A 115,343-nucleotide genomic window follows, 5' to 3' on the forward strand; every position below is an offset into this window, starting at 1 on the left:
TCGGCTAACTTCATTCTACTAGAAAAGGACTTCCTTTTTTCGTGTTCGCTCGTTTACACAAAATATTTTACGCTCTCAATTTGCGTGTAGGTTTTTTGCTAAGAAAATAATTAATAAAAAATAGTATCATTTTGCAAATTCCTATTCTACAAATTTGAAACATGGAAAGCCCTTACATAGTTGCGGCGGTTGTATTATAGTAACGGTATTCACTAGTGATGAGCAAATACATTTTGCAATTTGAAACAAAGAGGCGGGAGGTGAATCATCATCGTTCTGGATCAGCGCCGGACGGCGATCTTAAATTATGTGCTGCAGGCGGACACGGTTGTGGAAGTGGACCGGTTAACGAAGCAGTTCGGCATCTCACAGCGCACCATCTATTACGACCTTCAGCAGATTGACGACTGGCTCGAGGAAAATAAGCTGACGCGCACCCAGCGAATCTACGGCAGGGGCATCTACCTGGACCCGGAGACGAAGCGAAAGCTGCAGGATGTTACCCACATCGACAATGACTGGGATTACCGGTTTGACCAGTGGGAGCGCATCTACCTGATTGTGCTGCATCTCCTGGTGGCAAGAGCAAACGTACGGACGAACACACTGCTCGACTGGTTTAGCTTGAGCCGCAGAGTCGCTGGAGCCTAAATACATACCAACCTCAAATAGCAACCCGCTCTTAATTAGAGTGTAGGGTTGCTATTTTTTTGTTTTAGTGACTATGGCCAGGAGATAGTTCCGGCTTTGCCGTTTTTTAGAACCATCCTTGCCATCAAATAGATCCACGTCTGCCATGACTAGATCCATATTGCTTCGACGAAGATAAGAAAAGGAAACAGGCAGCAAAAATTTATGCCTGTTTCCTTTTTATGTCTCGATTATATTGCATCAAGCGATGCAACAATGAAGAGAATCTTTTTTTCTTTATTGTTGGGCAATCCCATGTCTTTCCCGCATGGACTGCTCGCCATCAAGGAGAATGGAATAAGAGTCATGGACAATGCGGTCTAAAATCGCATCGGCCAGCGTCCCTTCTCCGATTTTTTCATGCCATCCCCGAGGATCAAATTGAGAACAAAAAATGGTGGAACTGTTTTGATGTCTTGATTCGACGATTTCTAATAGATCCCTGGCTTCGCTGTCTTTCAGCGATGTCAGCAGCCACTCATCCAGGATCAGAAGATCCTGCTTGGTATACTTTTTCATCACCTTGCGGTATGTGCCCTCTCCCCGGGCAATCGCTAATTCATCCAACAGGTCCGGCAGCCTCGTATACTGCACATGGTAAAATTGTTGGCAGGCAGCAATGCCAAAGGCGCATCCCAGGTACGTTTTCCCGTTTCCGGAGGCGCCTTTCAAAATAATATTATGTTTTTCTTCGATATATCGCCCCGTCGCTAAGCGAAGAATCTGCGCTTTATCCAGTTGACGGTCCGGATGGTACTCGATATTTTCGATGGAAGCCTGGGTGTCACGAAATCCAGCATTTTTCATCAATCGGTCCAGCTTATTATTTTGTCGGCGTGTCCATTCCATATCCACTAGCAGGGCGAATCGGTCTTCGAAAGAAAGATCCTGGTAGGAGGGGTGTCGTAACTGGTCCATATAGGTTTCAGCCATGGCGGTCATGCGCATGTCATTGAGTTTGGAAAGGGTGCTTTCGTTGGTCATTTGGTTTTCCTCCCGTAATATTCCGGCCCGCGTGTAAAACCGTAAGGATTCGTCGTTGGTGATTGGGATTCATTTTCTTTGGACATGGCCAGAGGCTGTTTATCGGATCCCGTTTTGAGGACGGTTTGAACACTTTTCAGGGTGGGGCGCGGCGTATACGTTAAAACGCGTTGACACGCATGTTCCACCCGTTCGACCGAGTAGGTGTCCGCCAGTTTGATCAATCCCAGGCACGCCCGCAGGGCCTGCTTTTCCACTTGATAGGAAGAAAGTATACGCTGTACGGTCGTGAAACTGTTTGGCCCCGCTTCGTTTCCCCATTTCAATACGTAATCCGCATCGAACGTCATGTATTTTTTGTGGTCCGCGGGCATATGATCCATGATGGTGATCACTTGGCCCGTCGGGCCTGTCCGTTTCTTGTGAGAAGCAATACGGAAATGGTGATAAAACACTTCTACGATGGTCGATGTTACCCGCACATCGACTTGGTGCTTGACGTAATCATAAGGTACCGAGTAGTACATTTCTTCAATGAAGATATGATAATCGTATTGCACGGTAGCTTTTTTCCAAGTGGCTAATTCGTATTTAGTCGTTGGGAGGGGCCGAAGAGCGAATTGTTCTTCTTCCCGAAAGGCCGTCTCCATGCTTCCTTTCTTTTTTTGAAAGGGTCTGGCATTAAAAGCCGTGCGTTTTTCCTGAATAGCCTCATTGAGCTCCGCCAGGGAAAAGAACGTCTGGTTTCGCAACGAAGCGATAATCCAAGTGGAAATATGTCCCACGGTGCTCTCGGCGCTCGCTTTATCTTTGGGATGCCGAACACGTGCCGGGACCACTGTGGTTTGATAATGTTCCGCCATTTCCTGATAACTCGCATGAATCACGGGCTCGTATCGGGAGGCTTTCGTTACCCCCGTTTTTAGATTATCGGGCACGATGATGCGGGGAGTACCGCCAAAAAACGTAAACGCTCGCATATGAGCCGCGATCCAATCGGAAGCATCCATCGATAAGCAACCTTCTACATACGCGTACTGAGAGCATGGCAGGGCGGCGACAAAAATATACACAGGCATTTCCTCTCCCGTTAGGTGATCGTTCAACGTCATTGTCTGGCCCACCCAGTCGACTTCCAGTATCTCTCCGGGTTTGCGCTTAATGCGCATCGTCGCTTTGGTTTTACGTGCATACGCATGATAGAACCGGCAAAACTGCCGGTAACTATATGGGATTTCATTTTGGGACCGGCAGGTCAGGCAGTATTCATCCCACAACAGAGCAAGGTTGACCCCAGGCTTTGCCAGTTCCTGATGAATCGCTTCGCAGTCGGGCCTTTTTCGAAAATCCGACGAAGCATGTTTTTCTGGAAACAATAGTTCCTGCAGGTCATGGTCCGTCCACGTAGCTTCCAAAGGCCATGACAAGTTCTTCGCCTGCGCCCGTTTCAAGACTTCCCTGATCGTGTTTCTCGATGTTGAACAACTGGATGCGATCCCCCGTTGGCTGACTTCCTGGGCATGAAGTCGAAGTATTTCTCGATACTTAACCATAAAAAACCTCCTATATCAAACGAATGAGCACCGTAGGTGCCTCTTCATTATATAGAAGGTGGGTCTCTCCGTGTCCAAAGCGGATCTAAAACTTGTCTCAGGCGGATCTAAAAGATGACAAAGGTGGAACTAGTTCATGGCTGTAGTCATTTAGTAACCTATTATATATTTACTGCTTTTCTTCAATTAGTATATTAAGTATTAACTGAGATACTTTAATTTACGCCTCCTCGGCCAGCCGTTGAAATTCAGCCGCAAAGCGGGTAACTTCCTCATAATCACCGGTTTTGGCCGGTCCGGTAATTGACCCGCCGGCGCCAATCATGATGGCCCCGGCCTGCAGCCATTCCTGCACGTTATCCAGGTCCACACCGCCGGTTGGCATCAGCTGCAGGTGCGGCAGCGGTCCGCGAAGCGTTTTGATAAAGGAAGGGTCGTACATCTCCCCGGGGAACAGCTTGACCACCTGGGCGCCGTAGGCGAGTGCTTCGGTCGCTTCCCGGACGGTCATGATACCCGGAAGATACGGCACCGCATAGCGGTTGCAGAGCTTCGCAACATCTTTATCGAAGGACGGGCTCACAATAAAGGATGCGCCCCGGATAATCGCCAGCCGGGCCGTTTCGCTGTCGAGCACGGTACCGGCCCCGATAACGGCATCCGGATACTTTTGCACCAGCGTGCGCAGCACCTCGTCGGCATCCGGCACGGTAAAAGTGACTTCGAGTGTTTTAGAGCCGCCTTTCACGCAGGCATCTGCCGTCTTTACAGCCTGATCCGGGCTGTCGCCCCGGATCACTACCGCCACTTTGTTTACCATCATTTGATTCAGAATATGAAATACTCTCATCACGCATCTCCTTTAATATTATTAGTAGTACCAATGTTTTCGCTGTAATTCCTGCCATCCGTAGAAGGCAACTTTTTCAGCAGTAATAAAATAATACGTAAATACAGAACCCCTTTGCAAGTTTATCTGCGAAACAATTCTTTTCACGAAACTATTGAAAGCATTTGGTCTTAAGCTTTATGAAGAAAAAAGCTAAGATTATTATTAACAACCAACTGAAATGTCGCGACGAAAGGAAGGTTGTCTTATGGCGTTGGATCAAAGGAGTTTGGAAATTTTAAGCAATTTGCTGGAAACGGAGGAGCCATTATCCGTTTCTTACCTGGCAGGGACTTTTCAGGTTTCGGAACGAAGCATTTATCTGGACCTGGATAAAATCAGTCACTGGATGAAGGAAAACCATTTTTCTGGCCTGGGCCATCAAAGATCCAGGGGATACTTTATCGAGCCGTTCATGAAAAGGGCTATTGCAGAGAGCGGGATACTGTATCAGCAGGAATACATTTATTCACGCGAGGAAAGAAAATCGGTTATTTACCTTATTTTAATCAGCAGCATAAAGGATAAATGGATGGTAGCTGATTTTCAGGAGCTGTTCCATGTGAGCCGCAACACGGTTTTAGATGATGTCCGTCTGCTTCGGGAAGAGCTGAAAGCGTGGTCGTTGTCGATATCCTTTGATTTGACGGAGGGCTATCGCATCAAAGGCTTGGAAAAGGATAAACGCCGTAAGATCAGTCATTTGCTGCATTATCATTTTACAGAGGAAGGACGTTTTTCCTTTTCATTCTTCTCCAGGCTCGGGGAATCGATGAATTTTTTGCAATATTCTGCTGTAAAGCATATTGAAACAGTTATTCATCAGATTGAAGAGGCTGCAGGGATAGAATACACCGATGACATTATTGAACAGCTGAGTGTACGTTTTGCTTTCTTCCTTCGTCGTTCTAAGCATGGAAAGCATATACAGCTTGACCCGGCCGAACGGGAAGTTATTGTGAATACGCATCTCTACGAAATATCAAAACAGCATTTATGGGCGCTTCCGTTACCAGAAGAAACATCGGCACAGGAAGAGATCATCTACTTTACTGCCCATCTTCTGGGTGCACGCACGAATCGTATTTCTGAATCGATGTGGGGAGAGCTTGGAAGGTCAGAGCTGTTGGCAGCGATTTATTCTTTCATTCGAGAATTCGAAAAATTCGCACTTGTGGAAATCGAAGACAAAAGAGGCCTGGCCAACAATCTTTCAATTCACCTGCAGCCGGCCATCTTCCGGATGCGCTACGGCATACAGATGAAGGATAAAGCCCTGGAAAAAGTAAGAGAAAACTTAAATGATGTATATATTTTAACGAAACAATCCAAGCACGTTTTAGAAACATTCCTGGGACAGGTGATACCGGACGAGGAGACAGCTTACCTGGCTATGCATTTTGGAAGCTGGCTGCAGCAGGAAGGTCTGGCGCCGGTGAAAAAATGGAAAATGCTGATTGTCTGCCACAGCGGCATCGGCACTTCTAGGCTGCTGGAGAGTCAGCTGCGTGACCTGCTTTCGGATATCGAAATTATAGATACGGTATCATTGCGGCAGTACCATGACATGGATATCAGCGACGTTGACTACATTGTCTCTACAATATCGATCCCGGAGCGGGAAATTCCGGTCATTCATGTACCGATAGTTTTTAGCGAAAGGGATAAAGAAATATTGCTCAACCAGATTAACGGACGCTGGAAGCAGAAAAGCTTCAGCCGGGAGCAGCAGATGAAGCAGCTGATGAAAATCATTGGCAGGTATGCAAAGATTCAGGATGCTAAAGGCCTGACAGGTGAATTACAGGGATGGATGCAGCCCGAATTAGTGAGGGTGGCAAATACAAACAAGCAGATTTCTTCATTAGAACATGTTTTGCCGGCGGGCCATATACGTATGCTTCCTTCAGTAGGTTCATGGCAGGAGGCTGTCGAAGAAGCGTCCGCTCCGCTTTTAGAAAATAATATTATCAGCAGAGAGTATGTCACGGCCATGCGTCAGAATTTACTGGAGCAGGGGCCCTATGTAGTAATCGCGCCCGAAATTGCCATGCCGCATGCAAGTTCAGATGCAGGTGTCCATCAGCTGGGCTTTAGCCTCTTATTGCTTGAAAATCCGGTAGACATGATTGGCAAATCAGTAAAACTTCTTATTGTGGTAGCTTCTCCGGATGACCATAGCCATTTAAGAGCACTGGCAGAGCTGAATCAATTACTCTATGATGCCGGGAAACGCGAAGCGTTACTCCATGTCAGGGACCAGGAATCTTTAGTCAGTATAATTCATCCTGTAGAGCAGGACTCAGCCTCTTCCATATATTAATAAATTAGGTGATAGAATGAAATTTTTACCAGAAGAAATGATAAATGTACAGCATCCTGTGTCTTCACCAGAAGAGGCCATTAGGGCAGCTGGGGATTTGTTGGAAAAGGAAAAAACAATAAGTTCTTCATATAAGCAGGCAATGGTGGAGGCCTATATTTCCCAGGGGGCGTACTTTGTATTGGCGCCTGGCGTTGCTGTCCCTCATGCAAGGCCGCAGGACGGGGCTTTAGAGTCCGCTATCTCCTTTGTACAGCTGGAAGAGCCTGTTGTATTTGGTCATTCGACAAATGATCCTGTCACATTGATATTTGGGCTAAGTGCAGCATCGAATGATGAGCATCTTCATATTTTGCAGAAATTAACGATGCTTTTAAACGACCCATCAACGATAGAACAGATGAAGGAAGCCCGGAACGTACAGGATATTACAAAAATTATTCAAAGGAGCGGGATGAAGAAATGAAAATTTTAACTGTATGTGGTTTAGGACAAGGTACAAGCCTGATTTTGAAAATGAATGTTGAAACCGCCCTGGAACAGAAAAATATTGATGCTGATGTAGAGCATATGGATGTATCGTCTGCATCCGGCGTACAGGCAGATTATATTATTACCAACCAGGAATTAGCCCCCAACTTAGAAGGACATAAAGCAAAGCTGATAATTGTGCAGAACTATTTTGATCCTAAAGAGATCAGCCAGGCAATTGATGAGCAGATGGAAGTTTAATTTAGAGTGAACGCATAGGGGGATTAAGCATGGAATTTGTGTTTTGGTTAGCAGACAATTTCTTTGGTACGCCAGCTATACTTATTGGGTTAATTGTATTAATCGGATTGCTTCTGCAAAAAAAGAGAGCCAATCAGGTTATCACTGGGACGTTCAAAGCGATCATCGGCTTTCTGATCATCACAGCCGGTGCGGGTATAATTACAGGCTCACTCGAAGTATTCGAGCCGTTATGGGCAGAAGTGTTTGGTTTAGATTACGCTTCCATCTCCAACTACATGGGGCAGGAAACGTTTAATGCAGAGTTTGGCAGCGTAGTTACACTTTCGATGACGTTCGGCTTTTTGATCAACGTATTGCTCGCACGATTTACACCGTTAAAATATATTTATTTAACCGGACATATGATGTTTTGGACCTCGACGATATTTGCCGGAATCATTGTTCATGCATCTGGCGGAAATGCGAATATGCTCGGCATGGTGGCATTTTTATCTATCGTTCTTGGGATTTATTGGACAGTGCAGCCGGCTATTGTTCAGCCTTTCATGAGAAAGATTATGGGTAATAATGAAGTAGCTCTTGGGCATACAAGCGCTTCTGTGGGGCTATTATCTGCCCTTGCTGGAAAGCTGGTCGGTAAGAATTCACAAAATACGGAAGACGTTAAATTGCCGAAAGGGCTTGAGTTTTTAAGGGATTCCAACGTTATTACAGCGCTTACCATGGCCCTTCTGTTTGTATCTGGTGCTATTATCATTACTCTCCGGAACAGCCCGGGTTCGGAAGAACTGGAGGCGATGGCTGGAAGTCAGAGCTTTATCGTTTACGCCCTTATTCAGTCATTTACGTTCGCAGCCGGTATTGCTGTCGTTCTGACGGGGGTCAGAATGTTTATCGGGGAAATCGTACCCGCGTTCCGTGGTATAGCGACCAAAATCGTACCTGGAGCAAAGCCGGCCCTGGACAACCCGATTGTCTTTCCTTCCGCACCGAACGCAGTGATCGTAGGATTTATTGGAGCCTTTTTGGGAGCCCTCGTCTGGTTGGCGGTTCTCGGTAACACCGTGAGTTATATATTTGTTCCAACAATGATCGTTTTATTTTTCCACGGCGCGACAGCAGGGGTATTTGGCAACATTACCGGAGGCATCAGAGGAGCATTTATGGGCGGACTTATAACGGCTACTGTTGTGGCCTGGGGCCAGTTCGTTATGGTGCGTATGCTGCTGCCGACTACCGTTCCGGATACAGCAATGTGGGCTGCAGATTCTGATATGTTCATCCTTGGACCGATCGTGTACTGGCTTGCTCATTTATTCTTTGGATAATAATGCTGGTATAGTCTACTAAACAGGAAGGTGAAAGAATAATGCCGTTCGTTCGAACGCTTCACGGAGATATATCTCCAGAGGAAATGAAAATTACTTATGCACATGAGCATATTGTCTGCCGGCCGCCCTATTGGGTGGAGAAAAAGGAATCAGATTTGCTGTTGGATGATAAAGAAAAATCACTGTTGGATGTACAGGATTTCGTAGACCTTGGCGGCAAAACCATTGTTGATGCCACCGCTGTGGATTATGGCAGAGACGTTGCGGCTGTCGCAGACATTGCTGAACGTCTTTCCATGCACATTATAGGCACCGCCGGGTTTAATAAAAGCTTTCTATGGGATGCGGCTATTCCCGGCCATCTTCAGAAGAAGCTGGGCGAATTTAGAAGCTACGGTGATTGGATCGAGCATACCTCTATCCAGGGGCTCACAAACCATGTAATAGCAGAGGTGGAACAGGGGCTGGAAGACACCAGCCACCGGGCAGGGCAGGTGAAATTCGGTACCGGCTACAACCGTATTACGCCGCTGGAGGAGAAAACGATCCGTGCAGTAGCGCGGGCTCATCATGAAACGGGGGCGCCTGTACATTCCCATACTGAAGTAGGCACGATGGCTTTAGAGCAAATTGAGCTGCTGAAAAAAGAAGACGTTCCTCTGGACAGAGTGAGCTTTGGCCATATGGATCGGAACCCTGATCCTTATTACCACGAGCAGGTAGCGAAGACAGGCGCTTTCCTGAGCTTTGATGGCATTGGGAAAATCAAATATGCGCCAGAGAGCACGAGGCTGCATTGTATTTTTAAGCTAGTGGAAAAAGGATATGCTTCTCAAATTCTGATTAGCGGGGATACAGCGAGGAAGTCCTATTACAGACACTACGATTACGGCCCGGGCCTGGCCTATATTTTAGAAAGCTGGGTGCCTCGTTTTATCGATGAGGCAGACCAGCTCGGTCTGGATGGCGAAAATTTAATTCATCAGTTTTTCGTCGAAAATCCAGCCAAGTGCATGACTTTTCACCGGTAATTAGGAGGAAACCAACTATGGAAATTGCATTTGCACGGTCTACAGAAATAAAAGAAAAGATTGAAGAACGCCCGGCAGCTGTATTACCGGTAGGGGCAGTAGAAGCCCACGGGGCCCATCTGCCGCTTGGCACAGATAATATATTGGCAGAACGGCTGACCAAACGGCTCGCTGAGGAAACACAAAGCTTTCAGCTGCCACTTTTACCGTACGGTCAGGTGTGGAGCCTGAAGCAGTTCCCCGGATCCATTAGCATCACAAACGATGTGCTGATAAATACGATTGTTTCGATTGGTGAAAGTCTTTACCAGCAAGGGTTCTGTATTTTTGCCATCGTAAACGGGCACCTGGGAAATCAGACAGCTTTAAAAGAAGCGGCGAGAGTGTTATATGACCGTTTTCCGGATCTTCGGGTTTTTTACTTCTTTTATCCAGGACTTAATCAGAAGCGAAAGGAAGTAGAAGAATCGGCGGTGCATCACTCTTATTTTCACGCCTGTGAAATTGAAACATCCATGATGCGGTACGTGGCGCCTGAGTACGTTGATATGAGCCGGGCCATCGACGATCCTCCCCAAATTCCGATCGAAGCAGATTTTACACCGACCCCCTGGGAGGTATTCACCGAAACGGCAGTTCTGGGTGAAGCGACAAAAGCAACGGCTGAAAAAGGAGAAATCATTATTGAACACGCTTTGCAGCAAATGAAATTGATGATGGACCGTGCCTATGAGGAATGCAGGAAAATAGGAAGGGAGAAAAAAAATGATTGAAACGTATTTTAATCGCATCCATCAACAGCTCGAGCAGGTACAAAAGTCGCAAACCGAGCCGATGACTCAGGCAGCTGCCCATATGGCTAAATCACTCCAGCAAGGGGGGATTATTCAATTATTTGGGTGCGGACACTCCCATTTACTGACGCTCGATGTGTATTACCGTGCAGGAGGAATGGTGCCTGTTCAGCCTATCCTCCATGAGCCATTAATGCTTCATGAAGGTGCTCTGCGTTCCTCCGAACTGGAAAGAAAAAATCACTATGCAGAAACGTTTATGAAAGAACAAACGATCAAACCGGAAGATACAGTGATTGTCATTTCTACTTCTGGAAGAAATCCTGTGCCAGTAGACGTTGCTTTGGAAGCAAAAAAAGCTGAAGCCACAGTAGTCGTAATTACATCAATCGCCTATTCAAGCAGTCAGCCATCCCGGCATGAACAGGGATATAGGCTGGCTGATGTGGCTGATGTTGTAATCGACAACGCCGCTCCCCCGGGAGACGCTCTGCTGGAACTGGAGGAGGTGGAGGTGCCGTTTGGTCCCAGCTCCACTGCGGTAGGAGCTACTATTCTCCAAGCTGTGATGGCTCAGACGGTCCAGGAGCTTACCAGCTTAGGCATTGATCCACCTGTATTTCTTAGTGGGAATATTGACGGTGCAGATGAGCGAAACAAACGGTTGATTGAATCCTATAAGGATCGTATAAAATTATAAGCTCGTATGAAAAACAAGGTTTTTATACGGGAGCCCTGATGCGAAACAGCATCAGGGCTTTTCAATGCCTGAATTTAATTAAACCGTGATACAAAATTTGTTAGCAAAAATTTTAAATTTTTGCTAACATTTACTTTTAAGGGAATCATAAAATAAAAATTAATAAAATGATGAACGGAGCTAGCAAAAATGTATATATCCAAATTAATCATAGAAAATTTCAGAACATTCAATAAAAAAACAGAAATAGAATTTCATGAAGGTACGAATGTAATAATTGGTCAAAATAACTCGGGAAAAACTAGCGTTATTAAAGCTTTGCAAATCTTATTCGATACCAACAAGAGTAATAAAATGACTATTGACGATTTTAATAGAAATATTAATATCGAAGACTTTAAAGAGATTCCTCCAAAAATAACAATTTCAGCTGAATTAAAAGAATCTGACAATGAAGAAGAATTTTCAGAAGAGCTGGCTACTATTTCTACATGGCTTACTAAATTAGAAAAACCATATAAAGCTCAGATTACTTATGAATTTTTTCTGCCTGAAAAAGAACTAGAATCGTATAAACAAGGTATTAAAAATTTAAATACTGATGAATATGATAAATTTTGGGAGCAACTTCAAAACAACTATTTGAAAAAATATGTTCAAAAAACATACGTGGGAGATTCTAAAAATAAGAACCAAGTTGATTCAGAAAGTATTAACAAATTTGATTTTCAATTCTTGACTGCTATAAGAGATGTTGAACGAGATTTGTTTACTGGAAAAAACGCATTATTAAAAGAAGTGATAGATTTCTTTATGGATTATGATATAAAAGCAGATCAAAGTTTAAGTAAAGAAGAACAAATTAATTTAATCTCGAAGAAAAAAAATCATTTTTCTCAAGAAGCTCAAAAACTTATTGAGTCTTTACAGGAAAGAATGCAGGTTGGAAAAGAACATATGCTCAAGTATGCAGAGGATACAGGAGCCAGCTTTGGTGGAGCAAAACCTTCGTTTGACGGAAAAATGTTAGATACAGAATTATATTCTACGTTAAAACTGGTCGTAGAAAATGAAACAGGGGTCAAATTACCAGCGATACATAACGGTCTTGGGTACAACAATTTGATATACATATCTTTATTATTAGCGAAAATGCAAAAAGATTCTTCGGGGGATTATTTAGGTTCAAATGCAAAAGTCTATTCTATTTTAGCTATTGAAGAACCAGAAGCTCATTTACATCCAAATATGCAAAAAAAATTCTTGAAATTTTTACAAGGCAACCAGAATTCTAACGTTAAACAAATTTTTGTTACTTCACACTCCCCGAATATTACTTCGGCTGTTGAATTAGATGATTTAATTGTTTTACAAAAAATTGATGGGAATATCCAAGCAGCTTATCCTGGAAAAGTATTCAATGAAGAATGTGAAGAAGATATAAAATCTAAAAATTTTATTAAGCGATTTATTGACGTAACTAGGGCCGATATTTTTTTCGCGCAGAACCTTATACTAGTAGAAGGGCTAGCCGAACAGCTGGTAATACCAGCATTCTCAGAAAAAATGAATGTTGACTTAGAAGGAAGCCACACTTCAATTATCAATATTGGAGGTAGGTATTTTGATCATTTTTTAAAATTATTTGATGAGGTTAAAAGTTCTTACGCTATTAACAAAAAAGTTGCGTGTATAACTGATACTGACCCAGTTCGCAAAGCCAAAACAAAGTATTCAAGGTGGAAAAGGTGTTCGCCACTATTTCTCGATATTGAACCGGAAAAGTATGAGTACAAAAAATGTTCAAATAATTTACTATTTGGTAAAAAAAGATTTAAAGAAGAGAAAATTAAGATATTCAATCAAGAAATCGGAGAAAGTTCGACTTTTGAGTACGATTTAGTTTTGCATAATGTAAATTCAGAAAGTTTACTAGTAGAATCTCTATCTAATAAAAATGAAATCAAAGCACTAATGGAAGCTTATGATGAAAATGTCACTTTTGAAGAAATGGTAAATCTAATCGAAAATAAAGAAATTAAACAAGAGATAGAAAAAATTAAAAATGGATCGAAGGAAGAAAATATATTTATAGAAGATGATAAATTAAAAAGAAATTTAATTGCGGATAGATATTTGAGTTCTATTAGTAAGGGAGAAGCTGCGCAAGAAATAACTTACGTGATATCTTCTGAGAGAATAGAGAAGCAAGATATAGTTATACCAAAATATATTGAAGAGGCGATCGAATGGATTTATCAATAGCCATTAAATTGAAAGACAGTGATAGTTATGTACAAATAGATAATCATAGCAAGCTATATGCAGGTCCTGGGGCCGGAAAAACAAGATTTGTTGTTAACCATACTAATAGAATATTAAATAACTCTAAAAGGCTAACTAATATAAAAAAAATTGCTTGTATCACCTATACAAACATCGGAGTGGAATCTATTAGAAGCCGCTTGAAGCAATCGGAGAATAATGTAGAAGTAAGTACTATTCATAGTTTTCTTTATAAGTACGTGGTGAAGCCATATATCCATTTCCTAAAAGAAGATCATTTTCCAAGCGAAAAGCTTGATGGACATGACGATATTTATTTAACACATGGTATGCTTGAAGATTTCCTGAAAAGTTCTCAACAGCTTCATCTTCGTCAAAACAAAAAAGATTTGGCAAATTCGTTAAACAAGCTTATTTGGAAATTCAATAATGGAGAATTGGAACTTGGTTACAACAAAGCATACCAAGGCAAGGTTGGCTCTACATATCATATAAGAAAAGATTCGTATTATTTATACAAGAAAATTTGCTGGGAAAAAGGCTTAATGGGACATGAAGATGTTCTGTATTTTGCCTATCGCTTATTATATGAAAATGAAGGGGTTCGAAGAATCATAAGAGCTAAATTTCCATATATTATTTTAGATGAATTTCAAGATACTAGTCCTTTGCAGGCTGAAATAGTAAAGATTTTAAGCGAAAAGGAAACTATTTTTACAATAGTGGGGGATCCTTGCCAGGCGATTTTTTCCTTTCAAGGTACAGATGAAAATCTTTTTAGTAAATTTACTTTAAACAATATGCATGTATATTATTTAAATATTAACCGAAGAAGTACTGAAGAAATAATAAATGTATTAAATCATGTGAGAAAACCAAGTGAACTTTATCAAGAAAACCCTGAAAAATTCACTGGGGAAAAACCCACACTTTTAATAGGCGAACAGTCTAAAGCGCATCAAATTGTTAAAAATCAAGTAGATGAGAATAACGTCTTTATTTTAACTTATAGAAACGATGAAAAAGATATTATTGAATACGGCTTTGAACTATCTGACGATAAGGAATTTGATTTGAAGTATGATGATGGCAATAGAGGATGGATGATATATTTTATTATATCTGCAATAGAGTTTGCTAAAAAATCTGAATTTACAGAAGCAATTAAAATGATGAATAAAGCGTACAAAAACAAAAACCAACTGACTGAGAAAGAAATTTTAGTTAACTTAAAACGATTTTTAAATAACTATGACGCCTACTATAATGAAAGCCTTAAAGACTTCTATAATAATTTTATTTTCGATCATTATGGAATAAAGCAGCGGATAACAAGCGGAAAAATCAAAGATAAATATGAAGAGGTTCTTTTTAAAGAAGTAGCCGCAAAAGTTAATGTTACTAATCACGCAAGTAATTATAAAACTATTCATGGTTCAAAAGGAGATGAATTCGATAATGTTTTTTTAACTATCCCAAGCAAATCGGCTAGTAACAATTTGGATTTTTTATTAAGTCCTGACATGAAAAAAGAAGAACATAGGGTGTACTATGTAGCGTTAAGTCGTGCTATTAAAAAACTATATATTCATGTAGAAGACCTTAATGAAAAATTGGTACCAAAGATAGAAAAGATAGGGATAAAAATTGAAAGAATATGATTTATTCTAATAACTATATCTATTGGGGGAGTTATATGAATAGATATTTTAAATTATTAGCTATACGTGAAAAAATAGAATAAATTATTTAAACACGTGATACAAGCTAAGATAACCAACCCATAGTAATATTTTTCAAATGCTATTGTGCCACAGCATATACACAAGATTATAATAACAATAGCCGATGGGGCGCCTATAGGCTTTAATAGTATAGCTTTAGCAGCATAAACCAATATTAGGCTTATGCTGCTTTTTTTAATGATCATATACAGGTTAATTTATTCCACTTTTATACACGCATCTAAAGCCTTGTAAATATTACAGCCGCTTGCTAGTTTATTTACGACCGCTTACGAATCATCGGCACCCATTTCATGTGCGTCCCGATCCGCCATACCCACTCCAGCGGGCCGTAGTAAAAGTATTTCAGCCACAGCGGGCTGGCGAGCAGCTGGGTCACAAACACGAGCAGGCCGATGAACAGTGCGAACACGTAGCCCGGCGGATCCCAAATCCCCATGCCGTTAAAAAACGTCCGTCCGCTCTCGCGGAACAGGCTTACGAAAATGACCGACTGCAGCAGGTAATGGGTAAAGGTCAATTTCCCGACGGCGGTAAACGGGGTGAGAAAGAGGCTGATGCTTTTGCGGCTCGTGCCAGCCAAAAGCAGGCCGAGGCCCAGCCCTAAGCTCACCAAAAATGCGTACACATCGTCGAGATGAGCGACCAGCGGGCTGGCGGCTCCAGTATACAGAGCGGCTTTTCCAAGAAGTCCGACAAGGAGAAAGAGGACGGCGAGCCGCCATTTACGGGCGCGATCGTCCAGGGCTCTTGAAAAGATGCCGCTGCGATAGGCGTACATCCCAAAAAAGAAATAGCCAAAGTGATCGATCATCGTCGACCATTCAATCAGCAGGTATTCCACGCCGGTCGGATAGTTTTGATTCGGCGGCAGGGCATCCTTCATCCACCGCTCCGGATTCATCTGGAAAGAGGTATAGCCATCCAGCAGGTCGATCCCAGTGGAATAGCCGAGCCAGAACAAAAACGCCAGTCCGAGAAGCCAATTGGCTGGAAGCCGGAGACACGTAAGCAGCACGAGTCCTGCGGAAGCGTACATAAGTAAAATATCGCCCGCCCATACAAAGAAGCCGTGAAGACCCCCGACGAAAAACAGGATCACAAGCCGCCGGATGAGGGTCGGATAGGGATTTGTACCCTTTGTATGCAGCCGGCTGTAAATCAGCACGAGGCTGATGCCAAACATCATCGCAAACAGCGGCCGGGCGCTGTCCTCGAATACGATGGCGACGGCCGTATGAATAGCGGTGCCCAGCCAGGTAGGATTGGCCGGGTTCACCAATGCGAGGCCGAAGATATTCACGATAAAAATCGCAAACAAGGCGAAGCCGCGTATTTGATCAAGTATGTCGATGCGCGGGCCCTGAGCGCCGCCCTGGGGAATTGCCATACGAAAACCTACTTTCTGCAAAGGGAACTTGTTCTGGGGTGTTGATCTAAGATGGGGCAAAGAACCCTCATAGAGGATATACGAAACTCAGGCAGAAAATAAAGGGCCGGAAGTCGGGCAGGCTTTATTCACTCCAGGCGGCCTTGGGTATCTCATCCGCAGAACCGGGCCCTTTGCTTAACCGAAAAGGCTGTTTTTCTCCTTCACGTTAATGGCTGCTTCTCCGTTTGGAATCTCGCATTGGAGCAGCACGGATTTAGGCGCCTGCTTTTCTTCGATGCTGTCCACCGCGCAGGCTGTCCAGACTGCCTTGGATTTCGAGAGCTCCAAAAGGGCATAGCCGTGCGAGGTGCTGTCAAATAGCTCAATCCAGGGATTTTCAATTTTGATGGCATTCTGCAGCTCTTTAAACAAAAACTCTGTGGGAATGATGCGTTCACTTAACGCGTCCGGCAGAAAGGTGCGAAAGATTTCGAGCGTCGCGTTTTGAGGCAGGGGGCTCGTGTGATCGAACAGGTTATTCAGGTTTTTCTGCACCATTTCATTCAGATTGCTCGACGTCACAGACCCCACCATCAGCTCCACTCCGTATTTATGACCATCCCGGCTGTAATCCTCCTGCAGGTAAGAGGCTTCAAAGGAATGAAAATCGCCCGTTAACGCAAGGAAATTCTGAACGCCTTCATTGATGACTGTCTGGGCGATGGTCTGCCGTTCGTGTGCAAACCCGTCCCAGGCATCAAGATTAATGTACCTGCCCAAAAATTTCAGCTGGGTGATTTGCACCTGGTTGGCCCAAATGTTCCATAAGCTGCTGGAATTTTTCAATTCACCGAGAAACCAATCCTTCTGATCCCTGCCGAGCATGGATCGGTCGGGGCTGTGGATGTTTTCGCAGCCATCGGTGAAATAACGCTCCAGCTCCTGTTCGCCGCAGGGATGAGCATCCCGGTAGGCACGCTCGTCTGTAATGTACAGCGTGGCAAGGTCGCCAATAGTCATCGACCGATACAGCTTCAGGGCATTACTGGATGACGATGGGGAAGGGACATACACTCTCGAAGGCATGTATTCCAGCCAGGCGCTGTTTGCCGAATGGCGCCGCTCGGGATTGGGCTCCAGGCTGTCATCCGGAGCGACCGCCGGGGCGTAGGTATCATTGGCAAATTCATGATCGTCCCAGGTGGCCACCATGGCATGGTTTTCGTGCAGCTTTTGCAGATCGGGGTCTGTGCGGTACACACTGTACAGATGGCGGTAATCCTCCAGGGTAAAGGCTTTGTCTTCACCGCTTGGAAGGGTAATCTGTCTTGCTTCCATGCCGGTTTGGTACGAAGCGTCCCCGGCGGCTTCATACACGTAATCTCCGAGATGCAAAAAGAAATCCAGCTGCTCGTCCGCCAGGTGGGAGAGTGCATTGAAATAGCCGCTCGTGTAATCCTGGCAGGACACGTAGCCGATGGTGGCGGTGGAGCAATTACTGCCTTCCGGCGGAAGCGTTCGGCATCTGCCGGCTCTGCTCACCAGACCGCTCCTTGTGATGAAACGGTAATAGTAAGTTTCATTAGGGTGCAGCAGTCCATCCAGGTCAATGCGGACCACGTTGTCATGGTCCTTCCATAGCGGGCAAAAACCGCTCAATTCCACGAAAGAAAAATCCGGATGGGTGCTCACCTGAAACATAACAGTCTGTGGCTGGTTTTCTCCAACGATTTCGGTATCAGAGGCACCCGCCTCTAACGAAGGATCCACTCTGGTCCAAAGCATCATTCCTGACGACGTGGGGTCGCCGGAAGCGACCGATTGGGGAAATCCTTTTCCCGCCGGCTGAGTCGCAGAATACGCTTCGGTATCCATATCGGTTGAACCATCCACCAGCTTAAAGGCTGAGCCGGTAAGAAAGCACTCAGGGAACGGAGTCCTGTTTTCATCGCCCATGGCTGAATCATTAAAATACACTATCGTGCCTCCTTGATTGTTTCGTTTCTGTTGGCGGTTTTGGATTGATGAAAAATTGCCTTTCTTTTTATCATTAACAGAAATCAGTGTGGTAAAACCTGAAGGGCGGTGAAATCAGGCATAAATGAAAGAGCCGGAAGCCCGGCAAGCCTTATTTACTCTGAAGCACTGCTCTGCCAGTCTGCTTCCCGCCTCTGGTCTCGGGCCCCGGACAGCTCCCCGGTCTCCTGGTCCAGGGCTAACGCCTGAATCGACCCAAAGTAGAGCGGCGTCGGCTGTTCACTTATATCCTCGTACCCAATCGCAAGCAGCTCCTCGCGCTGCTGCGCTTCAGGCATTTCTTCCATCACCAGCTCGTCACCATCCAGATGAAAGCGCGGGGCTTCGACCGCTTCCTCGAGACTGGCATCATTTACCGTCCAGTCGGAAATCACCTGCGCGAGCATAATCGGGATCCGTTCGCCGCCCGGGCTGCCGATGCCAAGCACCGGTCCGTCGTCATTGGCCACAAGCATCGGAGACGACCAGGTTACCGAGCGCCGTCCCGGCTCCGGTTCATTGACGCTGCCTTCGCCAATATCAAACCGATCCATCTGGTTATTCAAAAAGTAACCATCGGCATATTCCCCGGATCCCCAGAAATTGGTGAGCGTATTGGTCATCGATACAAAGGTTCCGTCCTCGTCAACGACCGTAATGTGGGTCGTGTTGGGGTCTCCCGTGTAGGAGGAGGCTTCCTCCTCGGAGATCAGGCTGTCCTCGGGTATTTCCGCAGCCAGCTCCGCGTTACGTTCCGGATCCGTCAGTTCATCAACCGGCACATCGACAAAATTCGGATCGCCGTAGTCCGTTTCAATAAACTGGGAGGCGAGTCTCCAGGACATGGCGGTATCGTGGATAAAGTCCGTGCTGTCCCGTCCTGCTTCCATGCTGTCACGCTCCTCCAGCATCTGCAGCATCTGAATAACGCTGATGCCGGGGAGCGGCGGTGCAGCACCGATAATGTCGTACCCTGCATAGGTTCCAACGGATGGATCGTTCTGGCTGATCTCAAAGGCTTCAAGCGAAGCGGTGTCTATGCCTTCGATTTGAGACGCGAGCGACTGCCCGGCCTCTCCTTCATACAAAGTATCGCTTCCGTTGTCACGGATGTCGCGCAGGGTGTCGGCGAGCTCGTCCTGTTCCACGGTAGAGCCCGCTTCGAGTGGCTCACCGTCGGGGTAGAAGTGGCTGAGCTCACTGACAGGCAGCCTGCTTTCTCCCGATTCGAGCTGATCTGCAAACAGCCCGGAGACCTCCGAGCTGTCGGCGAGCGTCACGGCAGGATCAAGCAGCTCCTCCCACTCCGCCGTACCATGGTCGGCGTGGAATTTATTCATTCCGGCGGTGAAACCGGGCACGCCGATGTCAGAGGAGGGGATGCCGCCCTCGGGCACGACTTCGCGGTAATCGTATGCCTGCGGGGCTTCTCCCTGCTCCTGAATCAACACGGAACCTCCTCCGCCAATCCCGGAAGCAAATGGCTCGACCACTGAGACCGCATAGGCGGCTGCGACAGCCGCATCGGCCGCGTTTCCTCCGTTATCGAGCACCTCCATGCCGGCTTCGACCGCATCCGGATGGCCGGCGCTCACCCCGTACTCGGTGATGGGCTCATTGGACGGCCCGGATTCTTCTTCCGCTGCTTCCTCGTTTTCATTAGTCTCGGTTTCCTCTTCCGGGGGCGCGCTTTCATCTTCGCTCTCTTCCTCTGACGAGCATCCGCTGATCACTATTACGGAAAGAACGGCTGCGGCGGGGGCGAAGCGGCGGACGTGATCGAACGAGGGGGAGGGGGCTTTTTTCCGGACTGGTATCACCTTTCTGTTAGCCATGCATCATTCTCCTTTCCCGGTTCTTACTTGCTACTGCTTTGGTTCGGCAACCTCCTGCCATGCAGGAACGAAATAAGTAAAAATAAACCTTGAGTCTGGACAGTGACTGTCGATGCTTACAAGGAGTGAAAGGGAGCAGGGGAACTGGCGGGAGACGGAAATGAAATATGTATATAGCCAGCCGAGGGTTAAAAAATAGTCCTCCCCCTATAATAACATGCTTATTCCCCGAAAGTGCCTGCATCAAAAGCTTGGGAATCCAGTTTAATGAAGCCTCACGGCATAACAATATTAGCGTTGGTTTAAGAAAAGTGGAAAGATTATTAATTAATGCTGTGATAAGATTCAGGAAAGTTTAAAAAGCATTGTAGAGTTTTGAATAAAAAATGAAGACCATTATTATATTAAGAATAAAGGGAGAGAATGAGATGCTGACAGAAAAATTTCATGTCGCCGTGCCTACCGCTTTTCATGAAGATGAATCCTTAAATGTTCAAGGCACAATAAACCACATAAAAGACTTGCATGAACAAGGAGTGAAATCTGTTCTCGTCTCGGGGACTACTGGAGAGCAGCATAGTTTGAGCCTCCAGGAAAAATTTGAACTGGTCCATGCTTTAGCGCTGGAAGAAGAACTGATTAGAACTATGGAGATTATCTTCGGTGTGGCTTCGATCAGACAAAAAGAAGCAGAAATGCTGGCGGAAAAGATCAGTCATACAGAGTTATCAGGCATTATGCTTGGGTATCCGCCTTATGTTGTACCAACCCAGGAAGAAGCACTCATTTACACAAAAAGAATCGTCCATCTGAGTAATAAACCTGCGATCCTATATAATAACCCAAATAGAACGGGATTTGATTTATCAGAAAATAGTATTATTCAATTAAGTGAGATTGATGTGATAGTTGGTATAAAGGAAGCCGGAAATAAAGAAAAAGTCGGGCGGTTAAAAAAAGATATAAACCGAAAAGATTTTTACTTTTATGCAGGAGGAGAAGTGGATTTAGAAAACAAATTAATATTGGGATACGACCGTCTTTCTTCCATTGCCGGGAATGTCAACCCCGGAGAAATTAAGCGATGGTTCGAAAAAATGCTTATAAAACAAACAGTAAGTAAACAAGAAAAGGAGACAATAGAAAAAATCATGAACCAGGTTTATCAGGGCCATGCCGTAGTGAACCTGAAGAAGATCATAAACGACAAGGGAACTCCTGTGGGCATTTGTAGAAGTCCAATTGGAAATGTCTAAGCAAGAACAAAAGATGGGCATAAAATATAAGAGCATACATGCATTAAAGGGCATGCATTATTTATGAAAAAATTGAAGCTAGACGCTGAACCGCCTTTCGTATGTGATCATCCTCTAAGTTAGCGAATCCGATAATGATTTTTTTCTGCTTATTGAGAAGCAGTTCATCTCCCGAAAGGATAAAACGACGAAGCGTATATAATTCTATCTTATTTTCTTTTGCCCGCTCTTCGATCTCTTGATAGGAGAGGCTGGTCTCAATGTCCATAAGAAAATGAAGGCCGGCTGGTACATCATAAATAGCGATTCTTCCGTTAAATGTGTGCTGCAGCTCGCGAACGAGGAGTGCCCGCTTTGTTTTATAATAAGTATTCATCCGCTTGACATGTCTCCCGTATTCACCTTCATCGATGAAATACTTTAAAGTCCACAGATTGAGGCCCGAAGGCCCGTCGATCCAATCGCTGTACGCTTGGCGGTAATCCTTCAGTAATTCCGGGGGGAGCACCATATAACTGATTCGCAGGCTTGGCAGCAGAGTTTTGGAAAATGTGCCAGTATAAACGACCTGGCGGTTCCGGTCCAGACTCTGAAGGGAAGGAATGTGGTCTGTCCCGTATTTGAATTCACTATCATAATCATCTTCTACAATGTAACGGCCCGAGGAGGCGGCTGCCCAGTTTAATAGTTCGATTCTTCGATTAATAGGCATAATCGTTCCGGTGGGGAATTGGTGGGAAGGCGTTACAAAAGCCCACTGGGCGCCGCTTTTTTGAAGGCCGCGAATGGAAAGACCGTATTCATCAACGTTTACAGGATATACTGGGAACCCCATGTTATTTAACAAATGATAAAAACGCTGATAGCCGGGGTTTTCTACCGCTATAGGCTTATCTGCTGATTGCAGAGACATAAGCTTGTGAATCAGCGACTGCGTGCCAGAGCCAATAATGATTTGCTCCGGGCGGCAGCGCACCCCACGTGTCAGAGCGATCAGAGTGGCAATTGATTCACGAACTTCATACGGGCCTTGGAAGTCGGGGAGTAGCGAGAGCTGCGGCCGGTGATCTTCCACGACTTTTTGCTGGTATTTTCTCCATTTCTTGAACGGAAAATGGTTCGCGTCTGTTGTGATGTGCGAAAAAGTAATTTCCGGTGTGAAGCTTTCCTGATTATTTTTTTCTTTAAGCTCTTCCGGGAATGGATCCGTTTCTTCTCCTTTTTTGATATAACGCCCGATATCCTCTACGATATATCCCTTTCGTTCTACGCTGTATATGTAACCTTCCGCTAACAACTGTTCGTAGGCATGTGCCACCGAATTTACGCTTACTTCCAGATCCTGCGCGAGCTTTCGTTTAGAAGGCAATTTTTCGTGCTTCGAAAGCGTATCTTCAAGAATAAGGTGTTTAAGACGTGTGTAAATTTGTTTGTAGACGGCAGAATAACCGCTCCCTTTATTGATTTGAAAAAACAAATACAACTCCTCCTGAAATTTATCTGGTCCCATACTTTTTTAAAAACTGGTTCTTTTAATTGTATCAGAAAATTATCATAATTATCTATAAATTCGAAGGAGGATATTTAAATGAGTGAGAAAGCAATCCCAAAAGAAGATTTGCAGAAAAAAAGAAAAAAATACATACCTAAAGGAATCGGAAATGGAAATACCAATATAGCTGACTATGCAAAAGGGGCGGAACTCGTAGATAATGAAGGCCGGAAATGGATTGATTTTGCTGGAGCTATCGGGACATTAAATGTCGGTCACAGTCATCCTAAGGTGACAGAAGCTATTAAAAATCAGGTTGATCGTTATATACACCCGGGATTTAATGTCATTATGTATGACAGTTACATTAACCTGGCGGAAAAATTATGTAAGATAACGCCTGGTTCTTTCGATAAAATGGCAATGCTTTTTAACTCTGGAGCAGAAGCTGTGGAGAACGCGGTGAAGGTAGCAAGGAAATATACAAAGCGTCAAGCTGTCGTTTCCTTCGAACGCGGCTTCCATGGACGGACGAATTTGACTATGGGGATGACAAGCAAGGTGAGGCCGTATAAATTTAACTTTGGCCCATTTACTCCGGAAGTGTACCAGGCCCCTATGCCGTACATGTCGAATAAACCGGCACAAATGACAGAGGAGGAGTACATCGATTTCAGCATTACTCGGTTCAAAGAATTTTTCGTCACTACGATCGATCCGGAAATGGTGGCATGTATCATTATGGAACCAGTACAGGGCGAAGGCGGATTTTTGATTCCCCCAAAACGCTTTGTCTCAGAAGTGCGTCAATTCTGTAATGCTCATGGGATTGTCTTCATTGCTGATGAAATTCAAACCGGTTTCTGTCGGACAGGAAAACTTTTTGCAAGCGAACATTTCGATATTGAACCAGACGTCATGACCTTGTCGAAATCTTTAGCAGCAGGACTTCCTCTTAGTGCGGTGGTAGGGAAAGCCGAAATTATGGATGTTTCGTCTCCGGGAGAGCTTGGAGGCACGTTTGCAGGCAATCCAGTTGCATGTGAAGCAGCCCTGGCAGTAATTGATATTTTGGAAGAAGAAAACCTGAATGAAAAAGCTGAATATATCGGGGCCGTGCTGGAGGATAAATTAAAAGATCTAAAAGCTCGTCACAGCTTCCTTGGAGATATCCGCCGGCTTGGAGCAATGGTAGCTGTAGAAATTGTTGATGCAGAGAACCAACCAGATAAAGCAAGGACAGGGGCCATCACCTCCTACGCAAATAACAATGGATTGCTGCTGCTTTCTGCAGGTATAAAAGGAAATGTGGTCCGTTTTCTCACCCCGCTTGTTATTACAGATGAAGAATTGAAGGAAGGCCTGGCCATTCTCGAGCAGGCGTTTGAGGCAGCGGCAGAATAATCCAGAAGGGGAGGATAACACATGAAAGAGACGATTAAAGTGAAAAATCCGGCTACTGGAGAAGTGGTGGAGGAAATCGCTGTGACCCCAGAGACTGACGTAGAAAAAATACTCAGTCAGGGAAACGAAGCGTTTAAAACCTGGGCGGGAGTGAATGCCCATGAACGTGCTGCTCTATTAAAAGAGTGGGCCGAAAAGGTGAAAAACGAGACGGAAAACCTGGCGGAAGTAATGACGCTCGAAAGCGGCAAACCGTTAAAAGAATCACTCGGGGAGGTGGCTTACGCGGTAAGCTATATCGAGTGGTATGCAGAGGAAGCAAAGCGGGTGTACGGACGCATTGTTCCTTCTCATACAGAAAAGAAAAGGCTTGTGGTAACAAAAGAACCTATCGGTCTTGTAGCAGCGATCACTCCGTGGAATTTTCCGGCGGCAATGATGACCAGAAAAGCTGCCCCGGCTCTTGCAGCAGGCTGCACATTTGTAGTGAAGCCGTCTGAAGAAACGCCGCTTACTACAATTAGGCTCGTGGAGCTCGCGCATAAAGCGGGAATTCCAAAAGAAGCAGTGCAATACGTGAACGGCTACGGTGAAGACATTGGCCCCGTTTTCACCAGCAGCGGACTCGTCCGCAAAATCACTTTTACGGGTTCGACGCCAGTAGGTAAGAGCTTGATGAAAGATAGTGCTGACACTATGAAACATATTTCCATGGAGCTCGGCGGTCATGCCCCGCTAATCGTGGCAGAAGATGCCGACATTGAATTCGCTGTAGAACAAACCCTTGCGTCAAAGTTCCGGAACGCTGGACAAACGTGTATCTGCGCGAACCGAGTGCTCGTTCATAAAAAGGTGGCTGTTGAATTTTCTGAACAGCTGGTCTCGCGGGTTAAACAATTGAAGGTGGGGAATGGGCTTGATAAAACTGTAGACATCGGCCCTGTCATCAACATGGACGGGTATACGAAAATCCACAATCAGATTGAAGATGCGTTAAGGAAAGGCGCCCGCCTGCTTTGCGGTCATCAATATGACAAAAGCGATGAAAAAGGTTATTATTTTGTACAACCAACCGTCCTCGATCACGTAGAAGAAAAAATGAATATTATGCAGGAAGAAACGTTCGGTCCGGTTATTCCAATTACCACCTTCCGCGAGAACGCAGAAGCAGTGGAAATGGCTAACAACACCCCGTTCGGTTTAGCCGCTTACTTTTTCACCAATGATTATCGTACCGGTATCTATTTTCAGGAACAACTGAAGTTTGGCATACTCGGATGGAACGATGGAGCGCCGTCCGCTGCTCACGTGCCGTTCGGCGGAATGAAAGAGAGCGGGATGGGACGCGAAGGCGGGCTAGAGGGTATAGAGCCTTACGTGGAAACGAAATACATGTCTATTGGAGGCATTCAATAGATATGGAAATCCTTTACAAAGAGGTGGAACAATGAATGTTGAAGTTTTAATATTATTTATAAACGCCACACTGGTAACTGTTGTTTCTTCGATTGTGGTAATCGCTATTTTAAAAAAGCAATATCTTCCTGTCATCAAGGAAATGGAGAAGAAAGAAGAAGCAGAAAAAAGTAATGATTCTGAAAAGAAAGAAAATAATAACAAATATTAGCAGGGGGATTACATATGGCGGTAACTATATTTGCAGTCGTTTTATTACTTTATGTGGTCGTTGGGGCCATCGTTTCCCGTTTTGTCAAAAACAGTGATGATTTTTATACGATGGGAGGAAGGGGATCAACGATATTAATTGTCGGTACTCTGGCCGCTACATATCTGAGTGCTGCGACCCTGCTGGGTATTGCCGGGCAATCTTATGCAGAAGGGCCCCTGGTTATCGCAGCACTCGGTTCCTTTGGTGCCTGGATCGGCACCTTGCTTGCTGTCGTCTATGTGGGAAGAAGAATGAAAGCTTTAAAGTGCAAGACGATGCCGGACTTTTTTGATAAACGCTTCAACAATAAATGGGTTAGTGTTATTGCTATTATTATTATGATTGTGGGGCTCATTGGGTACGGCGTGATTCAATTCATTGGAGCAGGACTGGTGCTCAGTGAGGTTACCGGGATCAACTTTCAGCTGCTTATCGTACTTTTTACAGTAGCATTAATTGCGTTCACTGCCTTCGGTGGAATGTACGGAGTGGTAGTAACTGATACGCTTATGTTTTTCACGATGCTCGCCATCTCTGTCATCATTGCTCCGTTAATTATCGGCCAGGCCGGATTTGAGCAAATGAAAGGCCTGTCGGAAACCTTGCCGAACTACTGGACGATCGGTGGTACAGAGGAACGGTCTATCGGATGGTCGATTTCCCAGTTCCTTGTCTGGATCTTGTTCTTCACGTGCATGCCAGCACTGGTGTCCCGGGTATTTCCGGCTAAAAACGATTTTGTTATTTTGAAAGCTGCCATTATCGGCGTATTTTTTGCTCCTTTCATGCAGCTGACAGTCTTTATCGCTGCAGGCGGTATGCAAGTGCTTGAGCCAAATATTACACCTACTGATAACGCGATGATCGTCGGGTTTATGGAGTTCACTCCGCCAGCCATTGCTGGTATAGGGCTTGCAGCACTTATGGCTTCTATCATGTCTACGGCTTCTACGCTGTTTGTGCTGGTAGGTTTTGCTTTATCCAGAGACCTATATGAAAGACTCTTCGAGAAAAAAGTTAATGAAAAGCAGAGTCTTAACGCGGCGAGAATTGGCCAGCTTATTGTAGCAGTAGTCATTTGTGCTATCGCTATTTCCCGGCCTTCAGCAATTTATTGGATTTCTATCTATGCTGGTTCCATTTTCGCTGTAGGTTGGCTGCCAACTATAGTAGCTTCCTTCGAATGGAAGAAAATGAACAGTAAGGCTGCATCTATCAGCATGGTGTCAGGAACCGCCTCATTTATAGTATTCGGAGAACTCATAAGAAGTGGCGTAATGACCTTGCCTACCGGCATAGATGAACTGATGCTAGCACTTGTAGTCTCGGTTGTTTCACTTGTTGTTACAGCTCTGTTAACGAAACCGAATACGCATGAATTGAATTATTATACGGAAATGAAAAATACAAGCATGGCCAAGCAAACAATCCAGGAGCTGTTGGCACAGCCAGGTGGGCTTCAAAAAATAAAAAAACAGTATAAACAGGTGATTCAAATTTCAGTCCTGTTTACTGTGATATCTATTGTCGTGTGGGGATATTTCTTCATTAAACTTGGTCTGTAGAATCTAAGAGGTGATATAGGAGATGGAGACGCTGAATAAAATTAATGAAGCAAGATTGTTTCGAATGCTGGCCAAAAGTTCAGAAACGGGAGCGATACCCGGACAAGGACTGCGAAGATTAGCTCTTTCTGCTGAAGATAAAGAGATGAGAAATATATTCAAAGCTTGGTGTGAAGAAGCCGGTCTCATGGTAAAAGTTGATGACTTTGGAAATATGTACGGACGACGGGAGGGAAAGAAAAATCTCCCGCCAGTGGTCCTTGGCTCTCACCTGGATTCTCAGCCGGAGGGAGGACGATTTGATGGCGTGCTTGGAGTTCTGCTCGCCTTGGAAGTAATCCATTCGCTAAATGATAATGAGGTAGACACAGAGAGACCAATCGAAATAGTCAATTTTACTAACGAAGAAGGAGCAAGATTTGAACCTCCCATGCTTGGGTCCGGTGGAATAGCAGGTGTGTTTGATGAGGATTATGTTCACAGCCGGCAAGATCATGACGGCTTCAGCTTTTTGGATGAACTAAAGAAGATCGGCTATCACGGGACAAAGGAGAACAGGATAAAGGAATTTTACTCTTTTGTAGAACTTCATATTGAACAGGGACCGATTCTTGAAGATGAAAACAAACAGATTGGGATCGTAGAAGGTGTACAGGGAATTAGTTGGCTGGAAGTGGCTCTTTCCGGAGAAGCGGATCACGCAGGACCCACGCCAATGCATTTACGAAAAGATGCGTTAATGGCCGCTGCCGAAATTATGACCCAGTTGGAGTCGAAAGCCATTCAAGCAGGGGTAACAGTTACTGTGGGGAAAATTTCTGTCTCCCCGGACACGGTCAATTGTATTCCGGGTAAAGCTGTTTTCACAATTGACCTCCGGAGTGCTGACGATCAAAAGCGAAGCGAAGCAGTAAAGGAAGCAAAAAGCTGTATCCGTGAAGTTTGCCAAAAAAGAGGTGTGAAAGTAGACATAGAGGAACTGTGGGACACGGGCAAAGCTGATTTTGATAAACACATTACCAACATCATTGAAAAAAACGCAGAAAATCTCCATTATTCTTCAAAAAGACTGCTGAGTGGCGCCGGTCATGATGCCAAATATGTAAACAATCTCGGGCCGACAGCTATGATCTTTCTTCCGAGTGTTAATGGCAAGAGCCACGTGCCCTCGGAATTGACAGAGGATGATGATATTGTAAAGGGCGCCAATGTGTTATATCAAATGGCCCTTGAATTAGCCAATGAGTAGCGGGGGGAAGAATAAATGAGTATTAATAGAGAACTGATCGAAGAGAAACTAGAAGAATTATGGGACGAAGAAAAACTATTTTTGCAGACTATTGGAAGCTTCCCTAGCACATTGGGAAATGAAAAAGAAGTACAGGCCTTCATCTATAATTATTTGCAGGATATGGGTCTTGAAACAGAAGCAGTGAAAGTCGAGCCAGAGCGGCTGAGAAAATATGAAAACTTTGGCGAGCCCGAATGGTCATACGAAAACAGGCCAGTAGTCGCGGGAGTATGGAAAAGTCCAGGGCCGAAAAAAGGAAAAAGTCTGATACTGCAAAGCCATTTGGATGTGGTTAGTGCCGGGCCGGAAGACCAGTGGGGCAATGACCCTTATTCTCCTGTTACAAAAGGAAATAGTATGTATGGCAGAGGCTTACTTGATATGAAAGGCGGCTTTGCAGCGATCGTATTTGCGGTTAAAGCCCTGCGTAAGGCAGGAGTGGAGCTTGGAGCAGATCTGCAGATTCATAGCGTCATCGAAGAGGAATGTACTGGGAACGGAGCGCTCGCATTATTGGATAGAGGCTATACGGCAGACGGGGCCTTGATACCCGAACCTACCCATTTGCGGCTTATTAATTCCCAACTGGGTGTCTTGTGGCTGCGAGTAACAGTAAAAGGCGCCGGAGCTCACGTAGAGCGTGCAGAAAGTGCGCAAAATGCGATTATGAAGGCTTCCAGGCTCATGGAGTCACTTATGGAATATCGCGAGCACATTAATAGTCGTCCTAAGCACCCAGACTTTGAAAAGCACCCTCACCCGCTTAACGTAAATGTTGGTGCAGTCAAGGGTGGAGATTGGGCTTCCAGCGTACCAACGGAATGCACGTTTGAAGCGAGATTAGGATTTTATCCAGGTACTGCGCCGGAAACGGTACAAAAAGAGGTGGAGCAGTGGCTGTTAGAGGCAGCCAATGAAGATGAATGGCTAAAAACAACACCTCCGGAAATTACGTTTTTCGGTTTTGCTGCTCCAGGCTATTCTATTTCAAAAGACGAAGAGATTATGCAGGAAATGGCTGCTTCACATGCTTCTGTTACTAACGAAAAAGTAGAGCATCTTCCTTTTACGGCTACGACGGATTTGCGGGCATTTGGGGAGTTTAATATTCCCGCTACTTGCTACGGACCGGTTGGTGGCGATATGCACGCCCCAAATGAATACATTGATCTTGCGAGTTTAAAGACCGTGACACACACGATAGCTGATTTCATCACTAGATGGTGTGAAGAAAATAAGTAGGTACGAAATGCTTACTGTTTTCCAACCTGAAAATAGGACAGAATAAAAAACAGAAGCCCCGGCATAAATGTAATATGCTCAGGGGCTTCTGTTTTTTATAGTATAGTAGGGTTACAATCGATTGTTTTTGCATATACTTTAAAAACGATAAATTTTACCGTCATCCGGCACCCAAAGGTTTGCCGAGATGCCTTTTTCTTCAGCGAATGTCTTTAATTCTTCCTTTGATAATGTCCAGTGGTTCACCGCTTCCATGTGCACGGCGATAATCTTCGCGTCGGGGGCGGCCTGCTGCAATTTGTACACGTCCTCCTTGCCCATGACGAGCGAACCGCCCTCGGCGAACTGGTTGTCGCCCGCATTGACCACAATGATATCCGGCTGCTGAAGGTTTACCGCCTCCTGGACGCCCTCGTACCAGACGGTGTCACCGGCTACATACAGCGTCTGCTCCGATTCGTGGCTGAACACAACGCCGCAAACCGGTCCGGTCATTTCAAGGATGTCGCCGCGGCCATGCTCGCCCTTCGTTTTGCTTAAGCTGATCCCTTCGAAGACGGTGTCTTCATGCAGCACCTAGACGTTCTGAAAGCCCTCGTTCCGGATAGTCTCCGCCTCGTCGGCATTCTGGGTAAACAAAGGAAGATCCTTGGCCAAAGCTTCTTTTGCGGCCTCGTCCCAATGGTCCTGGTGGGTGTGCGTGACGATCACCGCATCAATGCCTGCGGTAATTTCCTCCAGTGCAACCGGCAGCCCGGCGACGGGGTTGTTCTGGTCGCCGTCCGGTGCGTGGGGAGCCGGGTTCGGCAGCGGTGGGTAGGCGCCTTTTTCCCCTAAATACGGATCGATCAAAAACTTTTTGCCGGCGTATTCGACAATGAGCGTAGCGTTTCGGATCTGATGGATGTTCATCTGACAAAACTCCCTTTACGTGAAAAATTTAATCGCGTCCTGTTTATTGTAACCGAAACCCGCCTGGGAAACACATACCACGATGTTTCGAATACCACTGTCTGGGAATGGGAATTACGTCAATGAATAGTTAATAGTTATGGGAAAACGAAACAGCAGGCTGCCCGCCGGGTAGTATAGGAGGAATAAAGATGAAGATTTTGATAACAGGAGCGACAGACGGCATAGGCATGGAAACGGCGAGGATGCTGACAAAAGAGGGCCATGAGGTGCTGCTGCACGGACGCAGCGAAGAAAAGCTTGCGGATGTGGCCAAAGAAACGGGAAACGAAAACGCCGAGCAGTATGTGGCGGATTTGTCCGATCTGGCGAACGTGAGAAGCTTCGCCCGGGCGGTCAGGGAGAAGCACAGTCACCTGGACGTGCTCATCAATAACGCGGGCGTATATACGGCCCCGGGAGAGAAGACCGAAGACGGGCTCGACATCCGGTTTGCGGTGAATACGGTGGCGCCGTATATTTTAACGAATGAGCTGCTTCCGCTGATGGATGACTCGGGACGCGTAGTGAACCTGTCCTCCGCGGCGCAGAAGCCGGTGGATGCGAAGGCGCTTGCGGGTAACGCGGACCTGCAGGACGGAGAGGCGTATGCGCAAAGCAAGCTCGCGCTCACGATGTGGACGGTGGAGCTGGCAAATAGTGTCGATCCGGTTATCGTGGCTGTGAATCCGGGGTCCCTGCTCGGAAGTAAAATGGTAAAGACCGCGTTCGGCGTCGAAGGCAGCGATATTACCATCGGGGCGAATATTCTGTATCAGGCGGCTCTGTCGGATACATTTGCCGACGCGTCCGGGAAGTATTTTGACAACGACAGCGGCGATTTCGGCGACCCGCATCCGGACGCCATGGACCGGGACAAGCGTGCTGAGCTTATCAAACAGATAGAAGGCATTATCGGAAACTAAAGCCATAACAGTATTGATATAGAAAAAAGCTGAGCCTCTGCCGGACATTACTGGCAGAGGCTCAGCCTTCGTATAAAGAATTTTTTATGACTGTTCGTTGTATTGACGCCGTAAGGCCTGCAGTTCAGCTTTAAGCTCCTCGACGACAGAGGCATAGAGAGGGTTGTCGTATTCGTTTTTCATCTCCTTAGGATCCCGTTCGAGGTCAAAAAGCTCCCATTCAGGCTCCATCGGCTTGTTGACGGCCCCAATCACATCAAGCGGTTCGCCGTAATAGTAAATCAGCTTGTACCGTCCGGTTCGTACGCCGTAATGGGCGGCCACGTTATGAATCGTCAGGTGCTCCCAGTACCGGTAATAAAACGAGCTCCGCCAGCTGTCCGGCGTGCGGCCTTCAGCGACCGGACGGAAGCTTTCCCCCTGCATCGGAGTACGCGGCTGGACGCCGGCATAGTCAAGCAGGGTGGGGGCAAAGTCATTGTTGATAATGATGCTGCTGGAGGTGCTCCGGGCGGGGATGCTTTTTGGATAGCGCATCAAGAATGGCATCTGCAGCGACTCTTCGTACATAAAGCGTTTATCGTACCAGCCGTGCTCGCCGAGAAAAAACCCCTGATCCGAGGTATAAATGACAATAGTGTTCTCTGCCAGTTGCTCCTCATCCAGATAGCGCAGCAGGCGGCCAATGTTTTCATCAATGGACAGTACGCAGCGCAGATAATCCTTTATGTAGCGCTGGTATTTCCATTCCTTTACCTCCTGGTGCGTCAAGCCTTCAGGAGGCGTGCCCTTCACATCCTCCTCCGTTAAATCCTCTATCCGCATTTCCGCGATGCGCGCGGCTGTTGCCCGGTTTTCGTACGTATCGTTAAAGGTGGTGGGCAGCTGAAACTCCATATCGTTAAATGCGTCTTTATGCTTTTCCGCTGGCAGCCACGGCCGGTGCGGGGCTTTATGGTTTACCATCAGCATGAACGGTTCGTCGGTCCGGCGTGCCTGCATCCAGTCGAGCGCGTAATCGGTAACCACGTCCGTGGAATAGCCGGGCACCTGCTTTTGGCCGCCGGCTTCAATCATCGTGGGATTGTAATATTCCCCCTGGTCGTTAAAAATGCTCCAGTAGTCAAAGCCGGCCGGATGATGAGCCTCCCCGTGGCCGAGATGCCATTTACCCACCAGGCCGGTTTGATAGCCATTTTCCTGAAGCAGCCCTGGAAAAGTCTGCTGGGTGTTGTCAAAATGCTCGGACAGGCCGCGCACCCCGTTTTCGTGGCTGTACTGGCCGGTAAGAATCGTCGCGCGGCTCGGGGCACAGAGCGAGTTGGTACAGTAGACATTATCCATGCGAATGCCTTCGTCGGCAAGACGGTCAATGTGCGGGGTATGGATGAGCTGGTCATTGTAGGCGCTGATGGACTGGGCACCGTGGTCGTCACTCATGATAAACAGAATATTCGGGCGGGATGAATGCATAAAAGCCTCCTGAATCATATTATTATAGTCAAACCCGGCTGGTGCGCACCGATTTTCTTTCGACAATATCGGTCATCAGTTTATAGTGATGGTCCACCTGTTCGCCGTCGAGCAGGCGAAAGATCAGATGGGAAGCGAGGGAGCCTGCTTCGTATTTTGGCTGACGGACAGTGGTCAGCGGTGGTGACAGGTATTCGGACAGCTGGATGTCATCAAACCCGATAATTGAAATGTCTTCGGGCACCTGAATCTGATTTTCACGGAATGCCTGCAGGCCGCCGATAGCCATCTCGTCGTTGGCGAAAAAGACGGCCTGCGGAAGATCACGCTGGGCGATCAGCAGCTTGACGGCACGGTAGCCGCCTTCCCGGGTAAAATCGCTGGCGATTTCCCACTTCGGGTAGGGGGAAAGGTGGTAGTCCTCGAGTGCCTGCCGAAAGCCCTGATAGCGGAGCTTATTGTCGCGGGCATTTGGTGGTCCGCTGATATAGGCAATCTGGCGATGGCCCCTGGTAATTAAAAATTCGGTCGCCTGTTTCGCTCCTGCAGTGTTGTCGACCTCCACCTGGAAAATATATTCGTGGTCGATCCTCCGGTCGAGAACGACGAGCGGAAAGGACTGCTTTGCGGCTTCGAGAGCGATCGCGTCGCTGATGTTATGGGCGAGGATGATTGCGCCGTCCACACGTTTTTCTGTGAGAAACTTAACCGCCGTTGACTGCGGACCGCCGACAGAGCTGCAGGCAATCAGATCAAAGCCGTGCGCGGATGTTACATCCTGCACGCCCTTGATCAGCTCGGAATAATAAGGACCGGAGAGGTCGCTCAGCAGCAGAGCGATCGTATTCGTTTTTGTTTTTTTCAGGTCGGAGGCGAAGCCGTTTTTCTGATAGTTGAGCGACCTTGCCGCCTCTTCGACTCTTCTTTTGGTGGCCGGGCTTATTTTCGGGCTGTCGTTTAACGCATAGGATGCGGTCGACAGCGCGACCCCGGCCAGCTTAGCAACATCTTTAATATTTGCCATGATTTCCCCCTGATTTGTACTGTTGATAAAGTTATGCCTTCCGGGAATTATTTGCTTCTATCGGAAGCCAGTGCAGGACCCGCTGGATGGCTTCGTCCCAAAAATCCCACGTGTGGCCGCCGGGACGGAAATCTCCGTCCACAGGGATGCTCAGCCCGGCACATTTTTGGTGAAACCGCCGGTTGTGTTCGTATAAAAAATCCTCCGTGCCGCACGTCTGATACAGGCGGGGCATTTGCCCGCCCGCGTGCTGAAGGGTGTCAAGCAGGCCTAAAATATCATTGGGCGTGGAGGCAATGTCTGCGTCCCCAAAAATCAATTCAAACTGCCGCCGTTTGTCGTCGGCCATTTGAGCATCGTGCTGTACATGGTAAACCATATCCGTCACACCGGAAAGGCTCGCGACTGCGGCGAACTGCCCGGGATGGTTCAATCCCCATTTTAATGCCCCGAATCCTCCCATTGAATGACCGGCGACAAATCGTTTAGAGGGGGAGGAGGCGATCGGCAGGAGCCGTTCGGCCACCGCCGGCAGTTCGTCGGTTAAAAATGTCCAGTACCTGCCGCCAAATGCCATATCGGTGTAGAAGCTGTTGTCTGCGGAGGGCATCACGACGGCCAGTTCCGCTTCCGACGCGTAGCGGACGATGGAGGTGTTATAAAGCCAGGCGGTATGGTTGTCGCTGAAGCCGTGCAGAAGGTATAACACGGGCGCAGGCACGCGGCTGTCCTGATACACGGACGGGGGAATAATAACGGAGGCCGCAACCGTTTTGGACAGCACCCGGGACGGAAAATCGATATGCATTACAGCCATGCGGTTTCACTCCTTAGCGTTTTATTTAATGCCGGAAACGTTAAAGCCTTCCACGATGTATTTCTGGAACACCACGAAAACAATAATGATCGGAAGCACCATAAAGGTGGACCCGGCCATCTGAAGCCCGTAGTTGGTCACGTTCTGGTCCTGCAAAAGAGCAAGTCCGACCGACAGGGTATAGAGCGATTCATCGTTTGCGACAATCAGCGGCCAGAGAAAGCTGTTCCAGGAGCCGATGAAGGTCAAAATAACCTGTACTGCAAGAATCGGCTTAGCCAGCGGAATGATCAGCTTAAAAAAGATATAGAATTCACCCGCGCCGTCCAGCCGGGCGGCCTCGATCAAATCGTCAGGGATGGTGACCATAAACTGCCGGATCAAAAATATGTTGAACGCGGCAATCAGTCCCGGGAGCACAATGCCGGCCATTGTGTTGGTCAGCCCGGCCTGGTTTAAAATCAGGTAGGTCGGAATCATCGTTACCTGCCCGGGAATCATCATCGTGACAAGCACGACAGCAAACCACATTTCCTTGCGCTTGAATTCAAACTTCCCGAAGCCGTAGCCGGCCATCGTGTTAAACAGCAGGCCGATCATGGAAAAGGCAACAATAATCAGTGTATTAATTAAGTACACATCAAAGTTCAGGTTCGTAAACAGCTCGATGTAGTTGGTGAAGGTCGGTTCGAGTGGAAAGAGCGTTGGCGGAATGCTCAGCACTTCGTTTTCATTTTTAAACGAGCTGAGCACCATCCAAAAAAACGGCAGTGCGACAAGGAAGCCGCCGACAACGAGCACCGTGTTGATCAGGGCTCTCTCCCATCTGTTATTTAGTTCCATGCGGAGTCCTCCTTATTGATCGGCTTTTCGGAATTTAAACTGGACCAGGGTAGCAACGATAATGATCGCAAACAGAACAAAGGAAGCCGAGGCGCCGTAGCCGAATTCGCTGGACTGAAACCCTTCCTGGTAAATAAACAGCGCAATGGAATTTGTGCCGTTCAGCGGGCCGCCGTCCGTCATGACAAACGGCTCCTCGAAAAACTGCAGCCAGGCGATCAGCGTTGTCACAGTCACAAAGAAGGTGGCAAACCGCATCGAGGGAAGCGTAATGTTCCACAGCTTCTGCCAGCGGTTGGCGCCGTCTATGTCGGCAGCTTCATAATAGATTCGCGGGATGGACTGCAGGGCGGCTAAAAAGATCAGCATGCTGACCCCGTTGCTTTTCCAGACCGCCATAATAATTAAGGATATTTTCGCCACGAAGGGATGCTCGAGCCACGGAACCGCCTGCAGATCGACCATCGACAGCAGGTAATTAAACAGCCCGTACTGCTGGTTGTACAAAAAGCCCCATACAACGGCGATTGCGACAATATTTGTAATCGAGGGCATATAATAAATCACCCGGAAGGTCGAAGACATCCGGTCGGTAACGAGCTTCAAGAACAATGCGATGACAAACGAACTGATAATCGCAAGCGGCACCCCGATCACGACGTACAGCAGCGTGTTCCACATGGACTGAAGAAACACCGGGTCCTGGAACAGCCGGATAAAATTGCTGATACCGACAAAGCTGATCTGAGACCAGTTTGCAAGCCCGCCGATGTTCATATCAGTAAAGCTGATCACAAGGGCGATAATAATGGGCAGAAACGAAAACGCCACCAGAAGAAGGAGCGCCGGCCCGATAAATAAATAAGGGGTCATGGATGCTTTTACACGATTCACTACATTCACCTCTCCACATGCTGCAAAGATGAAATTAGGTGCAGACAAGGTGCACCTAATTTGTTTTTATCTATTCACCAAGAATTCGTGAAACCTCCTGCTGATATTCGTCGAGAGACTTATCAATATCGGCATCGTTGCGGTTGATCTGCTCAAGGGTGCTGAGAAGCTCCTGTCCCATCTGCTCATATTCAGGCACGAGCGGCAGCGGCTTGGTGTGCTCGAGCTGCTCGCCGAAGGTGCTGATTTTGTCATCGTCCTTTAGCACTGGATCTTCCCAGGCTTCCAGATTCGCCGGCAGTTCACTGTGGTCCTCATACCATTTCACCTGGGTTTCCGGGGCGGACATCCAGTTAATGAAATCAAGCGCTTCTTCAGTTTTTTCACTATTGTTGAAAACGGTCCAGTGCGCACCGCCCATCATGGAATCGTTGGTTTCTGCTTCCGGCATCAGGGTGACGTCCCAGTCGCCTTCAATTTCCGGGGTGCGCTCCTCAATTGTTTGTATATCCCACGGGCCGCTGATAAACATTGGCTTGGAGCCATCCGCAAATGCCTGGAAAAATTCCTTGCCTTCCCCTAATTGGGAATATCCTTCGTCATAAAACGTATGGTGAAGCTCGATAGCCTCCTGAAAGGCCGGATCGTCAAAGTTTTCAGCGCCTTTATCCAGGTCGTAATCCCAACCCTGCTCCCAGGCCATCACGAAGGGAAACTGGGGATCATCAGCCAAAAGGTCGATAGCATACTGATCATCACCGCGGGCGGTAAGCTGCTCGGAGGCATCGACCATGTCATCCCATGTTTTTGGACCGTCCGGATAGCCTGCGTCCTCCAATATGTCGGTACGGTAAAAAAGAGCTCGTGTATCCACGTACCAGGGGACGCCGATGGTCTGATCCTCGTATTTGGTCGTTTCCACGGCTGTATCATAGAAATTATCACTGCTGAGGTTGTCGTATTCATCTGTGTAGTCGGAAAGGTCTTTAAAAGTCCCCGCATCGGCGAATTCTGCCACCCAGGTGGTGCCGACCTGCAGAACATCCGGGCCGTCCCCGGAAGCAACGGCAGTGACGATTTTGTCATGGGCATTTTCCCACGGAATAGCCTGGACCTCTACTGTCGTTCCGGACTCATCCTCGTATTCCTGGACAAATTCATCGAGGCCGTCGGTCATGGTCCAGACAGTAATGGTGTCATCGCTGCTTTCGTTTCCCCCGGAGCCTCCACCGGAGGAGCAGGCAGCCAATACGAAGGACGAAGCAGCCAGCACAGACACAGTTTTAAACGCTTGATGTTTTTTCACTCTAAAAACTCCCTTATGATTTTTAGTGAAACGTTTCTATAAAAAACAAATAAAAAATTGAAGCAGTGAAAAGCTGATTAATAAGTAATTTAACGATTATACTCGTGAAATACATAAAGCTAAATAAAGAAATAATCGATAATCTATTGAAACGTTTCTATAAATCGATTATAGTATCAACTGAAAGCGATTTCAATATATTTTTTCAAAAATTGTATATTGAGAATTTATCACCTACAGGAGGATACTTATGCAAACACAGGATGTGCGTACATTAATAGAACAAATGTCTATCGAAGAAAAGGCAGCCCAGCTTCAGCAGCTGGCTACCCCGTTTTTCAAAGGAGCCTCCGACCGGGGCGCCATTACAGGTCCTCTTATAGGAATGGATGTTTCAGACGATGCGATTGCAAATACCGGCTCGGTGCTCGGCGCCTGCGGAGCGGCCGAAACCAACCGTATTCAGCAGAAGCATCTTGAAGAGAACCGCCTGGGCATTCCGCTGCTGTTTATGGCAGATATTGTGCACGGCTATCAGACCATTTTTCCGGTGCCCCTTGCGATGGGGTGCACGTGGGATCTGGAGCTTGCTGAGCAAAGCGCTGCGGTAGCCGCTAAAGAGGCTTCTGTTTCAGGTGTTCACGTTACATTTGCGCCGATGGTCGATCTGGTGAGGGACCCAAGGTGGGGCAGGGTGATGGAATCCACGGGAGAGGATACTTATTTAAACGGAGCCTTCGCTGCTGCCCAGGTGAAAGGCTTTCAGGGAGATTCGGGAGGGACGGAAGTGGGCAAGCTCATCTCCTGCGTGAAGCATTTTGCGGCGTACGGTGCACCGGAGGGAGGCCGGGATTACAATACGGTGGATGTGTCCGAATTAACTCTGCGGGAGCAGTATCTGCCGGCGTACCGGGCCGCTTTGGATGCAGGAAGTGAAATGATGATGACAGCATTTAATACCGTCTTTGGGGTTCCGGCAACTGGCAACGCATGGCTGATGCGCGATCTTCTGCGCAAGGAATGGGGGTTCCAGGGCCCGGTCATCTCCGACTGGGGCGCCGTTAAAGAGCTGATTCCGCACGGAGTGGCTGAGGACAGCGCAGAAGCTGCGGAGAAATCATTGAAGGCCGGAGTGGATATCGAAATGATGACCACCACCTATATCGAATCCATCCCCGAGCTTGTGCGCAACGGAATTCTGGAGGAAGAGGTAATCGATGAAGGTGTGGAGCGCATTTTACGGCTGAAGCAGAAGCTCAACCTGTTTGAACGCCCGTACCGTCATGCCGATGAAGCGTTGGAGCATAAGGTTATCCGGTCTCAGGAGCATCTGGAGGCCGCCAGGCAGACAGCCGCGGATTCATGCGTGCTGCTGAAAAATGAAAACGAAGTGCTGCCGCTGCAAAAAGAGCAGACGGTCGCCGTTATCGGGCCGTTTGCTGATCACACCGATATTTTAGGGCAGTGGTCGTGGCGGGGCAAACCGGAGGAAACGGTCACACTCGTGCAGGGGCTGAAAACAACCGCCGGGGCGGGCAATATTCTGTCTGCCGAGGGCAGCCGCGTAGAAGAGACCGATGAAACGCTGCTTAAAGAAGCGCTGCAGGCGGCGGAAAAAGCCGACGTCATTATAGCGGCGCTTGGAGAGCCTTCAGAGTGGAGCGGGGAAGCCGGATCCCGCACGGATATTACCATCCCCCGGGCGCAGCGGGAGCTGCTGGCGCGTTTACGAAAAACTAATAAACCACTCGTAACGGTGCTGTTTAACGGAAGGCCGCTCGATCTGCAGGAGATTACAGAGCATACCGATGCCCTGGTGGAAGCTTGGTTCCCGGGATCTGAAGGCGGATCGGCGCTGGCGGATCTTCTGCTTGGCAGTGTTAATCCATCAGCGAAGCTTACGATGTCGTTTCCACAGTCAGTCGGGCAGGTACCAGTGTACTACAATCATTTTAGTACCGGCCGTCCGAAAAGTGAGGGAAGGGACGGGGACCGCTATCTGTCGAAATATCTGGACAGCCCGAATGAGCCGCTGTTCCCCTTTGGCTACGGGATGAGCTATACAACGTTCCAGTACAGCGGCTTTCACCTGGACAAAACAGAAATAACCCGAAAGGATACGTTAAACGTGAAGGTAACCATTACCAACACTGGCACAAGAGACGGCAAAGAGGTGGTGCAGCTGTATGTCAGGGATCATGCCGGTGAAGCTGTACGACCGCTGAAGGAGCTGAAGGGATTCCAAAAAATACATTTAGCGGCCGGCGAATCCAGGGAAGTGGCATTCAGTATTAAGGAAGAGAATCTGCGGTACTGGCATCCGGATATGACGTATCGGAGCGACAGAGGCACATTCACAGTTATGGCCGGTCCGAACAGCCGGGACGTGGAAGCCGCTGAATTTAGATTGAATGATTAGCAAACACTTGTTTTAAAAGGACAAATAAAGACAGGAGGGAAGCCAGTTCTTGAAACAGATCTGGCTTCTTTATTTATGTATTGAAACTAAGTCCCAGCAAGCTCCTTTATAAATATAGGCCCTTGTTATAGAAATGGTAAACAACACTTGGCCTGCACAGGAAATATATGAAGAAAATGGTATATTGAATAAGGAAACCGATAGAAAATGGAAAAATGTTGAAATTGTGTGGAGGTTATTATGCTATCAGGATTTTTTATTAACATTACTATACTCGTTTCGTTTATTTTTGTATTCCACCGTATATTTTATCAGGTGCCACTGCGGGAGTCTTCGTCGCTCGGTCAAAAACTATTTGCCGGAGTCCTCAGCGGAGTGCTCGGGCTGATTTTACTCACTTACAGCATTCCGTTAAGCGACACCACCATCATTGATCTTCGGATGGTTCCCATTACGTTAATGGCCATTTTCGGAGGATGGATCCCAACCACTATAGCCGGCCTGATAATTGTAGCGGGAAGGCTGGTTATCGGGGTGAGCATATCTTCGGTGGCCGCGATCATCCTGATTATTGCGACCATTTTTTCCTGTCTGCTGGTGCATAAGCTTGTAAAAAACGTATGGATTCAGGCAGCATGGATGGTGCTCATCACTAACACATACATTGCTGTTACATTAGATATTCTTCTGCCACCCGGACAGTGGCTCCCTGTTTCCGGTATGTACCTGTTGTCGTCTATTCTCGGGACGGCAGTGGCCGTCTATATGTTTACCCACCTGACCCAGGTGAATGAATTATTCCGACGGTATCAGGATCAGGCTTATCGGGACGGCCTGACCAGCCTGTACAACAAGCGGGCGTTTCAGGAAATGATTCAGCAGACCGAAGCGGAATACACAGGTAGCTCCCGATCGCTGTCACTTCTGGTTCTTGATATCGATCATTTTAAATCAATCAATGATACGTACGGTCACTCGGAAGGAGATGTGGTCTTAACCCAGCTTAGTGAAATCCTCGAGAGGTCTATTCGCTCGAATGATTTGGCGTTTCGTGTTGGCGGGGAAGAATTCACTATTCTGCTGCATGACTGTACGAGCGCCCAGGCATTAATCATTTCTGAACGAATTCGATTAAACGTGGAGGAAGCAGACTTTCACCTTCATCAAATTCCGGATTCTTTGAATGTTACTGTTTCGGTTGGGGTCTCCACCTACCCGGAAACAGAAGCACAGATCCAGCATCTGTACGATGCATCTGACGAAGCACTCTACCAGGCGAAAAGGCAGGGGCGGAACCGCGTCTGTTTTGCGGAAGCTACTGCCTAAACCAAAGCATCCAAAAAAGCATCACCTGCCCATCGGCGGGTGATGCTTTTGCATGCATGAAATGGTATTAGTTTACAGCCCTCGTGAGCCGGAGGGTGCGCGAAGTGGAATCATGCACCATATCAAGCAGCTCGGGGTTGTCCTCGAGAGACCTGCCGTAGGACGGAATGATTTCCTTCAGCTTCGGCTCCCACGCTTCCAGGTGCTCGGGGAAGCATTTATTCAGGACTTCAAGCATAATCGACACAGACACCGAAGCGCCCGGCGATTCACCGAGAAGCGCCGCCATCGTGCGGTCTTCGGCATGAATCAGCTTGGTGCCAAACTGCAGGGCCCCGCGGCCGCCCTCCTCGGTATCCTCAATCAGCTGGACGCGCTGGCCGGCGACGAGAAGCTCCCAGTCCTCACTGGACGCATCCGGCACAAAGTTGCGCAGCTCCTCCATCCGGTGTTCCTTGGTCATGCTCAGCTGCTGGGCGAGGTACTTGAGCAGCGGGGTGTTCTTTGCGCCGGCTGCTAGCATCGTCAGCACGTTTGTCGGCTTGACCGAGCCAAACAGATCCATCGGCGACCCCTGCTTCAAAAACTTGGGCGTAAATCCGGCGAACGGGCCGTACAGAAGTGTATCCCTGCCTTCGATATGACGCCGGTCCAGGTGCGGCACCGTCATCGGGGGAGTGCCCTCCGGTTCTTTGCCGTACACCTTGGAATGATGCTTTTGGACGACCTCGGGATTATCACAGACAAGGAATTCACCGCTGATCGGAAATCCGCCGATATGCCTGCTTTCGGGAATGCCGGTTTTTTGCAGCAGCGGCAGGGCGCCGCCGCCGGCACCGATAAAGGCGAAGGAGGCCGTATGCTCTTCGAGCGTTTCCTGTTGGTGGTTTCGGACCTTTACTTCCCACGTGCCGTCTGGTCGCTGGGCAATATCGTCGACAGAGTGGTTGTAGCGGATTTCAACATTACTTTGCTTCTCCAGGCTGGCAAGCATCTGGCGGGTCAGTTCCCCGAAATTGATATCGGTGCCGTGGTCGACCTTGGTGGCCGCGATCGGCTCGTCGGAGTCACGCCCCTCCATCATTAACGGAATCCACTGCCTGATTTGTTCGGGATCCTCGGAAAACTCCATGCCCTGAAACTGGGGATGGCCGTCGAGGGCCTCGAACCGTTTCTTCAGAAAGTTTACGTGATCCTGGCCGTACACAAAGCTGATGTGGGGCAGGGGACGTATAAACTCCTCCGGATTTTTAAGGTCGCCCTGGTCCACCAGATGCGCCCAGAGCTGTCTTGAAATCTGAAACTGTTCATTAATTTCGACCGCCCGGCTGGTCTTCAGAGAGCCGTCCGGCTGCTCCGGGGTATAGTTCAGCTCACAGAGAGCTGCGTGGCCGGTACCGGCGTTGTTCCACTCATTCGAGCTCTCCTGTCCGGCGGAATCGAGCTTTTCAAAAATTGTGATGCGCCACTCCGGCTCCAGCTTTTTCAGAAGCGTGGCGAGCGTTGCGCTCACGATGCCGGCGCCAACAAGAATCACGTCCGTGGTGGTATTACTGTGGTTCATGGTTTTTCCTCCTTAAAAGGTGCATAAGTGTAAGCGTTTGCGTTAAGTAGTATGGTCATCTGATGACTTGGTTTTTATTATAACATAATCATCGGTTAAATAGAAAAATAAATAAAGGGAGCCTTTCCTCATTTCGTGAAAGGCTCCCATGTACTATTTATCCTGATTTTTGCGGTGGCTCAGTTTTTCCCCTTCCACGTCGATATCCGGAAGCAGGCGGTCGAGCCAGCGGGGCATGTACCAGGCGGCTCTGCCCATCAGCTTCATAACTGCCGGCACAATCGTCAGACGCACAACAAATGCATCGAATAATACCCCGAAGGTTAAGGAGAGGCCGATGGATTTGACCATGGCGTCCGGAGTTGCGATAAAGCCGATGAACACAGCCATCATAATGAGCCCGGCGGCGACAACGACTTTGCCGTTATCACGCATGCCGGCGAGAATGGCTTCCTGGGGATCACCGGTCTGGGTGTATACTTCGCGCATGCGGCTGACCAGAAATACCTCATAGTCCATGGCGAGACCGAATAAAATGCCGATGGAAATGATAGGAAGAAATGCCAGAACGGCGCTTTCCCCGGGAAAGCCGAATAAATCAAGCAGATGGCCGTCCTGAATAACAAAAACCACAAAGCCGAGCGTGGCTGCAAGCGACAGTAAAAAGCCCAGCACAGCCTTTAACGGCAGCAGAACCGAACGGAAGACCAGCACAAGTAATACATAAGCAAATCCGACAACAAACAGGGCAAAAATCGGCAGGGCATCCTGCAGCTTATCTGAAATGTCAATGTTAACCGCGGTCGTTCCTGTTACAAACAGCTCTGTATTCTCATAGGAAAAGGATCGGATGTCCTCCACCAGGTTTTTCGTCTGCGGGTCATTCGGCCCGGAGGTCGGGGTGACGCTGACAATATATGTGTCTCCCGCTTCATTTGGAATCGGCTGGGCCACCTGATCGACCGCATCGAGCTCCTCGAGGTCGGTGCTCATTTCCTGCAGCGTCTGCTGGACAGTCTGCTGATTCATTGAGTCATCCACCTGGAGCGCTGTGGTTAACGTCGCATGAACTCCTTCCCCGTAGGCTTCCGTTTGAAGATCGTAGGCCTTGTGCTCCGTAGTGTCTTCCTGCTTTGCCGTGCCGTCGGTCGGCAGGCCCAGATTCACATGCGTGAAGGGAAGGGCAATGGTAACAAGAAGGGCCGTGCTTATAATTGTCACGAGCCACGGGCGTTTGGTGACAAAGCCGCCCCATTTGTTTTGGGGCCGGTCGCCTTTGGAGGTCCGGGTAAACGCGTTTAAAAACCGGTTGCTTTTAAACGGTGTAATGCGGTGTCCCAGAGCTCCAAGAAGCGCCGGCAGGACAATAATCGCAACGAACACAGCCATCAGGATGCTGATGGAGGCGCCGATGCCCATCATGGTCAGAAACGGAATGCCGGTAATGGAGAGGCCGAGCAGCCCGATCATCACTGTGATCCCGGCGAACACGACGGCTGAGCCGGCGGTCCCGTTTGCAATGGCCGCGGCTTCCCGCACGGAGTGTCCTTCCGCCAGCTGTTTACGAAAGCGTGTCATGATGAACAGGGAGTAATCGATTCCTACAGCAATGCCAAGCATGGCTGCCAGACTCAGCGATACGCCCTGAATATTTACAAAATTTGATCCGATTACAATCAGTAATAGGCTGATGCCGAGGCCAAGCATCGCTGAAAAAATTGGCATGCCGGCTGCCAAAAACGAAGCAAACGTTACCGCAAGCACAAGAAACGCAACAACAATGCCGAGGATTTCCCCGGAGCCGATGCCGTGACCGGAAAACTCAATGTCGCCGGTCAGCTCAGTCTGGATCCCCTGGTCACGCGTTTGGTCGACAGAGTCCTCCAGGTTTTCGACGGAGGAGGCCGGCACCTCCTCGGCCGGTTCATCAAACGTTACCGTCGCATACCCAACGGTTTCGGAGTCGTTGAAATTCTGGAGCTGAGACGGGGGAGCGATTGTTTCCACATGCTCATCGCTGTCCTGAATGGTGGTCAGCAAATCGTTAATCGCCTGCTGGTTATCAGCATCGGTCAGGGCTTCGCCTTCCGGTGCCTGGAATACGATGTCAGCCTGAGCACCGGTAGCGGCCCCGGAAAAGGCATCTTCGAGCACGTCATTGGCTTCTTCAGCCGGAGTGCCCGGAATGGTTAATGCATCGTCAAACGAAGGTCCCCATTTAACGGTACCGAGAGCCAGCACGAGCAGGATCAGAAAAGCCCCGCTGATCACTGATTTCTTGTGGCGCACGGCCCAATCTCCTAATTTGTATAAAAGCGTTGCGATAGTTATTCCCTCCAGTAAATGTGATTGGCGGCTATGTACAAACGATGAAAAAGCACGGGCATCCGCCGTTGAAATTGACAGGCTGACGGTCATTCACTAGCCTGAAAAAAAAAGAAAACATTTGTACTAACAAATGTTAGTATAAAGACGGGAATGTTCATAATGCAATTTATTTTGACGGGTTAGAGGATAAAACAAACACTCAGGGAGGATGTGTTCGTGATGAGAAAAGCACGGCAGGACAGCATCAATTCAAAGCAGTACATTATGGAGGCAGTTACGCTCCTGATTGAAAAACAGGATATTGAAGATATTACCGTCACCGATATCTGCAAAAAAGCAGGAGTGGCCCGGGTCACGTTTTACAAATACTATACATCGATTTATGACGTCATGAATGCCTCGGTGGAAAAGGAATTGAACTCCTTCATCCGCCACCTGTCCGGCAAGGATCAGCGCGAGCATCTTACCCTTGAATTGTTTACGCAGCTGATGACCTATAAATTGAGCGAGCGCCGTCTTCCGCTGGAACGGCTGGTGAATTCGAATGCCCTTTCCATTCTGTTGGATTATTTTACGTACGCGGTGCAATCGTTATCTGCCTCCAACATGCTGTTTCATAACCAGCTGGACAGGGGGTCGGTGCTGTTTGCCGCCGGCGGCATGTTTAATATGGTGGTCGAATGGATCCGGGACGGATTTCAGGAGCCGGTAGAAACACTGGCTGAACGGATGGCCCGGGTCATCCCGAAGGATATGCTCCGTGCCGATGAAGAGACGTAAATAGCTTGTTTATCCAGTGGTCCAGTTAAAAAGATATTTATTCTTTATAGGGATAAAACGACGAAGCCTTCCTGATTAAAAGCATTGAACTTCGTTATCGAAGGTACAAAGCCGGAGGGAGTAGCAGCATCACTCGACTTTGATACACATGGAAAATCTTTGTCCTGGTTCATGCTGGAAATGGAAATTTTGGTTTAGATAGGAACAAAAGGTTAATTATAATTTTCATACGCTCTATTTCATTTATTCAATAAGCAGGAAATTATCCTTAAAATAATTTCCTGCTTATTTTCTCTGGCAAAGCATCAAGATTCGTGTTAAATTTACCTAACGTTAGGTAGGGAACGAATGCAGAAAAGGTGATAATTTGATGGAAACGCGCGAGCGGATTATTCATACGAGTCTGGAGCTGTTCACCGAGCGGGGCTACGAAGGAACAACGCTTGCGGCAATTGCCGGGCAAATAGGCATTCAAAAGCCGTCGCTGTATGCTCATTTTGCAAATAAGGAAGCTTTATTCCTGGCTACGGTTAAAAAAGCGGTGCTTGAATATAACCAGATCGTGAGCAGTGAGTTAAAAGCACTTGGGGCAGAAAGTGCCGAGATTCAGTTGAAAACGTTATTATACCGGCTTGCTGAAGTATATTACGACGAATACACGATCAGCCAGTTTTATTACCGGTTTTTATTTTTTCCACCGCCGGGCCTGGGTTCGCAAATGCAGGAGCTGGTGGAGTATCACGGCAGTGCTGCGGACCAGCACATCGAAGCTGTCGTTCAGCAGGGCAAGAATGATGGGAAGATAGAGCCATCGATTGCCAGTGATCTTATTACGGAAACCTATTTAACCCTGCTGAGCGGCATCGACTTTGACACTCGTTATTACGATTTTAATAAAGAACAAATCCGAACCCACGTCGACCGTATATGGCAGGTGTTCTGGCGTGGGATTCGGGCTTTTTGACTATACATGAAAGACGGAAGCAGCACAGATTTACAGGAGGGCACTAATGGCTGATTCATGGACTTCGTTACTAAAAAATAAAACGTTTGTGCTCGTATGGCTGTCGGGCATGACGGTGATGCTCGGCTTTTCCTTTTTCTTTCTGTCCGTTTCCTGGTTTGTCGTCGATGAAATGCAGCAGCCGGCGATTCTCGGGGTCGTCATGATGACGATCGCCATTCCGCGTGTGGCGATGATGATTTACGGCGGGGTGCTTGCAGATAAAATTCAGAAGTCGCGTATTATGTTTACGACAAATGCAATGCAGGTGGTCGTCATGATCGTCCTGGTGGTGCTCGTGCAGCAGGACGCCCTGCAGACGACATCGTTGATCATTCTGGCATTTATCTTCGGGTTTCTGGATGCGTTCTTTTTCCCGGCTGCTTCGGCAATGATTCCGAGTATTGTTCCGGTGAACCAGCTGCAGCAGGCGAACTCCTGGTACCAGGGGTCCACGGAGCTGATGTTTATCCTCGGGCCGGTGGGGGCTGGGCTATTATTAACCTTTGGCGGCTTTAGCTTTGCGTTTTCCGCAGCGGCTGGTTTGATCGCGCTCTCGACCGTTCTGATTTATCCGCCGCTGTTGAAGGACCCGGTGCCTGAAGCGAGAACTGGCCGTCATACCGCCTGGATGGATTTGAAGGAGGGCCTCGCCTATGTACGCGGTTCCGGCATCCACCGGTCCGGTACGTTGGTGATTATTACGATTAATTTATTGATGATCGGACCGCTGTTGATCAGCATTCCGATGCTTATCAGTGCTCTCGGGGGAGCGCCCTGGCAGTTAAGCCTGTTAGAAGGAGGGTTTTCGACCGGCACCTTCCTGTTAAGCGTGCTGCTCGTTACCTGGTCACTGAAGCAGCGACGGGGCCGATGGGTGCTAAGCGCACTGGGAGCAGGCTTTATTCTCCTGTTTGTGTTCAGCCAGGTGGAGGCGCTGCCTGTGCTGGTCGCTGTAATTACGCTCATGGGCGGGGCAGGTATGCTTGTGTACCTGCCGACGATTACGATGATTCAGGAAAAAACCGACAACAACAAGCTCGGCCGGGTGATGAGCCTCGTGAACTTTGCAGCGAGCGGATTCGAGCCTATTGCCTTTGCGCTCATTTCGTTTCTCGTCGCGGCATCGATTCCGATTCAGACGGTGCTCATGTACACGTCCATCACCGGACTTGTGCTGGCTGGGCTGCTGCTGTGGCTGAGCCCCGAGTTCCGGCAGACCGATTAGAGCCGCCCTAAGAGTACTGCCTAAGTCTTCCGCCCGGAAGGCTTTTTTCGTTCCGGCAGGACTGCTGTGCCCCCCTGCATCAGCAGAGCTCTCCCGGCATGACGGGAATGTCTTTAGGGGAAAACGGGAAAGGATCCTTAGACCATACATACATCACTACAATTTAGGGAGGGTGAAAGGCATGAGGGTATTGTATGCGGGCATGGAAAATGAACTGCTTGTACTCACCCACAGCGGTGAAGGGTGGCGGACGCAGGCAAAGCTTAAAGGCACCCAGCCCGTCCGGGTGGCGGTGGATCCTTCTGATGCTTCCATTGTTTATTGTGCCACGTACGGGCATGGGCTTTGGAAAAGCGAGGATGCGGGAGAAAGCTGGCAGGCGACAGGGAAGCCGCAGCTGTATTTTGAACCGGCGGGGGACCATGGTATTCCTTCGCCGTACATCACGTTTGTCGGTACAAACCCGGTGAAGAAGGGGGAGGAGTCGCATGTTGTGTATGCCGGCACCGAGCCTTCGGCAATGTATTACTCAGAAGAGGGGGGCAGGCACTGGCAGGAGTGGACCGGAATCCAGCACATGACCTCCAGATCGGAATAGCAGTTTCCGCCTCGTCCCCACACGCATCACGTCCGCTGGATCACGCCGGGCTACGGGAATCCCGATCATATAGCGGTGTCCATTGAGTACGGGGCCGTGCTTTTGTCAGAGGATCACGGAAGCACCTGGCGGGACCGGCCGGAGTACAGCCCGAGAGATGTGCATACCCTTCTGGCTCATCCGTCTGCTCCCGGCCGCCTGTACGCAGCCTGCGGGGACGGCTTTATGAACGCTTCATTTTCTTACGCAGAAAGCGAAGACGACGGACGGCACTGGCATTATCAGAGCGAAGGACTGGAGAAGCATCCGTATCTTTACAACATGGTGCTGAACGCCGCGGACGCGGACGACCGGTTCGTTTCCGCCGCCAGGGGGCCGCGCGAGGCCCATTCTTCTGATGCCGCGAGCTCCGCCATTTACCGAAAGCAGGGAGAGGCGCCTTTCAGGGAAATATCCCGGGGACTTCCGGCAGGCTCCTTTGCCCACGTCCTGGCCCAGGACCCGGAGGATACCGGCATTTTTTACGCGCTCAATAACCACGGCATCTTTTTCCTCCGAACGGACGAAGAAATATGGCAGCCTCTCAATATAGCTTGGAAGGATGCATATAAGCAGCAGCACCCGTCGTGCTTTACTGCGGGCTCCCGGTAAGAGAATCAACAGGAAGCTAAGGCTCACTCCGGCATATTAGGGATTGAAGGTGCGGTATGTTTTACTTGGAAATCAGGCGGGTAAATATATTTTATAACGCAAAAACCAAAACAGCCTTCACTGTTTCAAAATTTAAATAAACGGCAGAAATGAATGGATATAAAAGCCAGTGCATGAGCCGGAAAAAGGACTTCGTTCCTTTTTCTGGCTTTTTTTATTGGGAAAGACCCCCCCATGCAGCCTGCGCCAAAAGGACGTGGGGCCAGGTATTAAGGAAAGAAGGCATTTATTGTCGCCTTTTCGGTATGATGCGTTAAAAAATGATGAAATCAAAGAAAGAGAGGAAGCATAAAATGGAAATAGCAGCAGTAATTTTGTACGGCGTCTTTGCGGCGCTTCTATTGATTAATCCAGCACAGATTAACAAAACTAAAAGCCAGCAGCCGAAGTAAATATTAAAATTCACGGGGGACCATCAGGGTGCACGCTGACCTGATGGTTTTTTAGTTTTCGGTCCGCGGGAAAGCTTGTTCAGCCGGACCGCCTGTATCGAAAATACAGATATGATGGGCCGGGAGCACCGGCAAAAGCAGGCAGCAACGTTTGAGGAATCCAGCTGCAGGAAATAGTCGGAAAAGAACATTAAAAATTATATCCATCCTCAAGGAGATGAATAGCATGCTATCGTTTATTTGGAGTCTTATTATCGGCGGTTTGATTGGCTGGGCTGCAGGCGCACTTACGGGCCGCGACGTGCCATTTGGTATTATTGGTAATATTATCGCCGGCTTTATCGGAGCGAGTCTAGGAACAGCGCTGCTCGGCAGCTGGGGACCAGCTATTGGCGGCTTCGCGATTATTCCTGCGCTTATTGGCGCGGTTATTCTCGTACTGATCGTAAGCTTTATTTTTCGATCCATCAAAAAGAAATAAGGAAAAGAACTGCAAGATTGGAAAAGAGCTGTCTGTATGAAAGGCAGCTTCTTTTTTGTTGAAAATAAGTGTAAAGAGCCTGTGCTTTCTGCCTGGTAATCTGTAGCCATTCTTAAAGTGGAACGGAAATAGATGTTTGAAGGGCACGGACTAACAGGAAGTATAATACAGGTGCGAAGGGTGTTGAATTTAAAGATGCATTGGTTCTTGGAAGGATGCAATGCCGCGAACACTGCAGAAAGATAGCGTGGAAAAGAATTTCTATATTTAAGGAGGAACAACATGAAAATTGAATCTTTTACGGACAAGATCGCTGAGAAATACGGAGCAAACGATGAAAAAACGATTGTTGATGAAGGGGCTGCCTTTATTGCCGAGTGGGTGAATACGATGCAAAGGGAGGTCCAGACGAAGACCCCGGTGGGCGTGCAATTGTATGGAAGCAAGTACACGGAATCCATCATCGCGGTCGGGCATATTCGTATGGTATTTTGTAAGCATAATGACCCGGCGCATATTCAAGTATTGGTTTTCGGAGATGAACAAACCGAATCATCCGAACCCTATGATCAGCTGAAGGTTTCGGAAAATTCCCCTGCTCTTATGAGCACACGCTTTCAGCAGGAATTCAGCAAGGACGTATTTGAAAAATATCTGGATATTTTTCGGGAGGTAGTTTAAGAAGAGACCGATTTCCGGTCTCTATCACGCAGGGGGTTGAAATAAAGATTTCAGCCATGCTGCGTGCATAGCATATATCGTTTTCGTCTCGATTGCCTTCACCTCAGGCATCCTTTCACAGCAAGCAGACAGCACAAGCACAGCCGGGCGAGAGCCCGGTTTTTTTATGAAGTAGTGTTCGAGTATATATGAACCAGCTGTTCATTTATGCGTTTTTCTGCTTCGAACTGCATAGGGAGAGCTTTTGCCACCTGGATAGAAGGGATATTCTGCGGCTGAATGAGCGCGATCATTTTTTTAAGGTGCAGCTCTGTTTTACCTAGATGAAAAAAGGTGCGCGCGGCCTCCTTCGCATAGCCGAGTCCTTGAAATTCCGGCACGATCCAGTAGCCAATTTCATAGTAAAGACGGTGCTCGAGTATCTGCGGGATGATACCTGCATGGCCTAGGAGTGCTTTCGTCTGTGAATGCTCAATAACCTTCAAGCCGAGCTGTTCATTTTCCTGATAATAATGGAGGATCCACTGCAGAAAGGCTTCCGTTTCCTGCAGGGTTTTGGTCTTGCCGTTTCCGATATGCTTCATCACGGCGGGGGAAGCGAGCATCCGATGGAGAAAATCCGAATCCTGATAGGTGTAATCCCGGAAAGCAAGCCGGGGGTTGGACAAATAAAACAAACAGCAACCCTCCCTTTGGTTTGTTTATTGATAAATCGCGTGGCTGCGGCTGAATGACAGCCATTCAATTATACAATGCTGCCCCGGGACACAACAGGAGTATCGATGGATGATTGTAAAAGCATTCTTACCTCGCGTTTGGTCTTGGCTGGAAAAGGAAAAATTCAATGATACAAATACAAACAGCCAAAACCTGGCCCCTTTTACGTTTTACTATATTTTAATAAGGAATGATGCTGTATCGCTGTATCTATTGTTTATTCGGTCGTGCTGGCGGCCGTAAGTACGCTTCCCGTTTTTCCCGCAGAAATGGAGAAAGCTCCTGAACAGAAGTCCGAATGGTCCTATCAGGGCAATACTGGGCCGGCATATTGGGGAAGCCTGGACGCCGATTATACTGCGTGCACGAACGGGAAAAGTCAATCGCCCGTAAACCTGAGGGAAGCGGAAGCAAAACGGGGCGACTCCGAGGTACAAATGAATTACAGGCCAACCGATTTCACCCTTAAAAACGATGGACATACCGTATTGGCAGAGCCCGGAAACGCCAATAATACATTAACCTATAAAGGAGAGGAATATACGCTTTCCCAATTTCACTTTCATGCGCCAAGTGAACACCAAATCAACGGCGAGTACGAGGATATGGAGCTCCATCTCGTGCACGAAAGTCCGGAGGGGGAAATCGTTGTGACTGCGTTTATGCTTGAGGAGGGGAGCGGCACAACTTTTCCTTCTTCATTTTGGGATAAAATGCCGTCAAGCGAAACAGACGCTCCGGCTTCTGTTGATAACCGTCTCAATCTGGAAGAATTGCTGCCATTTTCCGAAGCGAACTTTCAGTATGAAGGTTCGTTAACGACGCCCCCATGTACAGAAGGCGTGAACTGGATCGTTTACGGAGAGCCGGTATCCGCTTCAAGTGACCAATTAGAAGATTTTCAGCAAATCTATGACGACAACCATCGGCCGGTCCAGCCGCTTAATGGAAGAGAAGTAATAAAAAACTGACGCAAGTTATTTGCAATGCTTTGGCGTCCGCAGAAAAAAGAAAGCAGGAAGAGTTTGTACACAGGCACCACGGGGTATCATCATCTATGGCACACTCTTCTTAGCCGTTCGTTAAGTATTGCTGGACAGTACCAGGAAACGAATGAAAAGAAGAGGTCTGGTTACAGACAAAGGCCCGAAACTACACGAGGAGGAATCAAGCATGAAGCCACAGGTACAGGAATACACCAACGAAGACAACATCGAGCAGGACGTACAAAAGCTTACGGAGAACGGTATCAGCCGCAACGACATTTATGTCATGAGTCACGATGATGACCGCACCGACCGGATTGCTGATAAGGCAGATACCAATGAACCTACCGATAAAGAATTTGGCATTGATTCCGAGAATCGTTTCTCGAAAAAGGGAGACGAGCTTCGCTTTAAGCTTCAGGAGCTTGGATTTACGGAGCAGGAAGCCGAGGACATGGAAGATGATCTCGACGAGGGCAAAGTATTGCTGATGGTTCAGGACGACAAGAATCTCAGTGAACTGCTGAAATAATATCAGGCAAAACAGCTGGAGGCCAGTGGCTCTCCGGCTTTGTCTGTACATACATAAAGACGCTTCCGCGTGGGAGCGTCTTTGTTTTATTTTTAATTATCTAAGCTAAAAAATTAATCGCTAGGCGCGTAATGCTGTTAATGTCTATTTTTAACTTTTTAAGTGCGAATGGCAACGTTATTTTACTGACCATACCACTCTATTTGATACAATGGAAGGAAAATACAATTGAGATGAAAGAAGGAAATGTCATGAAAAAATCGCCAATCATTCTTCCTTTTCTGGGACTGTTACTCAGCGCAGGACTCATCGGATGCAGCGGCGGGGAAACTTCGTCTGAAAGTGCCGGGACCCAGGAAGTGTCTACGAATAGTGATAACAGCCAGGAGGAAGAAAGCGCCGATACCTCCAGTGATCAGAAAGGGGAGACGCAGTTTCAGGGTGGGCAGGAATCCTCCGAAACGTCATCAGAGCAGTCTCCTGAAGGTGTGCGCCAGGAATTGGCGATGGATGAAGACCAGATTTTCCTGCCGTTCAGTTTTCCCGACCACTCAACTGAAAATGTGCTCGTTTCTGTAGCTTCCAACAATGATCAAACCTACAGCGTGCAGTACCAGACCAGTAATGGAGACCCTCTCGCGCATGTAACAGGTTCACAGTTTGCCAGTAAAAAGGAAGCAGTGGAGGAGCTGGAGTCTTTTCAAAACGGGAAAAAGGTAGGGCCATTCGAGCAGGGAGGGGAGGATCTTGGCTATGGTATTACCGGGTACGGCGAGGGTGCTGCGGGAAGCCAGTACTTCAGCTGGGAGGAAGGCAATTGGCTTTTAAATCTCTCCTCTGCGACTGAAGACGAAATTGATCATCCGGCCGTCGCCCGGGAGATCGTGGAATATCTTGAGAGCCATACCCTCCCGGCTCCAGGTGAACTGGGCGTGGTGGATATCCATTATGACCGGGGAAGCGAAAACGTCACCGTGGATATTCGCTGGCAGGACGGCAGGATGGTGTATGAATTAAGCACCGGACATACCCCACTGGAAGCAATGCAGATGGCAACGTCCATGGAGAAATAGATGATTACTCATATTTCCTCCATAAGACAAAAATACTCCCCCCTAAGCAAAACAGACGATTTATTTCATCTGTTTCCTTAGAGGGGAGCATATTATTGCCTGGAGAGTGTCTTTAACAGATTTTTAAAAGCACACTTCAGAAGCCATCCCGTATTGAGGTCTTCCTTTACCTGTCATCCTTATACACTATTCGTGACATTGAAGAAGCTGAGCCTCCTGCCGTTTTTGAACTGCGTAGGCATACGTTCCTTCGTATTTTTGCAACGCTCCGCAGTCCAGCCAGTACGTAACCGTAAAGAGCTGGTTCAAAAAATATCGGTCGTGCGAGATCGTGATAATAGTGCCGGGAAACTGCTTCAATGCTTCTTCCAGCGCTTCCTGGGATTCAATATCCAAATGATTGGTCGGCTCGTCGAGCACAAGAACATTGATATCTTCATACATCATCTGAGCGATTCGCAGACGGGTGCGCTCTCCGCCACTCAAATCGTGCGTCCGTTTGAACACATCGGCACCGTAAAACAGAAACTGGGCCAGAATATTCCGGGCCTGACCTTCATCCACATAGGCCGTCTCGCGAAAGGTCTCTAGAACTGTGGCGGAAGCGTGAAAAGTTTCCATATGCTGCGTCATTCGCCCAAAACGGACGTTGCTGCCGATATCTATGATGCCTTTATCAGGTCTGATTTCTCCGGTGAGAATCCGCATTAGCGTAGTTTTGCCGGAACCATTGGCCCCGACGATCGCGACCCGTTCACCCATCCGGATATGCATATCGATCGAATGAAACAGTGTCGTTTGATCCCACTGTTTAGCGATATCGATCATGGTCACTACATCATTGCCGGTGCGCTGGGATTGGGCGAGCTGCACACGCATGGACGGGCGATGCAGCACGGGCTTGGGGAGCACTTCCATTTTTGCCAGTGCTTTTTCCATGCTTTTCGCCTGGCGATGCATGCCGGCGTTGGGCGGGTTGGCCCGATTCGCCCATTCCTTCAATTGCTTAATGCTTTGCTTCATTTTTTTAATTTTCTTTTGCTGGTCCTCGTACTGCTGAAACTGACGCATCAGGTTTTCTTCTTTTGTTTGGACGTACGCATGATACGGGGACTCGTACAGGGTGACCGACTGATCCTCCACATCGGCGATCCGTGTAGCGGTATCGGCCAGCAGCGAGCGGTCGTGTGAAACGAGGACCACAGTCCCTGGATAATGATGAATATATTCCGTCAGCCATTCGAGAGCAGCTACATCCAGATGATTGGTCGGCTCGTCCAAAAGCAGAACGTCCGGCTGTCGAAGAAGCAGGCATGCAAGCCCGACCTTGGTTCGTTCGCCGCCGCTTAACGTGCTCCAGGCCGATGTCAGCTGGTACTCGATGCCAAGGCCGGCACTCACGCTCCGCATTCGTCTTTCCATTTCATAGCCGCCGGCATCATGAAAGGCGTCCTGTTTCATTCCGTATTGATGCATCACTTGCTCCAAATGTTTTGGGTCATGTAGATCCGCCATTTGCTGTTCCAGGAGGCGCAACTCCTGCTGGAGCTTGTAAAGATCGTGAAATTCACGCTGCAGGACATTGGCCACTGTGGTTTCATCGTTTTCTACCGGTCTTTGTCTTAACCGTCCCACGGTAAAGCCTTTTTTCCGGGACACCGTTCCCTGATCAAGTGGGGCTGAACCGTCCATTACCCGCAGCAGGGTAGATTTTCCACTGCCGTTGCGGCCGACAACGCCGAGGCGGTCGCCCTGATAAACCTCCAGATGCATCTGCCGAAGGACGGTATCGCCGCCCTGGGTGATTGTTCCGTGTTGAATGCTGATTGCTATCATGATTATTCCTCCTGGTTGACCACCAGGAAGGTTGTTTCGGCACATCAAAAAGAGCCGAAGAACCGTCTTCGACTCTTGAGTCTGTCTGCGTGGGACAGGATCAAAGGTGAACGTCTCTTCCTAGTGGTCGTTATTTGCCATGGTCTGTACCGTCTGTTGGACATACGTATCCCCTGGGAGAAAAACCATCGCAAAAACGGAACGACACAAATACATAAACCGGTCGAGTGCCGAACCACTATGAGAAATATTCACCTTGATCCCTCCTTCCAATTTTTGTATTATTACTGTACCATGTTCGTCAGCAGGGAGCAATAGTCTCGCGCACATAAAGCATTGTCTTATAGAGACGGTCAATATTGCTTTTAGGCGATTATCTCTGAGGCTATTAAGAATTTTCATGAAATATTGAAAGAAATGATTGAGGGAGGCGTCTCTCCGATTGGCAGGAGGATTACTATGAGCAGAAGGAAGAAGCTGTTTAAGCACGATACAAACGCGAGGACGGTCAAAGATAAAGTGGATGATTTTCTCGTCCGGAAGCAGGAAAAAAAGCGGGAAAATCGGGGAAGGAAGGGAATAACAGTCCTTGTCCTGCTCGGGGTGACCGCTTTATTTTATCTGGGTTCACATCTGTTCGGCTACAGCACAGAGACCTTTGAAGCCATTACGGATACGCTGAGCCGTCACGATTAAATAGCAGTGAACGCAAGAGCCTCCACGTAAAGAAATAGGGGCTATATTTATTAACTTGATTTAATCAATCCGCCAACGAATACAACAAAGGGGAGAACTGGCATGAACGTATCTTTATGGGAACAGCTTCGTACACTAAGCATTCAGGAGCCCAAAACCCTGGAGCAAATGGCTTTAAAGCTTTCGGAGGAATCCGGCGAAGTCGCCGAAGCGGTGCTGGCGTCTTCGGGCGCCAGTGGAAGTGAGTACAAACAGGCATCCCGAAATCATATAGATGAAGAATGCATCGATGTCATTTTGGTAGCTGCCGCGATGTTTTATCAATCCGGTCATGACACCGCTCATATGGAGGAGCTGCTGCAAAAGAAAATGGAGAAATGGCGGACCCATATGGCGAAGCGGGAGGTTTAGTTTAAAAACGAAAAAAGCAGAAATTGGCTGCTGACAAGCAGGGTCCGGACATAATTTCCGGGCCCTGTTTTTATCTACATATTGTTTTAATGCTACAGGGAACCTACCTGCAAAAGAATTATTGCTTAAGATTTGTATAACGTATTTGAAGGTTCACGAATTGCCACTCCAAAAGGCATAAACCACGGCGGCAAGAAGAGCCGGTGAAACCCCCACAGCTATTTCCTCCATGCGAGTTTCCACCGCAGCGTTCCAAAGAAATCCTGTACGCTTTGTTTCTCCGACGCACTCATTTTTCACATAAATATGGCCCTGGCCGTTCCACTTCAGCTGAATAGTCACATCCGGCAGGTGGTTCATGCCAAAGAGTGTTACCGCGTATTTATGCTTGAATGCGTGCAGGCTTGTTATATCTGCGATGTGCATTTGGTTTTGAGAAACGTGCCAGGAGTGTCCTTGGTCAAATGACTGCTGAACGATGGCATAACGATCGGATGCTTCCATGACTATGTTAACGTCGTGAACAGGACTGCGGGAAGGGCGGTCATTCCGAGCGTGAAACCAGTGGTGCATCGAGCCGATTTCTGTTTCCCGATCGTACACGGAAAGGGGCTGCGTTGATGCACCCCATAAAGGACGAGAATACGTTACCAGCATGGCGGGTTCTCTCCTTTATGATTGTTATACAGATAAGGTTTTTATATTTTTCTCTAAACGGTTAGTGGTAAACAACAGGCGTACGCATAAAGTTGCAATCATTACTTCTACAAATGAAAGTAGTAACCAACTGCCATAAAAACGAAAAAGCTGTTGGCCATCAGAAATGTTGGAAGAAGCAGCCACCACAGCCGGCCAATCACAGCAAGAACAAATCCAATAGCACCGAAGGCCTGGCCAATGAACCAGTAGCTGAACCCGTAATCCCAAATAAAGTTGGGCATCCACGAAGCCAGGCTCAGAAGCAGGCATAAGGCGCTCCATTTACAAAGGGTTCGACGATGCATGAATATCCTCTCCCAGCGTTCCATAAGGAAAGAGTTTGTTCATTTATGGTAAAATTAGTTATAAATGTAATTTAAATGGTACCATAAAAAGAAAATTCAAGACACACCATACGTTACAAAAACCGGAGGATAGCAGGTCATCAATGAAATGGACAATGGAGGATACACGTTTGTTTATTATATATATAATCGTCGGCTCTGTGTATGTATGGTTATTTAACCTCTTTTCAAGCCATCACCATTCATACCTTTCGTTGCTGGGGATAGGGGTATTGTACGTGTACTTTACTAAGCTGCTTACAAAACTGGAAAAGAAAAAGCGTGCATAACACGACTTATTTTTACTTTATTATAGTAAAGGAGGTAGCTTTATTTATACGTCAAATGCGTACAATGTCGCTCTTGTGCTCAATCTCATCTGCGGCGGACTAATCACTCTTTTTATGACCGGTGTTTTTATCACGGGCTTCATTGCGGAAGGAGACGGGCAAAACCCATGGGGCTATCTGACTCCGATCGCTTTCGTACCTCCAGTGCTGACAGCCGTTTACACGTATAAAACAAAGTCAAAATGTCTTTTTTGGCTCACCATTGCGCTCTGCTGGATACTATCCATTCAATCGATACGCGTAGCAAGCTTCATTCGTGAGTTTGTTCTTTATTTTCAATAAATAGAGGAAGGCAGCTGAAAAGAGAGGGGTAGTTCGATGTATACTTCCAGATGGCGCACAGTCGTATTAGTTTTACATATTGTCTGGAGCGCTGTGTTTACTTATTTTATGAGTGCCAGCGTGTGGAACGATGCTATTCCTGAAGGAAAATGGGAATATATTGTTCCTCTTCACTTTCTGATTCCGTTACTTGTAGGAATTTATACATTAAAGACGAGGTCTAAATGTGGATTTGTGTTCACCATCGCTGCCTGCTGGCTGTGTCCTTTTTTGTCGACTCAGGTTATGTGGTTCATTGAAGGATTTTTTCGATAAGGGGTAGAAGGTGGAGAGGGCCCATAAGCGAACACTTATTATTAATGCTGTTTTAAGCTATTTTCTTGCGGCAGGTTTAACCGGGCTTTTAACTGGCGGACCCTTTACCGATCAGGAAAGCGATGATCAGCTGTTTTATTTAGGCATGGCCGGTTATGTCGCTGCCTTAGCCGTTATCGGCTTTGCGTTCTACAAACGCACCGAATTTTGGCGAACGTTTGGAATTATTTCCTGCTGGACATTCCCGGTTATTGGGCTGGGAATAGCTTTTGTTATTTCTGTGGCGCAAAGCATAATGTAGCTGACACACTAATTCATGTTAATGGAAAATAAAAAAATAAATTTTTATTCATACAATTCAAAACTTCCTCTTGATTAATAAATGAGTTTTGATATACTGAAAGCGGTTTATTTCAAAAACGTTTTTGAAAATGATTTTAACAGGAGAATGAAAATGACTTCCATTAAACAAATTGCAAAAGAAGTCGGAGCATCGGTATCCACCGTTTCTCGAGCTTTAAATGGCTATCACGATGTTAACCCTAAAACGCGGGAAAAAGTGATTGAAGCGGCGCGCAACCTTAACTACTTTCCCAGTACCGCAGCCCGGAGTCTGGTAACAAAACGCTCACACATGATTGGTCTTTTTTTTGGTGACAATGTAAATTCAGGCTTTGAAGACCCGTTTTTCCAAAAAGTCTTATCGGCGATTAGAGAGCTGGTTGGTGATGCGGGGTATGACTTGCTTGTATTCACAAACAAAAATAAAGAGCGAGCAACGTACACCACTTTGTGCAGAGAACGGGGAGTGGATGGCACGATTTTGATTTTAACCGGCAGGGAAAAGCAGGTAAACATTCAATTGACGGATCTACAAAACAGTGAAATACCCTGCGTAGCCATTGATGTTCCTCTGGAAGGAAAACGGTGTACCTACGTGGAATCGGACAACTTTTTGGGAATAAAGAAAGCGGTATCATATTTAGCTGGTCTTGGACATAGACAGATTGCTTTTATCGGCGGAGATGAAGTATCCAAAATAAGTTTGGACCGGTTGAATGGTTATCGCGCTGGGCTAAACGATGAAGAAATTGATTATGTGCCAGACTTAATAGAAATGGGTTACTATTCAAAAGAATCTGCCGGCGTTGCAGTCAAAAATGTATTGAAAAAAAATAAAAAGGTTACTGCCTTTCTCTGTGCTAGCGATTTAATGGCCTTTTCTGCGGTAGAAACGCTTCAGGAAGAAGGCTTTTCCGTTCCCAGAGATGTGTCGGTCGTGGGGTTTGATGATGTTGACGAGGCTGCTAGTTACCATCCTTCCTTAACAACGGTAAAGCAGAATAAAGAAGAAATAGGCAGCTCAGCAACTGAGCAGCTACTAAAAATTATTGAAGATCCGGCTCTTTCGCCACCGCCTATTAAGATCCCATGTGAATTAGTTCTTAGACAATCTACTGCTGAAGTACGAAAAGATTAATATATAATAATTTTTTTAACCATTTCCAAAAACGTTTTTGGAAATAAATATTTATGCCGGGAGGAACCGAAATGCCATTGAATGCGCACCAAAAACAAGAAGTAGAAGCAAAATTGAAATTGATTTATGACGAAAAAAACTCGGCTTATTTATTAGCAGAGCTTTTGAAAGTGGTGGATAGATACAAAAACCTGGTTCCGAGTTTTGAGAAAAAGGAAGCATTTGTTTCGGAAAAAGACACCGTTTTGATTACTTACGGAGACTCCGTCCGAGAAAAGGGCAAAGCCCCGTTACAAACGCTGCATGAATTTCTAAATGATCATATTAAACATACGCTGAATGGTGTTCATATTTTACCTTTTTATCCATACAGCTCGGATGACGGCTTCTCGGTGATAGATTATTTTCAGGTGGATCCTGAGCTCGGGGAATGGAAAGATATCGAGAATATGGCCACAGATTATGACTTAATGTTTGACGCAGTGATTAACCATATTTCGGCAGGAAGCAACTGGTTTCAAGGTTATTTGAAAGGAGAACCGGCATACAAAAATTATTTTATCGAGGCAGATCCTGAAGCTGACTACAGTAAAGTCACCAGGCCAAGAGCGCTGCCGCTCCTGACTAAATTTGAAACAGCCCAAGGCTCTAAACACATTTGGACCACGTTTAGCGAAGATCAAGTTGACTTAAACTATAAAAATCCGGATGTGGTGGCGAAGATTATTGAATTACTTCTTTTTTATATTAGTAAAGGAGCAAAAATGATCCGCCTGGATGCCATCGGGTTTTTATGGAAGGAGATGGGGACTACGTCTATCCATCTGGATCAGACTCACAAAATGATTCAGGTTTTTAGAATAATTATTGAAGCTATTGCGCCGGAAGTTATTTTAATAACAGAAACGAATGTGCCTCATAAAGACAATATTAGTTACTTTGGCTCCGGGTACAATGAAGCGGGCATGGTATATCAATTTCCCCTCCCTCCATTAACACTGCACGCATTTTTGACGGGAAATGCTAAACATTTGTCGGAATGGGCGGGAAGTTTGGAAGAGACAACAGAGGAAACGACCTTCTTTAACTTTTTAGCTTCGCACGACGGTATTGGTGTGCGCCCGGTAGAGGGGATTCTTGCTAACGAAGAAGTGGAAAAAATGATTGAAACAGTATATGAACATGGTGGGAAGGTGTCCTATAAAGATAATGGAAATGGCATGAAAAGTCCTTATGAACTAAACATCAATTATTTAGATGCGCTCTCCCATCCGAAGGACGAACAGGAATTGAAGGTAGCACGTTTTCTCGCAGCTCAGTCAGTACTGCTGTCTATGGCCGGTGTTCCCGGAATCTATATACACAGTTTATTCGGCTCGCGCAATTATCATCAGGGAGTAGAAGAAACTGAACGTTTCCGTACGATTAATAGAGAGAAGATGGACCGGCAGATGCTGGAGGAGGAATTGAACGACCCTGGGTCGCTTCGTCACAAGGTCTTCTCTAAGTTCAAACAGCTTATTGCTATTCGGACCAATGAAAAAGCTTTTCATCCGAATAGTGCTCAACAGGTGCTGTTTTTGAATAACCAGGTTTTTTCTTTAGTGAGAACAGATAAACACAACTCAGAAGAGCAAGTCACTGTATTAGTGAACGTATCAAATGAAGAACAAGAAGTAGCTATAGATGTTCGAAATAATCAAAAGACGATGAGAGATCTTATAAGTGGTCAGCAATTGGAAGTGAGGGATAAAAAAGTTAATACAACACTGAAGCCGTATGCAGCTGCCTGGCTTAAATAAGGGGCCGACAGCCACATATAGAAGATATCAAAGGAGGAGCACAGAATGAATAATTTTACGATGATAGATTTCGTAGTCTTGATTGTGTATGTTGTTGGGATTGCTTTATTTGGGGCTTTCTTCGGAAGAAATCAGAAATCGACGAAGGATTATTTCTTAGGCGGGCGCAGCATCCCCTGGTGGGCCGTCGGCCTGTCAGTGATGGCCACCCAGGCAAGCGCAATAACGTTTATAGGGGCCCCGGGCTGGGGCTACGAAGGCGGGCTTGACCGTATCAATACCTATATCAATTTACCGCTTGTTATGGCTTTTTTAATGGTGACGCTAGTGCCATTTTTTTACCGTACAGAAGTGTATACAGCCTATGAGTATCTGGAAAGAAGATTTGATACGAAAACAAGATCGCTGACAGCGGCGTTATTTCTGGTATCACGGGGCTTGGCCACTGGAGTTGTATTGTATGCGCCGGCCCTGGTTCTTTCAGTGGTAACTGGGTGGAACGTCAATCTGACGATTGCTCTTATGGCCGTAATCGCTATTGCGTATACAGTGTTAGGCGGGATTTCCGCCGTCATTTGGACAGATGTAATTCAAATGTTTGTTTTATGGCTTGGTGCTATTTTAGCGATCTTTACGATTATCGGCACGCTCCCGGACGGGTTTTCTGGCGCGGTTTCATTAGGCGCGCATGAAGGAATGCTTGAGTCACTGGATTTTCAATTCGACCTCTCGGCGGAATATAGCATTTGGGCAGGTGTGATCGGCGGTTTTTTCCTTCACGCTGCATACTTTGGTGCTGACCAAAGCCAGATTCAGCGTGTATTGACTAGTAAGTCGATCAAGGAAAGCAAAATGTCTTTATTAATAAGCGGTTTGTTTATTTTTCCTCAGATGCTGCTGTTTTTATTTATCGGTATTTTGCTTTACGCTTACTACCAGTATGTGGGCCAGCCTGACATAGAAAACTTGAACGAATTGTTCCCGCTGTTTGTAGTGAATAATTTACCGGTAGGAATTACAGGATTGATTATTGCAGGGGTATTTGCTGCCGCAATGTCAAGTTTGGACTCTGCTTTGAACTCTTTGTCGGCAGTAACTGTTCGTGACTTTTACGCGAAATTTTTCAAGAAAAACGGATCGGAAGAGCACTACTTGAAAGCGTCAAGGTGGGCAACTGTTTTCTGGGGAATCTACGCCACTATTTTTGCATTCTTTGCTGGCAACCTGGGGCCGGTGATTGAAACGGTCAACCAGATCGGTTCTTACTTTTATGGTGCTTTGCTCGGTGTGTTTCTGTTGGCCATTTTTGTTCGGCGTGCGAACGGCACAGGGGCTTTCGCAGGTGTCATAGCGGGTATGGCAGCTGTTTGGCTTGTTATTACGTTTGCCGAAATTTCATTTTTGTATAATAACGCCGTTGGCGCTATCGTTTCGGTAATTATAGGGTATGGGGTGAGTCTGCTGGCTCCTGCACCGGAAAAGAAGAAAACACAGGGCCTAATCTTTGGAGATAAAGAGCCTCTTCAGGAAGAGCTGCAGAGGCGACAGTCGCAGGCAGAAAAGGTAAAAGAGCAGGAAGAGGAACGATCGATGAAAAAATGGCCGTACATTCTTGTGGCGTATTTCTTCGTTACGCTGATAATTCTTTATCTATTCCAGATAGCATAAGGCGGGAAAAGAATGAATAAATTTGTCTTAAATGCGAATCTAGGTCACTCCGAGGCTGTAAAAAACATTAAAGAATATCAACAGAATATTGTAGAGAAATGGCGGCGTCTATTTAAAAATGACAAAAGCAGGCTTGTAGCAATCGAAAAGCTGTATCTTCCTTTCTGGTGCTTCAATTACGAGTACCAAAGCAGACAAATGAAAAATAAAATCGAAGGAAAAGTAGCAGTGGAAACATACAAGCATCATACAGCGATTTTACCGGACAACACCGCTTTTTTTGAATTAACAAAAGACCTTACTATACTTCCGGTAAAGGGAAAACCAGTGCCTGAAGTAGCCCGGAACGAAATTTACTGGGAAGCGTTTGGCAGAGAAAAAAAACGAAAAGATATTAAAATTGAGATTGTTGATACTGGTTTGTTGTATGTTCCCTACTGGGTAGGTTACGTAAATAAAGAAGAGATAGATATTGTAATTGTGGATGCGACGACTGGGAAAATTGACCTCGGCTTGAAAGAGTCTATGCTCGAGGCAATAATGGCGAATTCTGAAAAATAGTGTGTACAGTCATAAAGGGAAGAAAACTATAATAGATAAAGATAAGGTAATTATTCATATGCAAGAGGATTTTACTAAAGTTATATGTAAGCGATTTCGAATTGCAGTTCATACATGTTGAATTTTCTATACAATGATTAAAAGAAGGCCAACTGTTTAGGTTGTTGGCCTTCTTTAAGCGAAGTTAAGAATCTACCTGTTTCAGTATAGAAGAAATCGAGATTATGGAAACGTATTTTATTAGCATAGGAATTTATCTCATTTGGAAATATTACTTTTGTTTACTATAAGGAGAAGGCGTATAGTTCAAAAATAAGGACACTGGTTCCTGCATAAAAAAAGCAGAACGCTAGCGCTCTGCTTTCCGGGAGACGTGAACATAGAGTGTTCTATGACGTGTCTTTTGGTTATTATTCACTGTCTAATCCGTTTTTCTTATAGACGTACATAAATATGCCCAATGTGAGGACAAGCCAGGCGAGAAGGACGCTGGTGTCTGTGATGTTCCACTTGTACTCCGTGCTTGAAGATAGCGTTTCGGCCAAATTGGCCAGCACCCCGCTGTACGTGTAATTCAATATCTCCGCAAACGTCTCATTGAATACTTTGAGCACTGGAGTCGAGGTGAAAAGTACTAAAATAGGCGTGCTGACGAGCGTCGCCTGTGCCTGATTTTTAGCGAAAACACCAATAATGTAGCCAATCACAATACTGATCAGGGTGGCGAGGGTCGTAATGACAAGATACGTGAGAATCGGAATATCCCCCAGAGAGACACCGCTCGCAGGAACGAGCAGAATGTTGGTGGCTACCAGGATCCGGAGAGTGCTGATCAATGTGATTGTATTTACGTAAGCGTAGTTTATAAGTTTGGGCTTAAAGGCATTAGCTGTCGAGGGGGAGGCAGCCGTGAAGATGGGCCTGGAAAAGCGCAAAGCTTAATTCTCCGTCAGAGAACGTATTGTCTTTGACTTTATGGATGCATTCGGTAATAGGGAGAGAATAAACCTGAATGTTTTCGTGGTCTTCGAGCTGCTGCTCCTGCTGGAGGTTCACGTCATCGGTAAAGAAAACGTGGGTGCGGTCGTTACTTCGCCAGGAGGCCGGAAGCATCGTTCCTAAATAACTTAAGTCTCCACATATGTATCCTGTTTCTTCAGCCAGCTCTCTCCGGGCGGCTTGAACGAGTGTTTCACCCGGTTCCACTCCGCCGCCTGGCAGCTGCACAACCACAGCGTCGACTGCCGGACGGTATTGTCTGATAAGAAGAAAAGCATCTTCTTTTTTGGCCAGAACAACGACACCGTCCGGTTCGTCCAGCGTAATGAACTTTCTGCCCCGTTGATCCGAAATGACGTGCTCGCCCTGTTCCTGCTTTTCATTCATATTATCTGCCTCCGTTTATTAGTTAGTGGTGGTGCTACTTGCCCCGAAGCCTGTCCGCTAATTCGTGCTCCGAAAAACGGATGCGGGTGATCTGGTGGTTGTCGTTCATCCACGCCTGACCCTGAATATTCTCGGTGTCCTGTTGGGCATTATCCTGATAGGCCACCTGAAGATGAAAGTCATAGGCCCGGTCGGCGGTTTCCCATTGGGTAAGGCGAAGATCTTTGACATTCATTTCCATCTGGTTCTCCTCCGCAATCATGTGGTAGTGGGCAGCGTGAACACGTACAAATTCTTCATAGGCATCCGCTGTAAAATATTCTCTGTACTGCTTCTGGTAATACGCGTCGAGCTCGGAATTTCCTTCGGTATTATCCGTTTCGTTTTCTATATCCCCAATCACCGTGGCATGTTCGGTGTCATTCAACAGCTGTACTAACGTTTCATCCGGCCCACTGAATTGGTTCGTTAACACGCGTTTCAAATTTGATCGATCCTGTTGAATGTTAATGTCATTCATACCGGTACAGCCTCCGGAAAAAACGAGAAGAAAAATTGCTACAGTTAAAATGAGCGGTCTTTGCAGCAATAGCGGCATTCTATTCGCTCCTTTTCAAAGAGAAAGTACAATTTACCCTCTTTCCCCATTTATTGTAAAAAAGTATCATAGAGGGAAAGAAAAGTAAATTCAATAACTGAAAACATGGTTTACATTAAATGAGGCGGCTCTATTTGAACAAGGAGGGTTATGATGCGCGCCAGGGTCAGAATGATATGTATAGTTCTTCTTTCGTTAGCCTGTCTCGTCCTTGGTGTAATCGTTTTGGTGTCGATTCCAGAGCGGGAGACACCAACATCGCTGATGGTCGCGCAGGGCGTGGTCCTTCTTTTAGTCGGGATTAAGTTTCTGATAAACCTGAAACGACCATCGAAACAAAATCATCAGAAAAGCGGTTCCCGCCCATGATAAAGAGAGGCGGCAGTAGCCAAGTAACCATCACAGCTTCAATTCTGACAGGTTCTAAGCAGGCATCTGAAGGATTGCTGTTGTGAAGCTGGAATGAATTTAAGGACGAGTGACAGCCGTTCAAAGCATTCACCGTATTCTCCACGATCTTGATGTGTATGACAATGGCCATGGTCAGCATCCTTATGGAGTCACTCATATGCAGGATGGAAAAAACGTTGACGAAATGGCCAGCTCTTATTAGAAAACTAAGAGAGTGAACACCTATAACTCTAATTACTGGAATAACTTGAGAAAATATAAATTTGAAGCATGCAGTCCAAAATTAAAAGGATTATCGGCGACTCCGCGGCTTTGCAAAGGCTGTGAAAATAGATTCTGCCATATAAGGAAAAGTTGACATATCGAGTTGACTCGATATACAATGCTGGTTATGGACCCAATAGATCTGTTTAAAGCACTTTCAAACGAAACCCGTCTGAAGATTCTCTGGTGGCTGAAGGAACCGGAAAAGCATTTTCCTAAACAGCAGGCCCACCTGCCGAAGGAGGTAAGCATTGAAGGGGGCGTCTGCGTGGGAGATATTCAGGAAAAAGTGCAGGCTTCCCAGTCCACGGTGTCGCACTATCTGAATATGATGCAGAAGGCCGGGCTGCTGGAATCCGTCCGCTACGGCCAATGGACGTACTACAGACGAAATGAAGACACACTTCAACGGCTGGCGGAGTATCTGAAAACAGAAATCTAGTCATTCAGGTTTCTGTTTTTTTACGGCCCATTAAATCGAAAAATCTAGATATTTAATTATAGTGAAATGAATTGAGGTTGAAAGAATGAGTGTACATGAACAGGAAAATCATTTGAGCCGCAAACAAAAAGTGCTGGCGTTTACGCTGACGCTGCTGACGTTTGTGATGGGAACGAGCGAGTTTGTTATTGTCGGGCTGCTTTCAGAAATCTCCTCCGATCTGGGTATACGCCTGGCCACAGCTGGAACGCTCGTATCTGGATTCGCGATTGCCTATGCGATCGGTACGCCGGTATTAACCGCTTTTTTGAGCCGGTTTCCTAAATACAGCATTATGATTATGCTGAGCATACTGTTTATCGCTGGCAATGTGGTCAGCGCCTTTGCAGGCACGTACGCAGTGCTGCTGTTATCAAGGATTGCTACGGCGATGGTAAGCGGCGTATTAACGGCCCTCGCCATGTCGGTTGCAGGGGACACGATGCCGGCGGCCAAAAAGCCGGCGGTGATCGCTTCCATTTTTGCCGGTTTTACGATCGCCAACGTGCTGGGCGTACCTCTGGGTACGTTTATCGGCCAGCTGTCGAACTGGCAGGTAACGTTCTGGGTGACAGCGCTTCTCGGGGTCGTGGCGCTCCTGATTAGTTTAGGGGTTCTTCCGAAGGATATAAAAAGTGAAAAAAGCTCGATCAAGGACCAGGCTGCCCTTTTTACACAGCCAAGGATTCTGTTAGCCTTCTTGATTCCCATTTTCGGCATCGCCGGCACGTATACGATTTATACGTATATCACGCCTATTATTGAAGACGGGCTGTCGATCCCAAGCAGCTATGTGAGTGTCGTGCTTCTCGGCTACGGTGCTTTTTCGATTTTCAGCAACGTATTGGCAGGAAAAATTGCCAGCCGTAACGGCATCTCGAGGCTCAGGTATGTATTCGTTGTTCAAAGCGTGGTGCTGCTTTCGCTCTATTTCACCATGGCCTCCACCATCGCCGGTTTAATCAGCATTATGCTTATCGCGGTCATGATTTATGCCATGAACGCCACTATCCAGCTGTATTTAATGAATCTCGCAGAATTGTATTCTCCTTCCGCGAAAGATTTAGCGTCTGCGCTGACGCCTGTTGCGGTAAACGTCGGGATCGCTTTGGGCTCTGCGGCGGGAGGAGTCGTAGTGGCAGCGGGAAGCATTGCGTTCCTTCCCTGGGCCGGCGGCCTTTCCGCCCTGATAGCTGCAGGATTGGCTTCGTTAAGCTACGTTCTGGATAGGAAGGAAGCGCGAACTCGGACAGTAAGTATTTCATCGGAATAAAGACGGCATATATTACTAAAAGCATCTCTGGCAGAAAAACAGAGATGCTTTTTTTGATTGGAGGCTGCAGCAATGGGTATAATAAAGCCAAACAATGAGCGGTGAAGGGCGGAGAGAAATAGTGGAAAAAACAAATCAGAGCGGCGGTAAAATGAAAGCTGTACAGGTGACGGGCTATGGAGGCCTGGATAAGCTGGAGCTCGCAGAGGTTCCTGTTCCGGAGCCTAAGGACGGGGAAGTACTGGTCAAAGTAAAGGCGTGTGCGATTAATAACACAGAAATCTGGATGAGGGAGGGCGCTTACGGAACCGGGAAAGATTCCGGCTGGCGGCCGGAGGGCGTCCAGTTTCCGCGCATTCCCGGATCAGATATCACTGGGGAGGTCGTGCAGGCAGGGAGCAGAGAAAACGAAGAGCTGCTCGGCAAACGGGTAGTATTGTTTCCGTTCACCTCCAGCGGCGAGCCTGGTTATGAGCATATTTCAGAGGATATGTCTTTTATAGGCTCAGAATACGATGGAGGCTACGCTGAATATGTCGTATGGCCGGCTGAGCTGTGCTTTGATATGCCGTTATCCAGCTATTCAGACAGTGCCGCGTTCTCGGTGAGCGGACTGACGGCCTGGCATATGGCCCGGCAGGTGAACATTCAGCCGGGGGAAACGATTATGGTTACGGGAGCCAATGGCGGCGTAGGATCATTAAATGTGCAAATTGCCTCAAAGGTGTTTGGAGCCAGAGTGATCGCCCTCGCAGGAAGTTTCGAGCACGAGGAAAACCTCAAAGCATTAGGCGCTTCCCTGGTGCTATCTTACAAATCCGATCAGCTTCAGGAAGAGATTTTGGAGTGGAACGGCGGGCCCATCGACGCAGTGTTGGACGTTGTTGGAGATGCGCTGTTTTCCCTGTCCCTTGACGTGCTGAAAAAGGGCGACAGATTTTGTACCTCCGGATCTGCCGGCGGACAGATAACTACGCTTGATTTACGGACGCTGTACTTAAAGCATATTACAATGTATGGTTCTGTCCTGGGTACAAAAGCAGAGTTTAAAGAGTTGATAAACGCTGTTTCTGATGGACGGATCAAGCCGGTCATCGATAAATATTTTCCTTTAGAGGAAGCAAGAGAGGCTCAGAGATACTTTAAAAATAAAGGCAAAGCAGGAAAAATCGTTCTGCTTCCTGATACGCCCAGTGTCCAGTAAACAGGAAGCAGTATAGAAGTTGCTCGTGTTTGGGCCAATTATCGTCTAATCCTATGGAAGTATAAAGAAAAAACCCGAATCATACACGCTGTTTTTTCGTGTTAATGGTTCGGGTTTTAATTTATTTTTTCTCATTACAATCTGCTAAAAGTCATATTGGCTTTCCCGTATTTGTTCAAAGGTCTGCGAGAGGACAACAGTATCCTCCGCTAAGCGGTCCAGACGGTCGAGCACATCGGTATTAATAATTTCTTTCTGGTGAAAGTCTTTTTCTTCAATAAATACATACGTCTGAACGATTTGGGCCTTCATATAGGACAAAATCGGCTTAAGCTGCAGGTCTGCAACTAAATAATGCTTAGGCGACCCGGCGGTGACGAGCATACTCACTGTTTTGTCACGAAACGCGTCAACCGGCAGCAGATCGAATACGTTCTTTAAAGCTCCTGGAATAGATGCCTGAAAGATGGGCATGCCGATGATAACAGCGTCTGCTGCCATCAGCTGCTGGGTGACATAGCCGGTGTCTCCTTCGTAGTCGAGGTAATGACGGCCGTCGCTGAACAGCATCGAGTATTCCGCCAGATCAATCACCTCTGTTTCAATATCAGGATATCTCTCATTAACCTTTTTTATCGCTTCGTTCATGGCCGTTCTCGTTTTGGAACCGACCTGTGAGCCGGACAAGCCAATTAGTTTCATTTGTTATTCTCCTTATTTTTGTGCCGTGTATTTTTTAACAGCCGGCAGAATGGTGTCTCCGATCAGTTCGATATTTTTTCTTATTTTATCCATTGGCATCCCGCCGAAATCAATCTGGGCAATGTAGCGCTGATGCCCGAATACTTCATGCTGGTGCAGGATTTTTTCGATAATTTCCTGGGGACTGCCCGTATTCATAATATTATGCGGCTCGGCCCCCTGGGCAAATAGCTGCTTCGGAAAGCCTCCGCCGTTGGTGCGCTTCATGCCTTCATTAATGTGGGGATACAGGTCCTTGAGCGCCTGCTGGGTTGTCTCGGCTGCGTAAAAGAAGCCAGCTGTGGCCACCGGAAGCTCCGCCGGATCATGGCCGCCGGCACGGGCTGCATCCCTGTAAGCATCAACGGTTTGTTTAAAACGATCCGACGATCCGCCTAAATGAGCCATAAACATAGGAACCCCGGCATAGCCCGCTTTCATCGCGCTGGCCGGAGTTCCGCCGACGGCACGCCAGATGGGAAGCGACCCTTCCGCAGGGCGGGGGAGCACTTTGGCATTCGTTAACGGTGCCCGGAACTCTCCTTCCCAATTTATATTTTCCTGTTCATTAATCTGCCGGAGCAGATCAAATTTTTCTTCATACAGGGCCTCATAATCGCGGACATTATAGCCGAGCAGGTCAAACAATCCAATCCGGGAGGCGCGTCCTGCCACAAGCTCGGTGCGTCCTTTGGAAATCAAGTCAATGGTGGCGAAATTCTCATATACCCGGACAGGATCCGAGGTGCTGATGATCGTGGAGGAGCTGCCGATTTTTATTCGATTTGTTGCCTGGGCAATAGCTGAAAGAACAACCGCGTGGGCCTGGGTGGCGAAATATTCCTGATGGCTTTCCCCGACGCTGAAGAAATCCAGTCCCGCCTGTTCAGCAAGCGTGGCGTATTCGATTAATTCATGAATCCGTTCCTGAGCTGATATTCTCTCTCCCGTATGCGGATCGGGCAGATGATCTCCCAGGGTATAAATGCCAAATTCCAGTCCATTCTCCGGATGAATGCGATATTGTTTCATAACGTAAAGGCCACCTTTTTTTATTTTGTCTAATGCTATTATAATTAATACCCAACACATTAGTAAGTACGTACATCAAAGTGGCATAGTATAAAAAAGGGTACCTGGGATAGTAAATTTTCCCGGGCTATCGATCAAAATCATCAGAACAGCTATCCGGGCGAGGGAAAGGACGACGCGTTCCATCAGCAAAGTAAAAAAACTCCGGTTTTTATGGAGCCGTTTTCCAGTTAAAAAGGTTATAAAAAAGGACAGGAGGGAATGGTTGAGTACCATCTTTAACGATAGGAAGGGCGTCTTCTTCAAAAGGAGACAGAAGGCGTGGAAGAACACGGTTATCCTGAAAAACAAGGAGGAGAAATATGGCTCATTATCAACGGATTTTAGTAGGAATTGATGCTGTTGAGATTCCCACCTATACAGTGTTCGATGAGGCAAAGAAAATGGCGGCCGACCACGGGGCCACATTAATCATAGCTTTTGTGTTCGATCAAAAAAGGTATGCAACACTGCAGCGCATGGACCCCAAGGGGATTGAACAATTGCGGACGAAAGCCGCTCTGTATCTCGAAGCTTGTCAGCAGGCGGCGTGGGCTCATGGAATAGAGAATGTGGAAACAGTTATGGATTCCGGGGTCCCGAAGAAACGATTAGCGGTCGATTTAGCTAACCGTTATCAGGCGGATGCTATTATTGTAGGCGAAAGCGGTGGTACGCGGTTCGAACGTCTGATGTTTGGCCACACGTCTAAAGCCATCCGCCGAAAAGCAAACTGTGATGTGCATGTAGTGCAAAACAGCTGAAAGGCGTCTTAGATATAAAAATAGAGAACGTTCTATATTGGGGTAAACAAAGAGACGCTCCCGCATGGAAGCGTCTTCGTTTTATCCTGCTATCCAGCCGTTAAACAAAAATCAGCCATAAAGCGAATGTAACAAAAATCGCGGTCACGCCCTGAATCAGCGTCCCCGTAGTCTGCGCCTTGTACGCCTGAGTGACCGACATGCCGCTGAACTCCTTGACGACCCAGAAGTAGCTGTCGTTCACGTGGGAGACGACCATCGCCCCTGCGCCGACAGCCATGACCACGAGCGCCAGCGGCAGGGCTCCTTCGATGCCCAGCTCGCCCAAGAGCGGTGCGACCAGCGACGAAGTAATGACAAGTGCCGCAGTGGACGAGCCCTGGGCGGTTTTCAGGGCGGCTGCAATCAGGAACGGGATAAAGACAAAGATGGCACCGGCGAAGGCTTCATTGGCGGCGACGCCCTCGATGAACTGGGCCACCGACGTTGCCGTAATAACCGAGCCGAAAGCGCCTCCTGCGCCGGTAATAAGAAGAATCGGCGCGGCTTCTTTAATGCCGGTCCCTACCCATTCCGTCAAGGTTTCCTCATCGTACTTGGGCAGGAGACTAAATGCGGACAGAAGGCCGATCAAAAGAGCCACTGCCGGCGCGCCGAGGAAAAGAAAAACCTCAAATACCGGGCCCTGCCAGCCGGCAAACGTAATGACCGAGCTGAACCCGATAAGAAGAATCGGCACCACTATAGGGGCAAAGGACTTAATAGCCGACGGCATTGCCCCAAATTCGTTTACGATGGCATTATAGTCGAACGAATGGTCATCCTCGCCTTCGATATGTATGTTAGTTCCTGCCTTCATCGCCCACAGGTAGCCGGCCATGATGGTTGGAACAGCTACAACAATACCGATTAAAATGATCGTGCCCAGATAGTCTTCCGCCCCAATATTTCCGGCAGCTGCGATTGGTCCGGGCGTTGGAGGCACGAGAGTATGAGTGGCAAACAGCCCCGTAGACAAGGCGATGGCCATGGAAGCGACGGTGACCTTCGCTCTGCGCGCAAGAGCCTTCTTCAAGGACGACAATATAACGTAGCCGGAATCGCAAAAGACGGGGATACTGACGATGCTTCCAATTACACTCATGGCGAGCTGGGGCCGCCGTTCCCCTACAAGACGCAAAACGACCTCCGCCATGCGCAGCGCTGCCCCGGATTTTTCCAGAATCACTCCAATGATCGTTCCAAACACAATCACCAGTCCGATGCCGCCCATCAGATCCCCGAAGCCGCTGTTCACAGCCTCCACCACGTCCGGCAGCGGAAGCCCTGCGGCAATCCCAAGGCCAAAGGCAGCAATTAACAGGGACAAAAACGGATGAAGCTTTAATTTCGCCGTAGCAAAAATAACAAACAGCACTCCCAGCGCGATTACTACAATCAGACCGAAGCCTTCCATTCGATCACTCCTTTTTAAAATTTGATTGCCGGAGCTGAAAATACATATACCAATGTGTCTCCATTATATGGGAAAGACAGCAGTCAAAGAAGGGTATAAAAGGAAAAATCAGTGAATTATAACTCTTTGACTGTATTAAAAAAGCAGACGCACCAAACTCAGAAGTAAGCGCGCCTGCTTGCTATTTTTATTAATTAACGCCCCGCATCAATCGCTGAATCAGCGGAGACAGAGCTAAGAGAAGGGCGCCCAATAGAATAGAAGCGCCTCCGATCACTCCGAAATAAACGATTTCCGAGTCGGGGGAGTAAAACTTCACAATTTGCGCGTTAATCGCCTGTGCGGAGGCATTTGTTAAAAACCACAGGCTCATCGTCTGGGCAGAGAAGGCAACTGGCGCTAGCTTTGTGGTGGATGAAAGGCCGACGGGAGATAAACAGAGCTCCCCGAGAACGACCAGGAAAAAGCTGAGCACGAGCCACCATGGGCTGACGAGAGACGACGTGCCATTGATGACGGCAGGAACAATCATGACTAAAAATGACAGCCCGGCAAAAAATAAGCCGAAGGCGAATTTTTTAGGAGTGGAAGGCTGGCGGTCGCCCCATTTCAGCCAGAGCCAGGCAAACAACGGCGCAAGAAAGATGATAAACAGCGGGTTGAGCGACTGAAACCAGGAAGACTGCAGCTCAATGCCGAAGGAGCTGAGCTCTGTCCGCTGATCGGCATAGCGTGCAAGAATCACTGACCCCTGCTCCTGAATGGCCCAGAACATCATCGCAGCCACAAACAAAGGAATGTAGGCGAGCAGCCGGGACTGCTCTGTCGTCGTGGTCTTCGGACTTTTATACATTACGATAAAGTATATCGTAGGAATAACCACCCCGAGAATACTGATAAGAAAAATAAAGCTATCAATGGTCAAAATGCCGAGGTAGCTTGAAGCGGCACCGAGAAGGCCAAGAATGATGATGCCAATGCCCAGGCGGCCGGCGACAGTTTTTCTCTCCGCTTTGGATAACGGGTTCGGAACATTGGTTCCGGCGAGCCCGAGGTATTTCTTTTTGGTGACGATAAATACGATCAGTCCTGCGAGCATTCCGACAGCGGCAATACCAAATCCAAGATGGAAATTGTAGCTCTGGCCGACGGTGCCGACAATTAACGGGGCAATAAAAGCACCCAGATTAATGCCCATGTAAAAGATACTGAAGCCGGAATCTCTCCGGTTGTCTGTTTCGCTGTATAAATCTCCAACCACGCTCGAGACGTTCGGCTTCAACAGCCCGGTCCCGATAACGATCAGAAACATGCTGACAAATAATGCCTGCACGCCTCCGGGGAAGGAAAGGGCTACGTGCCCGAGCATAATGAGAATGCCCCCGTAAAAAACGGTGCCTGTGCTGCCAAGCAGCCGGTCGGCAATCCAGCCGCCAATAATCCCTGACATGTAAACGAGCGACCCGTAGATGGCCATGATCGAAGCCGCTGTTCCTTCGTCCAGGCCGAGGCCCCCGTTAGAAACTTCGTTATACATGTAAAATAACAGAATGGCCCGCATTCCGTAGTAGGAGAACCGTTCCCAGAACTCCGTGAAAAATAATGTGAACAGCCCTTTAGGATGGCCTAAAAAACCCTTTTGAGGCACGCTGTCCAGAATCTCCTGCTTGCTTTTCCCATTCATGATTTAATCTCTCCTTGATGATGGCAGGGGAAGCTGTATTCTTTTTGAAAAACGACTTGCTTTCCCCTGGATAGTCCAGCTATTATATGTAAGCCGTGTTCATTTTCAAACTTTCCTATAAAAAATGCAACCCTGAAAAATGAAAAAACCAGGGGCGGGTTCGCTCCTGGTTTTAACGACTGCTTTAGAAAAAAATAAATACTACGTTTTTTTGTTTTCCGGGCTTAAAGTAATAGATTAGGATTCATGCTGCAGCATGGTATCCACCTTGAGTGACCGGTTGGTGGGCATGGTGAATACGTGCTTGGATTGGGCGTCCTTCAACAGAGGAAAGGTAGGAATTTTGCTGTCCACACGCATGACCTTTGCGATGCTTTTATCTGTCAGGCTTACGGTGGCTCCCACCGGATAAATCTCCAGAATTTCACACAGCATTTTTATAAGCTCCAGTTCGAGTCCGTGCTGCTCTTCAAACAATATTTCAATGGCTTGATGCGAAGGCATCGCCGGCCGGTACGGACGGTCGAGGGATAGGGCTGAATAGACATCCACGACACTTAGTATCCGAACAGCTTTGGGAATATGAAGGGCTGAAAGCTCCCAGGGATAGCCGCTGCCATCAAGCCGTTCATGATGGCTCTGCGCCAGCATGGCAACCTCTTCGGGGAACCCATAATCTGTCAGGATCTGATAGCCATAGAGCGTATGAAGCTTTACGAATGTCATCTCCTGCGACGTGAGAGCACGGGGTTTATCCAGAATGGCTGAAGGAATTTTGGTTTTACCAATATCATGCAGTAAAAACCCGGCTGCCACATTCTGAAGCTCCGTTATACCGGACTTGGCAGCTATTAAGCTTCCAAGCACAAAGGTGTCGAACGAATGCTGATATGTATAATCGTCCACTGCCTGAATTTTTTCCAGCAGGGTAATCATGGCTGGATGCTCATGTAACGAGACAAATAAGGCTTCGAGCCAGTGCAGGGTATCAAGATCATTTAAAGCAAACCCAAGCCCGTATTCGTTTCCGATCCCGGCGATACCCTGAAAGAAATTGCCCTTAATACGGAATAATTCTTCCTCTGAAAAAGGTTCTTTTGCCGGAGGGGCTTTGGGCTCCGGAGAAGCGTCCCGGGTTTCACCCGTAATTGTCACTTCTTCGATACCCCAGTGCTTTAATTTCTCAACCAGCCGTGGGGTAAGTACCGTTCCACGCCGCAATACCACTGTATTTTTACGCACCACGTCTTTAGTCAGAACATCGCCGGGCTGTATATCAAAAAGTCTGGTCATCCAATCCCTTCTTTCTAACGGATAGTATATATTCATTTATAGCACAAAAGTACTACAAAAAGACATAGTTAATACATATTTTTTCGGCAAGTTTTATTTTGTTTATTAAATGAAAAAATTAGGTTATTTCCTTTAACTTTTATTTTAATAATTGTTTAATAAGCATTTAACTGCTATACGACCAAAATGGTTGTTTTCGTAAGGAAGAAATACGGTGCCAACTACGATGATTTCCTAGGCTGATAAAAATATTTTTACAATAAGAGTAGTAAAATTATCCATTTAAGGTATACAATATATGTAAGAAAAAGGACCTATTTACTTGAATGGAAGGGGCAATGCAATGCTACACACCGATGTACCGTATTATACGCAGCTGCATCACGCTCTAAGTGATCTGTTGCGTGATATCGGCCAGGTCTTCCCCCGTCATTCGGTATTTTTTGCCACTCATGACGGAGTCACGAATACGATTCGGCAGGTAGATGACCAGGTCGGCCTTGCTATTCCGGGGGCTACACGGAACCATTTCAGCAGTCGCTCTGCCGGTTAGCCGCAGCCGCTACAGCCAGGGTGGTAGCCATTCCCGACTTGACCGCTCATGCTGACACCAGGAGCCACCCGTTCACGCTTCAATGTGGAACCGGCAGCTTTTTAGGCGCCGCGGTAACTCGCCCGGACGGGAGCACTATGGGCAGCTTATGCCTGATCAGCGATGAACCCTACCCATTCACCGATCGGGAGGAGAAGTGGGTGGGGAGTCTGGCCCGCATGGTCAGCGAAGTAGTTCGCATGGAGCAGGGACAGGTGCGCGACGGGCTCACGCATCAATACCACGCGAATGTACTGCCGACTATGTTTCAGGAGATGGCCGCCCGTGACGCCGGAGTAATGTTTTTTGTCATATCAATCAATGATTTCCAGTGGATCAATCAGCAGCATGGGTGCGAGCAGGGAGACCAGCTGCTGCGAACATTCGCGCAGGTGCTGCAGGAGGAATTCTCGGCGAAGGCAGTTCCATCCCGGATCGAGCCGGATACGTTTTTGGTGATGCTTCCCTGTGCAGAGGATGAGCATCCGGAGCACCGGGCCCACACACTGGCCAGCCGATTCCTGTATCATATCCACAGTACTCCGTTTCGGATGAAGGACCGGGACCAGTATGTGCAGATTAACATGGGTATTTCTTATTATCCCAAGGAAGATACCCATTTCGAACACTGCCTCGAAGCCGCCCGGAAACGCATGAAACGGGCGAAGCAGCTGCCTGCCGGAGAACACGTGGTGGACAGCGATGAAGCTCTGCTTGTCAGTGAACGTGAATTTCGGCTGCGCAATGATTTGAACCACGACGGACTGTATCAGCAGCTGTGTCTTCAGTATCAGCCGCAGGTGCATCTCTCCGACCGCAGCTTGCAGGGAGTGGAAGCCCTTGTGCGCTGGAACCATCCGACCTACGGCTGGCTCGCGCCAAATATCTGGATTCCGATTGCTGAAGCCTACGGTCACATCCACGCCATAGGAAAATGGGTTATCCGGCAGGGGTGCATCGACATGCTTGCATACGAAGCACAGCATGAACCTATAGATCTGGCTGTTAATATTTCGCCCCTGCAGCTGCGTGAGGCTGATTTTGCAGAACAGGTGCTGGCTATTGTGGCCGAGGTCGCCTTTCGGGCGGACCGGCTCGTGCTTGAGATCACTGAAACGCTCTGCTTGAGGAACATGCCCACGTGATGAATAACCTGCAGAAGCTCCGGAGCCGCGGGATTCGCATTGCAATTGATGATTTTGGGGTCGGCTACGCGTCATTTCACCTGCTGCACAAGTTTCCAATCGACATTTTAAAAATTGACCGGCAGTTAAGCCGTCCATTGACGTCGCCGGCTAATAAAAAAATCGTCAGCGCCCTACTGGAGCTGGCCTATTCCCTGGGAATGCACTGTATTGTGGAAGGCATTGAAACCGCCGAACAGCATGCCTTTTACCAGCAGTACGATAACTATTGGGGTCAGGGATACTACTACCACCGGCCTGTCGTCCCGGATGAGCTGCCAGCGCTGTAGAGCGAAGCCGGCATAAATCAAAAAAGATGGAATGGGCAGCTTTTTAAGTTTGTCATTTAATCGCTACCGCCGCCTGTCTGAAAATAATGGTTAAGCCTTCGCAGCCCTTCAGTTGAATGGGTGGCCGAAAGGGAGAGGCGGAGATACTTTTGCCCCGACGATTGTCCTCCGCTAATAAAACGGTCGGAATGCAGCATATGCACCTGCTTTCGTTTAATATCCTCCTCGACCTCGCGCCCGGGGGCCCTGAAGGAAATGGGCAGCCACCGAAAGTAACTGAGCGGATTGCCCTGAGCCTGCCCGGCCGGAAAATACGAATCATAAATGCGGTTGGCCTGCTTAAGCAGGGCTTTTTTTTGATTAAAAATCGTTTGTGCCTTCCCGTTATGAATGAGCTCAGAGACCACCTCCGTATCAAGCGAAGATGGCTTGGTATTGAGGTTGTAGATGCCCTCCGTAATTTTTCCCGCCAGCGTACTGCCAAAAATCATATAAGCTACCCGCAGCCCGGAGCAGATCGTTTTGGAGGTGCTGTTAATATACACGGTCTGCTCCGGCAGTAAATTCAACATAGGCTGCTGGTAATGCGGAGTGTCTGCAATAAAGGAGGCGGTAATTTCGTCTTCGATGAGAAGCAGCCGGTGCCTGGAAATGACGGAGGCGAGCTCCTGTTTTCTCGCTTCGGAAATCATATGGGTGGTCGGATTACACCCCGACGGCATGAGAAACACCCCGTGAATGTTGATGTTCGAGCATTTTTCCGCGAGCTCTCCGGGGGACATTCCATGGGCATCAGCGTGAACTGGGATCAATTGAATATGATACATCTGGGCGAGCTGAATAAAATTGGCATAGGTGAAAAAGTCAGTGGCAATACGGCTGCCCGGTTCAAACAGGCTGGATAAAGCAATGGCCAGGGCGCTCTGGGCGCCGGATACGATGGCCAGCTGACTAGTCTCTGATTCAATATTCAACGGCTGCAGCCATTTAAGGGCTGACGTTTTATGATGGGGGTGTCCAGTCGGATGATCATAGCTGAGGAGTTCTTCCACGTGGTTCTTGGCAGCCACGTCCCGGATCGTGTCGACCACCATCAGGTTCGTTTGTTCGAAGGTGGAGCCAAAGGCCAGATCGATATCTGCGGAGCCGGCTTCCTTGGAAATAGTGACCGTTTTGGCCGCGTTCGGAGAGATGAACGTTCCTTTGCCAGTAATGGCAAAAATCAGCCCTTTGTTTTCACAAATACTGTACGCCCGGGTGACCGTGGTAAAGTTAATATCCAGAAAATCAGCTAATTCACGCTGCGGAGGGAGCTTCGTACCTGGAGGAAGCGCCCCCGAGGAAACGTCCTGTTCCAGCAGCCCGGCCAGGGAAAGGTACAGCGGTCTCGATAACGCTCGTTTGTCCGGGCGCCAGGACATTGGATAGTGCTCAAAGGAATTAACAGGCATAAATATCGTTTCTCCTTGTGCATACAATATGGGATTGTATGCTTTTTTATTAGGATACACTGTAGCAGGGATTAAGGATTGCAACAAGGTTTTGTGCGTATTAAACCTTGAATCATAATTGTAATCCATACAATTATGGTATTTGTAGCATAAAAAGACCATGTTATAACTAAGGAGAAGCTGATGCAGAGGAAGTGAACCTATGACGAAAAAGGAAAGGGTGTATGCCTCGTTTCAGGCAGCGTTTCCCCAGACACTGCCGATCATGGCCGGCTTTTTGTTTGTTGGAACGGCATATGGGATTTTTATGCATTCTCTGGGCTTTCACCCTCTGTATGCTATTGGGATGAGCCTGCTGATTTTTGCGGGATCGATGGAATTTGTGGCGGGGCATTTGCTGATCGGAGCGTTTCAGCCGATGTATGCAGCCCTTTTGACACTTGTATTGAATTCCCGCCATTTGTTTTACGGTCTTTCCCTGTTAAGGCCCTATCATGATGCCGGTTTGAAAAAGTATTATCTGATCTTTGGATTGTGCGATGAATCATTTGCGGTAAACAGCTCCGCCCGGGTCCCGGATCATGTTGATACAGGCTGGTTCATGTTTTTTGTCACTCTGTTAAATCACAGCTACTGGGTGGCAGGGGCGGCGCTTGGCAGTATAGCGGGGAAGTATATGCCGGTAAACACCGAAGGACTGACATTTGTAATGACGGCCTTGTTTACAGTCATTTTTCTGGACCAGTGGATGGATGAGAGCAGTCATCAGAGCTCGGTGATCGGCTTGGGAGTGACGTTTTTATGCCTGCTTCTGCTCGGGCCAGGCCACTTTATTCTCCCGGCCCTTGTTCTGATTTTATGTGTGCTTCTGCTGATGGAAAAACGGCCGAAGCGGCGGGAGGCGCTGAACCAATGACACTGTTACAGGAGATGGTGATGATTGGTGTTATCATCGGAATGACAATGGCTACGAGGTTTCTCCCCTTTCTGATTTTTACGCCGGATAAGCCGGTGCCGGCGTATATCGAGGATCTCGGAAGAGTGCTCCCTCCCGCCGTATTTGGTTTTTTGGTGGTCTACTGCCTGCGGGATGTATCATTTTTGTCCGGAAACCACGGGGCGCCGGAGCTCCTGGCTCTCGTCCTCATCGCCATCGTTCATTTCTGGAAAAAGAATATGCTTGTTTCGATCGCCTCCGGGACCATTTTTTATATGGCGCTCGTTCAATTTGTCGTTTAATGATCCAAGGCCGGCACGGAAATCTTCATTATTAAAAGAAAGGCGGAACATCACATGAAAATCGAACAGAAAATACAAGAACTGGGTCTGCATCTGCCGGAACAATCAACCCCAAAAGCGATGTATGTACCCGTCAAGCAGTTAGGCAACGCTTTGTACGTTTCAGGGCAGATCCCTGTGGTGGACGGCGAACTGGTGTATCAGGGAAAAGCAGGAAGAGAAAGGTCGCTCGAAGACGCGCAGGAGGCGGCAAAAATATGCACGATGAACGTCCTGGCGGCAGTAAGACACTACCTCGGTGACCTGGATCAGGTGGCCCAGGTGGTGAAGCTTCAGGGATTTGTAAACAGCGAAGAAGGATTTTCTGAGCAGCATAAGGTCATTAATGCCTCCTCCCAGCTGCTGTACGACATATTCGGTGAAACGGGAAGACATGCACGTACGGCACTTGGAACGAACCAGCTTCCGATGGATGCCACGGTGGAAATTGAAGCGGTCTTCGAGGTGGAGAGCACGTAATCCAGCAGGAGCCGGAATTCTTGAGAAGAGGAGGCAGAAGCAATGAAGGCACTGATGCATGAAGGCGCAGCAGGAGTGAAGGGCCTTTCGGTACGGGAGACGAAGCTTTCAGAACCAGCGTTCAATGAAGTAGTCGTAAAGATGAAGACGGCAGGAATCAATCACCGGGATCTGTTTGTGCTGGAGCGCCACCAGTCAAACGAGCCGCCTTTAATTCCAGGTTCTGACGGGGCCGGGGTAGTGGAAGCGGTTGGAAACGGCGTTCAGACGCTACAGCCCGGGGATGAAGTGATCATCAATCCTGCAATTGGCTGGAGGACCAACAGTGACGCTCCGCCTGAGGAGTTTTCCATTCTTGGCCATCCACGTCACGGCACATTTGCCGAGCAGGTGATTGTCCCGTCAGCTAACGTTTATCCAAAGCCAGCTCATTTGACGTGGGAGGAAGCGGGTGTATTGTCGCTTTCCGCGCTGACAGCATACCGGGCCCTGTTTACCAAGGGCCGGGCCCGGGCTGGGATGAAGGTGCTCATCCCGGGCATTGGCGGCGGGGGCGGTACCTTTTTGCTGCAATTTGCGAAAGCGGTGGGTGCGGTCGTGTATGTGACGTCCCGGTCGGCCGAAAAACGCCGGAAGGCCCTGGCACTCGGAGCAGACAAAGCTATCGACAGCACAGAAGACTGGGGGCAGGCGCTCGGAAACGAAAAGGTGGACCTCATAGTGGAAACCGTGGGAGCAGCGACCTTTCACCAGTCCCTGGAGCAGATACGGCCGGGAGGAACCGTAGTAACCTACGGGGCTTCGGCCGGCGACGTGGTGGAGCTGAACCTGCGACAGTTTTTCTACGGCCAATTCCATCTATTGGGAACGACCATGGGAAGCGAAGAGGAGTACGCCGAAATGCTGCATTTCATCCAAGCACACAGCATCAGGCCCGTGCTTGATCATGTCTTCGCCCTTGATCAATTCCAGGAGGCATTTGAGCGAATCGAAACGGCGAGCCAGATGGGGAAAGTTGGATTGAACATCGAATCAGCATAAAATGAATTGCCCCATGGAGAGTCTTTTGCCTCCGCGAGGAGCTTTGAATTTCAAGTGCTTATATCTGTTCTCCAAAATAAACATTTATCAGAAATTATAAAACTTTCGCATATTCGGTTGACATGAAAAAAACGGCCTGCGTATATTAGATGCAACTCTTTGGAATATACGGACGTGGTTTTCGTATTAATGACTGAAAATACAAAAAAAGCGGTTGCCAGAGGGAGAGCAGTTAGGAATATTTAATAGGCAGAGAAAAGGGTGGAGAATGAATGAAGCGAAGTTTACAGGAGCGTTTAGAGGCAGGGCCGGTTATTGCAGGAGAAGGATACTTATTTGAATTGGAGCGTCGGGGCTATCTACAGGCAGGCACGTTTGTGCCGGAGGTGGCACTGGAAAACCCTGAGGCCTTAAAACAGACGTACCGGGATTACATGCGCGCCGGTTCGGATGTCATACTGGCGTTCACGTATAACGCCCACCGCGAAAAAATGCGTATTATCGGAAAAGAGGATCTGCTCGAGCCGTTAAACCGTCAGGCGATCCGGCTGGCAAAGGAAGTGGCCCAGGAGCACCCGGAGGAAGAGGCGCTCGTTGCAGGCAATATTTCCAACACAAATATTTTCAATCCGGACGATGAGGATTCCAAAACCGCAGTCCGCCAGATGTTTGCCGAAATGATTGGCTGGTGCAGTGAGGAAGGCGTCGACTACATTAAAGGCGAAACCTTTTATTATCACGAAGAAGCGCTGATTGCCCTTGAAGAAATTCAAAAGCAGGGACTGCCAGCCGTCGTCACCCTGGGATTAATGGGCGAAAATGTTCTGCGGGACGGCTATACAGTGGAAGAGTCCTGCCGCATTTTATCCGAAAGCGGTGCGCTGGTAGTCGGGATGAACTGCTTCCGCGGTCCTAATACTATGCAGCCGTACGTGGAGAAGATCCGGGAAACGGTTGATGGATATGTGGCGGCTCTTCCTGTGCCTTACCGGACAACAGAGAGTCATCCTACCTTCTTTAATTTACCTGATTCCGGATGCAGCTGCCACACTCCTCTGGAAACGACGTTTCCTACCGCACTGGAGCCGCTTTACCATAACCGGTATGAACTGGCGGAATGGGCGAAGGAAGCGACAGACGGCGGCGTGAACTATATCGGTTTGTGCTGCGGAGCGTCCCCGGCTATGCTGCGCTCAGTAGCAGAAGCTGCCGGGTTGCAGACAATAAGCTCAGAATACTCCCCGAACATGGAAAAGCACTTCCTATTCGGCCAGGACGAAACCCTTCAGGACCACAATACAAGCTACCGCACAAAAGCATAAATAAGCAAGAAGCTCTCCCGCATTTACAATGGGAGAGCTTTTTTTGGTTAATGGTCGATTAAATAAATGGGAAATTTTTTAGTTCATGGAATTTGTGATCTGTAAGGATTCAATTGGCGGGAGGCTGGTTCGTACCGCATAAACGGTTTTCCCTTCCTGCCAGCGGATGTCCACAGTGACATCGTCACTGGACGGAGCGTAATAAATATCGACGACTCCCTGGTCAGCAGAAGCAGGTAGAGGATGGCGCTTTAGGTATTGTGCCATTTGGCGGATCACGTCTGTCTGATCGAGATTTGCCGAGGAGGAGGAAGAGAGGCTCACCAGCCACTGATCCTGTCGCCCGCTGAAGCGGTACTGGTCTGCACCTTCCTTCGCGTGCCCGGATAAGCCGTGCCGAAAGGGTTCCACCCCCGGGGTGGAGGGATTAACAGTTTTCCCTTCCTGAAAGGCCTCGATTTCACTGACGGCTTCCTGCGCATCCATGTACCGGGCAGCAGTAACGTGTGCTAAGGGCTCCCCGGCACGGGTATGATACTGGATACTGTAGGTAGCTGAGTTGTTGGAAGCTACCGATCCCTGAGTCTGACTGTCCTGCTGACCGGGAAATTGTGAAGGCAGCTTGACCCACGTATCGTCCATCAGAAGCTCCTTCCTTATTTTTTCAACGTCCAGTTCTGAGGGTGTAGGAGAAGACATATTTTCCCTTTGAGGCTCCGGCTGGGAAACGGGCTTTTCTTCTACATCCTTCTCGGGCAGGTCATCTTCATCCTCAATGGAAGCTCCCTGGGCATTTGATGCCTGGGGAGCTTCTTTTTCGCTCGTACAGCCAAAAAGGAAAGCTGCAAGCAGGGTTCCTGACAGAAAATACATCAGTCGTGGTTTTTTCAAAGGGTTCCCTTCTTTCTAAATGGGAGTAGCCAAAGACCGGATTGAAATTTTTTCCATAAACAAAGAAAAAGCCAGAAAAAGTATTGTCCTCTTTTCCTGGCTTATGGATCGGCTGTAGTATCCATCCATTGCTGCCTCGTATGCTGTTGTACTTTCCCTATAGAGCTAATGGTAAAACCGGTATACTCGTAGCTTTTTCCCAGCAATTTTTCAGTTAATATTGAGCGTGTGAAAGCTGCAGGAGATAATATGATCATCGACCATGCCAACCGCCTGCAGAAAGGAATAGGTAATGACCGGGCCCATGAATTTGAAGCCTCTTTTTTTAAGATCCTTACTGATTCGGACGGATAAAGAGGACTGGGCAGGAATTTCCGTGTCGGCTGTCCAGTTATTGATAATTGGTTGGAAATCCACATAGCTCCACAGAAAGTCGGCGAAGCTTCCGAATTCCCTTTGTATTTTCAGTACCGCCTCCGCATTGGAGCGAACCGATTGAAGCTTCGAAAAATGCTTGATGACTTGATAATTCTCTTTGATTGCTTCCAAATCCGCGTCCGTGAGGCCGGCGCAATATTCGATGTCAAAGTTGTTGAAGGCAGACTGGTAAGCCTGTCGTTTCGCCAATACAATATTCCACGATAGGCCAGCCTGTGCCCCCTCCAGCGTAAGCATCTCGAAAATGTACCGGTCATCCCGGGCGGGTCTGCACCATTCTTCATCATGATACGCTTGCAAACGTTCACTGCTTTGCGGCCATAAACATTGTTTCATCGACTATGTTCCCCTTTCCTTCTGTTGGACTTACTGTACCATGCAAAATAGGACAACTGTGTGTCATATTAAGAAAAAATTGTTCGTTCGACGAATGTATTATTCAAGCTTTTTATATGAATGATTTAAAAGGATTCCAGGAAGGCAAAGGAGAAAAGAATAAAAAAGAAACGGAGGGAAGATGGTGGCAAAGGTATGTCTGGGCATGATTTTATCGCTGGATGGGTATGTTAATGACCGGCACGGAAAGATGGGGAAGCTTTATGCCAGCTTTGAGCCGAATGAAGTGATTGAAGCGGCGATGGCCAATACAGGAGCTGTGGTAATGGGCCGGAACAGCTTTGATGAAAGTCCGGACCCGGATGCCTACGCGGATGATTACGAATTTCAGGTGCCGTTGTTTGTGCTGACGCACCGTCCGCCGGCGAAGCATCCCAGGGAAAATGAAAACCTTACAATCACCTTCGTGACGAACGGCATTGAAAGCGCGGTCCAGCAGGCCAGAGAAGCAGCCGGAGAAAAAGATGTTGTGGTGCTCGGGGCGGACGTTGGCCAGCAGCTGTTAAAGGCGAAGCTCGCGGATGAGCTGCAGGTCTCGTTTGCGCCTGTCATACTCGGCAAGGGACTGCGGCTGTTTGAGCACCTGGAGGATCATGAAATTCACCTCGAGAAGCTGCGGACTATTGAGACCACCCAGCAGGTGGAAATCTGGTGTAGGGTCCTTAAGGAATAGGGAGAACCTTTAATTAAAAAGAGGAAGCAAATATTTAACTGAATTATCAAGATTTAAACCACTAAGCGGAAATTAAAAATTTTATTTAGAAGAAAAGGCTGTTCCAAATGGGACAGTCTTTCTTAATGAAAACTAATTGAAAGCCCCAATTAAAATTTCAGCATATAATTTATTAGGTAAACAAAGAATAGTGAGTAATTATACTTAAACCAAGTAATAATAAAAAATATACTTATTATTTTACTATTTTTTTAATTTTTTTGAAAACTTTGTTTATTAGGTATACCAACTAAATGTTATATGATAGCATGGCATTGTATTGAAATCGCTTTCATTTTTGAAAGGGGGGTCAGATTGTTTCAGTATGAATCCAGGGGTTAACTATTAAGGGGGATATGATGAAAAACAATAAAAAATTTATCGCTTCCGGTGTGGCTGTGGCTTTAATCAGCAGTGGCTGCCCCACTGCTTCTGCTGACGAGGGAGAAAATGTATCGGCACTGGAAGTACCAGCATTAAAGGAAAGCTATAGTGAATATTTTCCAATGGGGGCTGCGGTAGAACCAGAGCATTTAGAAGGAACGCAGGGGGAAATTCTTGAAAAGCATTATAACAGTCTAGTTGCGGAAAACGTGATGAAACCAATCTCCCTTCAGCCGGAAGAAGGGGAATTTAACTGGGAGGAAGCCGATCAAATTGTTGAATTTGCCAACGAGCATGATATGGAGCTTCGCTTCCATACGCTACTGTGGCACCAGCAGGTTCCGGACTGGTTTTTTCTCGATGAAGATGGCAATGAGATGGTAGACGAAACCGATCCCGAGCAGCAGGAAGCAAACAAAGAGCTGCTTTTGCAGAGGCTTGATACGCACATCGAGGCCGTAATGACTCGTTATAAAGATGATATTGATGCCTGGGACGTCGTCAATGAAGTTATTGATCCAAATGCCGAGAATGATGAAGGTCTGCGGGAATCACCGTGGTATCAGATTACAGGAAAAGAATATATTAAAACCGCCTTTGAGTCTGCACGAAAATACGGCGGGGAAGACGCACAGCTGTATATCAACGATTACAATACCAATGAGTCACCGAAAAAAGAGTATTTGTATGATCTCGTCACGGAGCTCCAGGATGAAGGTGTACCAATTGACGGGGTAGGCCACCAAACGCATATTAATGTTTCATGGCCTGAAACTGAAAGCATTGAAGAATCTATTGAGTTATTCACCGATCTTGGCTTAGACAATCAGATTACTGAACTTGATATGAGTGTTTACCCGTACCCTCCGAGTGGTGAATACAAGAGCTATGAGGAAATTCCTGACGAGGTACTGGATCAGCAGGCGGAGCGGTATCAGGATCTGTTTCAGTCATTTACAGATTTAGATGATCAAATCAGTAATGTAACGTTCTGGGGAATTGCTGATAACCATACATGGCTCGACGATCAATTCGAAGACCAGGAGACCCCGGGAAAAGATGCTCCTTTTGTATTTGATATCGATTATGACGTAAAGCCGGCTTACTGGGCATTAGATGAAACTCCTTCCTCACCGGCAGAACTTGAAGACGGTGCTGAAGCTGCAGAATCTGAGGACATGGAGGGCGGAGAACTTCCTGAAACGTCCACCAATCAGCTGTCTTACGTAATCGCTGGGGGACTGCTGACTGTATTTTCGCTTGCTGGACTACTTTATCGGCGTAAGAAAATAGCTTAGAAGGAACATTGGTTTTTACTAGAAATAGATGAAAATATCTAATACGTTTATGTTTGAGTACGGATCCCATTCCGTACTCATTTTATTATGTTTCGCTTTTCCATAAAAATTCTTGAAGGTTTCGAATATAAGCACCATAAAAAGAAACGTAATAAAGAAGAAAGGAACCATTAATTTGGATCGTCCCTTCTTTATTAATATCTTGTTCAACTGTGCAGCGTTCTAATGAAGGGTGTTTAATTACATATGCTACGAAGGCTCTATCTCTTCCCACACCTGCATCAATCGCGGCAGGGGGATGGCTTCAAGAACAACGTGGGTCTGGAGTCCGCGCCGGGAGGAATCGTCCACAGTGTCGAAATGCACAAAGTTTTCTTCGCGGAGAAAATAGAATACATCCTGCAGTTTTTGTTCTTCTTTGGCATTCAGATATAAAAATGCCGGCTCGCCCTGAATTAAGAATGTAGATACCTCTTCGCCGGCGTGTTTGTTTAAGCGGTGAAACGCCTCTTCGAGTTTCCACTTCATAAGAATGCCTCCTTGAGTGATTTATCCTTGTTTGTGAGAATTCTTGTTACGTGTCAGGAATGATTTGGTCACTCCCGTTTGTTGCTATGTTTTCATTATAATGCCGTGAGATGAGTATTTTTTAATAAGAAAATGAGAAATTGATGAGAATTATAGGCGGAATGCTTTCATTACATTATTTTCTTTGTTTCTTTAATCATACAGCTGAGGGCAAGGACAAACAGGCTCATGCCAATCAACGGAACGAGCACAAGCCAGTAAGCGCTGTTCAGCTGTAGAGTGTATTGGTACATGCCAACAAGCGATCCCCAATCATAAACCACGGGGGTTGGAGGGCCGCCGCCCATTCCATATTTAACCTCGGTGCCGCCGTAAAAGAGATTGAAAATGCCGAGGTGAGTCATAATCAGGATAACCTGAATAGCAGTGGCGAACCCCAGCGTAAACAGAGAGACGCGGAGACTGGGAAAAATATGCTTCCAAAATACCTGCCAGGAGGATGCTCCCATTAGACGGGCAGCTACGGCAAATTCCCGTTGATTAATGACGGAGGCTTCGTTGGCAATAAGAATAGCAGGCGCAGGTACGAGCACCAGGCTGATGAATATGGATTCGACGATGAGCCTATAGAGCAGTGACGTAGCAAACCCATCGGGCGACTCCCACAGTAACGGGAAAAGCGCCTGATAAATGATCAATGCGGCTGGCACAAAGTAAAAAATCATAAGGATCTGTTCGATGGCTTTATGTACCCGCCGGTAACGTTTAAGCTGCCCCATCCAGGCCCCGAGTCCAAAAGCAATGATCATGCAAACAATAGTGATAGCAAGCGTTCCAAGCATTGTATACTTTGCGCCCTGAAGCATGTAAAACAAAAGATGATTGCCCGACGAATCCGTTCCGAGTATGGAGTGGTCAAAAGGCGCAAACGGAGGCCCCTGCAGCGTACCGGTATCATCAGTGACAAATGGCGTCCGGGGGATGTGCGAATCGAAAAAGACAGAGTGAATAAAGCTTGCAGCCAGTGTGCCACCAAGGAAAAGAAAGCTGAGCAGCAGCAGTGGTTTCCGTAGGAGCTGTTTCATAGATGCACGCTCTGATTAGTTATTAAATTTGTACTTCCTTCGACGACTTTCAACAATAGATAAATAGGCAGAAAAAAGAGAACAGCTGTCACCAGAAATACTGATGGCTGCGTGAAGGAAAACAGGAATTGCGTCATTCCGGCGTTTTCAAACAAATATTCCACGATTAATAAATTACTAACAAGCATACTGACGACGTATTTTGACCGGTAGGCGACCGATAAAAGTGTATTCCGAAGGATATGCCTCCAAAGAAGGGGCCCTTTAGAAAGTCCCTTGCTGCGGGCGAATTCTACATATAGTTCAGCAGTTTCATTTTCAATTGATTCCATCAGGGCGTGCAGCAAGTATATTGTCGGAACGATTGCTAAAATAAGTACGGGCAGGACAATCGCCGTGGAGTCCCCTGCTCCTGTGAAGCTCAGAAGGGTAAAATGAAACGTTTGAGACAGCCAGATGACCAGCATTTGGGCGGCAAGAATAAAGATGACATCCGGGATGCTTTGTAAAAAAGCAAGGCCTGCATCAATCGCCTTTTTCCCCCGATGAGAAACGTGCTGGAGCCCCAGGGACAGCAGAAATGAGCTTCCAACCGCCAGGGCCCAGGCCGAAATAAATACGGTTATGGACAACGTAAAAGGTTTGAAAACGAAGGGGAAAAGATCACGTTCAACTCCGGAATCCGGATGAACATAGGTAAGATGCTGAAGATTGGTGAGAGGATTCAAAGCCTCTGCCCATGTATGGGAAGAAGGCCAAATGATTCCCTGAGCACTAAAAAATAAAGGAAGAAAACTAACCAGGCCGATACCTAAAAACAAATATAGCACCCGCAGTAATTCCCTGCCGAAAATTTGATAGACCATCATTAACACTCCTCAAATACTTTAAAGTGACTCCTGTATGTAACGAATATTCATTTATTGTAGTATCTATAATGGCCAGGGAGAGGTTTTTTGTCAAATAATGTCTGAAGCTATTGAATGCGTAAAAAATGAACGAAAATCCTGCCAAAAGAAACGCCGTAATACACAGACGGGGTGAAAAATCCATGAGGATGGACGATATAAAGAGTATATGATGTTCGGGAGGAATGCATAATGCCAGCCATTTGCGATAAATGCTTTTTACTTTCAAAAAATAATATAAATTTTTTAAAATACATCATGTCTCCCAAAAGCTTTCATGCAGCGTATGCGTAAGTCGTCGTGGGAAGCACCGGGGTTTGAATATATATTTCGTTTTTTATCGACGGAACGGGAGAGAGCTGTTTTATATACTCTCTATCTGCTGTTTGTAGGTGTTTTATTCTTCGACAGTATCGTAGTGGTGGATTTTCCGTGGCCGGTTCTTATAGCATGGCTAATGTTTATAAGCGCCGGGCTTTATTTGATTCGACGTGGTTTTCAACGCCAGCAGTCCATGCTCTTAACATTCTACGTGATAGGAAGTATGGGCTGGTGGGCGGGAGCTGTCATAGCTACCGGCGGGGTGGTTCATAGTCCACTGGTGCATTACGGACAGGTGTTATGGGTGTTAAGTGCCCTGTCGGCCTCATGGCGCCTGAATGTGGCGGGGGGCACGGTGTTTGCAGCGACCCTCTTAGCTAGCTTGAGTATGTCCATGACCCGCGTCGAAATGCTTGAAGCCGGGGGCGTAGTAGCCATTCACGGGCTGACGCTCGCTTTTGGCTGCCTGGCGGCAGTAGCTGTGCACCGGCACAGGATATGGATTACTCACTGGCAGGAGCAGGCTCATACCGACGATTTGACAGGTCTGGCCAATCGGTCCGGATGGCTGAACTGGTGGAAGCAGAAGGCGCCGACCGACGGATGGATCGGTATAATTGACCTGAATAATTTTAAAACCATGAACGATACGTACGGTCATGAATGCGGGGATCAGGTATTGATGGCAATGGCGGAAGAACTGCAGGCAACACTGCCCCCGGAGTCATCCGCCGCCCGCATTGGTGGGGACGAGTTTATGATTTATCTTCCCTCTCACATGAGCGAAGCCGAGGCGGTGGAGACCGTGCGGCAGTTGGCCCAGAGTGCCGGCCAGACTATGCAGCTGCCGATAACAGCGGCGCTGGGGCTGGCACGGATAACACCGGAGCATTGCGATTTTCAAGAGCTGTACCGGCGGGCCGATGCTCATATGTATCAGCAGAAGCAATCCAAAGCCTCATTTACGATGAATCCTGAGGCACAAAATCGAAAACAAATTTAAAGGGACTGTCCAAAAATTAGGACAGTCCTTTTTCGATTGAAGGTAAGCCCTGTGCTGTAGTTCTGGTTCTACATAAAGTGAAATTTACAAAGCTCTGCAAAAACAATTAAGGAAAAATTAATTCATTTGCATTTATTACATAATATGGGAAAATATTTAAAGGAAGGTTTGAATGCTACAAGCCTATATTAAGGCATAAATAGCAGCCGTGTGAATAGGCATACTGCCTGCTAGCTTTGTATATAGTTCACATAAGGCAATTGTAGAAATTCAATTCAGATAGGTACAGGAAAAGGGTGATTCTCTTGAGTAAATGGGGACCGAATACGTATCAAGATCGCAAGCAACGTCTCGAAGACCCACTGCAGCCCCGAAAAAAGGAGCAAAAGTTCGATAAATTACCTATTGGTGCTTTTTTTCTTATTTTACTGGCCATTTTCGTCGTCTATGGTTTCGTTTCTGCCGTTTTCGGCTACCATAATGAATTTATTGAACAGCTGTTTCATTGGGTGGCTAACGAACTGCTTTCAAGAGGCGGAGGTGATTTGGAAATTTAACCGCAAGAATGCACAGAGAAAACTCTGATACTGTGTTTTATATGCATTTTTATCAAATAATATTTAAATTGCAGGTGTGTTAGCCATGAAATCCTTTATGTATATTTTCAGCATTGTATTAATAGTGTTTGGTTTATTTATATTTGGAAGTACTTTTTTTCCTTTCTTTGATGGTCGGAGCACTATCATGTACAGAATACTGAGCGCGATCATTGTTATAGGAAGTGTTGTAAGAATCGTTCGTTACGAAAAACGGAAAAAATTTATGGAAGCTTGAAAATCTGATTTAAATGCCAGGAAGTTTGTTGATGGATAGGTCATTTAGGAGGGTTTTTGGATGAAATTTGAACGTTTATTGGGGCTGTTCGTTGCCTTGGTGGTGTGTTTAACTGTATTTTCTGTCGACGCCTGGGCATCGCCGCCTTTGGTAATTCTATTGAGTATAGCTGTGGTTGCAGGTGTGGCCGCCACATTTTTGGGACATAAAATCTTTATTCAAAAGAAGACATAAATGAAGAAATAAGAAGCATACAGAGAAACCGGATCATAACGTGGTCAATCCCTTTGTTATGCCTCTTTTTCCATTATAGACCACAATAAAAAAAGGAATTTAAAAATGAAATATACATACAGAATGTATAATGCATTCTCTGACAAAGCGTCACATATCTATCGGGAGGGCGAGTTGGTGGGATTTATTCAAAAGTATTATCCCAATGTTTTGATGAAATTGGTAGAGAACCTCTTTTCGACGACCCTCACAAATCGATACCGGGTGATTAACTCAGAGGGCGTTCTTTTGATGGAAGCAAAAATGCATCAACCGCTTAAAAAACGACAATACGATGTTTACTATTATGGTCAGAATGAAACACAATATGTGCATTTATTGGATAACAAAGCATTTGAACTGGGAGAGAGCACAGCTTTTACCTTTAACAATGAGATATATTATTTATATAAATCAATGTTTGGTTGGGGAGAAATTAAGAACGGCAATCATGCAATTGCCAGATGGAAGGGAACATTAAGCTGGCCGCCAGAGGCCCAGTTTGAACTTCTTGACCAGGAATACGCCCGCGCAGCTTTATTTTTCCTGGGGGTTTTTCATGCCTTTTGTTTTAATTAAGAACGCTGAAGGAATTAATCAAACTGAAAAACCAATAATGTTATATTTTTTTGAGCCAACAGATGTGGAAGAATGATTTTTCTTTGAGGCTATGCTAATTCGCAGACAAAAAACTACCGGTTAAGATATGTAAGGAGCCAGGGGAAATATGCATATAAAAACATTCATTAAAGGCAGCTTATATGTTGTACTTGCACTCTATACGCTCGTGTTTCTGGCCTACAGTATAAAAACGGGGGACTGGAACCTTCTTGTGTATATTTTTGGTCTCATTTTTATGGCAAGCCCTTTTATTGGTATGTACTATGTGTTTTTTCCGCCGAGTCCATAGCTGTTGAAGTTAAAAATATGCCTGGAGGAACATATTCTCCTCCAGGCATATTTTAATTAAGACAGAAACATAAAACCAATCCAAAGAAAAGGCGAGAAGAACAGGGGCAGAGACAGAATAATCAGATGCCTGATCTGCAGTAGGAAAGCCAGGCAGGAAGCGAATAATCCAAAAAGCAAAACGAAAACAAAGCGCCCAGAAAGCCGAATGCTTCTTGATACATAGAAAAAATATCGTTGTTTTGAATGAAATCTCCATTTAGAGGTGAAAACACGGGGAGAAGCAATAAAATTCCAATAATAATAAAAATCCAATTCGTAACGTAAGCAATTTTATGGAGAATCATGGGAACTTCTGGAGTTTTGACATTGACAATGACGATTGTTTTTTATTATTCCAAGTCAGCGTTTTCTCCTCAAGAATATTAAACATAGAGAAGAAGATATAACCTGAATTCTCCATTTAAGCGTAACACTTCTTCTTGAAAATAATGTAAATCACAACTAAACTAAAGTCAATTCAAGCTCATTCTAATGTCCATATCATCGAAAAGATACTGAATAAACAGCTCAAAAACCGGTAGGGAGAAAGGGGGCAGGACATGAAGACAGTGCTCAAGCGTTCGGCATGGATAGTATTAAGCGTTTATACGATTTTATTTATTGCTGCTGGAGTTAGGACCGGGGAATGGAATATTCTCGTTTTTATAGGAGGTTTTATTATCCTTGGCGGTGGTTTTTTAGGATCTTATTATAAAAATTATCCTCCAAAAGCTTAAGACCATATTTTGAAAGCGACTTCCGTTCTGCGTGTTTGGATAATTTTATTAGGTTTACACAGATAATTTAAAAAGTAGGCATTTTTCAAGAAACTTTTATCATCACCATTTTCCTTATCTGAGAAACGATTTTTCCTTTTATTGGGTAATATTATGCAGGAGATATGAAAAGGAGAAGGGAGGTAGTCATGAGTGAAAATTGGTGGTTTCTTTTAGAGCTTGTTTTAAGCCTGGGATTGATTCTTGGCGGCGTCGCTCTGATTGCCACGCTGGCCCGAAGATGGTATAGGAAGCGCAATGGTCACGAACGTTCTGAACGCTACGCGAATGATATGCATCGAAGGATAACCCTTTGGTTTTCCGTCCTTATGGTTCCCTTTTTGTTTATCATTAATCTGGAAAGGGTTCCAGGCCATCTCATCCTTCTTGTGGTTATTTTTCCTCTTTTTTTGCTGTACATGGCTATCAGTACCTACTTATGGAAACAGGAGAGCAACAATAAAGATAATTATTTGTATGATTGGTGGGGGGTGGGCGCAACGGTTGCTTGGCTAATGCTTGTTATGCTTGGTTATCAATGGTGGGGGATGTAACAGTTTTTATGAAAAGGAGTGAGGGATAATGGACGATAGCAAAGAGCTTATCAGCGACGAATCATTAAAAAAATATGCCGAGCTTTCGATACGAATGGGAATCAATGTACAGAAGAATCAATTAGTAGTGATACATAGTGATATCAAGCATGCCGCTTTTGCGCGTCTTGTCCAAATGGCAGCCTACGAAGCGGGGGCTTCCAGTGTAGTGATGGACTGGAGGGATGAGTGGTCGGCCCGGGCCTTTTATCTTCATGCTGCGGAAGAAGCTATCGATCACTTTCCTGATTGGAAGCAGGCTCGCGTGAACGAATGGGACAATGCGGGGGCCGCCTACATTCATCTCATCTCTGAAAGCTTCGATGTCTTTGCGGATATTTCCCCTGAACGAATCAGTCGCTTTCAACAGGCTTATCGCAGCAAACTGGAGAGATATTACGCAAAGATGAGATCCCACGAGGCACGCTGGTGTCTGTTGGCTGTTCCGTCCTTCGCCTGGGCGGCGAAAGTATTTCCCCATCTAAGGAAAGAAGAAGCGCTGCAATCGTTATGGCAGGTCGTCTTACACGGAGCGCGTGCCGATGGAAGCCATCCCATCGAAGAGTGGGAAAACCATGACAGAGACTTCGAGTCCCGGAAAAGGTTTCTCAACAATCGACAGTTTGACGCTTTGCATTTTACTAATAACCAGGGAACCGATTTGATCGTCGGCATGCCGGAAAATCACGCTTTTCTCGGCGGTGGAGTGACAGACACCGAGGGAGTTCCATTTTTTCCGAACATTCCTACGGAGGAAATATTTTCAGCTCCCCATAAACATGAGGTCAATGGCAGGATCGTAGCTACAAAACCGCTCGTGCACGAGGGAAGGATCATCCAGGATATTTCCCTCACCTTTCAAGATGGGCGAATCACGTCCTATGCTGCGGCCACTGGCCAGGAACCATTACAGCATCTCATTGAAACCGACGAAGGTGCTCGGCATTTAGGGGAGATTGCGCTGGTTTCGAGTCATTCGCCTCTTGCTCAAACAGATATGCTTTTCTATAATACCCTGTTTGATGAGAACATGGCTTGTCATGTTGGCCTCGGTAACGCCTCCCCCTCCAACCTTCAACACGGCAGCAGCCTATCGGAGCAAGCGTTGGAGGCAGCAGGACTGAATACATCCCTTTTGTCGGTCAATATCGCCTTTGGCACAGAAGATATGAAGGTGACGGGTGTCGAAAAAGACGGGCAGGAAACTGTATTAATGAATGACGGGGATTTTCAATTCTAATTCAAAGAGTTAGATGGAAGTAATGTTCCTCAGCAAGTAATGCTTCTGCGTTAAACACATAAAATAAAATTAGCATTAAGAATTTTACTGAGAAGCTTCAAAATTCTTTCCTGCAATAGAGGAGGAACAATGAATGAGACGTTCTTTTAATACTGTTCGTTTGTTATCTTCAGCAGCTGTTGCTGTGTTATTTTACGTGGCCTTTGTCCTTTTAACGTTAGAACCTTTAGCCAAAAATACATATGCTCGATCTTTAGCGGTGGAAGCACGGATGCTGGATCCAAAAATTCAGCGTGCTCAAGCTAATGGAACGCTGGAAGTGTCTCATAGTCAATTTGCCACGGACTTTTTAGAAACGGTGAACCATTATAAATATATTCCCATAGGTATTGTTTTTGTCTCTATCATCGTCACCCTTGTGGGATTATGGACGGCCAAATATAATCATCGAATGTCTGCAAATATATTTATGTTTGCTTCGCTCCTTTCGTTATTAACTGTTCTCCCAGCTATCCTCCAAGCTATTTCAGGATATCTCATGTTTAAGAAAGCGAAAATAGACTCCCTCTAAAGGGAGGGGCAATTAATTCCTTTCGATCAAGTATCAAAGCTTTAGTTTAAAAACCAAAAAATTTTAATCTGGCTTTACAGGAAATTAATTCCTCCTTTAAGTTTCTTTAGTATGGTTGCTAAAGAAGGGGGGCATACATATGAATAAACGATTAGTGTATCCCGTATCATTGACTGTCGTGGCAGGAGGTTTAATTTTAGGCGGAGCCACGTCCGCCGAAGCAGAAGGACCCGCAGACCCTGCGCCGGAGCTTTTGCCGGAGAATCCTAATGGAGAAAAGGTACTCTTCGACAATTCGCATGGCCAGACAGCCGGTGCAGCTGACTGGGTGATCGATGGAGCGTTTTCCGATTTCGGGGAAGCCCTGCAGGACGAAGGCTACGAAGTCCGGGAGCTTCGACAGGAGGATCCCATTTCCCTTGGCGATTTAAGTGCTTATGATGTGTTTGTGATGCCAGAAGCAAATATACCGCTAAAGACGTCCGAACAACAAGCACTTGAGCAATACGCCGAGCAGGGGGGCAGTATTTTCTTTATTTCGGATCATTATAATGCCGACCGCAATAAAAACCGTTGGGATTCGTCGGAAATCATGAATGGGTATCGCCGGGGAGCTTTTAACGAACCGACAAAAGGAATGAGTGAAGACGAAGCTGCGTCAGAGTCGATGCAGGGCGTTGAAAGTTCAGACTGGCTTTCAGAAGAATTTGGCGTCCGTTTCCGCTATAATTCCCCTGGGACCGTTACCGCTGACCAGGTGGTGTCTCCGGAGGAATCGTTTGGTATTACCGAAGGGATCGATGAAGTAGCGATGCATGCAGGCTCTACGGTGGCCATTACGGATCCGGAGCTTGCAAAGGGCATTGTCTATCTACCTGATAACCTGACAGAAGCCGATAAGTGGGGGCCTTCCGTCGACGAAGGTATCTATCACGGAGGCGGCATAGAGGAAGGACCATTCGTGGCAGTTTCTAAAAAAGAACAGGGCAAAGCAGCCTTTATCGGAGACTCCTCCCCGGTCGAAGATGCAACACCGAAGTACAAACGGGAAGAGACGGGGGATACGAAGCGTACGTACGACGGGTTCACGGAAGCCGACGATGCAGAGTTGCTTGTACAGACAGTCGATTGGCTGGCTGAACAGGAAAGCTATACGTCTTTGAACGAAACAGATGTATCCTTGGATGAGCCGTCCCCGATACTGGAAAAAGAAAAACCGCAGCAGTCCACGCAGCCAGAGCCAGAACCGTGGAGCCAGCCGGCCGATGGTTATCTCTGGTATGATCCGGATACGTTTGCTCCTGGTTCCTATGGTTCAGATGAAGCGCCAGTGGAAGATCCTTCATATACATTTAATCATTTGTCGCCGTTGCCGACTGGAGATAGCTTTACAGTAGAAGTAGAGGTAGATAATGTCGAGCCGGGAGAGACGGTATCCGGTCTCAGCCTGGGCATTTATTTAGACGGGGGCCAACAGGTGGCCCAGGTACAAAATGAGGACGGCAGCTGGCCATCGGATTATGGCTACAGTGAAGCATTCTCGATCACCGCAGATGAAAATGGGGTGGCAAAGACAGCGTTAACCATTCGTACTGCAGAGCATACCGCAGAGAATGCCCATATGCGCATCCGGCAAAATGGAAACAATAAATACACCGAATCAGTCGATTTCAACAGTGCCTCAGAGGAAAATCCGGAAGAGGAAACGGAGTCCGTTCCGATTTCGAATGCCCGAAATGCAGCGGATGGAGAAACCGTGACCGTCGAAGGAACGATTACGACAGACCCGGGGCTGTATGGTTCCAACGGGTTCTATCTTCAGGATGAAAGTGCCGGCATTTACGTCTATCAAAGCAGCGGGGAGTGGAAGCGAGGCGACCGTGTCGCCATCACGGCTCCCGTAACAACCTATAACACGGAAAAGGAACTGATAGATCCGGTTGCGATTGAAAAACTGGGTACAGAAGAGGTGCCCGGAGCACAAACTGTGACAACGGTTGGAGAAGAAAATCAGGGAGAACGAGTGAAGCTTCAGAACGGCACCATTTCAAACATCGAACAGGCCGGCAATTCGTTTGAATTTACCCTTGAGCATGATAATACCGAAACGCTTATTCGCGTCGACGGGCGGACAGGCTACAGTTATTCCGACTTTAACGAAGCTTATTCAAACGGGGATACGGTAGACGTAACAGGCATTTCATCCATTTACCAGGGCACGTATCAGGTGAAGCCAACAACCGAAGCGGACGTTCAGCAGGCGAAGGAGCAAGACACTGTCGCACCAGAAATTTCGGGGCTGTCAGACAGCCGGTTTTCTGTCACAGAAGCCTGGGCCCCGAAAGCTGAAATCACAGACAACAGCGGGTCTTCCGTATCTGTTGAATATGCCTTGGGGGACTGGAGAGGCGAAGTACTGCCTCCATTGACAGCTCTTCCCGGAGAGCATGAACTGACGGTAACCGCAGTGGATGCGGCCGGTAATGAAGCAGAAAAGTTTATCCCGTAGAAGCCCTTCTTGATACGGAGGACCTGGATGATTTAATGACTGAGGCTGACTCGAAAAATTGGATCACTGATGAAAAAGCACTTCAGCAATTAATGAAGCGGGCAGAAAAAGTCCAGCAGGCGCCGAATCATCAAGCCGCAGCTGGAAAATGGCAGGCAACTGTCAACTACGCTTCAGCAAAAGAAGGAAAAACGGTGACCAATCATTTGCTCACCTATATGAGCAGCTACGACGTTAGTCATGGAAAGTAAAAAATGGAAGTAATCAAGGATCAGGGGAATGGCAACAATCCTCTGATCCTTTTTTTGGTGATTACTGTTATCATGAACAGAAAATGTAAATAGTTTATTCAAATAGTCTTAAGCTTTTGTAAATATAGCCAATAACTTCCAAAAAACATTTATACTGAACGATGTGTTGGAAAAACCACTGGATTTTTCTGAACTCGCAAAAAGATACATAACACATGGGAGGAATTTTCATGAAAAAGCAATGGATGGCAGGATTTACACTGGCTTCAGCTGTTATGGTGACAGCAGCCTGCGGATCTTCGGGCGGAGGAGAAGAAAGCGAAGGCAGTGAAGGAAATACAAGCGCCTCCGGTTCTGGAGGAAATTCCTCGGAGGAGCTTGAAGAACTTCGGGTTCAGTTCGTTCCTTCCCAGGATGCGGATACGCTTGAAGCGAAAGCCAAGCCACTTGAGGATCTTCTTGGTGAAGAGCTGGGTATCCCCGTAGAGGTAAGTGTCTCTACAGACTACAATTCCATCGTTGAAGCCATGAATTCTGATCAGGTGGATGTGGGCTTTCTCCCTCCTACAGCGTACGTACTTGCCCATGAGCAGGAAGCGGCAGATGTGCTTCTGCAAGCACAGCGTTACGGAGTGAACGACGACGGAGCAGAGACCGATGAGCTGGTGGATTACTACCTTTCCCAGTTTGTAGTCGATGCAGACAGCGATATGGAAAGCATTGAAGACTTGAAAGGAAAACGAGTGGCGTATCAAAATACCACAAGCTCTGCCGGTTTTGTATGGCCGGCTGCTGAAATGATGGATGCGGGCCTGAAGCCGCTCGAGGATGTAGAGCCGGTAACGGTGACCGGACATGATCAGGCCATTGTATCGCTTTTAAACGACGACGTGGATGCAGCGGTCACGTTCCAGGATGCGCGCAACACCGTATCGGAAGACTATGAATCCGTATTTGAGGACACAAAAATTCTGGAATACACTGAAAAAATTCCAAACGATACCGTGTCAATTCGGCCGGAAATTGAAGGCGACATAAGACAGGATATTGCTGACGCCTTTATTTCTCTCGGCGAGAATGACGAAAGCCAGGAAATCATACGAGATATTTATTCTCATGAAGGCTATGTCGAATCCGAGGACAGTAATTTTGACGTCGTCCGCGAGTATGAGGATAAAGTATCCGGCCTTACGGGCAACGAATAAACAGAAGACACAGATAGTGTCTGCAGCGAGGGGCTGTCTGTCCGGGCAGTCTCTTTTTGTTATTAAAAGGGGAGGCATACATGATTACGTTCAAGCAGGTATCAAAACAATATAAAAATGGAACCAAAGCACTGAACAATGTTGATTTGACCATCGAACAGGGCGAATTTGTCGTGATTGTTGGACTCTCGGGAGCCGGAAAGTCCACCCTTCTCCGGACAATAAATCGGCTGCATGATGTAACGGAAGGAACCGTGGAGATTGACGGCGTAGCGATCACGGAAGCGAGGGGCAAGAAACTATACACTCTCCGCCGGGATGTGGGGATGATTTTTCAGCAGTTTAATATCGTTAAGCGTTCAAGCGTATTAAAAAACGTACTGGCCGGACGGGTTGGGTATCATTCCACCCTTCGAATGATCCTCGGCCTGTTTCCCAAAGAGGATAAAGGTATCGCATTTGAAGCTTTGCGCCGCGTAAATCTGCTGGATAAAGCGTACGTCCGGGCGGATCAGCTCTCCGGCGGCCAGCAGCAGCGGGTCTCCATTGCAAGGGCGCTTGCTCAGGAACCGAAAATCTTTTTGGCCGATGAGCCGGTAGCATCGCTGGATCCGTTAACGACGAAGCAGGTGATGGATGATCTGCAGCGGATCAATCGGGATCTTGGTATTACGATGGTGGTAAATCTGCATTCGATGGAAATAGCACGAAGGTACGCGACAAGAATTATTGGCCTGAAGGCGGGAGAAGTTGTGTTTGATGGGCCGATTGAAGAAGCAACGCCGAAGCGGTTTATGGGCATATACGGAGAATCTCTGGAAGACGAGGACCAAAAGCAGAACAGTGACCATGAACAGAAGGAGGCTGTTCAATGAGCACCTCAACGATTCAGGCACACGACATTCCCAAGCCACCGTCCAGGCTGAAGCACCTGTTGACAGCAGCCCTGATCATTTTGATTTTAATGGGAAGCGCCTGGCAGGTGGAATTTTCGTTTGCGGAGCTGTGGTCAGGCATTCCAAACATTGGTGATCTGCTCGTACAGATGTGGCCGCCAGAGCCTTCGTACATCGCCAATGTTATAACACCGATTTTCGAAACCATTCGCATGGCTTTGCTGGGGACTACTTTTGGGGCCATTCTGGCTCTGCCCATAGCCCTGCTTTCGGCCAGAAATGTTTTTTCCTCCGGTTGGATTACGCTGCCGGCACGGATGGTGATGAATTTAATTCGTACGATGCCTGACCTTCTTTTGGCGGCTCTGTTTGTTGCCGTTTTTGGCATTGGCCCGGTTTCCGGGGTTTTTGCATTAACGTTTTTCTCGCTTGGCATCATTTCCAAGCTGATCTATGAAACGATTGAATCGGTGGACCAGGCGCCACTCGAAGCGATGACTGCCGTAGGGGCCAATAAAATCGTATGGATTGCCTTTGGGGTTTTCCCGCAGATTGCCGCTTCTTTTTTATCGTACACTTTGTATTCGCTTGAAGTAAACGTACGCGCGGCTGCTATCCTCGGCCTGGTTGGGGCCGGCGGTATTGGTTTGTACTACGAAAGCACCCTTGGATTCTTCCAGTACGGCCGGGTGGCTACCATTATTTTATTAACCCTTCTCGTCGTTATGTTGATTGACTACTTAAGCACGAAAGGCAGGGAACGTCTGGCATGACAATGCAAACCGATTGGCCAGCGCCGCCAAAGCAAAACAAATGGAAGCTGTACGCTGGGTTCATTCTTCTGGCTCTTCTATACATCTGGGCTTTTGCGGGCCTCCCGCTGCTTGAAATCAAAGAAACGTTTGTCGAAATTATCGGCTCCATTATCGCCGGGATTTTTTCACCGGACTGGGGCTATGTGTATGATCCTGCCGGGGAAGATCTCATTCGAGGGCTGCTGGATACGCTTGCGATTGCGCTTTTGGGAACGGCCATTGCCGCTTTTTTTTGTCTGCCATTCGCCTTACTGGCAGCCCGGACCATCATGCGAATCAAACCGGTTTCCGGTTCATCAAAGTTCGTGCTCACATTCATTCGTGTGTTCCCGGAAATCGTTCTCGCCCTCTTGTTTATTAAAGCAGTAGGACCAGGTGCCTTTGCCGGTGTACTCGCTCTCGGTATCGGGACAATCGGATCGCTTGGTAAATTGTTTAGTGAGGACATTGAAACGGCGGATTTGGCCGCCCGGGAAGCCTTAATGGCTACAGGAGCCAATCACGGAAAAACACTTTGGTTCGCCGTGCTGCCACAGGTGCTCCCCAGCTACTTTTCATTCGTCCTGTATCGGCTTGAAATCAATCTCCGGGCTGCGACGGTACTTGGAGTTATCGGTGCTGGCGGCATTGGCACTCCGCTGATATTTGCTCTTCAGACCCGTGACTGGGAACGGGTAGGCATTATTCTACTTGGGATCATCGTGATGGTTACAATTGTGGACATTGTCTCTGGAAAGATCCGGGCCCGTTTAACATAAAATAATACACCGGATGAAAGCCATCTTCACAATGAAATACCACTTGAAAGCATCAATCGGTCTGTACTAAAAATCGAATGATACTCCTTATAAGTAGAAGCTGGGGGAATATTCCCTGGCTTTTTTCTTCATGGTTTAAACTTTTATTCGCAAATGATATTCAATCGAAAAGCATCCCCTTCGCCAATATCACCATTCTTAGAAATATCTCCTTGCTTGAAGCATATATAATTGCAGAGGCGATGCCCGTCGGAAGAAAAGGATCGATTTTCTTCTCTTTTATTAGAAATGATTATTATACGATTTCTTAGAATAATACGAGAAAATTTAAGCTTTTGCTTTTTTCATGTATGATGGATTTATTAGAAAAAGGGATTATTTTACATATTTTCACCGGGTAGGAGGAAGGACCATGAAACCATGGAAAGAAAAAAGGATGATCGACATTAAAGCAGTTTTCTTAATCAAGATCAAACGATAAAAGTAAGAGCAAGTCGGAGGGATATAATGGAAGAATCGAGAGGTTTTTATCTTATTATTTTTTGGTTGCTATTTATCTCCGGGCTGGCTTCCTATTATTATGCCTTCGTCGATTACGGATTTATCATTACTGTCGGCGTAACATTTTTTACTGGGCTGTTAGCAACTCTGGCTGCCTTTGCTATTAATAACCGTTTACTAATGGGGCTGGGCATTTTATTAGCGAGCAGTACCATTATTTTTATAGGGATTTTATTTCTTTCAGACGTATTTTTTTAGAATCTGGGATAAACGCTTTTCTTCTAAATGATTAATTGGGGGAGGCGTAGTATGTAGTCATTTAAAACTTGAAGCTCCTCCCGATAAGCACAATGATGTAAATGATCATCGGTAACGTCGACATGATGAATATTTCTGGTGAAATAGAAAACGGGAAGCTACAAGTGAAAAAGCGAGATCGAGAAATAGAACTTAGGGAGAAACTATTCCTTAGAGGGATAAAGAATAGACATTAATACAAAAAAGGTGTAAAAAAGCACACCAGCTTGAGCGAAAAAGATAGCCGAAAAGCCGAGATGAGGGATGATAAAACCAGCTGAAAAGCAAAAGATGGATAACATTCCTAGTAGAAGTGTTAGAAGGAAATATCTTCGACTCATTTTGGAAGCATTTTTTATAAAAAAGATAATTCCTGTGGCAATAAAAGCCATGATGATGAGGAACAAAACATAGAAATAGAAGATATTATCTCCCTTCAATCCATTAATTTGATCAATCAAACTGCAAAAGAATAGCTAACAGGAGAAAAGGCGAAATGGATAATAAAAGAGAAAAAAACATCAGGTAATAGCTTCGCAGCGTATAGGCTAAAACAAAGGCCATTAAACCAACGATGGGTAATAAGCTCATCAGATGAAAGAAATTGTAGAAAAGATTCCCGCTCAGAGGTGCAGGCAAAAAAACCGGAGGATAGGATAAAAATCCAACAAGGATGACTGTTAGACACATGACATGCATGATTCTTCGAGCGTTCATCTTTACCTCTTGAGAGTTTGACATAAAAAATGAATTGGCTTGGTAATTTAATAAAACAATAGAAAAGATGCAATGAGGAGAAACGGTGATACAAATAACATCAGCGAAAGAATAATCAGATGTCTGACCTGTAAAATGAGGGCTAGAACAGAAGCAAAAAGACCAAACATAAGAACGAAAACAAAAATGTAAAAAGCGTACAAGAATCCACTGCTATATATATAAATATTTTCACTTATGTTATCGGGAAGAAGAAAAGGTACATAGAAAAGAAATCCAATCACAATAATAATCCAATTGGTGATATAAGCAATTTTTTGAAGAATCATGGTGACCTCTGCAATTTTGACATCATTAATAAATGGAGCCGGCTATTCCTATACCAATAGGAGCTGCTAACCACGTTAGCACTATGTAAAGCATAACGTAATATACACTTCTATTTTTGAATCAAAATAATAAGTAGAATAAGACGCCTGTAAGCCATATCGGGATACAAATTAAAAACCATGCATTGGCATACCAAATCAATACGTACATGATCGGAAAACCCAATAATATTGTAATTAATTTCATCAATATCTAATTTGTTTATTGTTTAAAGCGTCATTATAGCATAGTTTGAAATCGTTTACATTTTTTGTATAAAATGATAAATTTAAAACTGTAGGATGAAGATAAAGAAGGGGGTACATTTATGGTGAAGGTTTAGCGGTATAAATACTGTAGGGAGGTTGGGACATGGAGATTATTTCATACAATGATTTAAAAAATATTATTACCTCTGGAGATATTATTTCCGTCGCCGCTTTATCTGTCGGAAATTTACCAGCAGAAATATTAAAACATATAGTTGAAGAGTACGATGAAACTGGAAGCCCGGATAATCTTACGTTTATTATGGCAAATGATATAAGTGATTACGAGGGCGGGATTGATCTTGATGCTTTCGTTCAGCGGGGAATGATTAAACGGTTAATAACAAGCTTACTCACAGCCTCACCAGCTACAATTGAGGCGATTAAAGATAATGCAATTGAGACCTATTTTTTCCCCCAGGGAATTCTTGCCGTACAATATCGGAATCACTCCGTTTCCTCCCCGGGGATGATTACAAAAATAGGTTTAAATACAAGTGTCGATCCTAGAAATTCAGGCGGAATGGTTAATGATGTCACAACCGAGAGTTTAGTCTCTGTATTAGAAATCAAGGGAGAAGAATATTTACACTATGACTTTCCAGGCGTTGATGCAGCCCTTTTACGGGGCACCTACGCGGACGAAAAAGGGAATATTTTTATGACTCATGAGTCTCATCTGGGCGAAGGATACAGTGTAGCGGCCGCCACTCACCAAAATGGCGGGAAGGTGATTGTTCAAGTTAAAGAAATTGTTCAAAGCGGCAGCTTTCCCCCTCATGAGGTGTTTATTCCCGGTGAACTTGTGGATTATGTAGTTATAAATGAAAACCCCGAATATCATAAGCAGGTGATGCAGGCTTATTATGATCCCGCGTTATCAGGCCACTACCGGGTGAGTGATATACAGGAGCAGCCTATGAAGCTTAGCTCCCGTAAAATTATTTTAAGACGGGCTGCCCAGTTTTTACGTGAAGGGGATGTAGTCAGTATTGGTTTTGGTATAAATAATGAGCTGCCAAATGTATTAATAGAAGAACAGGCGGAGGATTTGGTTCAGCTTAATATTGATACCGGCGTATTCGGAGGAATTATCGGCAGCAAAGACCGCTTTGGAATGAACTATAACCTGGACGCGAGAATGCGCCATGAGCTTGCATGGGATTTTATATATCACGGCGGCCATGATATAGCCTTCCTCAGCTTTGCGGAAATTGACCGACTGGGAAATGTAAATGTCTCCTGCTTTGGCAATAAAAGGAGCGGAAGTGGCGGGTTTATCGACATAAGTCAAACGGTGAAGACTATCATTTTTTCGGGAACCCTGGTTGCGGGCAGCCAGTCCTCTTGTGAAAATAATCAGTTAATTATTGAACAGGAAGGTCACTCGCATAAATTCGTAAATAATGTACAAAGTGTAGATTTTAACGCAGCGTATTCGCGAGAACTGAACCAACAGGTTTTTTATGTGACTGAACGAGCTGTATTCCAATTGGTGGAGGAAGGCTTAAAATTAATTGAAATCGGTCCGGGGCTGGATTTGCAGAGGGATGTTCTGTTAAAGATGGATTTTGATCCTATTATTTCTGACGAGTTGAAAATGACCGACCAAAATATTTATCAAAAGGATTGGGGGGAATTGAGGCAGTCGATCCAACATCGGACTCATATTGATAAAGGAGAAGATAAATATGAATTATGATTGGATTAAAACAAGATCAGATTTTGACAGAGTGAAAGCAGCGGTTATTGATCCGGGTAAGGGCACAGAATGGTCGTATCAGGAGTTAAACATCCGTGCAGAGAATTTAGCGAATTATTTGCAGGATCAGGGAGTAAAACGCGGGGATGTAATCGGTATATTCGCACCAAATGATGTTGCGATACTGGATGTGTTGTTCGCCTCTTTTAAAATGGGAGCCGTTTTCCTTCCTATTAATTGGCGGCTGAAATCCTTAGAGATTGAAAGCATTATTTCGGATTCTAATGCCAAACTGATTTTTTACGCCTTCAATCATCTGGAGTCCCTGAGAGGAATCCCCCAGGAGCTAATCCATATGGATGTCGATTCGTCGGAGTATGATGACATTGTTAACCCTGAAAACCACCGCCCATTTAAAAGTGTCGATGTTGAAAGCGACGACCTTGCATCTTTAATATATACGAGCGGGACAACAGGATTACCAAAAGGGGTTATGTTCACTTACGAGTCGTTTGTTAATAACATGATCAATACCGCATTGACGTATAAAACACATGCCGGTTACACAACGATTGTATCAACTCCGATGTTTCATGTGCTTGGATTTAATGATTTGTCGCTGCCGTTATTAATGGCTGGCGGAACATTGATTCTGCATCGCTATTTTGACGGAAAGGAATTAAATGATCTGATGGTAAAATACCAGCCCGATTATTTAATGCTCATACCAACTATGTATTATGGCATGCTGGCAGCTGGTAATCTTGATATTCAGGGCTTTAAAAATATTGAGTTCTTAATACAGGGTGGATCTGCACCGCTTCCGGCTGTACAGAAAAAATTTGAGAGTATGGGTTACACATTAGTCAATGGCTACGGTTTAACTGAAGCTCCACTTGTTATGGTTAATACACCTCATAATGCAATAAAGAAACCAATGAGCATTGGCAAGCCTGTCATGTATATGGATGTGCGCCTGCTGGATGAAAATTATAACGATGTTGAAACTGGTGAAATTGGGGAATTGGCCATCAACGGCAAAAACGTTACTCCAGGCTATTGGAACAAACCGGAAGAAACAGAAAAATCATTTGCAGGCAGGTATTTCTTAACAGGTGATTTAGCCAGGCAGGATGAAGATGGAGATATCTTTATCATCAACCGGAAAAAAGAACTCATTATTACCGGGGGTGAAAATGTTCTTCCTTCTGAAGTGGAGGGTGTATTATCAGAACATTCGCTTGTGAGGCAAACGGTGGTAGTAGGATATGAAAGTCCTGAATTTGGAGAATCTGTTTCTGCAGTAGTGCAATTGAAAGAGGACGATCCGGATTTCGAAGCTAAACTGGACAAGCATGTGAGAGAGCACCTGGCAGGCTACAAAATACCGCGAATGTATTTGAAGGTGAAGGATATACCATTAAACTCAACTGCGAAGCCTGACAGAATAGAACTGCAAAAAATGGTGAATCAAAAAGCACAGGAAGAAAATCAAAAAAATGAATTGCTTTAAGCGACTTTTTTGAAAGCGCTATCAGAATATACTGGAGGCTATACCATGGCTGAAAAACAAGCACTGATAAAAGAATTATATCCTGAAGATTTATTAAATATTTCTAAAGAGTTAACTGAAGGAGAAGTTCAGTTTTTAAAACAAATCAATGATCTGCTGGAAGAAAAATACCGGGATTCAATTAACGATCACTGGGCTAATGCAACAGTGCCTGAAGACTTTTTTAATGATATGGGTAAACTGAATTATTTCAATAACCCTTTGCTGTTTGAAGGCCGGGAGGGCGAACGGGCTACGAGTCAGCTGTTTCAGTTTTTCATGCTATATACAGTGGCAAGGTTTGATGTTTCCTTAGTTACTTTGATGGGCGTGCATCAGGGTTTAGGACACAATGCGTTCCTGTTTGGCGGAAGTAAAGAACAAGTGGCGTATTATGTGCCGAAATTACAATCTCACGAACTGAGGACCTGCTTTGCTTTAACCGAACCTGAACACGGATCGGACGTAGCTGGCGGTTTAGCAACGACGGCTAAGCGTGAGGGAGATAAATGGGTAATAAACGGTGTAAAAAAATGGATAGGCGGCGCCACTCTTTCGGATGTCATACCAGTTTTTGCTACAGATGTGGACACAGGTAAACCAAAGGGATTTATCATTAAGCCTGACCAGGATGGCGTGGATATAGATGTCATTGAAAACAAAATCGCTTTACGAATTGTCCCAAATGCTAATATTCACTTAAACAACGTTGTCGTCCAGGAGGAAGAGAGGCTGCAAAATATTAACGGCTTCAAAGACATTGCGAAGGTGCTGTACTCAACACGTGCTGGTGTGGCTCATATGGCGACAGGAGCGATAGCCGGGACCCTGCGGGCAACTCTGGATTATGTGACCGAACGTAAACAATTTGGCAAAGAGCTTAGTAAATATCAGTTGATTCAGGAGAAGCTGGCAATGATACAGGGAAACCTATCCCATGCAATGAGCCTGTCTGCACAGCTCGCCCGGATGCAGGGGAACGGGGAGTACGATGAAGTGGCAACCTCAACCGCAAAAATGATGAATGCCTTAAGGCTAAGGGAGTCTGTTGCAATGGGACGGGGCATTACAGGAGGCAACGGTATTCTTGCCGAATATGATATTGCGAGATTCTTCTCTGACGCTGAAGCCATTTACACCTATGAGGGAACTCATGAAATTAATGCCTTAGTTATTGGGAGAGCATTAACAGGGGACTCTGCGTTTATCTGATTGCAGGGAGTGGCTGAATAAATTTCAGAAATATGGAGGTTATTTCATGACGATGAGAAAAGCAACCGTTTTAGGTGCGGGGTTAATGGGCAGCCAAATTGCTGCCCTTCTGGTAAATGCAGGTTTAAAAGTAAAGCTGCTGGACATGGCAGTTGATGAAAATGATCCAAACAAGATTTCAAAAAAATCCTATGATATGATTACCGATCCGAAACGGCCGCAATTATTTGATTTAAACTTCGCCTCTAATCTGACTTATGGCAATTTTGCAGAGGATTTATCTGGGCAGGATGATTCGGATATTTTTATTGAAGCTGTAAAGGAAGAAGTGGAAATAAAGCATAGCATTTGGGATCAGGTGAGACATGTTGCCAAGGATGATGCCTTATTTGCCACAAATACCTCAGGCATTCCAATAAAGGCAATATCCCGGGTATTTGATGATACGGAGCAGAAAAGATTTTTCGGCATGCACTTCTTCAATCCGCCCCGGATCATGAAGCTGGTAGAAGTGATTCCTGGTCCTAATACGTCCCCTGAAGTAACAAATAAAGTCCAGGCTTTTGCTGCAGACGTGCTGGGTAAAGGTGTCATCATAGCAAATGATGTGCCTGCATTTGTTGCTAACCGGATAGGGACCCAGACAATGAATGATGTAATGTATCGTGCAGAGAAAACAGGCCTGTCCATTGCGGAGGTCGATGCACTCACGGGACGCGGTATCGGAAGACCAAGCCTGGGAACGTATGGGCTTGTTGATCTGGTAGGGCTTGATATTGCAACGACCGTGATCAAGGGCCTGCAGCAGGATCCGGAGGAACAGGAATTTTTCCACGAGACACGTATTGCAGGAAAGCTGATGGAAAACGGCGCGTTGGGGAGGAAAACCAAGCAGGGTTTTTATAAGAAGGACAAGAAATCACTGCTGGTTTTTGATCCTGAAAGCAATGAATATGTACAGCCGGAGCAGCCTGATTTTGAGCTGCTGCACAGCTTCAGTAAAGACCTGCAGTCAAATATGGACATCATCTATAACGCTGAAGATGAAGCGGGCAGGTTTTTATGGGAAACCCTTAGAAACAATTTCTACTATGGTGCGTTGAATGTGCCGAAAGCGGCACCGGACTTTAAAGATATAGACCGTGCCATGGTATGGGGATTCAACTGGAAAAAAGGCCCCTTCCAGCTATGGGACCTGATGGGCTTCGAACGCGTTAAGGAACGCATGCAGCGGGAGCTGGGGCCATTACCGGAATGGATAGAAAAACGCAGTACGTCATTTTATGCTGAAGGTGAGTCGATTGAACGTGTGACTCCTGTATCAGCGTTTACAGATAGTGAACTATGGAACAGGGAAGACTCGAGTCTCTCTGTTGCAAATAGAGACCAGCTGTTACTGAAGCTACAAAGTAATAATAATATTATTACCGATGGCTTTGCTGATGATTTAATCGAGTCGATCGACCTTTTAGAAAACGAGGATTACTCAAGCATGGTCATCTATGCAGAAGGAAACAACTTCAGCGTGGGTGCCAACCTGTATCTGATGAAAAAAGCACATGAAGAAAACAAAGTGGAAGAGATCGTGGGGCCTGCCATTGAAAAGCTGCACGAGAGCTTCAGCCGCCTTAAATATGCACTTAAGCCCGTGGTGACAGCCGTCCACGGGAAAGCTTTAGGTGGCGGTTGTGAATTGGTCCTTCATTCACCGGTGGTAGTAGCTGCAAGTGAAACGTACATGGGACTTGTAGAAGCAGGGGTGGGACTGCTTCCAAGCGGTGGCGGCCTTGCCGAAATGGCGGACCGGATTCTCGGAACGAGCCATAAGCACAACGATAAACAGGAATCAATGACGAAAGTACTGACGAATGTAGGGTTCGCGAAAGTATCAACGAACGCTTATGAAGCGCTCAGGTATGGTTATCTAAGAGAAACCGACTCCATTATATTGAATACAGAGAAAAGAGTAGAAATAGCCTTAAAACGAGCACAGTTTGAAGTGGAAACAAATTATGTTCCGCAGCCGAAGTTGACCTATTTTGCATTAGGCAGAGATTATAAAGCACTCGCTCAAGGCCAGCTGGATGCCCAGCGTGTTGGAAACTTCATTAGCGAACATGATTATACAATCACTTTAAGTGTTGCCGATGTTTTATCCGGAGGAGATCTTCCGCGTAACACCTACATTAATCAAAAATACCTTCAAAAGCTTGAAAAACAAAAATTCTTAATGCTGTTACAAAACGAAAAAACGTACGAGCGAATTACTCATATGCTGGCTACAGGCGAGCCTCTGCGAAATTAAAAATTGTGGTAGCAAGGAAAGGGTGAAGGTCAGTGCAAGATGCGTATATAGTAGCTTATGGGCGTTCTGCTTCAGCTAAAGGAAAATTAAGTGGTGCCATGGCTCACGAAAGACCTGATGAAGTGGCATCACAGGTACTAAAAGGGGTACTGGACCGGGTAGGTGGTCAATTCCGTCCAGATATGGTGCAGGACGTTATCGTTGGCAATGCTTTTCCTGAAGGTCTGCAGGGACAAAATATCGCGCGTTCGATTGCGTTGCTTGCCGGGCTGTCGGAAGACGTTCCGGCCCAAACGGTGAATCGTTATTGTTCTTCAGGGCTTCAAACAATCGCGATGGCGGCTAATCAGATTGTGTCTGGCCAGGCAGATATTATAGCAGCCGGCGGAGTTGAACTGATGAGTGCCGTTCCGATGGGGGGAAATGAGCCGGTCAACAGTCCAATACTCCAGGAGGAAGAGGCCGGAGTATCCTACCCAATGGGGCTGACCGCCGAGATGGTAGCTGAAAAATATAACGTCTCACGGGAGGATCAGGACGCTTATGCGGTGCAAAGTCATCAGCGTGCTAAAAATGCCCAGGATTCAAGAAAGTTTGATGACGAGATTATTCCGATTAATGTAACTAAGGTTACGTACAATAATGACGGCCCAGTAGTAACAAAAGATATATTCGATACGGACGAACTGGTGCGCCCTGATACCAATATGAAGGATTTAGCGAAGCTGCCCACTGTGTTCAAAGCCGATGGGACAGTAACAGCCGGTTCATCCGCCCCGCTTACAGATGGCTCAGGCTTTGTGGTTGTAATGTCGGGAG

Annotated in this window: 108 protein-coding genes and 2 pseudogenes (1 of these 110 running past the window's edge); 73 read left to right on the top strand and 37 right to left on the bottom strand. The window is 46.8% G+C overall.

Annotation, left to right across the window (positions count from 1 at the left end; all coding sequences use genetic code 11):
- Positions 1-297 precede the first annotated feature (297 nt).
- On the top strand, positions 298-651 hold the full coding sequence (locus tag Q0757_RS05650) for a hypothetical protein (RefSeq protein WP_298786137.1): 354 nt from the start codon (positions 298-300) through the stop codon (positions 649-651).
- A 276-nt stretch (positions 652-927) separates the two neighbouring features.
- On the opposite strand, the gene istB is transcribed toward Q0757_RS05650, so the two are convergent.
- The 3 genes from istB to Q0757_RS05665 form a co-directional block, all read right to left on the bottom strand.
- Positions 928-1,674, bottom strand: a complete 747-nt coding sequence (istB, locus tag Q0757_RS05655) for an IS21-like element helper ATPase IstB (protein WP_298785406.1) — start codon at positions 1,672-1,674, stop codon at positions 928-930.
- Complete coding sequence (gene istA, locus Q0757_RS05660) at positions 1,671-3,227, bottom strand: IS21 family transposase (RefSeq protein WP_298785407.1); 1,557 nt, start codon at positions 3,225-3,227, stop codon at positions 1,671-1,673. Before istA ends, istB begins: the two co-directional genes overlap by 4 nt.
- A gap of 220 nt (positions 3,228-3,447) precedes the next feature.
- On the bottom strand, positions 3,448-4,077 hold the full coding sequence (locus Q0757_RS05665; protein WP_298785408.1) for a bifunctional 2-keto-4-hydroxyglutarate aldolase/2-keto-3-deoxy-6-phosphogluconate aldolase: 630 nt from the start codon (positions 4,075-4,077) through the stop codon (positions 3,448-3,450).
- Positions 4,078-4,324: 247 nt separating this feature from the next.
- On the opposite strand from Q0757_RS05665, the gene Q0757_RS05670 reads away from it, so the two are divergent.
- The 9 genes from Q0757_RS05670 (at position 4,325) to Q0757_RS05710 (ending at position 14,977) form a co-directional block, all read left to right on the top strand.
- Positions 4,325-6,439, top strand: a complete 2,115-nt coding sequence (locus tag Q0757_RS05670; RefSeq protein ID WP_298785409.1) for a BglG family transcription antiterminator — start codon at positions 4,325-4,327, stop codon at positions 6,437-6,439.
- Between the two features lie 16 nt (positions 6,440-6,455).
- Positions 6,456-6,905, top strand: a complete 450-nt coding sequence (locus Q0757_RS05675; RefSeq protein ID WP_298785410.1) for a PTS sugar transporter subunit IIA — start codon at positions 6,456-6,458, stop codon at positions 6,903-6,905.
- Complete coding sequence (locus Q0757_RS05680) at positions 6,902-7,171, top strand: PTS sugar transporter subunit IIB (protein WP_298785411.1); 270 nt, start codon at positions 6,902-6,904, stop codon at positions 7,169-7,171. The genes Q0757_RS05675 and Q0757_RS05680 overlap by 4 nt, the downstream gene beginning before the upstream one ends.
- 29 nt (positions 7,172-7,200) lie before the next feature.
- Positions 7,201-8,502 (top strand): PTS ascorbate transporter subunit IIC, encoded by a 1,302-nt coding sequence (locus Q0757_RS05685; protein ID WP_298785412.1) that lies wholly within the window; start codon positions 7,201-7,203, stop codon positions 8,500-8,502.
- A gap of 41 nt (positions 8,503-8,543) precedes the next feature.
- A complete protein-coding gene (locus Q0757_RS05690; RefSeq protein ID WP_298785413.1) occupies positions 8,544-9,536 on the top strand; it encodes a phosphotriesterase in 993 nt (330 codons plus the stop codon).
- A 17-nt stretch (positions 9,537-9,553) separates the two neighbouring features.
- Complete coding sequence (locus Q0757_RS05695; RefSeq protein WP_298785415.1) at positions 9,554-10,309, top strand: creatininase family protein; 756 nt, start codon at positions 9,554-9,556, stop codon at positions 10,307-10,309.
- On the top strand, positions 10,302-11,030 hold the full coding sequence (locus Q0757_RS05700) for an SIS domain-containing protein (RefSeq protein WP_298785416.1): 729 nt from the start codon (positions 10,302-10,304) through the stop codon (positions 11,028-11,030). The genes Q0757_RS05695 and Q0757_RS05700 overlap by 8 nt, the downstream gene beginning before the upstream one ends.
- A 189-nt stretch (positions 11,031-11,219) precedes the next feature.
- On the top strand, positions 11,220-13,295 hold the full coding sequence (locus Q0757_RS05705; RefSeq protein ID WP_298785417.1) for an ATP-dependent endonuclease: 2,076 nt from the start codon (positions 11,220-11,222) through the stop codon (positions 13,293-13,295).
- A complete protein-coding gene (locus tag Q0757_RS05710) occupies positions 13,280-14,977 on the top strand; it encodes a UvrD-helicase domain-containing protein (RefSeq protein ID WP_298785418.1) in 1,698 nt (565 codons plus the stop codon). Before Q0757_RS05705 ends, Q0757_RS05710 begins: the two co-directional genes overlap by 16 nt.
- Before the next feature lie 343 nt (positions 14,978-15,320).
- Here the strand turns inward: Q0757_RS05710 and Q0757_RS05715 are convergent, their stop codons facing one another.
- From Q0757_RS05715 to Q0757_RS05725, 3 genes are all read right to left on the bottom strand, one after another.
- On the bottom strand, positions 15,321-16,451 hold the full coding sequence (locus Q0757_RS05715; protein ID WP_298785419.1) for a DUF418 domain-containing protein: 1,131 nt from the start codon (positions 16,449-16,451) through the stop codon (positions 15,321-15,323).
- Between the two features lie 177 nt (positions 16,452-16,628).
- The gene (locus Q0757_RS05720; RefSeq protein WP_298785420.1) at positions 16,629-18,410 is read right to left on the bottom strand and encodes an alkaline phosphatase; all 1,782 of its coding nucleotides are present in this window, start codon (positions 18,408-18,410) and stop codon (positions 16,629-16,631) included.
- Between the two features lie 155 nt (positions 18,411-18,565).
- Entirely contained in the window at positions 18,566-20,284 is a 1,719-nt protein-coding gene (locus tag Q0757_RS05725) for a gamma-glutamyltransferase family protein (RefSeq protein ID WP_298785421.1), read from the bottom strand.
- A 428-nt stretch (positions 20,285-20,712) separates the two neighbouring features.
- Here Q0757_RS05725 and Q0757_RS05730 point away from each other — a divergent pair, with 428 nt between their 5' ends.
- On the top strand, positions 20,713-21,540 hold the full coding sequence (locus Q0757_RS05730) for a dihydrodipicolinate synthase family protein (protein WP_298785422.1): 828 nt from the start codon (positions 20,713-20,715) through the stop codon (positions 21,538-21,540).
- Between the two features lie 61 nt (positions 21,541-21,601).
- Here Q0757_RS05730 and Q0757_RS05735 read toward each other — a convergent pair whose 3' ends face one another.
- Positions 21,602-23,017 carry a PLP-dependent aminotransferase family protein gene (locus tag Q0757_RS05735; RefSeq protein WP_298785423.1) on the bottom strand — a complete coding sequence of 472 codons (1,416 nt, stop codon included), beginning with the start codon at positions 23,015-23,017 and terminating at the stop codon, positions 21,602-21,604.
- A gap of 111 nt (positions 23,018-23,128) precedes the next feature.
- On the opposite strand from Q0757_RS05735, the gene gabT reads away from it, so the two are divergent.
- From gabT to Q0757_RS05765, 6 genes are read left to right on the top strand one after another with little or no spacing between them, the layout of a single operon-like run.
- Positions 23,129-24,436, top strand: coding sequence for a 4-aminobutyrate--2-oxoglutarate transaminase (gene gabT, locus Q0757_RS05740; RefSeq protein WP_298785424.1), 1,308 nt, complete (start codon positions 23,129-23,131; stop codon positions 24,434-24,436).
- 21 nt (positions 24,437-24,457) lie between these two features.
- Entirely contained in the window at positions 24,458-25,852 is a 1,395-nt protein-coding gene (locus tag Q0757_RS05745) for an NAD-dependent succinate-semialdehyde dehydrogenase (RefSeq protein ID WP_298785425.1), read from the top strand.
- 31 nt (positions 25,853-25,883) lie between these two features.
- Positions 25,884-26,063: a hypothetical protein gene (locus Q0757_RS05750; protein ID WP_298785426.1), complete on the top strand. Its 180-nt coding sequence runs from the start codon at positions 25,884-25,886 to the stop codon at positions 26,061-26,063.
- Between the two features lie 14 nt (positions 26,064-26,077).
- On the top strand, positions 26,078-27,670 hold the full coding sequence (locus Q0757_RS05755) for a sodium:solute symporter family protein (protein ID WP_298785427.1): 1,593 nt from the start codon (positions 26,078-26,080) through the stop codon (positions 27,668-27,670).
- A 22-nt stretch (positions 27,671-27,692) separates the two neighbouring features.
- Entirely contained in the window at positions 27,693-28,919 is a 1,227-nt protein-coding gene (locus tag Q0757_RS05760; RefSeq protein WP_298785428.1) for a Zn-dependent hydrolase, read from the top strand.
- A gap of 15 nt (positions 28,920-28,934) precedes the next feature.
- Positions 28,935-30,203 carry an ArgE/DapE family deacylase gene (locus Q0757_RS05765; RefSeq protein ID WP_298785429.1) on the top strand — a complete coding sequence of 423 codons (1,269 nt, stop codon included), beginning with the start codon at positions 28,935-28,937 and terminating at the stop codon, positions 30,201-30,203.
- A 138-nt stretch (positions 30,204-30,341) separates the two neighbouring features.
- On the opposite strand, the pseudogene Q0757_RS05770 reads toward Q0757_RS05765, so the two are convergent.
- Positions 30,342-31,115: pseudogene (locus Q0757_RS05770) on the bottom strand (MBL fold metallo-hydrolase).
- Between the two features lie 191 nt (positions 31,116-31,306).
- On the opposite strand from Q0757_RS05770, the gene Q0757_RS05775 reads away from it, so the two are divergent.
- Complete coding sequence (locus tag Q0757_RS05775; RefSeq protein ID WP_298785430.1) at positions 31,307-32,080, top strand: SDR family NAD(P)-dependent oxidoreductase; 774 nt, start codon at positions 31,307-31,309, stop codon at positions 32,078-32,080.
- Between the two features lie 84 nt (positions 32,081-32,164).
- Here Q0757_RS05775 and Q0757_RS05780 read toward each other — a convergent pair whose 3' ends face one another.
- The 6 genes from Q0757_RS05780 to Q0757_RS05805 form a co-directional block, all read right to left on the bottom strand.
- Positions 32,165-33,553: a sulfatase gene (locus tag Q0757_RS05780; protein WP_298785431.1), complete on the bottom strand. Its 1,389-nt coding sequence runs from the start codon at positions 33,551-33,553 to the stop codon at positions 32,165-32,167.
- Positions 33,554-33,581: 28 nt separating this feature from the next.
- Entirely contained in the window at positions 33,582-34,577 is a 996-nt protein-coding gene (locus Q0757_RS05785) for a LacI family DNA-binding transcriptional regulator (protein ID WP_298785432.1), read from the bottom strand.
- A gap of 31 nt (positions 34,578-34,608) precedes the next feature.
- A complete protein-coding gene (locus Q0757_RS05790) occupies positions 34,609-35,394 on the bottom strand; it encodes an alpha/beta hydrolase family protein (protein ID WP_298785433.1) in 786 nt (261 codons plus the stop codon).
- A 21-nt stretch (positions 35,395-35,415) separates the two neighbouring features.
- Positions 35,416-36,237: a carbohydrate ABC transporter permease gene (locus Q0757_RS05795; protein WP_298785434.1), complete on the bottom strand. Its 822-nt coding sequence runs from the start codon at positions 36,235-36,237 to the stop codon at positions 35,416-35,418.
- Between the two features lie 12 nt (positions 36,238-36,249).
- Positions 36,250-37,110: a carbohydrate ABC transporter permease gene (locus tag Q0757_RS05800; protein WP_298786139.1), complete on the bottom strand. Its 861-nt coding sequence runs from the start codon at positions 37,108-37,110 to the stop codon at positions 36,250-36,252.
- 91 nt (positions 37,111-37,201) lie between these two features.
- Positions 37,202-38,437, bottom strand: a complete 1,236-nt coding sequence (locus Q0757_RS05805) for a sugar ABC transporter substrate-binding protein (RefSeq protein WP_298785435.1) — start codon at positions 38,435-38,437, stop codon at positions 37,202-37,204.
- Positions 38,438-38,687: 250 nt separating this feature from the next.
- Here Q0757_RS05805 and Q0757_RS05810 point away from each other — a divergent pair, with 250 nt between their 5' ends.
- The gene (locus Q0757_RS05810) at positions 38,688-40,856 is read left to right on the top strand and encodes a glycoside hydrolase family 3 N-terminal domain-containing protein (RefSeq protein WP_298785436.1); all 2,169 of its coding nucleotides are present in this window, start codon (positions 38,688-38,690) and stop codon (positions 40,854-40,856) included.
- 240 nt (positions 40,857-41,096) lie between these two features.
- Positions 41,097-42,182: a sensor domain-containing diguanylate cyclase gene (locus Q0757_RS05815; protein WP_298785437.1), complete on the top strand. Its 1,086-nt coding sequence runs from the start codon at positions 41,097-41,099 to the stop codon at positions 42,180-42,182.
- Positions 42,183-42,249: 67 nt separating this feature from the next.
- Here the strand turns inward: Q0757_RS05815 and mqo are convergent, their stop codons facing one another.
- Both mqo and Q0757_RS05825 read right to left on the bottom strand, forming a co-directional pair.
- Positions 42,250-43,746, bottom strand: coding sequence for a malate dehydrogenase (quinone) (gene mqo / locus Q0757_RS05820; RefSeq protein ID WP_298785438.1), 1,497 nt, complete (start codon positions 43,744-43,746; stop codon positions 42,250-42,252).
- Between the two features lie 153 nt (positions 43,747-43,899).
- Positions 43,900-46,035, bottom strand: a complete 2,136-nt coding sequence (locus Q0757_RS05825) for an MMPL family transporter (protein WP_298785439.1) — start codon at positions 46,033-46,035, stop codon at positions 43,900-43,902.
- Between the two features lie 258 nt (positions 46,036-46,293).
- Between Q0757_RS05825 and Q0757_RS05830 the strand changes: the two genes are divergently transcribed.
- The 7 genes from Q0757_RS05830 to Q0757_RS05860 all read left to right on the top strand — a co-directional run bounded on the left by Q0757_RS05830 (position 46,294) and on the right by Q0757_RS05860 (position 51,948).
- Positions 46,294-46,854 carry a TetR/AcrR family transcriptional regulator gene (locus Q0757_RS05830; RefSeq protein ID WP_298786141.1) on the top strand — a complete coding sequence of 187 codons (561 nt, stop codon included), beginning with the start codon at positions 46,294-46,296 and terminating at the stop codon, positions 46,852-46,854.
- Positions 46,855-47,224: 370 nt separating this feature from the next.
- On the top strand, positions 47,225-47,818 hold the full coding sequence (locus Q0757_RS05835) for a TetR/AcrR family transcriptional regulator (protein ID WP_298785440.1): 594 nt from the start codon (positions 47,225-47,227) through the stop codon (positions 47,816-47,818).
- Positions 47,819-47,864: 46 nt separating this feature from the next.
- On the top strand, positions 47,865-49,085 hold the full coding sequence (locus Q0757_RS05840; protein ID WP_298785441.1) for an MFS transporter: 1,221 nt from the start codon (positions 47,865-47,867) through the stop codon (positions 49,083-49,085).
- Between the two features lie 181 nt (positions 49,086-49,266).
- A complete protein-coding gene (locus Q0757_RS05845; RefSeq protein ID WP_298785442.1) occupies positions 49,267-49,683 on the top strand; it encodes a hypothetical protein in 417 nt (138 codons plus the stop codon).
- Positions 49,684-49,758: 75 nt separating this feature from the next.
- Entirely contained in the window at positions 49,759-50,334 is a 576-nt protein-coding gene (locus Q0757_RS05850) for a sialidase family protein (RefSeq protein WP_298785443.1), read from the top strand.
- 678 nt (positions 50,335-51,012) lie between these two features.
- Positions 51,013-51,267, top strand: a complete 255-nt coding sequence (locus Q0757_RS05855) for a GlsB/YeaQ/YmgE family stress response membrane protein (protein ID WP_298785444.1) — start codon at positions 51,013-51,015, stop codon at positions 51,265-51,267.
- A gap of 282 nt (positions 51,268-51,549) precedes the next feature.
- Complete coding sequence (locus tag Q0757_RS05860) at positions 51,550-51,948, top strand: hypothetical protein (protein ID WP_298785445.1); 399 nt, start codon at positions 51,550-51,552, stop codon at positions 51,946-51,948.
- A gap of 164 nt (positions 51,949-52,112) precedes the next feature.
- Here the strand turns inward: Q0757_RS05860 and Q0757_RS05865 are convergent, their stop codons facing one another.
- Positions 52,113-52,625: a GNAT family N-acetyltransferase gene (locus Q0757_RS05865; protein ID WP_298785446.1), complete on the bottom strand. Its 513-nt coding sequence runs from the start codon at positions 52,623-52,625 to the stop codon at positions 52,113-52,115.
- A 309-nt stretch (positions 52,626-52,934) separates the two neighbouring features.
- Here Q0757_RS05865 and Q0757_RS05870 point away from each other — a divergent pair, with 309 nt between their 5' ends.
- From Q0757_RS05870 to Q0757_RS05880, 3 genes are all read left to right on the top strand, one after another.
- Complete coding sequence (locus Q0757_RS05870) at positions 52,935-53,636, top strand: carbonic anhydrase (RefSeq protein ID WP_298785447.1); 702 nt, start codon at positions 52,935-52,937, stop codon at positions 53,634-53,636.
- 202 nt (positions 53,637-53,838) lie between these two features.
- Positions 53,839-54,183 carry a general stress protein gene (locus tag Q0757_RS05875; protein ID WP_298785448.1) on the top strand — a complete coding sequence of 115 codons (345 nt, stop codon included), beginning with the start codon at positions 53,839-53,841 and terminating at the stop codon, positions 54,181-54,183.
- Between the two features lie 140 nt (positions 54,184-54,323).
- Positions 54,324-55,256, top strand: a complete 933-nt coding sequence (locus tag Q0757_RS05880; protein WP_298785449.1) for a hypothetical protein — start codon at positions 54,324-54,326, stop codon at positions 55,254-55,256.
- A 186-nt stretch (positions 55,257-55,442) separates the two neighbouring features.
- Here the strand turns inward: Q0757_RS05880 and abc-f are convergent, their stop codons facing one another.
- Both abc-f and Q0757_RS05890 read right to left on the bottom strand, forming a co-directional pair.
- On the bottom strand, positions 55,443-57,092 hold the full coding sequence (abc-f, locus tag Q0757_RS05885; RefSeq protein WP_298785450.1) for a ribosomal protection-like ABC-F family protein: 1,650 nt from the start codon (positions 57,090-57,092) through the stop codon (positions 55,443-55,445).
- A gap of 120 nt (positions 57,093-57,212) precedes the next feature.
- On the bottom strand, positions 57,213-57,347 hold the full coding sequence (locus Q0757_RS05890) for a hypothetical protein (RefSeq protein ID WP_298785451.1): 135 nt from the start codon (positions 57,345-57,347) through the stop codon (positions 57,213-57,215).
- 204 nt (positions 57,348-57,551) lie between these two features.
- Between Q0757_RS05890 and Q0757_RS05895 the strand changes: the two genes are divergently transcribed.
- On the top strand, positions 57,552-57,788 hold the full coding sequence (locus tag Q0757_RS05895; protein WP_298785452.1) for a hypothetical protein: 237 nt from the start codon (positions 57,552-57,554) through the stop codon (positions 57,786-57,788).
- Positions 57,789-57,890: 102 nt separating this feature from the next.
- Positions 57,891-58,199, top strand: a complete 309-nt coding sequence (locus tag Q0757_RS05900) for a MazG-like family protein (protein ID WP_298785453.1) — start codon at positions 57,891-57,893, stop codon at positions 58,197-58,199.
- 153 nt (positions 58,200-58,352) lie between these two features.
- Here the strand turns inward: Q0757_RS05900 and Q0757_RS05905 are convergent, their stop codons facing one another.
- Both Q0757_RS05905 and Q0757_RS05910 read right to left on the bottom strand, forming a co-directional pair.
- Positions 58,353-58,856 carry a hypothetical protein gene (locus Q0757_RS05905; RefSeq protein WP_298785454.1) on the bottom strand — a complete coding sequence of 168 codons (504 nt, stop codon included), beginning with the start codon at positions 58,854-58,856 and terminating at the stop codon, positions 58,353-58,355.
- Between the two features lie 107 nt (positions 58,857-58,963).
- A complete protein-coding gene (locus Q0757_RS05910) occupies positions 58,964-59,203 on the bottom strand; it encodes a hypothetical protein (protein WP_298785455.1) in 240 nt (79 codons plus the stop codon).
- 443 nt (positions 59,204-59,646) lie between these two features.
- On the opposite strand from Q0757_RS05910, the gene Q0757_RS05915 reads away from it, so the two are divergent.
- The 7 genes from Q0757_RS05915 to Q0757_RS05945 all read left to right on the top strand — a co-directional run bounded on the left by Q0757_RS05915 (position 59,647) and on the right by Q0757_RS05945 (position 65,700).
- Entirely contained in the window at positions 59,647-59,874 is a 228-nt protein-coding gene (locus Q0757_RS05915) for a hypothetical protein (protein WP_298785456.1), read from the top strand.
- Between the two features lie 36 nt (positions 59,875-59,910).
- Entirely contained in the window at positions 59,911-60,189 is a 279-nt protein-coding gene (locus Q0757_RS05920) for a hypothetical protein (protein WP_298785457.1), read from the top strand.
- 10 nt (positions 60,190-60,199) lie between these two features.
- Positions 60,200-60,490, top strand: a complete 291-nt coding sequence (locus tag Q0757_RS05925) for a hypothetical protein (RefSeq protein WP_298785458.1) — start codon at positions 60,200-60,202, stop codon at positions 60,488-60,490.
- Between the two features lie 81 nt (positions 60,491-60,571).
- Complete coding sequence (locus Q0757_RS05930; RefSeq protein WP_298785459.1) at positions 60,572-61,669, top strand: LacI family DNA-binding transcriptional regulator; 1,098 nt, start codon at positions 60,572-60,574, stop codon at positions 61,667-61,669.
- Between the two features lie 71 nt (positions 61,670-61,740).
- A complete protein-coding gene (locus Q0757_RS05935) occupies positions 61,741-63,471 on the top strand; it encodes an alpha-amylase family glycosyl hydrolase (protein WP_298785460.1) in 1,731 nt (576 codons plus the stop codon).
- Between the two features lie 45 nt (positions 63,472-63,516).
- A complete protein-coding gene (locus Q0757_RS05940) occupies positions 63,517-65,139 on the top strand; it encodes a sodium:solute symporter (protein ID WP_298785461.1) in 1,623 nt (540 codons plus the stop codon).
- Between the two features lie 12 nt (positions 65,140-65,151).
- Entirely contained in the window at positions 65,152-65,700 is a 549-nt protein-coding gene (locus tag Q0757_RS05945) for a hypothetical protein (protein WP_298785462.1), read from the top strand.
- Positions 65,701-66,110: 410 nt separating this feature from the next.
- Here Q0757_RS05945 and Q0757_RS05950 read toward each other — a convergent pair whose 3' ends face one another.
- The 4 genes from Q0757_RS05950 to Q0757_RS05965 all read right to left on the bottom strand — a co-directional run bounded on the left by Q0757_RS05950 (position 66,111) and on the right by Q0757_RS05965 (position 68,225).
- Positions 66,111-66,635, bottom strand: a complete 525-nt coding sequence (locus Q0757_RS05950) for an ABC transporter permease (protein ID WP_298785463.1) — start codon at positions 66,633-66,635, stop codon at positions 66,111-66,113.
- A complete protein-coding gene (locus tag Q0757_RS05955; protein ID WP_298785464.1) occupies positions 66,586-67,086 on the bottom strand; it encodes an NUDIX hydrolase in 501 nt (166 codons plus the stop codon). Before Q0757_RS05955 ends, Q0757_RS05950 begins: the two co-directional genes overlap by 50 nt.
- A 34-nt stretch (positions 67,087-67,120) precedes the next feature.
- Positions 67,121-67,684, bottom strand: a complete 564-nt coding sequence (locus Q0757_RS05960) for a hypothetical protein (RefSeq protein WP_298785465.1) — start codon at positions 67,682-67,684, stop codon at positions 67,121-67,123.
- A 301-nt stretch (positions 67,685-67,985) separates the two neighbouring features.
- Complete coding sequence (locus tag Q0757_RS05965; RefSeq protein WP_298785466.1) at positions 67,986-68,225, bottom strand: hypothetical protein; 240 nt, start codon at positions 68,223-68,225, stop codon at positions 67,986-67,988.
- Positions 68,226-68,486: 261 nt separating this feature from the next.
- Between Q0757_RS05965 and Q0757_RS05970 the strand changes: the two genes are divergently transcribed.
- The 3 genes from Q0757_RS05970 (at position 68,487) to Q0757_RS05980 (ending at position 71,317) form a co-directional block, all read left to right on the top strand.
- Positions 68,487-68,801: a helix-turn-helix transcriptional regulator gene (locus tag Q0757_RS05970; protein ID WP_298786143.1), complete on the top strand. Its 315-nt coding sequence runs from the start codon at positions 68,487-68,489 to the stop codon at positions 68,799-68,801.
- Positions 68,802-68,886: 85 nt separating this feature from the next.
- Positions 68,887-70,113, top strand: a complete 1,227-nt coding sequence (locus Q0757_RS05975) for an MFS transporter (RefSeq protein WP_298785467.1) — start codon at positions 68,887-68,889, stop codon at positions 70,111-70,113.
- Between the two features lie 151 nt (positions 70,114-70,264).
- On the top strand, positions 70,265-71,317 hold the full coding sequence (locus Q0757_RS05980) for a zinc-binding dehydrogenase (protein WP_298786145.1): 1,053 nt from the start codon (positions 70,265-70,267) through the stop codon (positions 71,315-71,317).
- 144 nt (positions 71,318-71,461) lie between these two features.
- On the opposite strand, the gene Q0757_RS05985 is transcribed toward Q0757_RS05980, so the two are convergent.
- Together Q0757_RS05985 and Q0757_RS05990 are read right to left on the bottom strand one after the other, a co-directional pair.
- Positions 71,462-72,019 (bottom strand): NADPH-dependent FMN reductase, encoded by a 558-nt coding sequence (locus Q0757_RS05985; RefSeq protein WP_298785468.1) that lies wholly within the window; start codon positions 72,017-72,019, stop codon positions 71,462-71,464.
- Positions 72,020-72,031: 12 nt separating this feature from the next.
- Complete coding sequence (locus Q0757_RS05990) at positions 72,032-73,090, bottom strand: LLM class flavin-dependent oxidoreductase (RefSeq protein WP_298785469.1); 1,059 nt, start codon at positions 73,088-73,090, stop codon at positions 72,032-72,034.
- 362 nt (positions 73,091-73,452) lie between these two features.
- On the opposite strand from Q0757_RS05990, the gene Q0757_RS05995 reads away from it, so the two are divergent.
- On the top strand, positions 73,453-73,893 hold the full coding sequence (locus Q0757_RS05995) for a universal stress protein (protein ID WP_298785470.1): 441 nt from the start codon (positions 73,453-73,455) through the stop codon (positions 73,891-73,893).
- Between the two features lie 100 nt (positions 73,894-73,993).
- Here the strand turns inward: Q0757_RS05995 and Q0757_RS06000 are convergent, their stop codons facing one another.
- The 3 genes from Q0757_RS06000 to Q0757_RS06010 all read right to left on the bottom strand — a co-directional run bounded on the left by Q0757_RS06000 (position 73,994) and on the right by Q0757_RS06010 (position 78,326).
- Complete coding sequence (locus tag Q0757_RS06000) at positions 73,994-75,349, bottom strand: GntP family permease (RefSeq protein ID WP_298785471.1); 1,356 nt, start codon at positions 75,347-75,349, stop codon at positions 73,994-73,996.
- Positions 75,350-75,539: 190 nt separating this feature from the next.
- A complete protein-coding gene (locus Q0757_RS06005; protein WP_298785472.1) occupies positions 75,540-77,033 on the bottom strand; it encodes a peptide MFS transporter in 1,494 nt (497 codons plus the stop codon).
- Between the two features lie 237 nt (positions 77,034-77,270).
- Positions 77,271-78,326, bottom strand: coding sequence for an HD-GYP domain-containing protein (locus Q0757_RS06010; protein ID WP_298785473.1), 1,056 nt, complete (start codon positions 78,324-78,326; stop codon positions 77,271-77,273).
- 343 nt (positions 78,327-78,669) lie between these two features.
- Between Q0757_RS06010 and Q0757_RS06015 the strand changes: the two genes are divergently transcribed.
- Positions 78,670-78,879, top strand: a complete 210-nt coding sequence (locus Q0757_RS06015) for a hypothetical protein (RefSeq protein WP_298785474.1) — start codon at positions 78,670-78,672, stop codon at positions 78,877-78,879.
- A 20-nt stretch (positions 78,880-78,899) separates the two neighbouring features.
- Positions 78,900-80,392 (top strand): annotated as a pseudogene (locus tag Q0757_RS06020) (bifunctional diguanylate cyclase/phosphodiesterase).
- A 56-nt stretch (positions 80,393-80,448) separates the two neighbouring features.
- Here the strand turns inward: Q0757_RS06020 and Q0757_RS06025 are convergent.
- Complete coding sequence (locus Q0757_RS06025; protein WP_298785476.1) at positions 80,449-81,843, bottom strand: PLP-dependent aminotransferase family protein; 1,395 nt, start codon at positions 81,841-81,843, stop codon at positions 80,449-80,451.
- A 202-nt stretch (positions 81,844-82,045) separates the two neighbouring features.
- Between Q0757_RS06025 and Q0757_RS06030 the strand changes: the two genes are divergently transcribed.
- From Q0757_RS06030 to Q0757_RS06050, 5 genes are all read left to right on the top strand, one after another.
- Complete coding sequence (locus Q0757_RS06030) at positions 82,046-82,759, top strand: AzlC family ABC transporter permease (RefSeq protein WP_298785478.1); 714 nt, start codon at positions 82,046-82,048, stop codon at positions 82,757-82,759.
- The gene (locus tag Q0757_RS06035; RefSeq protein WP_298785479.1) at positions 82,756-83,082 is read left to right on the top strand and encodes a branched-chain amino acid transporter permease; all 327 of its coding nucleotides are present in this window, start codon (positions 82,756-82,758) and stop codon (positions 83,080-83,082) included. Before Q0757_RS06030 ends, Q0757_RS06035 begins: the two co-directional genes overlap by 4 nt.
- A gap of 54 nt (positions 83,083-83,136) precedes the next feature.
- Positions 83,137-83,601: a RidA family protein gene (locus tag Q0757_RS06040; RefSeq protein WP_298785480.1), complete on the top strand. Its 465-nt coding sequence runs from the start codon at positions 83,137-83,139 to the stop codon at positions 83,599-83,601.
- A gap of 42 nt (positions 83,602-83,643) precedes the next feature.
- A complete protein-coding gene (locus Q0757_RS06045) occupies positions 83,644-84,642 on the top strand; it encodes a zinc-binding dehydrogenase (RefSeq protein ID WP_298785481.1) in 999 nt (332 codons plus the stop codon).
- A 272-nt stretch (positions 84,643-84,914) separates the two neighbouring features.
- Positions 84,915-85,964: a homocysteine S-methyltransferase family protein gene (locus Q0757_RS06050; protein WP_298785482.1), complete on the top strand. Its 1,050-nt coding sequence runs from the start codon at positions 84,915-84,917 to the stop codon at positions 85,962-85,964.
- Positions 85,965-86,042: 78 nt separating this feature from the next.
- Here the strand turns inward: Q0757_RS06050 and Q0757_RS06055 are convergent, their stop codons facing one another.
- A complete protein-coding gene (locus Q0757_RS06055) occupies positions 86,043-86,855 on the bottom strand; it encodes a hypothetical protein (RefSeq protein ID WP_298785483.1) in 813 nt (270 codons plus the stop codon).
- 210 nt (positions 86,856-87,065) lie between these two features.
- Positions 87,066-87,629 carry a DNA-3-methyladenine glycosylase I gene (locus tag Q0757_RS06060; RefSeq protein WP_298785484.1) on the bottom strand — a complete coding sequence of 188 codons (564 nt, stop codon included), beginning with the start codon at positions 87,627-87,629 and terminating at the stop codon, positions 87,066-87,068.
- Positions 87,630-87,813: 184 nt separating this feature from the next.
- Between Q0757_RS06060 and Q0757_RS06065 the strand changes: the two genes are divergently transcribed.
- Positions 87,814-88,362, top strand: a complete 549-nt coding sequence (locus Q0757_RS06065) for a dihydrofolate reductase family protein (protein WP_298785485.1) — start codon at positions 87,814-87,816, stop codon at positions 88,360-88,362.
- A gap of 398 nt (positions 88,363-88,760) precedes the next feature.
- Positions 88,761-90,083 carry an endo-1,4-beta-xylanase gene (locus Q0757_RS06070; RefSeq protein WP_298785486.1) on the top strand — a complete coding sequence of 441 codons (1,323 nt, stop codon included), beginning with the start codon at positions 88,761-88,763 and terminating at the stop codon, positions 90,081-90,083.
- A 249-nt stretch (positions 90,084-90,332) separates the two neighbouring features.
- Here the strand turns inward: Q0757_RS06070 and Q0757_RS06075 are convergent, their stop codons facing one another.
- The 3 genes from Q0757_RS06075 to Q0757_RS06085 form a co-directional block, all read right to left on the bottom strand.
- Entirely contained in the window at positions 90,333-90,611 is a 279-nt protein-coding gene (locus Q0757_RS06075; RefSeq protein ID WP_298785487.1) for a hypothetical protein, read from the bottom strand.
- A gap of 170 nt (positions 90,612-90,781) precedes the next feature.
- Positions 90,782-91,696, bottom strand: a complete 915-nt coding sequence (locus tag Q0757_RS06080; protein ID WP_298785488.1) for an ABC transporter permease subunit — start codon at positions 91,694-91,696, stop codon at positions 90,782-90,784.
- A complete protein-coding gene (locus tag Q0757_RS06085; protein WP_298785489.1) occupies positions 91,693-92,562 on the bottom strand; it encodes an ABC transporter permease subunit in 870 nt (289 codons plus the stop codon). Before Q0757_RS06085 ends, Q0757_RS06080 begins: the two co-directional genes overlap by 4 nt.
- 319 nt (positions 92,563-92,881) lie before the next feature.
- Here Q0757_RS06085 and Q0757_RS06090 point away from each other — a divergent pair, with 319 nt between their 5' ends.
- From Q0757_RS06090 to Q0757_RS06165, 16 genes are all read left to right on the top strand, one after another.
- Positions 92,882-93,928 carry a diguanylate cyclase gene (locus Q0757_RS06090; protein WP_298785490.1) on the top strand — a complete coding sequence of 349 codons (1,047 nt, stop codon included), beginning with the start codon at positions 92,882-92,884 and terminating at the stop codon, positions 93,926-93,928.
- Positions 93,929-94,233: 305 nt separating this feature from the next.
- Positions 94,234-94,485: a hypothetical protein gene (locus Q0757_RS06095; RefSeq protein ID WP_298785491.1), complete on the top strand. Its 252-nt coding sequence runs from the start codon at positions 94,234-94,236 to the stop codon at positions 94,483-94,485.
- Positions 94,486-94,822: 337 nt separating this feature from the next.
- A complete protein-coding gene (locus Q0757_RS06100) occupies positions 94,823-94,996 on the top strand; it encodes a hypothetical protein (RefSeq protein WP_298785492.1) in 174 nt (57 codons plus the stop codon).
- A 177-nt stretch (positions 94,997-95,173) separates the two neighbouring features.
- Positions 95,174-95,614, top strand: a complete 441-nt coding sequence (locus tag Q0757_RS06105) for a hypothetical protein (RefSeq protein ID WP_298785493.1) — start codon at positions 95,174-95,176, stop codon at positions 95,612-95,614.
- A 148-nt stretch (positions 95,615-95,762) separates the two neighbouring features.
- Positions 95,763-95,945, top strand: a complete 183-nt coding sequence (locus Q0757_RS06110) for a hypothetical protein (protein WP_298785494.1) — start codon at positions 95,763-95,765, stop codon at positions 95,943-95,945.
- A 601-nt stretch (positions 95,946-96,546) separates the two neighbouring features.
- Positions 96,547-96,723, top strand: coding sequence for a hypothetical protein (locus tag Q0757_RS06115; RefSeq protein ID WP_298785495.1), 177 nt, complete (start codon positions 96,547-96,549; stop codon positions 96,721-96,723).
- Positions 96,724-96,911: 188 nt separating this feature from the next.
- Positions 96,912-97,316, top strand: coding sequence for a hypothetical protein (locus Q0757_RS06120; protein ID WP_298785496.1), 405 nt, complete (start codon positions 96,912-96,914; stop codon positions 97,314-97,316).
- A gap of 28 nt (positions 97,317-97,344) precedes the next feature.
- On the top strand, positions 97,345-98,595 hold the full coding sequence (locus Q0757_RS06125) for an aminopeptidase (protein WP_298785497.1): 1,251 nt from the start codon (positions 97,345-97,347) through the stop codon (positions 98,593-98,595).
- A gap of 133 nt (positions 98,596-98,728) precedes the next feature.
- Positions 98,729-99,166, top strand: a complete 438-nt coding sequence (locus Q0757_RS06130) for a DUF4064 domain-containing protein (RefSeq protein ID WP_298785498.1) — start codon at positions 98,729-98,731, stop codon at positions 99,164-99,166.
- 139 nt (positions 99,167-99,305) lie between these two features.
- On the top strand, positions 99,306-101,675 hold the full coding sequence (locus Q0757_RS06135) for an endonuclease (RefSeq protein ID WP_298785499.1): 2,370 nt from the start codon (positions 99,306-99,308) through the stop codon (positions 101,673-101,675).
- Between the two features lie 35 nt (positions 101,676-101,710).
- Positions 101,711-101,926 (top strand): hypothetical protein, encoded by a 216-nt coding sequence (locus Q0757_RS06140; protein WP_298785500.1) that lies wholly within the window; start codon positions 101,711-101,713, stop codon positions 101,924-101,926.
- 230 nt (positions 101,927-102,156) lie between these two features.
- Positions 102,157-103,131: a phosphate/phosphite/phosphonate ABC transporter substrate-binding protein gene (locus Q0757_RS06145; protein ID WP_366139517.1), complete on the top strand. Its 975-nt coding sequence runs from the start codon at positions 102,157-102,159 to the stop codon at positions 103,129-103,131.
- Positions 103,132-103,211: 80 nt separating this feature from the next.
- Positions 103,212-104,006 carry a phosphonate ABC transporter ATP-binding protein gene (gene phnC, locus Q0757_RS06150; protein WP_298785501.1) on the top strand — a complete coding sequence of 265 codons (795 nt, stop codon included), beginning with the start codon at positions 103,212-103,214 and terminating at the stop codon, positions 104,004-104,006.
- A complete protein-coding gene (gene phnE / locus Q0757_RS06155) occupies positions 104,003-104,800 on the top strand; it encodes a phosphonate ABC transporter, permease protein PhnE (protein ID WP_298785502.1) in 798 nt (265 codons plus the stop codon). The genes phnC and phnE (Q0757_RS06155) overlap by 4 nt, the downstream gene beginning before the upstream one ends.
- 2 nt (positions 104,801-104,802) lie before the next feature.
- Positions 104,803-105,600 carry a phosphonate ABC transporter, permease protein PhnE gene (gene phnE, locus Q0757_RS06160; protein WP_298786149.1) on the top strand — a complete coding sequence of 266 codons (798 nt, stop codon included), beginning with the start codon at positions 104,803-104,805 and terminating at the stop codon, positions 105,598-105,600.
- Between the two features lie 507 nt (positions 105,601-106,107).
- Complete coding sequence (locus tag Q0757_RS06165) at positions 106,108-106,359, top strand: hypothetical protein (RefSeq protein WP_298785503.1); 252 nt, start codon at positions 106,108-106,110, stop codon at positions 106,357-106,359.
- Between the two features lie 492 nt (positions 106,360-106,851).
- Here the strand turns inward: Q0757_RS06165 and Q0757_RS06170 are convergent, their stop codons facing one another.
- Positions 106,852-106,989 (bottom strand): hypothetical protein, encoded by a 138-nt coding sequence (locus Q0757_RS06170; protein ID WP_298785504.1) that lies wholly within the window; start codon positions 106,987-106,989, stop codon positions 106,852-106,854.
- An 867-nt stretch (positions 106,990-107,856) separates the two neighbouring features.
- Here Q0757_RS06170 and Q0757_RS06175 point away from each other — a divergent pair.
- The 5 genes in view from Q0757_RS06175 to Q0757_RS06195 are tightly spaced (at most 46 nt apart) and all read left to right on the top strand, a layout consistent with a single transcriptional unit that may run on beyond the window.
- On the top strand, positions 107,857-109,455 hold the full coding sequence (locus Q0757_RS06175; RefSeq protein ID WP_298785505.1) for an acyl CoA:acetate/3-ketoacid CoA transferase: 1,599 nt from the start codon (positions 107,857-107,859) through the stop codon (positions 109,453-109,455).
- Positions 109,445-110,968: a class I adenylate-forming enzyme family protein gene (locus Q0757_RS06180; protein ID WP_298785506.1), complete on the top strand. Its 1,524-nt coding sequence runs from the start codon at positions 109,445-109,447 to the stop codon at positions 110,966-110,968. The genes Q0757_RS06175 and Q0757_RS06180 overlap by 11 nt, the downstream gene beginning before the upstream one ends.
- Before the next feature lie 45 nt (positions 110,969-111,013).
- The gene (locus tag Q0757_RS06185; RefSeq protein ID WP_298785507.1) at positions 111,014-112,219 is read left to right on the top strand and encodes an acyl-CoA dehydrogenase family protein; all 1,206 of its coding nucleotides are present in this window, start codon (positions 111,014-111,016) and stop codon (positions 112,217-112,219) included.
- A 46-nt stretch (positions 112,220-112,265) separates the two neighbouring features.
- On the top strand, positions 112,266-114,524 hold the full coding sequence (locus Q0757_RS06190; RefSeq protein ID WP_298785508.1) for a 3-hydroxyacyl-CoA dehydrogenase/enoyl-CoA hydratase family protein: 2,259 nt from the start codon (positions 112,266-112,268) through the stop codon (positions 114,522-114,524).
- A 32-nt stretch (positions 114,525-114,556) separates the two neighbouring features.
- Positions 114,557-115,343, top strand: the 5' portion of a protein-coding gene (locus Q0757_RS06195; RefSeq protein WP_298785509.1) for a thiolase family protein. It continues 401 nt past the right edge of the window; 787 of the gene's 1,188 nt are visible here — the first part of the coding sequence; it begins with the start codon at positions 114,557-114,559; its stop codon lies beyond the right edge, outside the window.

Origin of the sequence: uncultured Marinococcus sp., assembly GCF_947493875.1 — a bacterium.
Lineage (GTDB): Bacteria > Bacillota > Bacilli > Bacillales > Marinococcaceae > Marinococcus.

Bases quoted from the DNA above. Each gene is read 5' to 3' on its own strand.
- istB (WP_298785406.1), bottom strand. From the start codon at position 1,674: ATGACCAACGAAAGCACCCTTTCCAAACTCAATGACATGCGCATGACC.
- istA (WP_298785407.1), bottom strand. From the start codon at position 3,227: ATGGTTAAGTATCGAGAAATACTTCGACTTCATGCCCAGGAAGTCAGC.
- Q0757_RS05665 (WP_298785408.1), bottom strand. From the start codon at position 4,077: ATGAGAGTATTTCATATTCTGAATCAAATGATGGTAAACAAAGTGGCG.
- Q0757_RS05670 (WP_298785409.1), top strand. From the start codon at position 4,325: ATGGCGTTGGATCAAAGGAGTTTGGAAATTTTAAGCAATTTGCTGGAA.
- Q0757_RS05675 (WP_298785410.1), top strand. From the start codon at position 6,456: ATGAAATTTTTACCAGAAGAAATGATAAATGTACAGCATCCTGTGTCT.
- Q0757_RS05680 (WP_298785411.1), top strand. From the start codon at position 6,902: ATGAAAATTTTAACTGTATGTGGTTTAGGACAAGGTACAAGCCTGATT.
- Q0757_RS05685 (WP_298785412.1), top strand. From the start codon at position 7,201: ATGGAATTTGTGTTTTGGTTAGCAGACAATTTCTTTGGTACGCCAGCT.
- Q0757_RS05690 (WP_298785413.1), top strand. From the start codon at position 8,544: ATGCCGTTCGTTCGAACGCTTCACGGAGATATATCTCCAGAGGAAATG.
- Q0757_RS05695 (WP_298785415.1), top strand. From the start codon at position 9,554: ATGGAAATTGCATTTGCACGGTCTACAGAAATAAAAGAAAAGATTGAA.
- Q0757_RS05700 (WP_298785416.1), top strand. From the start codon at position 10,302: ATGATTGAAACGTATTTTAATCGCATCCATCAACAGCTCGAGCAGGTA.
- Q0757_RS05705 (WP_298785417.1), top strand. From the start codon at position 11,220: ATGTATATATCCAAATTAATCATAGAAAATTTCAGAACATTCAATAAA.
- Q0757_RS05710 (WP_298785418.1), top strand. From the start codon at position 13,280: ATGGATTTATCAATAGCCATTAAATTGAAAGACAGTGATAGTTATGTA.
- Q0757_RS05715 (WP_298785419.1), bottom strand. From the start codon at position 16,451: ATGGCAATTCCCCAGGGCGGCGCTCAGGGCCCGCGCATCGACATACTT.
- Q0757_RS05725 (WP_298785421.1), bottom strand. From the start codon at position 20,284: ATGGCTAACAGAAAGGTGATACCAGTCCGGAAAAAAGCCCCCTCCCCC.
- Q0757_RS05730 (WP_298785422.1), top strand. From the start codon at position 20,713: ATGCTGACAGAAAAATTTCATGTCGCCGTGCCTACCGCTTTTCATGAA.
- gabT (WP_298785424.1), top strand. From the start codon at position 23,129: ATGAGTGAGAAAGCAATCCCAAAAGAAGATTTGCAGAAAAAAAGAAAA.
- Q0757_RS05745 (WP_298785425.1), top strand. From the start codon at position 24,458: ATGAAAGAGACGATTAAAGTGAAAAATCCGGCTACTGGAGAAGTGGTG.
- Q0757_RS05750 (WP_298785426.1), top strand. From the start codon at position 25,884: ATGAATGTTGAAGTTTTAATATTATTTATAAACGCCACACTGGTAACT.
- Q0757_RS05755 (WP_298785427.1), top strand. From the start codon at position 26,078: ATGGCGGTAACTATATTTGCAGTCGTTTTATTACTTTATGTGGTCGTT.
- Q0757_RS05760 (WP_298785428.1), top strand. From the start codon at position 27,693: ATGGAGACGCTGAATAAAATTAATGAAGCAAGATTGTTTCGAATGCTG.
- Q0757_RS05765 (WP_298785429.1), top strand. From the start codon at position 28,935: ATGAGTATTAATAGAGAACTGATCGAAGAGAAACTAGAAGAATTATGG.
- Q0757_RS05775 (WP_298785430.1), top strand. From the start codon at position 31,307: ATGAAGATTTTGATAACAGGAGCGACAGACGGCATAGGCATGGAAACG.
- Q0757_RS05780 (WP_298785431.1), bottom strand. From the start codon at position 33,553: ATGCATTCATCCCGCCCGAATATTCTGTTTATCATGAGTGACGACCAC.
- Q0757_RS05785 (WP_298785432.1), bottom strand. From the start codon at position 34,577: ATGGCAAATATTAAAGATGTTGCTAAGCTGGCCGGGGTCGCGCTGTCG.
- Q0757_RS05790 (WP_298785433.1), bottom strand. From the start codon at position 35,394: ATGGCTGTAATGCATATCGATTTTCCGTCCCGGGTGCTGTCCAAAACG.
- Q0757_RS05795 (WP_298785434.1), bottom strand. From the start codon at position 36,237: ATGGAACTAAATAACAGATGGGAGAGAGCCCTGATCAACACGGTGCTC.
- Q0757_RS05800 (WP_298786139.1), bottom strand. From the start codon at position 37,110: ATGACCCCTTATTTATTTATCGGGCCGGCGCTCCTTCTTCTGGTGGCG.
- Q0757_RS05810 (WP_298785436.1), top strand. From the start codon at position 38,688: ATGCAAACACAGGATGTGCGTACATTAATAGAACAAATGTCTATCGAA.
- Q0757_RS05815 (WP_298785437.1), top strand. From the start codon at position 41,097: ATGCTATCAGGATTTTTTATTAACATTACTATACTCGTTTCGTTTATT.
- mqo (WP_298785438.1), bottom strand. From the start codon at position 43,746: ATGAACCACAGTAATACCACCACGGACGTGATTCTTGTTGGCGCCGGC.
- Q0757_RS05830 (WP_298786141.1), top strand. From the start codon at position 46,294: ATGAGAAAAGCACGGCAGGACAGCATCAATTCAAAGCAGTACATTATG.
- Q0757_RS05835 (WP_298785440.1), top strand. From the start codon at position 47,225: ATGGAAACGCGCGAGCGGATTATTCATACGAGTCTGGAGCTGTTCACC.
- Q0757_RS05840 (WP_298785441.1), top strand. From the start codon at position 47,865: ATGGCTGATTCATGGACTTCGTTACTAAAAAATAAAACGTTTGTGCTC.
- Q0757_RS05845 (WP_298785442.1), top strand. From the start codon at position 49,267: ATGAGGGTATTGTATGCGGGCATGGAAAATGAACTGCTTGTACTCACC.
- Q0757_RS05855 (WP_298785444.1), top strand. From the start codon at position 51,013: ATGCTATCGTTTATTTGGAGTCTTATTATCGGCGGTTTGATTGGCTGG.
- Q0757_RS05860 (WP_298785445.1), top strand. From the start codon at position 51,550: ATGAAAATTGAATCTTTTACGGACAAGATCGCTGAGAAATACGGAGCA.
- Q0757_RS05870 (WP_298785447.1), top strand. From the start codon at position 52,935: ATGGAGAAAGCTCCTGAACAGAAGTCCGAATGGTCCTATCAGGGCAAT.
- Q0757_RS05875 (WP_298785448.1), top strand. From the start codon at position 53,839: ATGAAGCCACAGGTACAGGAATACACCAACGAAGACAACATCGAGCAG.
- Q0757_RS05880 (WP_298785449.1), top strand. From the start codon at position 54,324: ATGTCTATTTTTAACTTTTTAAGTGCGAATGGCAACGTTATTTTACTG.
- abc-f (WP_298785450.1), bottom strand. From the start codon at position 57,092: ATGATAGCAATCAGCATTCAACACGGAACAATCACCCAGGGCGGCGAT.
- Q0757_RS05895 (WP_298785452.1), top strand. From the start codon at position 57,552: ATGAGCAGAAGGAAGAAGCTGTTTAAGCACGATACAAACGCGAGGACG.
- Q0757_RS05900 (WP_298785453.1), top strand. From the start codon at position 57,891: ATGAACGTATCTTTATGGGAACAGCTTCGTACACTAAGCATTCAGGAG.
- Q0757_RS05905 (WP_298785454.1), bottom strand. From the start codon at position 58,856: ATGCTGGTAACGTATTCTCGTCCTTTATGGGGTGCATCAACGCAGCCC.
- Q0757_RS05910 (WP_298785455.1), bottom strand. From the start codon at position 59,203: ATGCATCGTCGAACCCTTTGTAAATGGAGCGCCTTATGCCTGCTTCTG.
- Q0757_RS05915 (WP_298785456.1), top strand. From the start codon at position 59,647: ATGACCGGTGTTTTTATCACGGGCTTCATTGCGGAAGGAGACGGGCAA.
- Q0757_RS05920 (WP_298785457.1), top strand. From the start codon at position 59,911: ATGTATACTTCCAGATGGCGCACAGTCGTATTAGTTTTACATATTGTC.
- Q0757_RS05930 (WP_298785459.1), top strand. From the start codon at position 60,572: ATGAGTTTTGATATACTGAAAGCGGTTTATTTCAAAAACGTTTTTGAA.
- Q0757_RS05935 (WP_298785460.1), top strand. From the start codon at position 61,741: ATGCCATTGAATGCGCACCAAAAACAAGAAGTAGAAGCAAAATTGAAA.
- Q0757_RS05940 (WP_298785461.1), top strand. From the start codon at position 63,517: ATGAATAATTTTACGATGATAGATTTCGTAGTCTTGATTGTGTATGTT.
- Q0757_RS05945 (WP_298785462.1), top strand. From the start codon at position 65,152: ATGAATAAATTTGTCTTAAATGCGAATCTAGGTCACTCCGAGGCTGTA.
- Q0757_RS05955 (WP_298785464.1), bottom strand. From the start codon at position 67,086: ATGAATGAAAAGCAGGAACAGGGCGAGCACGTCATTTCGGATCAACGG.
- Q0757_RS05960 (WP_298785465.1), bottom strand. From the start codon at position 67,684: ATGCCGCTATTGCTGCAAAGACCGCTCATTTTAACTGTAGCAATTTTT.
- Q0757_RS05965 (WP_298785466.1), bottom strand. From the start codon at position 68,225: ATGGCCATTGTCATACACATCAAGATCGTGGAGAATACGGTGAATGCT.
- Q0757_RS05970 (WP_298786143.1), top strand. From the start codon at position 68,487: ATGGACCCAATAGATCTGTTTAAAGCACTTTCAAACGAAACCCGTCTG.
- Q0757_RS05975 (WP_298785467.1), top strand. From the start codon at position 68,887: ATGAGTGTACATGAACAGGAAAATCATTTGAGCCGCAAACAAAAAGTG.
- Q0757_RS05980 (WP_298786145.1), top strand. From the start codon at position 70,265: ATGAAAGCTGTACAGGTGACGGGCTATGGAGGCCTGGATAAGCTGGAG.
- Q0757_RS05985 (WP_298785468.1), bottom strand. From the start codon at position 72,019: ATGAAACTAATTGGCTTGTCCGGCTCACAGGTCGGTTCCAAAACGAGA.
- Q0757_RS05990 (WP_298785469.1), bottom strand. From the start codon at position 73,090: ATGAAACAATATCGCATTCATCCGGAGAATGGACTGGAATTTGGCATT.
- Q0757_RS05995 (WP_298785470.1), top strand. From the start codon at position 73,453: ATGGCTCATTATCAACGGATTTTAGTAGGAATTGATGCTGTTGAGATT.
- Q0757_RS06000 (WP_298785471.1), bottom strand. From the start codon at position 75,349: ATGGAAGGCTTCGGTCTGATTGTAGTAATCGCGCTGGGAGTGCTGTTT.
- Q0757_RS06005 (WP_298785472.1), bottom strand. From the start codon at position 77,033: ATGAATGGGAAAAGCAAGCAGGAGATTCTGGACAGCGTGCCTCAAAAG.
- Q0757_RS06010 (WP_298785473.1), bottom strand. From the start codon at position 78,326: ATGACCAGACTTTTTGATATACAGCCCGGCGATGTTCTGACTAAAGAC.
- Q0757_RS06015 (WP_298785474.1), top strand. From the start codon at position 78,670: ATGCTACACACCGATGTACCGTATTATACGCAGCTGCATCACGCTCTA.
- Q0757_RS06025 (WP_298785476.1), bottom strand. From the start codon at position 81,843: ATGCCTGTTAATTCCTTTGAGCACTATCCAATGTCCTGGCGCCCGGAC.
- Q0757_RS06030 (WP_298785478.1), top strand. From the start codon at position 82,046: ATGACGAAAAAGGAAAGGGTGTATGCCTCGTTTCAGGCAGCGTTTCCC.
- Q0757_RS06035 (WP_298785479.1), top strand. From the start codon at position 82,756: ATGACACTGTTACAGGAGATGGTGATGATTGGTGTTATCATCGGAATG.
- Q0757_RS06040 (WP_298785480.1), top strand. From the start codon at position 83,137: ATGAAAATCGAACAGAAAATACAAGAACTGGGTCTGCATCTGCCGGAA.
- Q0757_RS06045 (WP_298785481.1), top strand. From the start codon at position 83,644: ATGAAGGCACTGATGCATGAAGGCGCAGCAGGAGTGAAGGGCCTTTCG.
- Q0757_RS06050 (WP_298785482.1), top strand. From the start codon at position 84,915: ATGAAGCGAAGTTTACAGGAGCGTTTAGAGGCAGGGCCGGTTATTGCA.
- Q0757_RS06060 (WP_298785484.1), bottom strand. From the start codon at position 87,629: ATGAAACAATGTTTATGGCCGCAAAGCAGTGAACGTTTGCAAGCGTAT.
- Q0757_RS06070 (WP_298785486.1), top strand. From the start codon at position 88,761: ATGAAAAACAATAAAAAATTTATCGCTTCCGGTGTGGCTGTGGCTTTA.
- Q0757_RS06075 (WP_298785487.1), bottom strand. From the start codon at position 90,611: ATGAAGTGGAAACTCGAAGAGGCGTTTCACCGCTTAAACAAACACGCC.
- Q0757_RS06080 (WP_298785488.1), bottom strand. From the start codon at position 91,696: ATGAAACAGCTCCTACGGAAACCACTGCTGCTGCTCAGCTTTCTTTTC.
- Q0757_RS06085 (WP_298785489.1), bottom strand. From the start codon at position 92,562: ATGGTCTATCAAATTTTCGGCAGGGAATTACTGCGGGTGCTATATTTG.
- Q0757_RS06090 (WP_298785490.1), top strand. From the start codon at position 92,882: ATGCAGCGTATGCGTAAGTCGTCGTGGGAAGCACCGGGGTTTGAATAT.
- Q0757_RS06100 (WP_298785492.1), top strand. From the start codon at position 94,823: ATGAAATTTGAACGTTTATTGGGGCTGTTCGTTGCCTTGGTGGTGTGT.
- Q0757_RS06110 (WP_298785494.1), top strand. From the start codon at position 95,763: ATGCATATAAAAACATTCATTAAAGGCAGCTTATATGTTGTACTTGCA.
- Q0757_RS06115 (WP_298785495.1), top strand. From the start codon at position 96,547: ATGAAGACAGTGCTCAAGCGTTCGGCATGGATAGTATTAAGCGTTTAT.
- Q0757_RS06120 (WP_298785496.1), top strand. From the start codon at position 96,912: ATGAGTGAAAATTGGTGGTTTCTTTTAGAGCTTGTTTTAAGCCTGGGA.
- Q0757_RS06125 (WP_298785497.1), top strand. From the start codon at position 97,345: ATGGACGATAGCAAAGAGCTTATCAGCGACGAATCATTAAAAAAATAT.
- Q0757_RS06130 (WP_298785498.1), top strand. From the start codon at position 98,729: ATGAGACGTTCTTTTAATACTGTTCGTTTGTTATCTTCAGCAGCTGTT.
- Q0757_RS06135 (WP_298785499.1), top strand. From the start codon at position 99,306: ATGAATAAACGATTAGTGTATCCCGTATCATTGACTGTCGTGGCAGGA.
- Q0757_RS06140 (WP_298785500.1), top strand. From the start codon at position 101,711: ATGACTGAGGCTGACTCGAAAAATTGGATCACTGATGAAAAAGCACTT.
- Q0757_RS06145 (WP_366139517.1), top strand. From the start codon at position 102,157: ATGAAAAAGCAATGGATGGCAGGATTTACACTGGCTTCAGCTGTTATG.
- phnC (WP_298785501.1), top strand. From the start codon at position 103,212: ATGATTACGTTCAAGCAGGTATCAAAACAATATAAAAATGGAACCAAA.
- phnE (WP_298785502.1), top strand. From the start codon at position 104,003: ATGAGCACCTCAACGATTCAGGCACACGACATTCCCAAGCCACCGTCC.
- phnE (WP_298786149.1), top strand. From the start codon at position 104,803: ATGCAAACCGATTGGCCAGCGCCGCCAAAGCAAAACAAATGGAAGCTG.
- Q0757_RS06165 (WP_298785503.1), top strand. From the start codon at position 106,108: ATGGAAGAATCGAGAGGTTTTTATCTTATTATTTTTTGGTTGCTATTT.
- Q0757_RS06170 (WP_298785504.1), bottom strand. From the start codon at position 106,989: ATGAGCTTATTACCCATCGTTGGTTTAATGGCCTTTGTTTTAGCCTAT.
- Q0757_RS06175 (WP_298785505.1), top strand. From the start codon at position 107,857: ATGGAGATTATTTCATACAATGATTTAAAAAATATTATTACCTCTGGA.
- Q0757_RS06180 (WP_298785506.1), top strand. From the start codon at position 109,445: ATGAATTATGATTGGATTAAAACAAGATCAGATTTTGACAGAGTGAAA.
- Q0757_RS06185 (WP_298785507.1), top strand. From the start codon at position 111,014: ATGGCTGAAAAACAAGCACTGATAAAAGAATTATATCCTGAAGATTTA.
- Q0757_RS06190 (WP_298785508.1), top strand. From the start codon at position 112,266: ATGACGATGAGAAAAGCAACCGTTTTAGGTGCGGGGTTAATGGGCAGC.